The sequence below is a fragment of the Mycolicibacterium mageritense genome, assembly GCF_010727475.1.
Lineage (GTDB): Bacteria > Actinomycetota > Actinomycetes > Mycobacteriales > Mycobacteriaceae > Mycobacterium > Mycobacterium mageritense.
On sequence record NZ_AP022567.1, the window covers coordinates 7,441,531 to 7,553,104 of the forward strand.

Genomic DNA, 111,574 nt, shown 5'->3' on the forward strand with positions numbered 1-111,574 from the left:
CGGAGAAGACGCCCGAGGCAGGCCGAACGTAGCGTCAGGCCATGATGAAAATCGCTTGCACGCACCTGTGGGTTCACGATCAGGAAGTCGCGCTCAAATTCTGGACCGAGAAAGTCGGTATGGAAGTGCGCGAAGATGTTTCGTTCCCCGAAGAGATGGGCGCCTTCCGCTGGCTCACTGTTGGGCCGCCCGGGCAGGACGATGTCAGCATCGTGCTGATGGCCGTCCCGGGTGCGCCCGTGATGGACGAGAGCACCCGTGAGCAGGTGCTGGATCTCACTGCCAAAGGCTTCGCGGGCACGGTGTTTCTCACCACCGACGATTGCCAGGCCAGCTATGAGCAGCTCAGCGCCCGCGGTGTCGAGTTCACCGAGCCACCCAACCAGATGCCGTACGGCATCGACTCCGGGTTCCGCGATCCGTCGGGCAACAGCGTCCGGCTGACTCAACGCACCATCTAGGCGGCGTTCGCGCAGCGCACGACCTCGATCGCGATCCGCAGTTCGGTCGCGCTCTCGTACACTTCGACCCGCCCCGGTGGCGGCGGCGCAGTCGACCGGTAACACGCACCGGTGGGAGTCACGAATTCCGCTGTGTGCAAACCATTTTCGTCCCTGGTCGTCACGCTCCAGCCGGGTGATTCCTTGACGTAGTTGCAGTGTTCGCATTCACCGAGACCGTTGAGGGCACTGGTTGGGCCGCCGCCGGCGTGGGGCTGCGCGTGGTCGAGGTGGCGAATCGGAGCACCGCAATACGGGGTCCGGCAGACCTGGTCCCTCAATCGGATGAATTGAGCCAACCCCTTGGGGAACAACCGCGACCGCGACTCCATCGCCACCAGCGCGCCCGAACCCGGGTGCAGATACAGCCGCCGCAGCGTCGCGCGCGAACGCTTGTCGACGACCGCATCACCGACCAGTTTGCGAGCTACCGACGCGGGCACGGGACCGTAGCCCTCGACCACCGCCGGCCTGTCATCGTCGCCGAACAACGTCTGATCGGAGATCGTCATGTTGACCGCAATCGGTTCAGGTGCGTCGGCCGGACGGCCGGTGACCCGCTCAACGGCCGTGTCGGCCATCACCTGACCGCGCGTGCGGCCGTCGAACGTCGTATCCGCCTTACGCTTGAGCGCCGCGTACATTCCGACGCCCTGCTGTACCGGCAACAACACCGTCACGCGCGCCATGCAGTCCGGCGCAGGCCGGATGGTCACCGTGCGATCCTCTGCGGCCTTGGCCGCCCGGTCGACGATTGCCTGCGCGTCCAGGCGATACGCGATCTTCTTGGCTTCGGCCTCGATCGCGTTGTTTCCCTTGCCGACGAGCTTCGCGATGTCGGCGCACATCTCGGCATCCAACGCCCGCCGATCCTCGACGGTCAGGCACGCCGATTCCCGCACGATCAACGTGGCCCGCCACTCCGACAGCACACCGGACTCCAGCGCGCGCAGGGTATGCGGCATCTCATGGACCAGCGCCTTGGCGAACCCCAGATGCCGACTGCCACATGTCGGCGAATCATGGCGGGCCAGCGCGATCTCGCTGGCCACGCCACGACCCTGCTTCGCGCGAGGCACGCCCGCGGCGGCCTCGCGCGCCCGCCTCTTCTCGTCCATCAACACCGCGCACCGGGCCTGCCCAGCCGCCGCGGCCGACTTCGCCAGCTCGAGTTCCTCCATGCGCCGATGGAGCTGCGCCTCATCAGCGTCCGGGTTGACCTGGGCCAACTCCGCTAGTTCGAACATATGAGCGATGCTACGCGGACCCACCGACCGCGTTGACTCGTCAAAAATGCGCGTGAATGGGTGATTCGTTGCCTCATTGAAAATGCGCGCGTAAGCCCAAACGATGGGGTTGACGTTGGCCGAACGCAGAGCCGTGACGGAGACGACCGCAGTCCGTTACCAGTTGGCGAGCAAGGGCGGTAAGGGGCGGATTCTCGATGAGCTGTGCCAATACCGGGTGGCATCGCAGTCATGCCGCAAGGCGCTCAAAGCCGCATCGGGGCCCAAAGTCGTTACGCCGCGCGAGCGGCCGGTGAAGTATGGACCAGAGGTCATCGCGGCACTGACGGTGTGCTGGACGGTGCTCGGGATGCCGGCTGGTAAGCGTCTGGCGCCGATGCTCGCTGAATTGGTGGCCGTGCTGCGCCATTTCCGGGAGCTGGACATCGATGAGGGCACCGCTGAGTTGTTGGTGTCGATGTCGGCGGCCACTATCGATCGTCGCTTGGCCGGTGAGCGCGCAAACTCCGGCCGCGGGCGCGGGTACGAAACCGGGATCGCTGCTCAAAAGTCAGATCCCGGTGCGTACCTGGGCCGAATGGCAGGACGCCCGGCCGGGATTCGTCGAGATCGACTCGGTCTGGCACGATGGCGGCATCCGGGGCGGAGGTCATGCCTCGACCTTGACGGTCACCGACATCGCCACCGGTTGACCGAGAACCGTTCCATGCCTGAGCGGACCGGCAAATGCGTGAAGGCCGCCCTTGACGACATCGCCCGTGCGATGCCCTTTCCGATTCTGGGTGTGGACTGCGATAACGGATCAGAGTTCATCAATGACGACCTGCTCACGTGGTGTGAGAACCGCAAGATCACCTTTACCCGATCACGGCCGGGCAATAAGAACGACGGCTGTCATGTCGAGCAGAAGAACTGGTCGGTGGTGCGCATGTTGGTGGGCTATTACCGCTACGACACCGCCGCAGAGGTGTTGTTGCTCAACGAGATCTGGCGGCTACAGTCCACGTTGACCAACTTTTTCTATCCGCAGCAGAAGCTGGTATCCAAGGTCCGCAACGGAGCCAAAGTCTGCAAGAAGCACGACGAGGCCGCCACTCCCTTTCATCGCGCGATCGATCACTCTGACATGACCGTGGAACGCATCGTGGCGATGACCCGCGCCTACTCGTTGATCAATCCCGCCGCCACCGGACGCCAGGTGCAAGCCCTGACCGCGCAACTGTTCACCCTCGCCACCACCAAGGCCAGCGCTACCGCCCAACCCCAGATCAACAAGCGCGCACGATTACGTGAGGCAACGAATGCCTCTACGCGCGCATCTTGACATGAGGCAACAGGCCGACAAGTTGCCGCTAGGCCACCCGCCGCAGCACGATCACGTTGTCGATGAGGGTGCCGCGCTGCCCGTCAGGCCCGGTCGCCTCGCGTTGCTCGGGGCCCACCCGGACCCGTTCCCAGTGCGCCTCGGGAAGCTCCAGTGCCGCCAAAACCTCATCAGCGGTGGGAAACTCGAACTTTCGGACATGCTCGGGCGCCCAGGGCGGCGCCGCCCCGTGATCGACGACCACCAGCAGGCCACCCGGCGTCACCGCGTCGGCCGCGCGGCGCAGGAACCCGGCTCGGTCCATGGCGATCGGCGATTGCAGGAACTGTGCCGACACCAGGTCGAAGCCGCCGCCGGGCAGGCTCTCGGAGAAGTCGTGCCGCTCGAAGCTGATGCGGTCGGAGACGCCGCGGGCCGCCGCTTCCGCTGCGGCGCGCTGCAGCGCGGTCTCCGAAACGTCCGCGGCCGTGACCTGCCAGCCGCGCTCGGCCAACCACACGGCGTCACCGCCCTCACCGCAACCCAGATCCAGGGCCCGGCCCGCGGGCAGTTCCGCGGCGATCCGCTCCAGCTGCGGGTTGACCCGCCCGCTCCAGATGCGTCCGCGCTGCCCGTAGTGCCGTTCCCAGTACTGCGCGGTGACGGCCGTACGCGTCGGCCACGGCGGCACGGGCAACCCGACGTCCTCAGCAAGCAGGAACTGCACGACGGCTGCGCCGGCCTGACTGCCCGCCGCCACGGCCGTGGCCACCTGCGGCATCTGGGCAGTCAGATCTCCTGCGGCGAACAATCCCGGCACCGAGGTGCGCGCGAACCCGTCGACCACGAGTGCGTCGGCGGCCACCGGCCCCGGGGCCGAAACCGCGCCGAGTTGCGCGGCCAGCGGCGAACGCTGGTGCAATGTGCTGGCGACCAGCGCTCCGCGACGGGCCAGCCGGGTACCGTCGGCGAACTCCACGGCCGTCAGCGCGCCGCCGTCTGCGACCAGTCGGGTGATCGTGCGCTCGTCGACGCCGATCCCGGCCGCATCGAGCTGCTTGACCTGAGCCTCGTCCAGCCCGCTCGCGCCGTCGGTGAGCACCACGAGATCATCGGTCCAGCCTCGGAGCAGCAGGGCCGAATGCACGGCGCGCTCACCCTGGGCGATCACCGCCAGCGGTTGGTCACGCATCTCCCAGCCGTGGCAGAAGGGGCAGTGGAAAACCGAATTGCCCCAGAGTTCTTCGAGCCCGGCGAGCTTCGGCGGCCGGTATTCCATGCCGGTCGCCAACAGCACGGTTCTGGCCCGTTCCCGCCTGCCGTCGGCCAGCTCGAGCACGAAACCCGGTTCTCCCGTGACGACTTCACCGGTCCGCAGCTCGACGGACGGATACGCCGCCAGTTCGGCAAGGCCCGCGGCATACAGCTCGGCGGGTGGCCGCCCGTCATGGCCGAGCAGTCCTCCGATGCCGTGAGCAGCCGAATTGCTTTGCGCACCGGCATCGATCAACAGTGTGCGCCGGCGGGCCCGGCCGAGCACCAGAGCGGCACTCAACCCGGCGGCCCCACCGCCGACCACGATGCAGTCCCATACGTTGTCCATACCCAGAGCTTGCCCACCGAACGCGAATCTGCCAACCTAATTTGCCATGCAGGCAAAACCGCCCGACGACGACGTCGATGCGCTGGTCCGGCGAAGGCTGCGAGACCTCCGCCGCCAACGAGGCCTTACCCTGGAAGACGTCGCGACCCGCGCGCAGATCGACGTGTCGACACTGAGCCGGCTGGAATCGGGAAAGCGCAGGCTCGCACTCGATCACCTACCCCGGCTCGCCACGGCGCTCTCGGTCACCACCGATGAACTCCTGCGACCGCCCGAGGCGGAAGACCCACGCGTCAAAGGCAGTTCACACACGCATCACGACATCACCTACTGGCCGCTGACCCGCCACGGCCCGGCAGGCGGCCTGCACGCGTTCAAGATCCGCATCAGCCCCCGGCGCAAGAAGCCGCCCACCGAGTTTCCCGTCCACGAGGGGCGCGACTGGATGTACGTGCTGTCCGGGCAACTGCGGCTCATCCTCGGAGACCAGGACTTCATCGTCAAACCTGGTGAGGCCGTCGAGTTTTCAACCTGGACGCCACACTGGTTCGGTGTCGTGGACGGTCCCGTTGAGGCCATCACGATCCTCGGACCGCACGGCGAGCAGCTGCACCTGCACGCCTAGAGGTAGGCGGTCTGGTTCACCAATCGCACTGATGCCGCACCATCACCGTAGAACTCGGCGATCGACAACGACGCCAGGTCCAGATGCAGCCGGTACAGGATGCCCTCCCCCGCGTCGAGCGCCAACCGCAGCACGGTCTTGATCGGCGTCACGTGGGAGACCACCAACACGGTCGCCTCGCCATGCTCGGCGATGATGCGGTTGCGGGCCCGACGCACGCGGTGCGCCACGGCATCGAAGCTCTCGCCACCGGGCGGCTCGACACTGGTGTCCCGCAACCACCGCCGATGCACCTCAGGGTCACGCTCGGCCGCTTCGGCGAAAGTCAGCCCTTCCCACTCACCGAAATCGGTTTCGATCAGATCGTCGTCGACCGTGACGTCGAGACCCAGCGCCTTGGCCGCCGCCGCGGCAGTGTCATAAGCGCGCTGCAGCGGCGAGGACACCACCGCCGCGACGCCGCCCCGCTCCCCGAGATACCGTGCGGCAGCCTCAGCCTGCCTGCGGCCTTCCTCGGTCAACGGCGGGTTGCCGCGGCCCGAATAACGGCGCCGCACCGACAGTTCGGTCTGTCCGTGCCGCAATAGCAGCAGGCGGGTCGGCGCGCCGACAGCACCGGTCCAGCCCGGGGCGGCGGGCTTCTCGGCGGGCTTTTCAGCGGGTTTCTCCGCAGCGCTTTCCGTCAGCGAAACCACCTCGGCCGCAGCGTCCATCGCCTCGTTGGCCAGCCGGTCGGCATGAGCGTTGCGCGCCCGCGGAATCCAGCTGTACGTGACGTCCGCGAATTGCGCAGCCAGCGCGGCGGCGTCACGCTGCAGCGGAACCAGGTCGGGATGCTTGACGCGCCACCGGCCCGACATCTGCTCCACCACGAGCTTGGAATCCATCGACACCGCAACCTCGTCGGCACCCTCGGCCGCGGCTGCCTGCAGACCCGCGATCAGGCCCCGGTATTCGGCGACGTTGTTGGTGGCGAGGCCGATGGCCTCCTTCCGTTCCGCGAGGACGACGCCGTGGTCGGCCGTCCACACGACAGCCCCGAACCCCGCGGGCCCGGGGTTGCCGCGCGAGCCGCCGTCGGCCTCGACCAGAACCTTCACGGCTTGACCCGCAACAGGATTGCGCCGCATTCCGGGCAGCGCAGCACGTCGTCGTCAGCCGCCGCGGTGATCCGGGCGATCTCGCCGCGGTCGATCTCGATCCGGCACGCACCGCACCGCCGGCCCTGCAGCGCGCCGGCGCCGGCACCGCCGCGCGCCCGCTGCCGCTCATACATTCCGATCAGCTCGGGATCGATCTCGGCCACCAAGGAATCGCGGCGTGAAATGCACTGGTGCCGAGCGGCATCGATGTCGACCAGCGCGGCGTCGCGGGCCTGCTGCGCCTCGTTCAGGCTGTTCTGCAGTTCGTCGATGCGAGCCAGCTCGTCGGACTGCTGGGCCAGCAGGTCTTCCCGGCGCTCCATCACCTCGAGCAGCGAGTCCTCCAGGCTGGACTGCCGCCGCTGCAGGGTTTCCAACTCATGCTGGATCTCGCTGACCTGCTTGGCCCCCACCGAACCGCCCTCGAGCAGCGCCCGGTCGCGGTCCTCGCGCTGGCGCACGGCGTCGATCTCGGTCTCGAACTTCGCGACCTGCGCGCCGAGATCCTCCAGCGCGATGCCGAGCACGGCCAGCCGGTCGTTGGCGGCCGCGTGTTCGGCTTGCGCCTCGTCGACCCGCTGCTGCTCGGCAAGGTGTTTGGCCCGATACTCGATGCGCCCGAGCTCGGCATCGACCTCGGTCAGCTCGAGCAGCGAACGTTGTTGGGCCACTTCAGCTTTCATGTTCATCCCTACGCTCGACTCTCGACGTTCCATGGATCTGTGCGGACCGGGCACACCCGGACCGGTAACGCGTCACCGAAGTGTGCGCGCAACACCCCCGCCGCTTGAGCACACCACGGGAATTCGCTGGCCCAGTGCGCGACATCGACCAGCGCGACACCCGACGCCCTGCGGTGCTCGTCGGCGGGATGGTGGCGCAGGTCCGCGGTGACGTAGGCCTGCACGTCGGCCCCGTTCACCGCACCTAAAAGCGAGTCTCCGGCACCCCCGCACACCGCGACGCGCGCCACCACGGCATCGGCATCACCCGACGCCCGCACCCCCCACGACGTGGCGGGCAACGCGTCGTGCACGCGGGATACGAACGCCGACAACGGCTCCGGCTTGGGCAGCGTCCCCACGCGGCCGATTCCGACGTCGCTGGGGATGGGTGCCAGCGCGATGATGTCGAACGCCGGCTCCTCATATGGGTGCGCGGCACGCATCGCCTTGAGCACCCCCGCACGCAGTCGCGCCGGCGCGATCACTTCGACGCGGTCCTCGGCCACTCGTTCGACACTGCCGATCTCACCGATGGCGGGCGACGCCCCGTCGTGGGGCAGGAATTGTCCGGTACCCGCCACGCTCCAGCTGCAATGGGAGTAGTCGCCGATCCGGCCCGCACCCGCGGCGAAGAGCGCGTCGCGCACGGCGTCGGCGTCGCCCGCGGGTACGAAGACCACCCACTTGTCGAGGTCGGGGCCCGGCACCGGTTCCAGCACGCCGTCCACCTCAAGCCCGAGTGCGTCGGCCAGCGCATCGGAAACGCCGGGCGACGCCGCGTCGGCGTTGGTGTGCGCCGTGAACAACGCCCGCCCGGTCCGGATCAGCCGGTGGATCAGCGCGCCCTTTGCGGTGCTGGCCGCAACGGTGTCGACACCACGCAACAACAACGGATGATGCGCGAGCAGCAGGCCCCGCTCGGGCACCTCGGCCACCACCGCTTCGGTGGCGTCGACCGAGATCGTCACCGACTCCACGCGCTCCCCGGGGTCGCCGCACACCAACCCGACCGAATCCCAGCTCTGCGCCAGCGCAGGCGGGTACGCCGCGTCCAGCACTCCGATGACATCGGCCAGGCTCACCCCGGTCCCGCGCGCAGTCATGGCAACACCTCCCTCATCGCATCCACCAGCAGCGGCCACTCCACCCGTACCGCGGCTCGCAGATGATGCCCCGGCAGGCCCACGAAAGTATCGCAACGGCGCACCGCAATGCCTTTGCTTTCCAGATGTTTTCGCATCAACTCGGCATCCGGCACGGTAAACAGCACGAACGGTGCCGCGCCGTCGACCACGTCCAACCCGAGCGCACGCAACCCGGCAACCATCTCAACCCGCAGCGCCGCCAGCTCGCGCGCCCCGGCCTCGGCTTGGGCGACCGCGTCGGCGGCGTTGGCCGCGGCGATCGCCTCCAACTGCAAGGTACCCAGCGGCCAGTGCGGACGGCGTGCCACGAGCCGCGCCATCAGGCCGGGTGCGCCGAGCGCGTAACCGACCCGAAGCCCGGCCAACGACCACGTCTTGGTGAGGCTGCGCAACACCAGCACATCGGGCAGGGCGTCGCCGGCCAGCGACTCGGGTTCACCGGGCACGGCGTCGGCGAACGCTTCGTCGACCACGATCAACCGGCCGGGGCGCCGCAACGCGAGGATGTCGTCGCGCGGATGCAGCACACCCGTCGGGTTGGTCGGATTCCCCACCACGACCAGGTCCGCGTCGCCCGGCACCTCGGTGAGGCGGTACGGCGGGTCGAGCACCACGTGCCGGATCGGAACGCCCACCGCGGCCAGCGCGGCTTCCGGTTCGGTGAACGACGGTGCTATCAGTGCCGCGAGCCTCGGCCGCAGCCCCGCGATCAGGCTGAACCCCTCGGCGCCACCGGCCAGCAGCGCCACCTCTGCCTCGTCGCGGCCATGCCTGGCCGCCACCGCGCGCACGGCGCGCAACTCGTCGGCCACGCTCGGATAGCGACCCAGATCGGACAGCCGTGCAGCGAGCCGCTCCGTCAGCCAGTCGGGTGGCGCACCGGCGCGCACATTGACCGCGAAGTCCAGCATGCCGGGCAAAGCTGCCTGGTCACCGTGGTACCGGGCGCCCGTGCGGGTTGGACTTGCCACAGCACGACAGTAGTGGTCGATGCGCCGATCCGGGCATCCGGTGGAGCGCTGCACGCATCGGGGACAATGGCCATGTGACTGGCCATGCAATTGGGCTCATCAGCGAGATCGGCAGCGACACCCGGCCCGAACTGGTGCTGTTCGACCTCGACGGCACCTTGACCGATTCGGCGGAGGGCATCGTCTCCAGCTTTCGCCACGCGCTGCAGACCGTCGGGGCCGAGGTGCCCGACGGCGACCTCGCCCGGCGCATCGTGGGCCCGCCCATGCACCACACGCTGCGCGAGCTCGGCCTGGGCGAGCACGTCGACGCGGCCATCGCCGCCTACCGGGACGATTACACGAGCCGGGGCTGGTCGATCAACAAGCTGTTCGACGGCATCCCGGCGCTGCTGCAGGATCTGCGCGCGGCCGGGATCCGGCTGGCCGTTGCCACCTCGAAGGCCGAGCCGACCGCGCGCCGGATCCTCGAGCATTTCGGGCTCGACGGCTACTTCGAGGTGATCGCCGGGGCCAGCCCCGACGGCGTGCGCGCGACCAAGGCCGAGGTGGTCGCGCACGCGCTGGCTCAACTGCACCCGCTGCCGCAGCGGGTGCTGATGGTCGGCGACCGCGCGCACGACGTCGAGGGCGCGGCCGAACACGGCATCGACACCGTGGTGGTCGCATGGGGTTACGGCCGCGACGACTTCGCCGAGGCCGGTGCGAGCTCGGCGCACGCCCACGTCGCGACCGTCGAATCGCTTCGCGAGGTGCTCGGTGTCTGACGCGCTGCATGTGACCTTCGTGTGTTCGGGCAACATCTGCCGGTCCCCCATGGCGGAGAAGATGTTCGCCCATCAGATCGCCGAGCGCGGCCTGGCCGACGTCGTGCGCGTGACCAGCGCCGGCACCGGCAGCTGGCATGCGGGCGACGGCGCGGACCACCGCGCGTGCGGAGTGCTGCGCGCGCACGGCTACCCGGCCGACCATCTTGCCGCGCAGGTCGACGACGACCATCTCGCGGCCGATCTCGTGGTCGCGTTGGGCCGCAACCACCTCCGGATCCTGCGCGAGTTGGGCGTGGCGCCGGAGCGGCTACGGATGCTGCGCTCGTTCGATCCGCGGTCGGCCGCGCACACACCCGACGTCGAGGATCCGTACTACGGCACCACCGACGACTTCGAGGACGTGTTCACCGTGATCGAAGCGGCCCTGCCCGGGCTGCACGACTGGGTCGACGCCGCGCTCGCCGAGCGAGAAAAGTCGGCCTGATGCGACGCTTGACGTTTCTGCTGCGGCCGCAGTGGCTGGCCCTCATCGTCGTCGTTGGCGCGTTCGCCTATCTGTGTTTCACCGTGCTGGCACCGTGGCAGCTGGGCAAGAACACCAAGACCTCGCGGGAGAACAACCAGATCGCGAGTTCGCTGACCGCGGAGCCCGTGAGCGTCACCACGCTACTGCCGCACCAGGATTCAGCCGCACCCGACCAACAATGGCAGCGCGTCACCGCGACCGGACACTATCTGCCCGAAGCCCAGGTGCTGGCCCGGTTACGCGTGGTGGAAGGCGATCCGGCCTACGAGGTGCTGACCCCGTTCGCGGTCGACGGCGGGCCCACCGTGCTGGTCAACCGCGGCTACGTGCGGCCCGTGCAAGGCACCGCGGTGCCACCCATCCCGGCTGCGCCGACGACACCGGTCACCATCACGGCGCGGCTGCGTGATTCCGAGGCGCAGGTCACCGGCAAGCAACCGTTCCGCGCGGAGGGTGCACAGCAGGTCTACTCGATCAGCACGACGCAGATCGCGGCGCTCACCGGGGTGCCGTTGACGGGCTCGTATCTGCAGTTGGTCGAAGGTCAACCCGGTGGTCTCGGCGTCATCCCGCTGCCTCATCTCGACGCCGGGCCCTTCCTGTCATACGGAATCCAGTGGATCGCGTTCGGCATCGTCGCGCCGATCGGCTTGGGCTACTTCGTCTATGCCGAGATCAAACAGCGCCGTCGGGAACGCGCCGCGGGTGCCGCATCGCCCGCAGGCGCGCAAACCGCACCCGCCAAACCGCTGACGACCGAGGAGAAGCTCGCCGACCGCTACGGCAAGCGGCGCTGAGCCCGAGCGCGAGCACCGCGGCACCGGCCTGCACCGCACGCGACAACCGCACGGCCCGCGCGACATCGGGCACCTCCGGGACGCGTCCGTCTCCGAGTGTCGGGCGAATCTCCAGCCGGTGCGCATACTGCGTCGGCCCGCCCAGGCGCACCCCCAACGCACCCGCGAACGACGCCTCGACGACGCCCGCATTCGGGCTGGGGTGCCGCGACGCGTCACGGCGCCATGCGCGCAGCGCCGCCCGGGCGGATCCGCCGACCACCGGCGCGCACACTGCGACCAGCAGGCCGGTGACCCGGGCCGGCACATAATTCAGCGCATCGTCGAAACGCGCCGCAGCCCAACCGAATCGCTCGTAGCGTGGCGAATGGTGGCCGATCATCGCGTCGAGAGTATTGGCGCCGCGGTACACCAGCACGCCGGGCACACCGCCGACCGCGGCCCACAGCAGCGGCGCGACCTGGGCGTCGGAGGTGTTCTCCGCCAACGATTCCACGGTCGCCCGGGTCAGCCCGGCGGGATCCAGCGCCGCTGGATCCCTGCCACACAGCGACGGCAGCAGCGCGCGGGCGCCCGCCACGTCGTCATCTGCCAGCAGGGCCGCCATCTGACCGCCCACGCGGTTCAAGGACGTACCGCCCAGCGCGGTGAACACCGCGAATGCCAGCGCCCACGCGCGACCCCGGCCCGCCACGCCGAGCAGGCCAAGGGCGCCGAGCAGGATCCCGGTGTGCAGCGCGCCGGCACCGCGGCTGTCGGCGTAGGTCCGTCGTTCCAACTGCGCCGCCGCGCCTCCGAACACCGCGACGGGATGTCCGCGGCGCGGATCGGCCAGCAGCAGGTCGGCCAGGTATCCGGCGGCGATGCCCGCGGCGCGGCCCCGGCGTGTCAGCGCAAACACTTCGGCAGCGTCTCACAAAGTGGTCTACTCGACGCTATGAGGTTGGGTCCGCCGCGACGACCGCGCAGGGTCGTCGATCTGCTCAACCCGGCCGCGGTGCTGCTGCCCGCGGCCAACGTCATCATGCAGCTGTCCGCACCCGGGGTCGGCTACGGCGTGCTGGAGAGTCCGGTGGACAGTGGCAACGTCTACAAGCACCCGTTCAAGCGGGCCCGCACCACCGGGACATACCTGGCCGCAGCCACTCTCGGCTCAGCCGCCGACCGCGCCCTGATCCGCGCCGAGGTGGACAAGGTGCATGCACTGGTCCGGTCCACCGGCTCAAGCCCGGTGTACTACAACGCCTTCGACCCCCACCTGCAATTGTGGGTCGCGGCGTGCCTGTACCGGTACTACATCGACATGCACGAGTTCCTGTACGGGCCGCTCGACGACGCTGCCGCGGACGCGGTCTACGCCGATGCCCGCAGCCTGGGCACGACGTTGCAGGTCCGCGACGACATGTGGCCCGCCGACCGCCGCGCATTCGACGAGTACTGGAAGCGCTCGCTGGACGCTCTGCAGATCGACCCGCCGGTGCGCGAGCACCTGCACGGGGTGGCCGCGATGGCGTTCCTGCCCGCGCCGCTGCGGCTGCCGGCCGGGCGCTTCAACCTGTTCGCCACCACGGGATTCCTGCCGCCCGAGTTCCGCACGCACATGCAGCTGGCGTGGAACAGCGCGCAACAGCGCCGGTTCGGCTGGCTGTTGACCGCCCTGCGCATCGCAGACCACGTCATCCCTCGCGACCTCTGGCTGCTGGGCTATCAGCTGTATCTGTGGGACATGCGTTCCCGCGCACGTCGAGGCAAGCGCGTCGTCTAAGGAGGAGCAATGCCAGATTTCCCGACTCTCAACCACGTCGCGGTCACGGTGCGCGATCTCGCGGTCAGCGGACCGTGGTATCGCGCGCTGATCGGAACCGATCCCGTGCTCGACGAGCACACCGACAGCGGCTTCCACCATCTGGTGTGGGCGCTGGACGGCGGCACCCTGTTCGGCATCCACGAACACGACCGCGAGATCGCGGGCGACGAGTTCACCGAGTTCCGCGCGGGCCTGGACCATGTCGGGTTCGGCTGCGCCGACCGTGCCGCGCTGGAGTCCTGGCAGCGACGCCTCGACGAACTGGGTGTCAGTCACGGTGGGATCGTGGACGCGCCGTACGGATCCGGGTTGAGCTTCCGCGATCCCGACGGCATCGCGCTGGAATTCTTCGCGCCGCCGGGTGGCTGATTTTTCCGGACAAGCTCACGTTCCGCGGCTCCGGTGCGTCTACAGGGTGACGGCAAGCCACGAACGAGGAGCGGAACTGTTGAATCGTCGATGCCCATGAAGGCGCCATTCGAACGCATCGTCAGCGCGCACGGTGACACCGTGCTGCGGGTATGCCGCTTCGTCCTCGGCGTGCACGACGCGGAGGACGCCTGGTCGGAGACCTTCCTGGCGGCGATGCGGGCCTACCCGAAGCTGCCCGAGGACGCCAACGTGCAGGCCTGGCTCGTGACCATCGCGCACCGGAAATCGGTCGACATCATTCGCGTGCGGCAACGCGGCGCGGTGGCCGTGAGCGAGGTACCTGACCGCCCTTCGGTGATCGGTGTGCCCGACGCCGACGACGGCGGCCTCACCGAGGCGGTCAAGGCACTGCCGCCCAAGCAACGCCAGGCGGTCGCCTACCACTATCTCGTCGGGCTGCCCTACGCCGAGATCGCCGAGATCCTCGGCGGCACGACGGCGGCGGCGCGTAAGGCCGCCTCTGACGGAATCGCCACGCTGCGAACAACTTTCCCCGACGCACTCATGGAAGCAGAAGCCCGATGAATGACACCCTGGCCCGCCTGCACCGCAGGCTGGAAGAACAAGCCGCCGCCGAAGGGCTGCTCGACGTCGCCTACACCACGATCGACACGCCGGTCGGCAAGCTGCTGCTGGCCGCGACCGAAACCGGGCTGGTACGGGTGGCTTACGACACCGAGGACCACGACGCGGTGCTGGACACGCTGGCGCAGCGGCTGAGCCCGCGCGTGCTGCGCGCGCCGCAACGGCTCGACGCCGCGGCCCGTGAGATCGACGAGTACTTCGCCGGCACGCGCCGCGTATTCGACCTGCCGCTGGACTATTCGCTGTCGAGCGGCTTCCGCCAGCTCGTGCAACGTCAGCTGTCGCACATCCCCTACGGCCGCACGGAGTCCTACAAGACCGTCGCGCAGACCGTCGGGAACCCCAACGCCGTGCGTGCGGTCGGCACCGCGTGCGCCACCAATCCCCTGCCCGTCGTGGTGCCGTGCCACCGCGTGCTGCGCTCGGACGGCTCACTCGGCGGCTACATCGGCGGTCTGGCCGCCAAGACCACGCTGCTGGACCTGGAGCGGGCAGCATGAACAGGTGGCGCAAACGGGTGGACTCGGGCGACTGGGCTGCCGTCGCCGCTGAGCTGGACGAGTACGGCGGTGCGCTGTTGCCACGCCTGCTGACCGACGCGGAAACCGAGGCGCTGCAAGCCATGTACCCCGACGACCACCGGTTCCGCAGCACCATCGACATGACCCGACACCGCTTCGGTCGTGGCGAGTACCGCTACTTCGGCACGCCGTACCCCGAGCCGATCGAAGCGCTCAAACAGGCGCTGTATCCACGGCTGTTGCCGATCGCGCGGGACTGGTGGGCCAGGCTCGGGCGCCCGGCGCCGTGGCCGGACACGCTCGACGAGTGGCTCGACATGTGTCACCAGGCCGGCCAGACCCGCTCGACCGCGATACTGCTGCGCTACGGTGCGGGCGACTGGAACGCCCTGCACCGCGACCTGTACGGAGACCTCGTGTTCCCGCTGCAGGTGGTGATCAACCTGAACCGGCCCGGCGTCGACCACACCGGCGGCGAGTTCCTGCTCGTCGAGCAACGGCCCCGCGCACAGTCCCGCGGCACCGCCACGCTGCTGCCGCACGGCCACGGTTTCGTGTTCACGACGCGCGAGCGCCCGGTGCAATCGGCGCGGGGCTGGTCGGCCGCGCCGATCCGGCACGGTGTCTCGGCGGTCCGGTCCGGTGAGCGGCACACCTTGGGACTGGTGTTCCACGACGCGGCGTGACAATCGGCCCGGCGTGCCGCTCACGCGCCGGCGGCCGTCAACCACTCGCCGTAGAACAACGCGATCCCCAGACCGCATGCGATGGCCGTGATCAGCCAGAACCGAATGGTCAGTGCGCTTTCCGGCCAGTCCATCAGCTCGAAGTGATGGTGCAGCGGGGTCAAACGGAAGACCCGGCGGCCAGTGGTGCGGAACGCCAAAACCTGGATGACGACCGAGGTCACCTCGGCCACGAACAGTGCGCCCACGATGATCGCCAGAATCTCGGTGCGGCTGGTCACCGAAAGCCCGGCAATGATGCCGCCCAGCGCCAGCGAGCCCGTGTCACCCATGATGATCTTGGCCGGTGCGGCGTTCCACCAGAGGAATCCGACACAGGCACCCGCGGTCGCCGCGGCGACCAGGGCCAGATCGTGCGGGTCGCGAACCTCGTAGCAGCCGGGTGCCGGGCCGACGGCGCACGCGTTGCGGAACTGCCAGAAGGTGATGAGCACGTAAGCGGCGCTCACCATTGCCATGGCACCTGCGGCGAGTCCGTCCAAACCGTCGGTGAGGTTGACGGCATTCGACCACGCCGACACGACGACGATGCAGAACAGCACGAACACGACGGGTGCCAGCGTGAGCACGGCGATGTCGCGCACATAGGACACTTCGGCGCTGCCCGGCGTGAGGCCGTCGGGATTGCGGAACTGCAGCGCGAGCACGCCGAAAAGGACTGCGGCGATCAGTTGGCCTGCGGACTTGGCCCTCTTGTTCAGGCCGAGATTGCGTGCATGCCGCAGCTTGATGTAGTCGTCGGTGAAGCCGACCGCACCCAGCGCCGTGGCCAGCCCGAGCACCAGGAGGCCCGACGCCGACGGTCCCTCACCGCCGAAACCGAGCCCAATGAGGTTGGTGCCCAAGTAGCTTGCCCAGATCGCGGTAAGGATCGCGACGCCGCCCATGGTCGGGATTCCACGCTTGCGTTGGTGGCTCTGCGGAGCGTGCTCACGGATTTCCTGACCGAAGCCCAACCTGGTGAACACCCGGATCAGCACCGGAGTCAGCAGCAGCGAGACCACCAGAGCCAGGCCCGCAGCGAAAAGTATGTCCCTCACCGGTCGACGCCGGCCGTCATGTCAGACCCCCCACCGGGCCAGTATGGCCGACCCGCTGCTCGGCGCACGCTTGCCACGGCGGGGTTTTCGGTCACTGAGCCGCAGCGGCCCTGACAGGGGAAACTGGAGTGGGCGCGGACGGTATCGAACCGCCGACCGCTGGTGTGTAAAGGCCCCGATCGGGCATACGCCCAGTTCGCGGATCTTCATCCGTCACGCTGACCTAGCGGTTTCCGTCGCGGTGTTCGGGGTCCGTCGGGGTGAATGGGTCATCGGTGGGTCATCGGGCGCTGCGCACGGGGCTCGCCGGCCGAGGCCGTTCCAGCACCACAGTCGCCCGTGACTCTGCCCGCAGCGGGGGCGGCGTGTAACAGGGGCAAGTGAGCGATTCGCCTACGAGCGTCGAGGATCGCGGCGAACTCAGCGCCAGTCCGTAGCTCGATCTCAAATTCGGTGGCCTTTGCGCGCACAGCCTTGTCGTCGGACACCACTGCCCACGTGGGCCCGAATAGCTTGTCCTCGTTCTGCCATGTTGCATCCAGCGCGCACGCGACTATGAGGGGGTCGGCGTTGCCGCGGTTCGCATACAGATCGACCAGGTCGGTGTCCGTGACCGGAACGGTCTTCATGACGGTGATCAGCTGACGGAGGACGCCCTCGGTCGTCTCATACCTGCGTGCGCTGAGCTCGGCGATGTCCGGGAATCCCCTCGCTTCGTACAGGACTTCGTCGGGGATATGGCAGTGCGTGCGGAAGAACGCACTCGCCCGCTGTTCCCGAGACAGCGCGGCCAGGACGTTGTTGTCGACCAGGTACTGATGCTCGTTCACCGCAGGGCCTCCCGAAACTCGTCGATCTCCGTCGGCTTGATCTTGTTGAGACAGACAGACCTGCAGAAATCCCTCCGAGACAGCTTTCCCGAATCGAGAACGTCGAGCATCCGGAGAGAGAGCTCACGGCCGTTGTAGTTCCGGATGGCGTTGACCACCTTCGGTGATCGCATCTTCGGCTTGAGCCGGCGTTCGTATTCCCCCTTGAGCTCACCGAGGTAGCCTGAGGCCGCCTCGCCGCTGATGAGCTTGAGGCGCATTGCTCGCACCGCCATTGCGCTAGCCGTTACCTTGAACTCGTCGGCCGCGGCTTTCACGGCGTCCAGCGACCCGAAATCATGGTCCCGCACCTGCGCGGCAGGCATCAGTATCTCGCCGACGATGTCGTACTCCCGGTCGACAGCGCTACCAATGGTGCTGCCGTCGTAGGTGACCGGCGCGAAGATCTTTCGCGCAACCAGCACTGACAAGAGCGTGAGCGTGAAGATCCGACGCCCATCGGGTTCTTGATAGTCGCCGGCGTCTCCCCCGGCAAGGAAGACGTAAGGCACCTTGTTGTCCTTGACTGTCATCCCGCTGAACTTCACCGTTATCCGTTGCGGCATGACCGTGCGGGAACTCTGCGAGACGAGTACCTGGTTCGCCTCCAGCCGTCCGATGAGGTAAGCCAGCGCCGCCTTCTTGTTCTGCGCGGAGTGCAGCCCGTCGTGAGTGACGCCGAGCGCGCCCATCAACTTGTCGGCGTCGGATTTGATCGACTTCCCCGGCTTCCTCAGAAGGCCGATGATCCGATTCTTGGTCAGAGTCGAATCGTGCTTCTTGAGCAGTTCCTGCTTACGTAGGAGGTCCTTCACGATGAGCTCGATGTCGCGCATGTTGACCACGTCGCGCGAATTCACCGAGAACGTGTCCTTGGTCTGTCCGGCCAGCAGCTTGTCCGTCTTCGCAGCGACCTGTGCCTGCACCAGTGGGAGCGGGGCGAAGAACAGCGAGTACGGGATCTCCCCGTGCCGGGCCAGGGCGACGAGGTCGGTGAAGTCGATCGCACCTGCGGCGAGCGCTTTGTCATAGGCGACGTAGGTGCTCGCGATTGAGTTCTCCAACAGTGCGCTGAACACGGCGCGGTCGATGGACACGGACGCCCCGTGGATGAGCACTTCGATGCTCATGATTCCTCACCCCCGAAGCAACAGACCCCTGCTGAGAGTGTCCACCCGCAAGGCGCTCTGCTGGTCACGACCACCGACCGCGGCGTGTTGCCCCACTACCGAGTCAGCAAGCGTCGCAGCTACGTGCGGCGCGGACAACCGCTCGCACCCCCTTCTTATCGTCATCGCGACGAGGCGGTAATCCCGTGTGCGAACCCCAGGATGCTTAAGCTCTTGGTTCTCACCCGACCTGTTGCATGTACCGATGCCTCGTCGAGGTGCATATGCAAGGCGAGGTGAAAACCGTTGCAGGTCTTGACAGTTCAGTTCCAGATCGTAAACTCGCGCGAGTGACCACATCCGATCCGATCGCCGCCGCGGTGGCGGCACTGGTCGCTGCCATCGCCGACGCGGTCCGCGTGGAACTCCAAGCGACGGCATCTCCTGCACGGCGTCGTCACGCCCCCGCTTCTGATCCCGACGTCGGAGGTCGGCCGTACCACCGAGACCAGGATGCTCCGGGTCGCATCCTGACCCCCGACTCGATCCTCACGATTCCAGAGACCGCGGCCGAGCTGCGAATCTGCAGGTCATACGTCTACAAGCTCATGAACCAGGGGAAGATCCGCACACTGAAGCTCGGCAATCGCACGCTGATCCAGCACCGGGAGGTTCTGCGGTTCATCGCAGAGTTGGAAGCAGGCCCTTGATGGCGCAGCGCGTCCTGACCGACGCCTCGTTGCTCACGATCCCCCAGGCGGTCTCGAAGTTGAGGATCAGCCAGCGCACTTTCTTCAGGCTGATGGCCCGAGGCGAGATTCGCAAAGTGAAGATCGGCGGTCGCACCCTGATCCGGCACAGCGAGCTCCTCCGATTCGTCGACACATGTGAGGAGGCCCCGTGACGGACGCACCGCGAATCCTGACCCCGGACTCGTTGCTAAGCCTCCCAGAGGCGGCCTACGAGCTGCGTGTTACGACACGTCGCTTGCGCACACTGCGCAAGCAGGGCGTCATTCGGACGGTCCACCTCGGCAGCAGGGTATTGGTGCCCCACCGAGAAATCCTCCGGCTCATCGACGAGGCGCTCGGGCAGGTCGGCTGAGCGCGATGGTGTTCCCGTTCGGATCCGACACCAGCACGACTCGGCCCCTTCGCCGCACCTCGAACCCCGCCGCCGTCAGCGCTGCGGCCACCGCGTCGATGTCGGCGACCTCGAACTCCAGCATCATCCGTGTGAACTCGCCGCGACCGGTCCGGTGCAGTTCCAGTGCCATCCCGCGGGATAGTTCCGCGACGAAGCACGTGAACGTTTCGAGTCGGTGCTCCTCCCGGAACTCGATGCCGAGCGCGGACTCGAACAAGCACCTCGCACGGTTGATGTCGCTCGCCGCATAGAACAGCGCCAGGGTGCGAATCACAGGTACTGCCCACTCGTCGGCACCTGCGCGCGGTACCGGCCCGAGCCGATCTCGGCGAGCAGCGAGGCCGTCGACACGGTGCCGTCACCGCTGAGCACGGCGCGGCGCACTATCTCGCGCAGATCCGATCCGGAGGTCTGCTCCGGCAGCTGGCCCGCCACGGCCACGGCATCCACCTCACCCGGTATTCCGTCGACGAGACCGCTGAGGATGCGGGCGGCGGCCGTGCGGTCGGGGTAGTTCACCACGACGATGCTGTCGAAGCGACCGGTCCGGATCGCCGCAGCGTCCAACGTCGCCGCGTCATTCGTCGATGCCAGGGTGAGGATGCGCGCATCGGGCCGAATATCCATCGCCTGCAGCAGTTCCGAGAGACCGCCGCTGCTTCCGTGGCCGCGATCTCGGCACCGCAGGTCCACGTCCTCCAGCACCAACAAAATGGGCCCGCCGAGCCGCTCCGCTTCCTCCACCACCGCGGTAAGCAGGTGCTGGCCGGCCTTGGCCTCGACGTAAATCACGGTGAACCCTGACTGCAGCAGTTCCCGTGCCACCACCGCCGACACGGCGCTCTTGCCGGTGCCGGGCGGACCGACGAGCAGGACTCCACGGCGGCATCCCAAGCCGTGAGCGTTGAGCAACTCGTGCTGGTCCCGTACCGCTGCGACACCCAGGTCCACCTCGCTCCACACTGCTTCCGGCACGACGATGTGGGTGCGGCTAAGCGGTGGCAGGTCGATGACGGTGAGAGTGAGCCCGCGACTGATGCTCGCGCGGACGGCGCGCCCACGGTACGGATTCAGCTCATCGGCACGGGCCATGATCTGATCCATCACATCCTGCGCCGCGGGCTGGTTCTGCCGCGCCGCGTACACCGTGATCGCCGGGTCATGGATGCTGCCGCTTCGGGTTTCGATCTTGACCACCACCGGTGCATTCGGGGCCAGGGTGGCGGTCGGGAACGCCGCACGCAGGCACTGCGGGTGGCGGCGGTGCTCGCCGTCCGCGACCTCGGTCCGCGTGTAGCTTGGCGGGCTGGCGTAATCGCCGGAACCCACCTCCGCATCGTGCGCCGCAATCATCTCCGCGAGAGCCAGGGCGGCAGTCACACGGGTCACGGCGTTCAGTTCGCATTCCTCGTCGACCAGGTCGGTCGGCGGAACCCCGAGGTGTCGCGCGGTGAACCGCTCCGCCGTCTCCGCCCGATGCGAATCAGCGGTCACACCGAGCAGCAGCTCGCCGAGCGCACGGAGAGCTGTGTGTTCGCCGTGGGCTGCCAGCCAGCCGCCGATGTCGGTGATCGGAACAAGGTCGTTGTCATTCACGGTGACAGGGCTCATCGCTCTCTCCCTCTGCAGTCCGGGCACCAGAATTCGCGGCGCCACGTCGTTTCGTTTTCCTGTACGCGACCGCATCGACCACACGTAAGGCGCAAGTCGTTCAGCGCGGCGAACACAGCGGCCCTGCCCGCCTCTGTCGTCGTTGTGAAAACCGCCTGTGGCCCACGCAAACTCGGCGACACCATCTGCACCCTGGCGCCGGGCTCGATCGCGTCGAGGTCCTGCACCAGCTGCTCTACACGTACCCGCCAGCCAGGTCGGTCACGAATGAAGACAGCGCCCTCGACGCCGGGGCACTGATCGCACAGTGTCTTCACCCACCCGCCGGGCAGGGTCCGCGCTCGGCCGGGGCGCCCGCAGTTTTCACACGTGACCGACGACCGTTCCTGTGCACGGTCGCAGGTGGCCTCTACCTCCGCGTTCCACAGATTGGTCTCGATTCGGAGCGTCCCGTACTTCTCGTACGTTGTGATCCGACTGACTCCGAGCAGCGCCAGTTCACGTCGCAAGCTGGCTTCGATGTCGGCCCAGCCTCTACTTACCGTCACGATTTCATCACCATGATCGAGCCTGGCTCATCGAGGATTCGGGCCACCACTGCATGCTGCTGATCGCTGAGCATGTCCTCGGTGAAGCCGTCCATCATCAGCGCCCACCAGACGGTCTTGTTGTTCGGGCAGTCGGGACAGCACCTCGGACTGATAACACCGAACACTCCCTGCTTCGGCGGGTAATCCCACCCTGCGTCGAAAGCCTCCGCTGGCGTGAGAATCTCGTCGCGGCCGCACACCTCGCAGATGTGCCGCAGCCGATCCGGCGTGACCACCGCACCGACTCGCCATTCGCCGCTGCTCGGCATGAACACGTCACCGGCCGGGCGATTGGCGTAGTGCGCCGCGTCGGGCACCGGCACCACATTGACCTCGCCGACCGTGACCGTCTCCCCCGCCCGCAGCGCCACGAGTTCGCTGCGGGTGACCGTGACGACACCGCCGGACGTGTCGGTGCTCGTGCGGTCGACGTCCTCGACGGCGCGCACCGTCCCCCGGCCGCACGGGGAGCCAATCGCACGAGCGCTCTGCGGGTCGTCGAGTTTGTCCAAGAGCGCGTTGAGGTTTCGCGACGTGAGCTCGAGGCGGCAGGCATCGGGGTCGTATCGCATCAGAGGTGCACCTCACACAGCGGCAGCACCGGTCCATCGGGGATCTCAGCCTCCGCACCGCACACGACGCACGTCATCAGCGACTTGTCCTCGGCGTCGGCGATCAGTGCCATGGCTGCGTTGTGCCGATCGACTCTGTTGCCCCGTACCTCCACATGCACCTCGCCGTCCCGGACGTCAACGGACTCGATCACGAGGTCTTCGTCCACCTCCACCAAGTCACGGATCAGCTGCGCGTAGATCAGCACCCACCCCGGCCAGGGGCACACTGGCCACCGATGCGCGGCCTGCGCATGGGCATCGCACTCGACCCGCATCCAGCCGTTGTCGCGACGGTGGAGCTGCCCCGGCGCTCCGCAGCGTTCACACGTCTCGGCTGACTGCCGCTCGGCGACGGCGATCCGCTCGCGCACCGCGGCGTCCAGCTCCGGGGCACTCGCTTCGGCCCACACTTCGAGGACACCGAACTTCTGCTTCACCTACCGCACAACGAGGTGCGGGTCGATGCGTTCCAGGTCGTCGCGGAGCGCGGTCAGGATCGCCGCCCAGCCGTCGTCAGGATCGATCGGCGGCCAGCCGGTGGGGGCGTCAGGTCGATCGGCGCGGTGGATTCGAGCTGTGCGGCCATGCGGAACCACCGCCGGCTACGCTCGTAGCCAGTGGTCGCGTCTGCCTCAGCACCGCTGATGCCCCACAGGGTGGGCGCCCAGACTTCGACCGCGGCATCGAGCGCGTCGGGCTCACCGAGCACCGCGCGGACGCCGGCAACCTCACCTGTGGACCAGGTGGTTTCGTACGGCTCCCAGCCGTGGTCACGGACCAGATGAGCGCGCTGCCGAAGGTCGGCGGCGAGTTCTTCCCGGCGCTCGTCGGTGGGCGGTTTCGATGGGCATGGAGTCAGATGATGCACCGGATCACCGACATGTCGCGACCGATTTCTGTCACGTCCCATGGCCGAATATTCAGTACCGCAATCGATTTCGCACACGATGCACATGCAACGCAACATGCAACAACGCGCCGACCAGCGGCGGAGTATGGCCTGATGCATGATCTCGGCTCGATGACATACAACTGCGCCGCGAACTAGATTGAGCCGCAATACTTTTCATATCCCGTCGTGTCGGACACCCGTGGCACGATTCGGACACGCACACAACTGGCACTCGCCCCGTCATCAGAGCCGGCGTCTCACACATCGCCGCGGCGGCAGAATTCTTGTCCACGATGTTCGACGCGCCAGTGATCATCACGGCGGCCAACACGGAGGTGGCCGCGCCCGCGCCGCACTCCGGATCCCTGCCCCGCTGCTGTGAGCTTGCTGCAGAATGCCTGCATGCCACGTCCACCGACACCACCAACTGAGGCCGACCGGGCGACCGGCAGCGTGCTCGCCGCTGCTCGAGAGGCCGCCGCGATGGACCTGCGGCAGGTCGAGGCGGCGACGGCTATCAGTAAGTCGGTGTTGTCACGTGTCGAGCAGGGCGAACGGCCCTGCCGAGTTCCCGAGCTGATCACGCTGGCCAAGGTTTTACGGGCTGGCGCCGTCGACGCTGATCAGGCGCATCGTGACGGAGACCGAACACAGCGACTGACCCGAAACAGTAGGAAGCCCCGCAACCGAATCGGTTGCGGGGCTTCCTTACGCGACCGGACCTACCGCACCGCACCAGGGTCGAGCCGCTGTCCGCCCGCCGTGCTGGGGCCGCCGACGCCGGTGCCGGTATCAGTCGCCGAGGCGTTTCCCGGACCGGTACCCGGAGCGCCCGGCTTCGGCACGCCGGGCGAACCAGCGGACTGCACGCCACCCGGAGCGGGAGGCATACCCGCCGGCGGCGGGTTACCGCTCATCGGACCCTGAGGAGCACCCGTCGCGCCCGGCACCTGGTGCTGTGCCCCGCCCTGGTTCTGCGGCGAGATCGGCCCCTGCGGTCCCTGCGGGTTCGTTACCGGCACCACACCGCCCGGCTGCTGACCCGATGCCGGCTGGCCCGCGTTCGCATCTTGCAACCGGAAGTAGCCGGCGCGGTCGCCCATCTCCTTCGGCAGCTCGTCCGCACCCACGACCTTGTACTCGCCGAGGTCGTAGAACTTGCCGTCGCCGAGCAACATGTACTTCTTCTCGCCGGCCACCATCACGTCACCGGGCTTGGCGTCCGACGGCGGCACCTGCTGACCGGGATCCTGGCCCGGCACCGGCGGCTTGAGTCCGGCCTCAGCCGCCGCGTCCGCCAGGCTCTTCGGATGCGTGGGGTCGGCCGCGGCGAGGAGCTGTGCCATCTTCGCCGTCTTAGGATCCGGGAAAGTCGCCTTCTGGCCCTTCACATCGACGTCAGTGTTCGGCTTCTCCTCTGCCTTTGCAGCGTGGGCGGCGTTCTGCTGCGCAGGAGTCGGTGCAGCGGCGGCCGGGGCGGCTGCGGGTGCGACTGCCGGCTTGGGCTCTGCGGCCGGGACGGCGGCCTTCTCCTGCGCAGCCTTGGTGTTGGTGAGCGGCTTCTTCTGCTCCTCCTTCTTCGCCTCCTCCTTCTCCTCGCGCTTCTCCCGCGGCTTCTTGTCCTCGACCAGCTTCTTCGGCTCGGACGTCGTCTGCGGCTTGGTCTGCGAGAGGGGCGTGCCTCCGCCCTGGTTGCCACCGAGACCGCAGTTGCCCAGCGGATTTCCACCACCGAGACCGCCACCGGTACCGAGCGGATTGCCGGCCGGCGTCTGAGTCTTGTTCAGCTGCTCCATCAGCTTCTTCAAGGCGTCGTCCGTCGCCTTCGGCGTCGGGGTCTCCGTCTTCGGCGTCGGGGTCTCCGTCTTCGGCGTGGTCTGCTGCGGCGCCGGGGTCGTCGCGGCGGGGGTGACCGCCGGAGTCGGGGTCGGCGTCGGCTTGGGGGTGGGGGTGGCCGCCGGAGCGGCGACGGTGCCCTCGGCGGTGTTGACCACCAAGGCGGGGGTTTCGCCGAACAGCTGGCCGAGCTTGGTTTCCGCTGCGTCGAGCTTCGCCTTGCCCTTCTCCAGCAAGGTGGTAGCGGTGATAGCGCCGGCCTGATCGCTGAGCTCTCCGTCGTTGGCAAGCTGCTTCCGGGCATCGACGTTCGCGCCGATGACCGCCTTGTACGCCTCGTCTGCACCGTCGCTGGCGGCCTTCAGCTCCGCGACGATGTCCTTGCTCTTGCCCTTCAACGCCGCCATCGCAGAGAGGCGCGGCTGCAGCTTCGTCCGCTGCTGCTGGAAGTACGACTCACCGGACTGCGTCATGGCCTTGTCGATCTCCAGGAACAAGCCGGCGACCCCGCCCAACCAGTCCGACAGAGCCTTCTCCACCTCGGGACCATCGAGGCGAAGAGCCTTGGGCGCGTTGGAATCCCACACCGATCCGGTAGAGCCGTCCTGGAAGGAGAACACGTTGCGCTGCGCCTCGGTGATGATCCGGTCGAGCGCCGCAACGCCGGACTCCTCCGCCGCACTGCCGGGGAGCATGTGCGTGTTGGTGTCGTCCGGCTTGTCCCACTGCCCGATCCGGTCCTCGCCCCAGGTTTTCCATGCCCACGATGCAGCCATCGCGACCCAACCAACAGGGCCGGGGATGATGCCGATCAGATCCAAGCAGCCCGCAACGATGCGGCCTTCCTTGAAGCTGTTGAACGCCTCGTATGCGGAGTACAACGAGCCGAGAACCGGGACCGCGCGCGACGCCATCTTCACCGCGCCGACCTTGGTGAAAAGTTCCCCCGCCGCCAGCTTGACGCCGTCGCGGGCCGACTGCTTCGCGGCGGCGACCGACTCCGCAGTGGCTCCCTCGGCCTTCACTGCGTCGCGGCCGGCCTTAGCTGCAGCCTTCGCGGCGGCGACGTTCTCCACGGCCTGCGGCGTGACGTTCCACTGTGCCTTCAGGAAGCCCTTTGCGCCCTGCCACGGCTCGGTCTTGATCTTGCCCAGTTCTTCCTTCGGGAAGCCGAGCCCGTTGCCGATCCGCTCGCCAGCAGTCGGCTTGGGGGGTCGGCGGGAGTATCCGGGGTCGGTGCGTCCGGGGCCGGGGTGGCGGTCTTCGGATCACCGCCACCGCCGGCGGGCTTCGGATCCGCCTTAGGCTCCGACTTGGGTTCGGTCTTCGGTTCGTCGTTCGGATCCGTCTTGAGATCCGGCTCGGGCTTGGCGTCCGGGTCGATGTCGTCGAACTCGACGTCGAGCGGCTCGTCCACCTTGGTTCCGGCCATAGTTACTTGCCTCCTTCGAGGGCGGAGATCGTTTCGAGCGTGATGGTCTTGGCGAGCGTCTGGAGTCCAGGCCCGGGCGTGTAGGTGCCGGCAACCGCGTCGAGCCGCTCATCGCGTTCGGCCAGCCGTCGGCCCATCGTGGCCACCGGGGTTCCGGCTGGCGGCGCCTTCTTGCGGCGGAGCATCGCGTCGAGTCCCGTCAGTGCCTCGTCGAGCTCCTGCTGCACCCGCACCCGCTGTGCCGCCGGGGACGGTTCACGGCCGGAGACGTTGAACTGCAGAAAATCGCCGCTGCTGGAGCAAGCGATCGCGGCAGCCGCCGCGTGCGCGTACAGCTGCTGCTCACGCGGGGTCGGATCGGTCATGCTGGCGGTCATCAGTTCTCCATTCCGAGTTGCGCCTTGTACGCGTCCAGGTCCGCGCGCGAGATCAGAATCTGGCGGCCGTCACGTGCGGTCGACGCGGCGAGCTCACCGCGATGCACCAGATCGCGGACGTGCTGCTGCGTCCGCTTGATCTCCACTGCCGCCGTTGCGGTGCCCACCCATTTGCTCGATGTCACGTCCCCGCTGGTGGAGGACTGCGAATTCATTTGCTTCACCATGCCTCCAGGTGTACTGGAGGTCGGCGAACTGCGCAACCGAAACCTCCAGTGCCCCTGTAGTTTTCACGTGAGCTCGACAGAGATAGTCAGGGGTGCAACGCTGTTCGCGGCACACCGCGCCCTACACGTCGGATCTACCTCCGGGGAGATACAGATGCCCCGACCCACCAACCGCGGCGGTCCACGCCGCAGAACGGAGCGACTCCAGTGTCCATCTACGACGGCGTCAACTGCGCCCTCCGATCCAACGGCCGCACCGGCGTGATCGTGTCCAACCTCGATGACGCGAACACCCTGGTGCGGTGGGACGACGGAGGCAACGACGACACCGTCGCGTTCGAGTCGCTGGAGATCCTGTCGGGCGACTGACCTCACTCCGACACGACGCAGCCCCGCAACCGGATTCGGTTGCGGGGCTGTGGTTTGCGGCCACGGCGAGGTGGCCGGCGCCGGTAGCCGGGCCGACCTGCGACGTCAGCCCTCCCCCATGACCTGTTCCACGACACGGGCGCCGTACTCGCGTTCGTACCTGCGGCGTGCACCGCGCCGGCACCCGTCGATGATCTGCTGACGCTGATCGGCGTTGAGCGCCCGCACCTTTCGGTCCGCACCATCCCACTCCGCCGCGTACCGGTGCACGGTGCTGAGGCTGATCCCGAACTCCTCAGCGAGCTGATCCGGCGGGATCCCGTCGTGCACGGCGAGGGCGATGTCGCGGCGGATGCTGCTGTTCTGGATGGCGTGTTGGAAGGGTTGGCGGCTGGTCATTCCACCGCGGTACCACGCTCGGCGGGCAGGAGTCGGCGCAGGGCGCGGTTACAGCGGCGGCGTTACGACAAGGCTGTCGGGTCCGACAGCCTTGTCGCCCAGAGGCATTCTCTCTGCCAGCCCCTCCGCCGACGTACGTTACGGGCGAGACATCACCAGCCTGCGACATGATTCACGTCGGGTTCCCGCCGGAGGGAATCCTGTCGCCTAATCGCGGCCGAAGGCGAAAGAGACTACGCCGCCCTGGACCGCCGCCAGCACTGCTGCGCCGTGGGCCGAGACCGATGAGATGGGCTGACCGAACTCAACGACACGGAGAGGTCCGCGAAACGCGTCATTCGACTTGGCCAACGCACCGTAGGCCCCGCCCACAACAAGAACCCGACGACCAGCCTCAGGCGCAAGTGCCTGGATAGCCGAAATTGGCTGGCGGAGATTCATCGATCTCGGTGATGTTCCGCTTTCGACGTTAAGACCGTCCTTACCGGTCCACAGCTGCGGAAGGATGTGTACTTGCCCGTCATCTGCTCCAGAGACGAGCCCCACGCCGCGGCCGTTCGCGTATAGGCAGGACACCCTCGCGGACCCGTCGAACGTACCCTCGGTGCGCCGCACGTCTGCTGTGCGCCTCAGGGGCAAAGGGACCGAAAACGTATAGACCTTTGTGTCGGTTACGACAACGACCGCGGCAAGGTCGCCGTATGGTCGCACCACCTTCACATTCGTTACATGTGACGCCGGAAACTGCATCTCCGCTACAAGGTCGATCTGACGAGTCTGACGCCACAGCGCCACGACACCACCCGAGGTCGCGGCCGCCACGAATTCGGCGGTTGGGTCGACGTCGACCACGACTCTGTCCGAGAAGTGCGCAACAAACTCCTGTTTCACCGGGCGCTCGAGGTTGTTCTGTCGCCACAGGTGCACTTGCCCTGACGCCGCGCTGGCGGCGATCAACGCCCGGCCGGGATTGTCCACTGACGAGCTGAGATTCACGGCTGTGGATCCCAAGGAGAATTCTCTGATAGTTCGAGCACTGGAACCATCAACAAACTGCAACGTGCCCCCCTGGCGGGCCACTACGGCCAGAGTGTTCCCACCGCCTGCACCAACTGCCAACACCCGCTGAGCATGTCCGCCGTGGGCAGACTTGCGATCGCCCACCGAGTACGGATCCCATATCCGAACGGTTCGGTCCGAGCCTCCGGATGCGACTACTGCGCGCCCGTCTTCGCGATCGATGACACGGAGAGCGGTCGAGGCGCCACCATGAGACGCCACAATCTGGTCCGCCCGGTCGCCATCGACGACACGCAGGACAAGCGAGTCCGGCCGGTCAATGACGCACACATCCGTCAGTCCCAGCGGAGATGAGGAGACATCGCCCAATCGGACGACTTCGCCGGGCTCGACGGGGAATTCGGCCCGAGGCCGTGAACCCGGCGCCCATCGCTGCACCTGTCCTTGTGAGAGCAGCAGCCGGAACCCGCCCTGAGCATCCTGTATGAACCGGATCGACATCAGGGCGGCTGGCAATTCAACGAATCGAGGCACGGTGAGTTTCAGGCCACGACGGGCAGTCTGGAGGTTCAGTTCGACGAAGCCAGCGGGCTCGGCGTTAGATCCGGAAGAGTTCGCTTCGCCCGCCGTTCCGATCACGATTGTCCTCGTACCAGTTACGTCGTCACTGACAGCGACGGCCGACCCCAGACGCCGGATCGATGGTCGAGATGCGCAGAGATCCTTGCCGGTGTGAACGTCAACGACGCGGATCCTGTGCTCCGACACCACGACCACAGCCGACACGTTGTCACGGGGCGATACTGCGACCATGGATATCGCCGCTGCATTTACGGCGGCGGGCTTGGGCGCCAGCCAATTCCCGGGCCTGCGGGCAGTAGGTGGATCTCCGTCGGGGTCTGGCCACAGCACGTGCAGGGTCTTCGCAGACCACGCCGTGATGCCCCCGGTTGAGTCGGCGCCAAGCACCACCAACCCATGCGCGGTATCAGCAACCGAGCAGAGGGAAGTGACTGAGCGCTGCAGGCCTTCGAACTCCGTCACCAACCCCCCGGACGCCAGGTTCCACAGATAGACACTTCCCCGGTTCGTTCCCACGAGCACCCCGGATTCATCCGGCCCTAGGCGAGCGTCTTCTATGGCAGTCACCTGGCCTGGATGACCGGTCAGGCTGAGGAAAAGCGGTTGCCGGACAATGTCACGAGCCCAGTGCAATCGTGGACTCTCGTGAGGAGCCTCCCCTGCCCGACCTTTCGGGTATCCTCCTTCCCGCATCGCCTGTGCCCATCCTTCAACGGCACGAGAACCGCCGAACTCAGCATCGATGTGGTGGCGCAACACCAGTTCTTCAACTCCGCTGGGCATGTTGGCCCTTCCGAACAAGTCCCTCATCGCATCCTCGACGACGCGCGACGATTCGAGTCGCGGCCATACCGACGGTTTGATGCGGTCGATCTCCCACCAGCCCCTACGGTGAGAACCCTTCGCGTGCAAGGTCGCTGCGTGACGGTAGTAGGCGTTGGGTTCCGCTGCCCCGACGTGCGTCGCGCACAATCTCGCGAGGATGACGTGGTAGTCGGCAGTGACGCCCCCCAATGTGCTCAGCAGGTGATCGCGAAGCAACGAGTGGGCGGGCCGATAGACCGTCTGGTCGAACTCGATATCGATGCGCAGGTAGGGTTCGGCGGCGCGGAGGAAGGCGGCGAGGGCGTCGTGGTCCAAGCCCTCATCGCTCGCCGCTACCTCGCGCGCCATGATTAGCCAGACGTCGTCAGCCAGCGGCAGCCCGCGGCCCTGAGAAAGGGCGCACGCCTGGAAGATTGGAATGAACGCGGGGTTCAGTCGCTTAAGGCGGCCAAGCATTACGTCGAACAATCCCGGCAACTCGAGTTGAAGGAGCTCGCCGAGTAGCTCTGGGTCGAGGTAGTCCGGTTCGGCCAGGATCTCGTCTACCAAGAGACGGGCGTGGAGGAAGTTCTTCGCGGCCACGTGCGAGGGGTCCGGTATCACGAGCCCGTCGCTCGGCTGCGCCAACCTCTTCTGGATGTACCTGACGATCGCACCCTCGTCCTCCTGCATGGTGATCGTCAGGGTCTTCCCGGTGGGAGCGGCGTCGGCGATAGCCTGAACGAGGTTCGGATGAACGAATGAGAGGTACTGCCGACCCTCGTTCGGGGTATCTCGGCAGGCGACAAGAACTTTCGCCTGGCATCGTGCGCTGAGTGTACCGATGAAGCGGGCACCCTCGATAGGTTCCTGCATCTCGTCGATTCCATCGATGATGAACAGGACCAATTCGTCCATGGAGGCGACTCGCGCCGCTACGCGTTCGACGGATCTGTCGGTATCGGCATCGGTGTCGGCAGACTCACCCAACCCCTCCAAGATGCGGTCGAGCAGGTGACGCGTCGTCAACCCGGAGGCGTTGATGGAAATGACCGTGTTCGGTGTGCCCAGGTCTGTCCACGAGTCGACTGCCGTCATCAGGCGTGCCTGAACCAAAGCTTCACACAGGTCAGGTCGAGACCGGGTGACGATGTCTCCGAGGAACGCCGACTTCCCTTGGCCCGCCTCCCCTCGAACGATGCAGATCGGCGCGTCGTCCGTGTCGAGCCACGACCTTACAGCTCGGCGCTCCTCGGCGCGTCCCTCGAAGTTCCAGGTCAGTTCCCCAGACCCTGCAGACTGCGCCTTGGCAACAAAGTGCTGACGCTCGTCGGGGGGAAGGGCATCAACGACTGCTCTGAGTTGACGATGAACGTCGAGAGTCTGACCTGCCGGGAGTTGTGTTGTTCTCGTGAGGGTTGCCCGGCCGACATGTAAAAGTTCGTACGCAACGCCTGTCGAAAGCCGAAGTTCGAACTCGTACGCGATTTTCGCGAGAGGGACCTCGGCGTCGGCGCCGCATACGTCGTCAATGACTTCTTTAAGGACACTTAGCACGCTCCCGGGGGAGGTCACCTCTTTCGACGAAAAAAGGATGAGCGTCGGACACATGTACTGCTGTGACTTTTCACGGAGGCACTCCTTCAGCGCCCGAACGAACGCATCGATGCGGCATGCCTCGATGATCAGCACGACCCACTTCGTGTTGCCATCTAGCTTGGCGAGACCGTCTGCCAGAGGGCCATGTAAGAGCCCGTCGTGCGTATCCTCCCTCGCGCTCGCCGAATGGAGGAGTCGTCCCGGCGATTGCGGTGTGCCCGGCCCGGCGCCGTGTCCGAGCCAGTAGACCACCGTCCCGGTGGTGGAGTAATTCCACGTCTTCACTGCAGCATTCAGTTCAGCCGCGCTGACCCGCCCCCGCAGTGGTTCCTCTCGCTCAATCCCGAATGATGCGAACATCTCCGCCACCGCGGCGGCGTAGTCTTCGCTTTCGCTGAAGGTGATGTCCTCGTAGTTGTCGTACTTAGTCACAAGGACCGCGTTCACCCCCATGCTTACTCCGAGAGGACCATGTACGAGGTCTCGACCGGTGTTCCGTGCCCATCGTCAACCCGCACCGTGAAGATTCCCTCCTCCTCCGTGGCTGCCGGAGCGAAGCTCCGACCATCGCGTGCCACGAAACGCGGCCGCACCACGACCTGACCTTCCTCATCGAGAATCGCGACACGCACGTCTGCACCGAACTCCGCGCCGACGATCTCCAACTCGGCGTCGGCGCCAGTGCGGATCAGTTGCGGAGCCGCGACGCCGAGTTCGGATCCGCCCGCAAGAAACGTCGGTTCGTCGGTGTTCTTGACGAAGTGCGTGGCAACCTCCACGCCTTCAGCGGCGTACGACAGTAGGCCGTGCCCCAGGAACTGGTACGACTGCGACACGTGTCCCGGGAACGCCGCCGAGAATGTGGGGACCGTTCCGTCGCCTAGCGGCTCAACGGTGACGAGTTCGCCAGCAGCACTGCGTTCGAACCCGACGCCGTCCCGGACGTAAGCTTCTTTCTGCGGATGGATAACTCCGTCGGTGATGCACGCCGAGGCGGAGGTTGGTTGGCCGATTCCGATGACATCGAGGACTTCCCCTGCGCGGTTCGTCGCCCTGTCTGCGTACGCCGCGGTGGCGTCGGTGTACAGACTGCAGCTTCCTCCGATCGACTCGATGAGTGCGCGGTCAACGGGATGCGGATCCTCGCGCGTTGTCGGTGCTGGGGCCATACAGTTCCACCACGGCAGCAGGTCGTACATGGACGGCAGCGTCACAGTGAGATTGCGCACGGCCGATTCGGAAAACGGCAGCTTGTTGAGCACCCCCGCCGACATCGCGTTGAGACTCAGGATGCTTCCGTGCCACGGGGTGCCCAAGGCGATGATCCGATCGACACCGACGCGTTCGGCAGCGTGCTGTGCGACGAGCCCGCCCATCGAATGGGCGACGATCACAACGTTCGCAGCTGCCTTGGGGTACGCGGCACGATGCGCGCGGGCAGCGGGATGATTGCTCCACTTGTCGGCGTGCTGTTCGATGTGCCGCGCCAAGAGGGCGCCGTTGTAAGCGACGGGAAGTCGCCAGTCATAAGGGAAGGCCGTCACCGCGTCGGGATGCACTGAATCGCCCCGAAGTCGATTAACAAGAGCGTGGTAGGGATTCATCTTGCCGAACTTCGCCAGGAATGCCGGGCTGGAGAGAAGGTTCGTCGCGGTGATCCGCCCATAGTCGCCGTCGCGTTCGTGCTGCGTCAGGGCGAGGGATCGGAACTGGTTGCTTTTCCAGACGTCGAAGTACCAGCGTAGCGATTTAAACCCCCACACCGTCTGGTCACCTTCTTTGAGTTCCGATCCCATGATTCCGGGGACGACGATCACGGCTGCCGCAGACTTCGTCCGCATGGTCTCGTTTCCCAGTGAATTCACGCCAGCGAGAGTACGGCCGCTTCCGACCCGCGGTCCCCGCATTGGCGAATTTTCATCCCCAGATGAAGTCGCAAAAGCCTGCCGATAGCAACGAAATGGGGAGGTAATTTGAGAACGCTCATTAGGGGCAGCTATCGAGAATCCCGCTTGGCGTTCAGCCTGGGCAACAACCGTTAATCGATCTGTGCGCTGCGAGCCCCCCGGCGCGGTGGCAGCGATGTCGCGGCGGGCGGAGGGGCTGGCGATGGCGTGGGTGAAGGGCTGCGAGGTGCTCATGGCGCCCGTGTACACCCGCGGCATCCGAGACCTGTTGCGCGACAAGAAACTAGTGGTCGACGCCACTTCGGGTCCACAGTGTGGCCCTACTCGTCCTCCAGCTTGTCGTACTCATCGAGATGCTTCAAGGCGCTCGGCAGAATCCGGACCTTGTCCGGCGGGATGCCCATCTCGGCTCGAGGCGCGATCCGAAGCTCTCCGCGGGCCTCCCGCTCCCACAGTTCCCGCTGTTCCTCCGGGGGAGTGTGGCGACGTGCTCCGCGGCGATCTGCAGGGAGCCGGGCACCGCTCGGATCGGCTTCGGCTCCAGGTGCACATCCGGGCAGTCAGCCATGCAGCACCCGCACTGCGAGTACCGCTTGTGGTCCAGCGTGTCCGCGTCGTCGTGCCACAACGGCGGGTTGTCGCAGCGACCGTCGGCGGTCGCGAAGTGCTCGTCGGGGCAGTCGCACAACTCGGTCATGCTCGGAGCATCGCACCCGGGACCGACATGTCTCGCCTGCGTAACTGTCGGCACGGCGACGTAGGTTCCGCTCGTGGGCATCACCCGTCATCCCGTCCGCATCCGTTTGAGCACCCGGATCGCCGGCCCCGACGATCACATCACTGTGCCGGGGATGACGTTGTGGACCGTCGAGTACACGGTGACCGAGCGCGGCCGAGAGACCTCCTTCGTGACCGATCACGTGGCGGAGGCTGCGGCGCGGCGCATGGTGCGGAACCTGCTGGCGGAGCTGGCGCCGGGGCTGGACCCCGAGGATGCGTTCACCGATCGGACGCGCTGACCGACGGCATTCGGCGGCCCGACAGTGCAAGTGCCACTTGAGATTCGGGCGGCCGGTAACATATACACCCGCATGTAACTATTTGTCAGCGTGGATGTAAGAGTTGTGATAGCGGCTGTAAAAATTACGCCACCGCTGTGACCTGCATTGACGCGAAGCAGGTGACACGTAGCGATTCATCGCAACAATCGTTACATCCACGCTGGCAAAAACTTACATCCTACGAATGCTGTGATAGAGGGAGTGGCACTCGCTCCGTCGCATGGGCGTCCTGGGACAGCCCGGGCTGCCATGGGAGCGGAAGCCGGGGCTGTCGCGGTTCCGCACCATCGTGGCGGATCCAACGGAATGGTCAATCCCACCACCCGCCACCGTAGAGCCGGTACCGGCCGGCCTTTCGGTGGTCGATCACGTCCTCGTCCACTTCGCCGTCACCGCTGTTCGCGTCACGGATGAGTGACCGCGCGATCCGGCGCTGCGCCGCACGTTCGGCCGCGAACCAAGCACGACGATAGGGCTGGCGGCTGGGTGGTGCCATGTAACTACCGCGGTAGATCCGCTCCCACAGCGCAATCGCGGGTCGGTAGTGACACCCCGTGTCGAGGTGGTGTTTGTCGACCGGCCACTGGGGCAGATCGCACGTGACGCCGCCGGTCCGATGGCACCGGTAGCCGTGGCGAACAACGACATCGCCGCGGCGGTTGTTGCACCGCACCCACACGGGGTCGGTTTTGTCCCGTCTTGGACATTCGGATTTCTCGCTTCTGGCGAGCTGCCCGCAGCCTCCGAACGGCTGCGTGGGAGAGCAGCCGCATCTACGTCTCGGGCATGGCGATGTCCTTTCGGCCGGCTGAGCAGAGCCGCACAACATAGCACGAGGCGCTGGGCACCGTCGGGCATTCCGCGAGCACGTCATGAACCGCACCGGTGACACCGACTTCGTCAGCGAGCACTGGCAAGCTGACCCCGGACGCAGAGTTCGGTCCTCCCGACTCGGAGGCCGCCCACCAGCTAAGAAGGAGGTTGCGATGTCCGGCCAGGCGGTCAATCACGAACCGGTAGACGCAGACGTAGCTTCGATCCGTTTCGAGGTGCAGGGTCTACCGCCGTTGAAGAACGAGGCGCTCTCCGTCTTCAACGCGAAGCATGGGCAGGCAGACAGAATCCGCGCCCTCCTTCTGGCCGCACAGCATGCGTGCCAGGAGCACGGGTTCGCTCCGATCGTGACGGGCGGCGTGGCACTGGATGTGGTCACCCGCTCGCCGGGTGGAGATGCGACCAACATCCTCGGCGGGATCGCGGATGTCTTGGAGAACAAGCCCGTTCGGGCTCACAGGGCTTCGATCGATCACCTGGGTGACCTCGCTACCGTCTGGCTGTACCAGGACGACAAGCAGATCAAGCAGGTCACTTACCGCGAGGAGCCCGGCGAGTCGAGCTACACGGTGAAGGTACGCGCACTCTGAGTGCGCCGCGGTCTAGAGGTCGAAGGCGGCGAAGAAGCGGACTGCGGCCTTCTTGTCGGGAGTCAGTCGTTGACGGTAGAAGTTCCACATCAGAGTCAAGGCCGTGGAGGATGCTGCGCCTGCTACCGCAATGGCGGCGGTTGGCGAGTGGGCCAGCAGTTGAGCAGCAGCGGACGTGGAGGCTCCGATACCCAGAGTTCCCAATCCGATGGAGCACGCACGTCTGAGCGATTTGTCTTTAGCCTTCGCGGTTGTTGCCCGTCATTGAGCGTGACGATGTTGTCGTCATCGGTGGTGATGATGACGGATCGATGAGAACAGCCCCGCTCGGTGTTTTGAGCGGGGCTGTGGTGGTCTCGGTGACGGGATCGTCGCCGCGGTGATGCAGTGGTGGTCTCGGTGGTGGGAGTCTGGTTCAGTCTGAGGCTGTTTCGCTGATGGCGATGCGGGCAGCTTTCTCCCCGACGATGGAATGACCGGCAGCGAACGCGGCAGTCAGCGCGTGCAAGGCGAGGTTGTTGACCGCTCGTGGGTGTCCGCGTGAGGCGTTGTGAATCAGGGTGACGGCATCCTCGGCGAACAGGGTGTCGGAGCGGCCGGCGATCTTGGTGTGATGGCTGATGTAGTCGGCGGTGTCAGCTGGACTCATGCCGGGCAGGGTGTAGCGCACGGCGATGCGCTGATCCAACGCGGCAAGGACACCGAGGCGTAGCCGGTGCCGCAGGGTGGTTGGCCGACCAGCACGACGGCGAACGGTGACCCGGAGTCCATGTCGTGATTGGTCAACAATCGGATCGCTTCGAGCTGATGGTTGTCGAGCAGATGGGCTTCATCGACGACGAGCACGGGGTTGCGGCCGCGTTCGGCGTGTTCAGCGGCCAGGGCGTCCGCGGCCTGGGGTGCGAGGCGGGCGGTGTGAAAGACCGGGTGTGTCCGAGGGCGGCCACGATGTGGGTGAGCATGCCGCGGACTCCGATGGTGGGGTTGGCCAGGTAGATGATGACGTGCCGGGCGGGGTCCAGGGCGGTCGCGGCGGCGCGGATGGCCACGGTTTTGCCGGCGCCGACTTCACCGGTGATGACCCCGATCGCGCACTGATTGACACACCAGCCGATGCGGGCGATCGCTTCGCTGTGGCCGGGGTGGCGGTGCAGCATCGACGGAGCTAGATTCCGCCCGAACGGCATCCGGGAGAAACCCCAATGCGATTGCAGCCGTTCAATACTCATGCCGACACCCCATCTTCATGAGCAGCGTTGCCGGGGTCGAGGTCGGTGATGGAGAGCTGGCCAGGAATCTGAGCATGGTCGCCAGGGGCGTCGATAGTGCGGTCAGTGCGAGGGCCGTAGAGGGCGTGATAGCCGATACGTTCATCCTGGCGCAGCTGCTCATGATGGGCAGCGGCAGTCAACGCCAGATAGTCGATCCCCGTCACCGCCGGCGCAGGTCCTGAGTCAACGGTCTCGGGCCGGGCTTTCGGATGGGCATGGCGGGTGATGGTGTGAGCGATCGCGGCGCCGAAACTCTGATCCCGGTAGCGGACCTCGATCGTTTCCAGATCGAACGGGGGAGAACACCAACTCCACCCGGCGCCCGGCCAGGGCCGGGGTCGACCCGGTAGGTGTTGGAGTGCAGCGAGACCGTGGCGGTTTTGGTCACCGTGCGGAACTCCGACCACAAGAACGCCTCAGTCAAATCCGCAGCAGTCGGCAACGCCGGCAGCCCGCCGAGCCGATCCCAGCCGTCCTCCCACCGAGCCAGCGGCGGCGCTTCGGTCTCGGAGTGGGTGCGGCGGTGGTATTCGGTCTCGACCCAGGCCATGAACAGCCGGTTGAGCTCCAACAACGCCCCGCGGTGATCCACCCGGCCGCGGCGAGGCCCCGCTGCTGGTGTCGGTGACCTCGACGAGGAACTGTTCACGCACGGTGCGGAAGAACCGTTCGATCTTGCCGCGGCCCTGCGGGCGACCGGGCGCGGAATGCACCAGCCGGATACCGAGTTTCGCGCACGCCCGCAGCAACCACGCATCCACGAACGCGGACCCGTTGTCGACATAGATCGAGGCGGGAACTCCGCGGGCGGCCAACGCCGGCTTCAACGCCGCCGCCAGGCGCACGGTGTCTTCGGCGAACCCGAAGCGGTGCCCGACCACCAGCCGAGAGTGGTCGTCGAGGAACGCGAACAGGTAGGTTTTGCGGTCCCCGACCCGCGGGCCGTGCAGGGCATCGCCGACCCACAGTTCATTCGGGTCGGGGGCTTCGAACCGGCCGAACACCTCACCTGCCGCGCCGGTGGCCGGGCCCATCAGTTCGCTGCGGTGGAAGTGGCGCAGCAGGGTCGATTCCGAGGGTGCCCACCCGGTCGCGGTGCGCAGGATCCGGGCCACCTGGGCGGCGGTGCGGGCCGGGTTCTCCCGTTTCAGCGAGGCGGCCAGCTCCAACACCTGCTCATCGGTGCGGGTGGCCAACCGCCGCGGCTCAGGGACCAGTGCCTCGAAGCCGCCAGCCCGGTAACGGCGGATCCAGCGATCCAAGGTCGCCCGCGCCACCTGCACCTGACTGCCGAACGGGTCGATATGGCGGCGCTCGGCGATCTCGCGGACCAGTCTGCCGCGCTGCTTGGTCGACAACCCCGCCTCCAGTGCAGGGCAGATCAACTGATAGCGGAACAACCCGATCGCGTGGGCCCGCTCCCGACGCTTGTGCTCTTCCAATGACACCGCAGTGTCCTCCTCGCATGCTCGGCGGCCCTGCCCGAAACCGTTGCCGGGCAGGTTCCTTGGCGAGGATCACCGATCACGGCGCGTCGCGTCAGGGGCAACTGGTGTTGCGTGCACCCCGCGTCATGCCGGTGACCAGTCCGGCGCCAGCAGCCGCCCGCCGCTGACCGCCACCATCACCAGGTGCGGCGTCACCACGCCCAGCACCCCCGCCGGGCCGAACCTCTGACCGATCGCCGCAGCGGCGGTGATTATCGCGGCCACCAGATCACGCCAGCCGCAGCCGAACCCCTGCGGGACCGGCACGTCTATTCCGGTGCGCATCGCGACCTGGATGAACCACGCCCGCACTGACTCCACACGCCCGGCCACCCGGCGCAGCCATCCGCGCACCGTGGTCGCTGGCACCCTCAGATTCTCCGCGATTCGGCGATGCCCAAAGCCGTCGGCTCGCTGCACCAACGCATTCCAAATCGTCTGTGCGCCATACCCTCTACGCGCAAACATCATCACCGGCAGCAGCACGTCACCAGACACGACCGGCAACGCCCCGTCGCGGACGCACCGCGCCAGCTACGCCGCGGATGCGGCGGGCCGGCAAATCCCCAGCCGCCCAGCACACCGTCGGCGCAGGACGGGCACCCGATCTCGCCGGCAGCCAGCCGGGACTCGACGGAAACCAGATCAGCCTCTACCGTCACCACGAGTGCCTCCGTGCACTACAGCGCGGCACCCTGCGAGCCCGCCAAGACTTCAGCGGGGTGCCGCGCGACCCATCAGTACGTCCTCACCCTGACGGTGCACACCAACACCAGCAACCGCACGAGAATCCGGCGCCTCACATCAGCAACCTCAATGACGAATAACTACCCCGTGGTCGTCATGCTGAGAGACGGTCAACACGCGGTGAGTTCGGATGCCGCGCTTCGCAATTCGGTGGCGAAGTGCTCGCGTGCGGAAACCGGACTGCGCCCGGCATCCAACGCGATCGAGTACGAGTTCAGCGCGCGATTGAGATTAGTGCGCCACGCCGTGAAAGCGTCGCCGGTGCGTATGTCGACGACGTCATCGAAGGTGATCGCAGAGGCATTCAGCAACGGTAAGCCGACGGTTGCCAACATCCCCAGGTGCTCGCCCTGAGCCTCGGGTCCTTCTGTGAGTCTGGTGTGATGTCGTAACTGGTCGGCGCAGTCCTCGATCAGGACTTCGAAAAGACGCCTCTCCAACCGGCTGGTCAGGTACAGATCGGCCCCCGATCGGATAGCGTTGGCAAGCTGCCACGAAACCTCCATGAGCGCCCGCGCAAACGCCTCGACCGCCGCCAGAGGGTCGGCCGTCGGCAGATCTGAACCGCGGACGCCACAGCTGCTCAGGAACTGTCGGACTTTCTCCGGATACAGCCTCTGCTCTACGGGAGGTCGATCGCTGATCCAGTAGCCCTCCTCGATCAAATCGGTGATCACCTTCAACCCAGGGCCGAGATTGAAAGGTTCGATCCAGCTCTGCCGTTCAGCGGTGTGCAGTGACGGATGTATCGGCGAAACCTTGACGACCTCGCTGTCGATGAGCGGTTCGATCGTGCCGAGCCGGGCAGCTACTCGATGCAGGTCTTCGCTGCGAGGATGGAGAACCGGCCGATCATCGACGTCAAAGAATATGCGGCGTAGTGGATCGGCGAGCACAACCCCGTTGCAGGCAACAAGGTGTGTAGCAAGCTCGTCACGTACGTTCTTCGACTGACCGTTCCAGGTGGGCCGCGCAGTGGCCGGGAAGTTGCGCAGAACAACCAGACCGTCTTGATCGTCATGGTGACTGATCAACGGCCAAAGCTCCGACGAGGAATGAGTGCAGACCTGCTCGTGACGTTGCCACTCGTGGTACACGGCGCGCAACGACTCGATTTCGGCGGATCCGAGCGCGCCGCCATTGACGAACTCTGATGGCCGCCTGCCAAGAGCGAGAGTGAAGACATCGGTGATGTACCGCACACGCTGGAGTCTTACAGACGAGGCATGAGCTGACCGCCCAATGCGGGTTCACCCTCCAAGACGCCCGCCGTCAGCCGCGGCGCGATGGAGTCCGCGCCCTCCGCATCCACGGCGTGGGGCCGATCGAGGCTCGATCGGCCACCCGGCGTCAGATCGGACAACGCCGATGCGCGATTCATCAGCTCCTGGACCGCACACGCGATTCCGAACGGTCCTGGAAGATCACTCCCCCGGAGCCGGCACGGGCGGCGACTCCCCGGTTCTTGCCATGTCTCGCAGCACCTCGGCCACGAGCGACTTGATACCAGTCAGCGCCTCGTCGGGGGTGTCCGCCAGGTACGACAGAGCTGGGAACTCGATTGCGAGGCCGACGAACTCGCCGTCCTCGTCCGACCACTCAGCCGAGTACCGATAGTGCGCCGGCAGCCGCCCCTCGGGGCCGTGCACGTCCGGGCAGTCGGCGATACAGCACCCACACCACGTGTACTTGGCGAGTGTCGGGTCGCCTGGATCCTCGCTGCGGATCGACGGTTCCGCACATCGGCCATCGGCCGTGGCGTGCTCTTCCGGGCAGGCGCAGAGCTCCGATGCGGCGGTGTCGGTCATGGTGCGGGAAGCATGGCACGGCGCACCGACAGGCCGCGAGGGAGTTTCACACGAAGACATGTCAGTCGCACGGTTCTCGGCGGCACCACCACGGAGCCGACGCCCAGGCACCCCGCTCCACAGTGACCGCGCGGAAGCGTTCGTCGAGCCGGTGCACCTCGACCCGGAGCCGGTGAGCATGCTTGCCGCGGCGGCGGACGAGTGCTTCCAAGCGATCACGGGCATCGTCGTAGATCACATAGTCGCAGCACGGGCATCCGGACGGGACGTAGCCGGTTGTCCGGTGGATGCGTTCGACTCGCTCGACCTCCAGCCGCCACAGGGCGAGGTACCGCAGAGCTGCGCCGTCTTTCCGAGGACGACGGGGACGGTGCCGGTTCACCGGCGTGGAAGGGAAATCCCCTTCTGTTCAAGATGTGTCATGTACGGCGCCGTGACGTGGCGCAATCGGTGAGACGGGACACGAACCCGATCAGCGTACAGCGATGGGGCCCGATGTCCGGGTCTCACCCTATCGGTGGTCGCTGAGCATGCCGGTGCAGTATCAGTTGCGTATGGGCGGAGCGGGCGCGGTCGCGGAAACGGTGTGGTGACGGCAGACCTTGCTCGACCTTGGCCGCTTCGTCGGCAAGTGCATCCTGGCATCAGCCGAGTAGAACGGCAGCACTCCTCTCAGCGCCATTTTTGTATTGCGTCAGCAAGTCTGGGTGGGACTGCATCACCGTACGCAGCAGCTCGATGGAGATGGGTACCGCCTTGGCCGCGGTCGCGTAAACCTGCGAAGGGGTCAGCTTCCTGAACTTCTCATTCCCGTGGACAATGTCACTGCGCAGGGTGTAGATCTTCTTGAACTCTTCCCAGCGGTCGCGCCGTTCCGCCTCCGCTGTTGCAAGGACGCGCGCCATCGCCATCGTGATCCTCATCGTGGATTCCTGTGGCGCACCGAAAATGTTCTCCCACACGATGATTGCGTCGATTAATGTGTCCTCGGGGCGAGGCTTGACCTCGGACACTGCGCGCAGCAGACGAGTGATCGCGATGGGGATGTTGTCGTAGAACGTCCACGTGCGTTGCATCCATTCAGTCCAGAGATCCACATCAGCTTCGGAGAGCTGATTTGGGAAAATCTGCGACCGGCGGCTGTTTGCGAACCTGACGCTACATCCGAAGCCTTCCAGCGGGTCGACCTCAGACCGCCACGTTTCGACCAGGCTGCCGTGTGTCACGACCTGGGCCAGGGCGAGACCTGACCGGATACAGTCAACCGGCTTGACGTTGACGTGGTTGTCGGCTGCTGTCGGATCGAGCTGGGTGGGCCACGGCTCCCGGTTGGCGAGGTCGGCCCCTACAACGTAGTCCGCGAAGCGCATCACGCAGGGCAGGTCGAACTCGGCCACCAAATCACCACGGTAACTGACCGATACCGCGTTACCGGCGGAATCGGTTGTCTGCACCTCTCCATCGCTGTCCGGATGCGGCATCGACGGGAAGTCTTGCTCCTCGGCGCGTCTGATCCGACACCACGGCAAAACGATCTCGCTGCGGCTCTCGGGGAGTTTCACGCCGGCGAGGCCGACCTTGACCGGCGTCATCACCGTTCCCCCACTGGCAGCCTTGCGTAGGAGGTCGAGGCACTCGCCGACCTCGGCAACGAACTGCTCCGCCGTGGGAGTCGCCCGAAGCTTCTGCTGGCACACCAACCACGCTGCCTCGCATAGCGTCCCGCCCAAATTGAACGGATTTACTACCCCGATGCCGCCAACGGATCGATACACAAACCGATCCTTGGTACTACCTGTGGGTGGGAACAGCTTCACCAGACCTGCATCACGGTGGACCAGTTCGCCGAGGTCGTTCCATTTCGGGAACGACATGTACCCATACATGAGCAACGGTGTCGGCTGACCCGGGACAAGCGACATGTTTTCTCGCTTCACCGGATACGCCCAGTTCGCGAACTCGGCCAGCACGTCCTTCAGCGGATCAGCGGGTGCCACGCCAACAATGCTGCCATGCGGCTCGGCGGTGGGCGGTATCAGCGCCCGGTGTCCAGGTCGTGCTTGTCGACCGGCCACGCAGACAGATCCCAGCCGAAGCCGCCCGCACCCATCCAACTGGACATGTCGAACTGCAAATTCACGTCTCCCGATACGTCGCGGCGGGGTACTTTCTGGCGCAGGCAGCGGGATCCACTCGGAGGGCACAGTGATCGTCACGGCAACCGCACACGCTGGGGGTGAATGACGCCATGGCCGTTTTCTTCCGCGTCCTCGCCATCGCACTCGGAGTGGCAGCCGCCTCCGTCGTCTTGTGGCGGGTGTCCGCCTCCTGCGGCCCGTTCATCGGGTTGCTCGCCGTCAGCCCGTGGTTCGTGGCCTGGGTTGTGAGCGAAGTGATTCGGGAAGATCGTCGCTCAGCACCGGAACACCCCGCCATGAATGTGGCCGGAGCGAAACACGTGGGCCTTCGGACCTGGTTCAGAATTTCGATCTGGATATCTGTCGTCGCAACCGGTCTCGCGATCACATTGGTGATCTCGATGCTGCATTGGGAATGGGTCACCACTCGGATCGGCGGAGCACTAGCCCCTACAGTGACCGTTGTGGTGGCAGCGATCGGATCCGCCGGCGCAGCTCGTACCGTTCTGGCACAGGCAGACAACGCCGAGCGCATCCGTATCGACGACGACGAAGAGCTTCTCTGGAAGCGCTTCGAGAGCGGGGCCAAACAGCTCGCTGACGACCACTTCGCGATCATGGCCGCCGGCGTCTATTCACTCGCCAATCTGGCTGACGACTGGATTCGCCACTACCAACGCCTTCGGGGGATCGGCGTAACGAACCGCGTCGAGGACACCGAGTCGGCCACGATTGTCGAGTTGCTCTGCGCCCACCTGCGCCGTCGGGCTGATCGTAAAGACGGACTCTCAGAACCAGACCGACTCGAAGCAGAGCTGGTCAATGAAGCCATCATCGGCCAGTTCCAGACTCACCTTCGGATGTCCACGTCGGACAACGAAGAGGACGGCATGTGGGTTGGCAGATTCACGGTGGACTTGCGTTACACCGATCTATCCGAAAACAACTGGCCACAAATCGATCTCCGCCACGCCATGCTTCGAGGCGCAGACCTGTACTCGGCGGACCTCTCGTCAGCGGACATCTCGCACGCCAACCTGGGCAGATCCGACCTTCGCGGCGCTGACCTGAGCGGCGCGACCTACGACGACGAGACGAATTTCGACTTGGCAATCTGCGACGACGCGACCAAATGGCCCGATCCCGACTTTCAGGTCGTAGGGTTGTCCGCCGCTGTCTCGTTCACCGTCAACCAAACCGAAATCCTAGGCTGCACCGTACTGCGCCGTGCAGGCCGACCAGACCGCCCCGTTTGGCGGGTGCCCACAGGGCTCCCCCATCGACAAGAAAGACCGGCCACCATGTCGGACACCGCCACTCCCACCTCGACGGATCCGGTTGCCCCCGCCGCACTTTCACAGCAGAACGCACGGGCTTCGTTACTGATCTGGACATCGACCGAGCGCTGACTCGCGACCAGCGGCGTCCGGCCGCCGGCACCGGGTATGTTCGCGTGGACCGGTTAAGGTCGCGGATCCTCCGGCGCCCAGCTGACCACCGCCCGTCCGTCGAGCTCCTCGACCAGCACGGCCAGCATCGCGTTGTGCAGACCGATCCCGCCGGTGAACCCGGGATGCACCCGGTCCAGCTGTTCCTGCGAGCGGTACCGCACCAGCGACACCACCGCGGCTTCGCCGTCGCCCGTATCGAACTCAGCGTCCAGATCCTCCAGCGTGTCGAGGATGTCGGCGACGCGGGAGGCCTTCTCCGACAGCAGGTGATCGAGCAGCGCGTACACGTCATCCTTGATCTCGGCGCCCGAGTCCGGGGACTCCCAGTTCTGCCACGTCCGCAACGACACCCCCGCCAGGTCGGCGGCGGCCTGCAGGGTCAGGCCAGCGGCTTCGCGCATGGTGCGCAGGTGCGCGGAACCCAGGCTGGGGGCCGTCATGCCGCGACCGCCTGCGCATTGGCAGTGGCCACCAGGCGGTAGAACATGCCGTCACCGATACAGAACGTGGGGTCCCGATCGATCCGGGGCAGCGCGCGGATCGCGGTGTCGAGGCCCATCTGACGCTCGATGCGCGACCGCATCTCCCGATGGGTAATCCGCTCCCATCTGGATTGCGTAAAGTACGCAACGGGTTCAGGGTGAACGCCCTTGAGGCAGTGCATGTTTAGTAACGTGCATCTGAACATGCAACTGGCACAGTGCGTTTCCGTCACGGCGGTGGCCAGCAAGGGACCGACAACCGGACACCCACTCGCCGATGTCCGATTCTCACAAACGCTCGGATGCCGGAGTGGTGAGACGCCGAGACGCGACCTGGCGTTCGCTGTTGCAGAACCTGTCTCAAAACTGCAGCCCCGCAACGCGTCTCGCAACTCAACATGTCCGCCGATTCTGATAAACCGGAGTCATGGACCAGAACCCGACCGAATCCGCCGCTGGCCGTCGCCTCGGCTACGCCCGCATCAGCACCGACGAGCAGGATGAGGCTTTGCAGATCCGGGCACTCGAGGCCGCGGGGATCGACGCGCTCTACATCGACCACGGCGTGAGCGGGGCCAAGACGTCCCGGCCACGTCTGGATGCGATGCTAGCCGACCTCCGACGCGGTGACACCGTCGTCGTCTACAGCTTGTCGCGACTGTCCCGGGGCACGACGCATCTGATGGAACTGTCGGAGAGGTTCGAGCACGACGGCATCACCCTGGTGAGCCGAACTGAGCAGATCGACACCAGCACCGCGATGGGCCGCTTCTTCTACACGGTGCTCGCCGCGCAGGCCGCGATGGAACGAGAGCTGCTCATCGAACGGACCCGTGCCGGACTGGAAGCCGCACGGGCGGCGGGGCGCTATGGAGGCCGGCCGGCGAAGCTGACCGCCGATCAGAAGCGGCACGCGGTGCTTCTGCGAAACGGTGGCATCGCCGTCGACGAGATCGCGAAGTCGCTCGGCGCGTCGCGAGCCACGGTGTACCGCGCCCTGGCTGAGGGGAAGCGGAGCTCAGCCCGTCGAGCACGTCGTCGTACTCCGTCTCGGTGACGATCCACCGGAGCTCGTTCAACAGCACGTCGGTGTCTTCGCGGGCACGCTGCCGGCGGGCGACCGTGGCGCTCCATTCCACGTCGGTGATGCTCGGCTGATCACCCCGCAGCTGCTGCACCATCGAGGTGAACTCGCGATCCTCATTCTCCAAAGCCATCGTGTCCACCAACGCCACCGGCGTGATTCCGCGCAGCTTGGCCCCGAACGTGACGGCATCGATCGGCGTGACCGGCTCGAAGTCGAACTCGGCACAGAACTCAGCGGCAAACGGCTGCGCCTTGCCCTCGAGACGCTGCTCGCAGCCGGCGATGTGCACCTGAAACTCCGCGGTGCCGCCCCGACCGCCGCCGGGGCAGCTGCACGCGGCCTTGACCGCAGCAGGCGCGAAGCCGTGATCCGGGATGTAAGGGGCCCAAGCCTCGGGGGTAGCCGGAGTTGCGGTGGGAGCGGCCGAGGCGGCGGCCATCGCTGCGACATGCTCGGCGGTGAGAGGCGTTGCAGCGACGTGGTATTCAACCGACACCTGCTCGGCAGGGTGGGCGGCGAGACTCCCCACGGTGAGAGGCTGCGACGTGTCGCCGTTTGCAGCGTGGGGTTGATCGGGTACAGTCATGTCTAGCTCCTTCGTGGGGAGTACAGGCGAATAGCTAAATGAGAAGGTCGGCGTTCCAGCGCCGGCCTTTTCGCTATTCCGGGGTGGGGTCTTGCAGGATCAGGCGAACGAAGCGGTGCTGGAACGGTATTCGTCGATCCAGCTGCGCTTGATCCGGTAGCCACGGGTGCCGGCCTTCACGGCCCGCAGCTTCTTGGTACGGATCAGCCGACGCACCGTCTCGGCGCAGCATTCCATGTCAACTGCGGTCGCGGTGACGTCCAGCTCCTCGTCAGGGTTCAGGGTCTTGGCGATCATCAGGTTTCACTCCTCGCGTCTTCTTCTTGTGGTGTTGCATCAAGTCTTGTGGCGTTGCATTAAGTAGTACCACAGTATCTGGCGAATCAGCCCCTCAGATGCATCGATCACGGCGACGAATATCGTTGTGCTGCACCATTATTCTCTAGAACCGAGAATGATCAGATGTAGGCAGCACTGCACTACAGGCCGAATCAGTCAGTGGCGCAGCGGTTCTCGCACTTTCAGGAGTGGATGCGACCCGCCTCCATCACGATGTCCGGCCACATCGCCTCGAGCAGGGTCAGCACGGAGAACGCCTCCGTCTCCTCGCCCTCGTGGTCGATGCGAGCGATGTCCTCTACGTACGTGGTCACCTCGTCAGGGCTCAGTCCCCTCAGCTCCGCAGTCGTGCGGTTGCCGGTCAGCGTCAACGCCATATGCAGCTCGTCGCAGGTGAACCCCAGCCGGGCCATCACCTTCAACGCCGCCCGCTGACGCGCCTCCTCCAACGCAGCATCGGTGCCGTTCAGGAGCGCAGCCCGTGCCTGTCGTGACGACTCCTGCACGTCGCTGATGGCGTCAGCGGCGATCGTGTCCCCCGCCGCGGTCAGCATCGTGCGCACAGCCACCAGGGTCTTGACGTCGATGCCGGCAACAGGGGCGTTCGTGGCGTCGGCATATACGGTTCGCGGCGTCGTCTCACTCGTCACGGTCCCGCTCCTCGTCCTGGTACTGGTCGCCGTCATCGCGGATGTCTTCGTCGTCGTACGGATCAGTCATGGCTGGCACCCCATCACCTCGCATCCGCCGACGCCGACCACGGCGCGAGACAGCAACAGGGGCAGCCCCTGTTCGGGACCGCCCCTGTCACCCCCACCACCCGGCTACGACGCTGCCGCCGTACTCCACCTCTTGTCGCCGCGCACCGACTGCGCGGCCACCGAATCCGTCATCACTTCCGCACGCAGACGCCCCAGCTGCGGATCCAAAAACGTCGGCACGGCCCGCGACTCATCCGCCGCGTCGTTACCCGAGTAGATCCCGATCAGATGCGCCCGCCCCGCGTTGTCCACCAGGAAGGTCGGGCCGCCGCTGTCCCCGCCGTTGTGTTCAGAACTGCTGCGGCGGAACAGGATCTGCGACCCGCTCACCGACACGGCCGGGCCGCACACCACTCGCTGCGTGGTCGCCCCGACGAAGCAGACAGGCGACCCCACAGAGACAAGCGACCGGACCCCCGCCACGGTCAGCGCACCCGCCACCGGCCAGCCCGCGATACGCGGCGACGCGGCCGGCCCCCAGATGCTGGCACCGTCCATCGCCGTGTTCTCGACCCACGACTGGGAGCCGGTCGCACGGTCCGCTACAGCCAATGGAACGCTCCCGCCACCGCCGTCCGTCGCCAGCTCCATCATGGTTGGCGCGTTGTCGTTCAGGCAGTGACCGGCCGTGAGGAAACCGCTCCCGTACCCGCCTTCGCGGCGCACAGCCGGGCCGAGCGAGCACATCTTCTGCGTCCCATCCGTGCCGGTGTGCAGGATGCGGACACCCGGTGCCGGCGTGAAACCGAACGGTGCGTAGCTGCCCTGCCCATCGACGTTCACCCACTCGGGCGCGGCCACCCGCACCGGTGCCGACGTGGAGGCCGCTGCGGCCGGGGTGACACGCACCGGCTTCTCCGGCGCACCGCACGCGGACAGAGCAGCGGTGGCGGCGACCAGGGCGATCACGGCGAGTTTCACGTTCATGCACTGAGCGTGTCAGAAAGTGTTGCGGCACTCCAGTTTTGAGTGTCACGTCCCTCGAGGCGGTGACGCGGTTCCCGTCGACGACAGTTGTGACGGAGTGGGCTCGTTCTCCCTTTGCGAGCCGTCGGAGGCCGCTCGCTTCGCGGACCGACTCACGAAAGCCGCTAACAGCGCCTGCAGCCAGGCCACCGCGGCGGCGCCACCGATGCCGAGCGCGATGCCCGACCAGAAGATGTGCGTCGAATCTTCCCGCAGGACACTCTCCCGCACGCCTGTGAAGGGAACCGCACCGAGGCTGACCTCCGAAGGGTCGGGCGGATACGCCTTGCGCCAACCGACCATCGACGGAACGTTGCCGCCCGTAGCGCTCGGCTGTTGGCTCCACCTGACGCCACCCGGATCGGATAGGAACGCGTTCACGAACAAGTTGTACGAGGGTGTGTGCGCCGGCTGGTTGGCGGTCACGGGTGGCGCGGGAAAGAGGACCATCGGTAGCTGCACCGCGAGACGGGTTCGAGTTCCCGCCAGAGCGACCCCGTTGATGCCGCTGAGGAGCATGGTCATCCGCAACGAGAGCACCCGCTGCCATCAGAAGTGCCGGCGGGCGGCGGGCGGCGCGGATGGCGTCCGGGTAGTCCGTATCCAGCACCGTCTGGGTTCTCCAGCCGCGGGCACTCCATAGCTGCACGTCATCCGCAGCGGCATCGCGGTCCGGTTCCGGTATGGCCCGCAGGTGCTCAGCCCACAGCTGGTCTGCAGATCCGCAATCCAGCAGCTCGTTACCGAGATCGGCGAGCGTGAGCGTCGGCGGTAGGGGGCGCGCATCAGGGCGACGACGGTGGCAGCCGCTGAATACTCCATGCGCCACCTCCCGCTCCTGTCAGCCGCAGCGTAGAGGTCGGGGCTGACAGTTTCCGGTCACCAACCGCCCGCGAACATGCAGCAGGCGCGATCGAGAACTCCAGCTGGGAGGCCATAATCTGACGGTGTCGGTTCCAACACCCAGCACTCCGCCCCTGGCGCAGTGGATCACCACCGCCCGTCTCGATAACAGATTCGCGCGCGACCACCACGCCCCGGAGCAGCTGTACCTCTGGTCCATGAACCTGAGCGCCGCGATGATGTACGACCTATCCCACTTCGAAGTCATCGTCCGCAATGCTCTTGACCAGGCGATACAGAACAAGACGCGAGGCGATGATCCGTGGTTCGAGGTTCATCTCAAGCGCGACCCCGACTTCCAGAATGAAGTGTCCGAAGCCGTCAAGACCGCGATCACCCGTGCGCGAAAAGGGAAGCGCACGCGCACACGGGATGATGTGGTGGCCGCCTTCCCCTTCGGCTTCTGGGCGAACCTCCTCAGACCCAAGAACGAAGCCGAGATCTGGGGGCGCGTCAAGTCCGTCGTCCGGACACCCCAAGGGGCGAAGAAGGAGCGAGCTCCCTTCTTCGAAGCACTCCACGACCTGACGCAGATCCGGAACGACTGTGCGCACTGCCGAATCGCCTCGACTCACGACGCCGTCGCGATGCAAAGACACATGACCGCGGTCGAGCCGCTGCTGCCGGAGGGTTCGTTCGAGTGGATGCGGCAGAGGTGGAAGACTCCGGCTGTGCTGGAGGCCAGGCCGTGAGCTGCAGCTTTCCCAAAAGTGGTAACGGGTGGTAGCATCGGTGCTCGTCAGGTCGGACCCCGATAAAGACGTAGGAGTTAGTCCCTCCTCGGTACATCACCCAGACCTGAAAGAAGTACCCAGGACCGCAAACTGTACAAGAACCCCGCGCCGATCGGCGCGGGGTTCTTTGCTGTCCGGGGTACAGCCGGTCATCGCCCCGCGGGGCACGACGGACAGCAACCGACTTCACCGGGGACGTCCACACCGCGGCAGGGCACCGCGTTGTCGGCACCGATCGCTAACCTGCTGCGATGGCAGCCAGCACCATCGCACCGTTCGGCCACGGCTCGATCGAGAACATCGCCAGGATCATCGGAGAGCTGTACACCGGCCCCGAGCTGACACGGATCCTTGCGTCGGTGGGGATGCCGGACCCACTCGGCGAAGGCCAGACGAAGTGGAAACGCCTCGCCGCAAGCATGCAGGAGAAGCAGTTCTCGCAGCGGGACGGCCGGCCGATCCTCGCCGTCATTACCGCGGCGATGAAGCCCGACACGATCTGGGACCGCCAGGCCAAAGCCGCGGTGGCCCGCGACGAGTTGACCCAGGTGCTGTCACTGTCGGGCTACCGAGTGCGCGAGGACGGGCGCATCGGCTCCGCCACGAAGGCGGCCACAGCCTCGGAAGCGTCCGCCCGCAGCGAGCGTCTACGTACCCTCCTGACCGAACGCGGCGCGCACCCCGAGGTGATCCGCCACTGCCGTCCCGAACTGCTCAAGGTCGACTTCTACGAGGCCGTATTCGAGGCCGTCAAGGGACTTGGAGCACGGCTGCGGGAGAAGTCGAAGCTGGATCAGGACGGCCGCCCGCTGGTGCAGGCCACGTTGCAGGGAAAGTCGCCGCGCATCCTCCTCACCCCGTGCACCACCGACACCGAGCGCAACGAACAGGCCGGCGTCGCTCTACTCGCCGAAGGTGTCTTCGCCGCGTTCCGGAACCCCGCTGCCCACGAACCGAAACTGGACTGGCAGATGTCCGAGCAGGACGCGCTCGACGTGCTGGGAACCCTGTCGATGATCCACCGGCGGCTCGACGGAGCCCGCTTGAACGAGGGGCGGTAACCCGAGTTATGGACATCTTGAACGAGACTCAACGTCGCCTTCTCACCTACATCTACGCCGTCAACAGCGGAGGGTATTCGCCGACGCCGGAGGAGGTCACGGAGTGGGTGCTGCGGCCTGATCCAATCCGCGGCAAGGTGACGCGCCGGGTCGTCAAGTCACCGAGTGCAGCCGCTGCGCTGGGCGCACTACCGAACATCTCAGAGTCCCCCGCTGTGAAGAAGATGATGGAATCGCTGAACCAGGACTTGGCGAAGTCGATGCAGCCGTTCATGGAGCACCTGCGCGCGACGCAACCGAGGATCGACTTCGCGACACTGTTCCCCGCTGAGCGGGTGATCGAGGAGCGCGAACCGGACGAGACCTTGATCGAACAGGCGCAGCGGCTCCGATGGATCGAGCCGTCGGCCACGGGAGCCGGTCTGGTCCTCTCCGGTCTCGGCCGTGCACTTCTGCCCAATGATGCCGACCTGACCACCGCCTCGGAGATCACGGTGCTCGACGGTAACGATCCACTTGCGTGGGGTGCCCTCGTAGCGACCATCGCTGATGCCGGCGCGTGCGTCATCGTCGATCCCTACTTGAAGCCGGAGCAGTTCCTCGAGATCGCGAAGTTCACCGGCACCACCCGCGTCGTCCTGCGCCGCCCCAACAGTGCGAATGGACTGATCCCATGGCAGATGTACCAGGCGCTCCCGGATGTGGAAGTTGAAGTGCGCGTGGCCGATCCACGACTTCTGCATGACCGCTACATCGTGGGTGAGACAGCGGTGTACCAGCTCGGCTGCTCATTCAACGGAGCCGGGCGCAAACCCACCACGTTGGTTCCGCTCACCGGACCGGTCGCCGACTTCGCCCGCAATCACGTCGCGGAACTGTGGGATTCAGCCGAGCCAGTGGGCGATCCGCCCCTCGAGGAGGAACCCGAACCCGACGACACGGCGCCGTCGGACGAGTAGCACCGGTCAGCTTGCGGGATCTGATCAAAACCTATGCGGACCAGTCACCCGGCGGTGCCACGGTCCGGTCCCGATGCGCCGCCCACGTGCTCATCCACACCTGATCCACAGATCCGTTGTCCAGCAACGCGTCTCCGAGATCAGCTGCGGTCAGTGTCTTCGGCATGTCACGCATCAGCGCGACGACAGTCGTGGCAGCTGAATACGTCATGCGCCACACCTCCGCTGCGCAAGCGTAGGGGTGACCTCCGACCGGTTCCGATCATCGACCTTCCCGGAACACGCAGTGGCGCGCGGCTACCGGTAACTGGGCTCGGTGTCGACCTTGAGCCACTTCGCCGATCTGGCGACGCTGAGGAGCGAAGGCTGCGGTGTCGGCGCATAGCGAGGTACCGGACCGCGGCGCCTGTCCTCGGTCGGCCCCGACACGCGGAGTTTGTTCAGCGCAGCCAGGTCGACGTCGGCAGTGTCGCCCGTCACAGGGCGCTTCGTCAGCCAACCGAACCGCGCGATCTGCCCCGCCGCCCGCAGGACCGTCCGCCGCCGCTCCCCCGGAAGCTGTGCCAGAACCTCAGTCAGTTCGGGCAGCAGCTGGGATACGACCCCGCCAGACGCGGTGGACCACAGAGCCAATGCCCACTCCGCTCGGGTTCGATCGTCGTCGGCGCCTTCCAACTGCTCACGCCACCAGCCGGCGTTGCTGCTGTTGGCGCGGGCCTGGGCAAGGAGTTCCGATGGGTGGCTTGCGCTTCCGAACGCAGTGGCACCAGCGCGCTTCGTGTACGCGAGCCGGAACGGTGACGCGGCGGCGATGATCGCGATCTCGGAGGCGAGCCAGCAGGGCCCGGCGTGCTCGTACAGCGCAGACGCCGTGTTCGCCCACGGGAACGTGCTGCCCTTGTGCCCGCTCTTGAACGCGCGCTGCTTGCCGATGGACTCGTAGGGCGATCCGGACATCCTGAGCTGGCTGATCGCTTCGGTCCGTCGCCGCCTGGTTCGGTCATTGCCCGCCACGAATCCGGTCTCCGAGTTCGTGAGGAAGTCGCCGGGGGCCAATGTGACCGCGACCTGTGCGGGCATGGAGCGAGTCGACGTGACGCGGGGGCACTCGCCGCCCAGCACGGCTTCGAGCAGTGCTGTCTCCAGCGCGCTTCCGGGCTCCGCGGCGAGGCCCGTGCTGAGGAAGAGTTCTGCCGCACCATCGGTCAGGTCCATGTCCTCGAACGACGCGGTGATCCCGGCGCCGGCCTCGTACCAGGCCCCGATCGTGAGCCACGCGTTCTGATCGACGGTGCCCACGGCCCCGGTGAGCTGCTCATACCACCACGCTGCGAAAGCGCCACGTTTGTTCAACAGCTCACGGACCACCCGCACCCGCCTCCGGTTCGCCCTGTCCGTCGGATCGTTGCGGATCAGGGACGTCAGGCGCACCCATGTGGGATCGGCGCCGTCCGCCGCTGGGAGATCCGGCAACTCGGGCAGCGCCACGATGTCGCGACGGTCGAGCGCGGCGAGCAGGATCGAGATCCCCGCGTCCGAACAGAGTGCGGTCAGAACCTTCCGGCCTTCGTAGGGGCGGCGCTGGAACACACCGTCGGTGAGCAGTGCCCACGCGGCCAAGAACGAGGCGGGCGACGTGTTCTGCGACAGCTCGGCCTCGATCCCGGCGGTCAGCGGGTAGATGCTGTTGCCCTTCGCGTTGCCCCCGTAGAACCTGGCGGTATTGAGCCAGTACGGGCGACGCAGCAGCTCCCTGAGCACCGTGGCGTTGTCGAGATCGGGGTTGTCCTCGCCGGCGTAGTGGAAGAGGAACCGCGCGGCGAAGTACTCCCGCAGCGAGAGGACCTCGAACTCGTAGGTGCCGTCGATCTTGCTGGTCAACGCCCAGAGTCGGTCGCTGGCCCCTTCGAAGAGCTGGTCGACGACCGACTCGCGGTTTCCGTATGTCCGCTGGAAGTGGCGCATCGCCGCCTTGAGCTCGTCGACGGTCATGCGGCCGTTGATCTGCGACTCCTCGGTTTTCGCGTGGAGGTACCAGCCGAGGAACGGGATGATCTCGAGGAGCTCTTCCTTGTGGTCGCGGACTGCCTTGGGGTGCTTATTCGCCTCGCGGGCGAGCAGAAGATCCACGTACTTGTCGTAGAGGTCGGTCCGCTGGGTGGGCGTCGCGGCTCCCTGCTGGTGCAGCAGGTCCAGCAGGATCGTCAGCTGCATCGGGTTGCCGGCGAGCTCATGGATGTACGGCTCGCGGCTCTTCTCGTTGAAGCTCTTGCGCAGCGCTCGACCGTCCGTGCTGTGGATCCCTCGGACCGCACACCACTTGCGCAGGTAGTCGGCCCGCTGCTCGCCCGTGAGCTGGTTGAGGGTGACGATCTCGAACAGATCCGGCGACGGCTCCGGCAGTTCCCCCGCGCTGGGACGGGTCGTGACGACGACCTTGGGCGGGTCGGTGTACGCCTTGCCGCGGCCGACGAACTTGTCGATCGCTTTGACCACCCGGTCGCGAACCGTGGCACTACCAACCTCGTCGAGTCCGTCGAGGACGACGAGACTGGGAACCCGTTCGAAGATGTCCTGCACCGTCTTCGCGTCGACGCCGACTCCGCCGCTCTCATGCGTCATCAAGTCCGCGAGGAAGCACTCGATAGTCGCCTGTTCGCCCTTGCGCGACTTCACCTTCCGTTTCCGGTCGTCGGACTGGTCCCAGACGTCGCTCCCGGCGAGCCAGAGCGCGTAGTCGCTCAGGTCCAGCCGAATCGGGAACCGCGGCCGACCCAGCTCGGGTAGTGAGTCCGGGCGGTCCGACTCCGGGATAAAGGCGGCACGATGCGCCTGGCAGACGTACTGGCTCAGGGTCGACTTCCCCTGCCCCGGAGCGCCGCGGACCAACGTGAACGGCGCGGGGGCGCGGAGCAGATAGGTGGCAGCCCCGCCGAGAGTGTCCGGCACGTGCGGTCTCATGCGACCGTTCGACGGCGTGTGAACCCGGTCGGCGGTGACGTCGACGAAGAGGTCAACCACCTGCTCACGGTCCACGTCGGACTGGCTGAACTTGACGCGCCGGTCGTCTTCCCATTGCGCAGCCGCAACCTTGCGGATCAGGTCACGGTGGGCCTTGTCCTTGCCTCCTCCGACCTGCTCGGCGACGAGGTACCGGACGAGGTCCCATCCAGCCAACATGTCGGCGTAGGCCCACTTCGTCTCGGTCGGCGCGTTGTCCACCCATGGATCCAGCGCCTCGCGCCAGATCGGGGTCATCTGGTCGAAACCGAAGTTCTTCGCGTGCTCTTCGAGCTTCTTGTTCAGCCGGTCGAACGTGCCGGACTCCGGCTTGGCGGTGCTGCCGACGTTGGTGACCAGGACGTAGTTGCGCACACCCTGCTCGGCGAGGCGACGCAGGCTCGCCTCCTCCGACTTCACGACGCTATCCAGCCAACTGACGGGATCCTTCTCCTTCCCGTTCACCGACCACTTGACCTGGTAGACCATCACCTTCGAGGCGTCCAGCTTGCGCAGACCGTCACGGCCTCCGTCGGCCTGCCGCAGCGCCATCGGAATGTAGTTCGGGAACTGGTTCGCCAGCAGCGCGCTGACGAGCTGTTGGAAGTCGTGGTCGCCCAGGCGCTCGTAGAGGTACCGATGTCGACTCTCGGGCACGGACGGACTCCCTCACTTCCAACCCGAGCGCGTTGCGGGTGACGCCGGGATCTCGAATGCTGCTGATCCATTCAACCCGCCGCCGCCGACGGGATCGCGCACCTGCCGCACCGTGCCGCAGGTGGCGCAGTCACTCCTGCCACTCTCCCGCGTTCCACTCGCGAACCTGACCGCGCAACTCGGCACGCACCGCCGCGCGGCGTACTTCCGGGCGCGAGTGCCAGTGGCACATCGAGCATGAGCACCAGTTGTGGCCGGTGTAGGTCCACTCCCATCGGCAGCGGCCAGGACCGGCGGTCCAGCCGGCTTCGAGATCGGGAAGGGAGCAGAGCGCGGGATCGCCGGCGCAGAGGTGCACTGCGTGGTGGGCGACCTCACCGCGGAGCATGCGGACGGCGAAGGGGGCGTGAGCATCGGTACGGGACACGGCGGATCCTCGGAACGGGGCAGCCCCACCCGAATCCGCAATCGCCGCGGGGGTGGGGCTACAGCGGGTTCCGAAGACCGCCGGCCGAACTAGCTCGCATGGATCGGGAGGCTAGTCGGCGGGGGTGACACCGCTGAGGCGAACGGTTCACCGCGACCAACCGCGCACGAAGCGATTGCCGATCTGCAGCGTCACCATGACGCCGTACGCGGCCCACAACCACCACGGAACGCCGAGCACCACGAACGTGGCTCCGGTACCGGCGGTGGCGACCAGGTCATAGTTGCGTCGCAGAAGATCCATCGAGGTGATCATCCCTCTCACGTCGGTGATGCGGTGGGAGACTGGGCAATTCGCCAGCTCCGCCGACAGACCGCATCAAGAGCCGTCCCCGATCTGCCCGTGTCCCTCGAGTGCGTGGTACCCGCGGACGCCGTGAAGCCCGCGTTCCAGTCGCCCCACTCGAACTGGAAGTCGTCGCCGACGAACATCACAGCCTGCATGGTACGTCGGCGAGCCGAATCGATGGCCACCGCGAACACCTCACTTACCAACGCCGTATCCCACTGCGCCTCAACCCCGACCACCACGCGGTCGGCTTGCGGGCGAGCTTGGCCGACCCTGATCAGCAGCTGCCGCGGATCCAGACCTGTGTAGGTCTTGAACTCCACCAGCAGCCCGCTCACGGCGGCGTCGGGTGAGCGCAGACCGGCGAGCGGCCGCGACGGCAGGGCGATGACGTTGTGTCCTTGGCGCGCGAGGCAACGCGCGATCCAGTGCTCCTGGTGGTCGAACGTCGCCAGGGATTCGTCGACGTAGCCGGTGTGTCCACCCGTCCAGGAGTCCTTCTCGTGCACGGCAAGGGCGTCGGTGAGCGCGTCCTGATCGCCGCCGGCGACCCACGCCGCGACGTCGCGCGCGCGGGGACTCTGGGCGATCCGAAGCACGGAGCGATCCTGGCATCGGGGTACGACAACCGACGGTGCTCGGACTGCGGGAGCCACGATTCGCCGCGGCCGTGTCGGCACGCCGTGCGACGATCGCGCGATGGCGACGGACACGAGGCGGCGGCAGCTGGACCTCATCGCGGACCGGATCAGAAAGTGCCGGGAGTGCCCGGGGATGAACGAGCCCGGAGTCACGGCGTCGGCGCGCGGGTTCGGATCGGCGCACTCCCCCGTGGCCATCGTCGGACAGAGCCTGTGCCGCAAGTGCATGGAGTCGGGCATCCCGTTCACCGGCGGCAGCGGGAAGTACATCGACGCCGCCCTGGAGATCGCCGATCTCAAGAAGGACGAGCTGTTCATCACGAACGTCGTGCACTGCCACCCGCCCAACGACCGGACCTCGGAGCGGTACGAGATCGACAACTGCAAGCACTTCCTCCACGACGAACTGGATGTCGTGCAGCCGCGGCTGATCATCGGCCTCGGAGAGGACGCGGAGAAGGTGCTGACAGCGCGGTACCCCGACGGCCGGCAACTCACCTGGCCGTTCGTCAAGCCGCGGACCGTCAAGCCCGGCGTGACCTACCTGCTGTTCCCGGAGCATCCCGGTTCGCTGCGGTTCAAGAAGACCGCCGACCGCGCCTACTACTCCCCCACGCTCGCCCGCGCGATCACGTGGGGATTCGGCTAACCAGTTGTGCCCGTGATTGCCCTACGCGCTCTCGCAGCCTCGATCGGACTCAGCGGGCGAGCCGCCGGGCCAGTACCTGCTGCCCGGGGCCGGCCAGCTCTACGAGGGCGCTGCGTCGACCGGAGACCGCCATCAGCACGGCTTCCGCCGGTCCGGTCAGTTCCGGTCCTCGGCCGTGACTCCAATCCAGGTCGGTCGGGATCAGGCGGAGACCGCGGGCGAGGCGCCACGCCGGCAGCTCAGGGGTGTGCAGGCTGTCGCCCAGCACGCAACGCAGCCGTTCAGCCGGAATCCGGCGCGGTAGACCGAGAGGGCGGCGGATGTCCTGATGGTGGATGGTGACGTCGAGCAGCGCGAGCCGGCCGCCGAACATCGTGGCCAGCCCCTGCGGCCGCAACCGAGCCCGCAGCCGGTCGAGGAGTTGTTCTGTGCTCAGTGACGCGAGTTCGTCGACCCACACCTGGTTGGCTTCGAAGATCCGGCCGCGGATGACACGGCGCGTCATGCCGAGCAAGCTGACGCCGTCGAAGCTCATCACGTGAGCGACCACGTCCCGCACCCGCCAGCGCTCACACAAGGACTGCGCCTCCCACTGCTCGGGCGTCAGAGTCGTCAGCAGGGCGGCGAGTTCTGTCCGCTCGGCGGTGGCCATCTCAAGACCGTCCACGGCACCACTTCCTCGAGCCCGTCACTGGACACGAGTCTGTCACTTGCGCAGCGGTGTGGGAGAAGGCCGCCGTCGGCCGTGCCGTCACTCCCCGGCGAGCGCCCGGTCGAACGCCTCCGCGAACGCCTTCTGCTGCCCGAACGAGGGGAACGGGATCCGCACCTTGCTGACGGGCAGGCCGGCGGCTGCCAACGCGGGGTACGCCGCGTCGAACACGTCGGCCTTGATCAGGACGATCCGCTCGGGCGTCAGCTCGGCGATCCGAGCCATCAACCCGGGCACGTACGGCGACAAGTCGGACCCGTCGACGGTATCGGGCTTGAGGTCGATCAGAAACACGCCGCGCTCCTGCAGCTCCGTCAGGACGGCCGCCTTGTTGTACCGGCTGGGTTCGGTGTTCGGCAGGATCGCCCGCGCCACCGACCGGAACAGTGAGTCCTGCGTCGCGACGTCGGTGAAATAGAAGTAGCGGTCATCAGCGGCCGGCGGTGCCTGGGCCACCAGCAGGAGCCGAATATGGTCGGGCCGGTACCTTTCGGCGGCCTCGGCACGGCGCCGGCGCACCTCCGCGGCGACGGACTCCTCTCGCGGCGTGGCCAGCGGTGGCGGCGCCGAAATTGATAGATCTCAGACCGGTCTCTATCACCTTGTGACACTGCAGTTTTCGATGTAGACGTGGCAGTGCCCCACCGGATTGTCGGGGGCACTGCAGTTTTCAGACTGTCACCGTCACCGCGTCCATCACGGGGCCATCCTCCGGCTCCGGTTCCTCACCGACCGCCAAGGCCGCGTACGGCGTGAAAGGAAGGTACGCACGAAGGGCGTGGAAGCCGACCCGCAACTCCTTGCAGACTCTGTCCGGATCCGCGCCGGCGGCGACCATCACGGCGGCCGCGGACATCTTCGCGGCGTCCATGCCCTTCCGCCACTGCTGGTACTCACGCAGTGCCCGTTGCGTCGCGGGATCGGTGGGGTCGCCGATCATCGCCTCGCCGAATCCGAGCAGCGTCTCGCGGTTCAGGTCCGCCAGCCGCGCCATGGCGGCGGGGAGTTCCTGACGCGCCGTGGCGATCTGGTCCGGGGTGGGTTGTGCGAATATCATGGGTTCTCTTTCTATTGCTGGGCTTCATGTTTCGGCGCGATGGCGGCGGTGCGCGAGTCACGCCAGAGCGACTTCCAGCCGCCGATCCAGATAGCCTCGGACTCGGGATCGAACCCGAGCGGACACCAGGTCTCAGCGACGTTGGCGGTCACTTCGACTACTGTCATCGCGCATCGATCGGGCACTCTCGCGTCCCGCGACGAATACTTTGGCGGAGGCGAGATCTGGGCTCATGCCGCCGCTCCTCCGGCGTCGATGAACCGCTCCACCGCATCCGCCCGCACCAGTCGCCGGCGGCCGATCTTCACCGACGCGAGGCGCCCGTCCTTGAGCAGCTGGTACACCGTCGTCTGCCCGCAGCGAAGCATCTCGGCGGTCTCAGACACAGTCAGTAGGGTGCGTGGAGGCTCTGCGTCGGTCGTCGTCTGGGCAGCGGCCACCAGTGCAGCAATGACGGCGGTCAATTCGTCCGCGTTCGTGCTCATGAAGCTCAGCGAAGTGCACGAACGCGTTAGCGTCCAGCGAACCGTCACGACACGCCGGAGCTCGGCGTGTCGTACGAAGTTAGACGAAATCTCGGTGCCTCAAGAGATGCCGCCCCGCGTGGCACGCAGACCTGACTGGGTGAAACCCGTCGAGACGAGCAAGGGCCGGCGCTACGAGGTACGGGTGCACGGCAACCGACCCGACGGCTCCCGGTTCCAGAACAAGAAGAGATTCAAGTCGGTCGAAGAGGCGGTGAAGTGGCGGACCACTGTCGTCTCGGAGCTGTCGCACGGCACCCACGTCGCACCGAGCGAACTGACAGTGCGACAGGCCGCAGACTTGTGGCTTGAATCGCAACGGATCCGGACCTCGACCCGCGAGGGTTACATCGCGAACCTGCGTCCACTCGTCGACCTGCTCGGCGACCGCCTGGTGCAGTCCATCACGAAGGCCGACATCGAGGCGCTGGTGACCACGCTGCGCAAGGGCGGGTCCGCGTTCGGCGACTGGCACGCCCCGGCGAAGCTACTCAAGGCGGCCCGGAAGACGCGAGATCCGTTGGCACCGCGCACGATCAACTCCTGATCCGGGTGCGCGCGGTGTTCGACGACCTCGAGCAGCAGGGCGTACTCCCGCGCAACGTGGCCAACCTGGTGAAGTCCTTGCCGGTGGCCCGTCCGGAGTTGTCCACGCTCGACGACGACCAGGCCGCTGCCCTACTGGACGCGACGACCGAGGACTGCTTCCACGTCGCGTGGCGACTGGCCCTGTCTGGTCTGCGCCGGGGCGAAATCCTTGCGCTCGCTTGGGATTCGGTCGACCTCGACGCGGGCACCGTCACGATCGCCGCGGCGCGCATCGCGGTCGCGGGCGGCAGCGTCACCGGCGCGACGAAGACGAAGTCCAGCGAGCGGACCCTGCCGTTGCCGCCCGACCTGGCGGCCGCGCTGAAGCTGGAAGCCGAGCGGCAGAAGGAACTGCGGAAACTGCTTGGGAACCGCTGGCCGAACTCGGGCCTGGTGGTCGTCGATGACTCCGGCGCCCCACCACACCCGGACACCCTCAGCAAGGCGTGGCGCGAAGCCCTGGCGGGGGCCGGGCTCCCCCACGTCCGACTGCACGACGCGCGCCACAGCTGTGCGACGCTCATGCACCTGGACGGGGTGCCGGCCGCGGTGATCGCCGCCTGGCTCGGACACACTGATGCCCGGTTCACGCTCTCCGTCTACGCACACGCGAACGACAACGCACTCGCCACCGCCGCGGCGTCGCTGTCGAAGGTGACCGGCAAGCGACCGAAGCAGGACGCGGAGTGACCCACGGCGGGGTCATCGCGGACCGATTAGATTCCGAATGGGTCAACCTGGGTCATCGAGCCCGGGTGGCCCGGAGGTCGGTTACAGACAAATCTCGGCGTTTACCTGCAACAACTTTGGTGGGCGCGGACGGTATCGAACCGCCGACCGCTGGTGTGTAAAACCAGAGCTCTACCACTGAGCTACGCGCCCCGTCGCAGGCACGGTACCCGACCGTGCGCCGTGACCGGAAATCCGTTATGTCCGCAGGGCCGCCAGCGCCTTGACCCACACCGACTGGTCCCGCGCCTGACCGGGCTCCATCATCTCGGCAAATCGGATGATCCCGGAGCGGTCGATCACGAACGTGCCGCGGTTGGGGTACCCCGCGTCGGCGTTGAAAACCCCATAGGACTGCGCCACCGCGCCGTGCGGCCAGAAATCGGACAGCACCGGAAAGGTGAACCCGCTTTGGACGGACCAGATCTTGTGGGTCGGCGGCGGCCCGACCGAGACGGTCAGCGTTGCGGTGTCATCGTTCTCGTAGCGCGGCAGGTTGTCGCGGATCTCGCCGAGCTCGCCTTCGCATACGCCCGTGAACGCCAACGGGAAGAAGACCAGCAGCACGTTCTTGTCGCGCAACGCCGACAGTGTCACCGGCCGGTTGTTCTGGTCTCTGAGCGTGAAATCCGGCGCGGCCGTCCCCACGTCGAGCACTAGCGCCTGCCGGCTGCCTTGGACTTGGGCTGCACCAGCCGGCTCGCCGTCCAGTCGCCCAGCTTGGCCGACGAGGTCTGCATCAACCCGGCGGTCGGTGCGGACTCGGCGATCTCGGCCGGCTGCACGTGCCCGGGTTTGCCGGTCTTGGGTGTCAAAACCCAGATCACGCCGTCCTCGGCGAGGGGCGTGATGGCGTCCATGAGCCGGTCGACCAGGTCACCGTCGTCGTCTCGCCACCACAGCAACACGACGTCCACCACTTCGTCCGCATCCTCGTCGAGCAGCTCGGAGCCACAGGCATCCTCGATGTCGGCCCGGATATCGTCGTCGGTGTCTTCGTCCCAGCCCAACTCTTGGACAATCTGATCTTTTTGGATGCCCAATCTCTGGGCGTAGTTCGGGTCAGAGTCCGTCCCCGCCGCGACCACCGTCGATCCTCCTTCAGCCTTCTCTACGGCCTTTTCAGGCGCTGCTCAAATGCTTGTGGGCATTATCGTCGCACGCCAGTGTTCAGCCCACCTCAATACGCCGTATCGCAGCGCCGCAGCGCGTTTTCCTTGGCCGTGTTCAGCCGGTTCTTCGCGGTGTTGAACGCGTCCACCCCACCGTCGTTGATCGCGCCCACCACGCCACGTGCCGCGTCGACCCATTCGGTCAGCATGCCGCGCAGGTCAGCGGGCAGAGCGTCGTTCACGTCGGCGCTGACCAGGTCAGCGCTGCGGTTGAGTGCGGCGATGGCCGGGCCGGTCGTGGCGGGCACGTCACCGGGCCGGTTGTTGGCCGCATCGACGTACGCGTTCACGGCGTTGACCACGTCCACCGACGTCGAGCTCAGATCCTCGCAGGCCGTGTGCACCGCCTTGGTCGTCAGCGACGCCTGCCGTTCGGACTCCCGGGCCGCCGAACTCGACTCGGACGCCTCGATCGACGCCGAAATCGAGGCCCGGTACTCCGGTACCGCCCCCGAATCGGCCTCGCCTGACCCGTCGACCACCACTGTGCATCCCACGACGACCGTCGCCAACGCCGCTGCACTACCCACGGCGAGGGCGGCCATCCGTAGCTGCTCCCCACGCTGCCTCACTACCGGCACGATCTGCAGACGTTACCGGTTCGGACCAGTTCTGACCGGTTCATTGCACTGCCCACCCCCAGCGGCCGAGATACGGCACGATAGGTGGACGATAGAGGTGCCACAAGCACATGTAGTTGGAACCGCCTGACAAGGAGCGGAAGTTGACCACCGAGTTCGCGCGCCAGGATCTGGCCCAAAACTCCAGTACCGCAGCAGAACCCGACCGGGTACGGGTGATCCGAGAGGGTGTCGCGTCGTATCTGCCCGACATAGATACGGACGAAACCGCCGAATGGCTGGAGTCATTCGACGAACTGCTCGACCGGTCCGGACCGGCCCGCGCGCGCTATCTGATGTTGCGCCTGCTGGAGCGCTCCCGCGAGAAGCGCGTGGCGATCCCCGCGCTGACCTCCACCGATTACGTCAACACGATCCCCACCGAACTTGAGCCCTGGTTCCCCGGCGACGAGGACGTCGAGCGACGCTACCGCGCCTGGATCCGATGGAACGCCGCCATCATGGTGCACCGCGCTCAGCGCCCGGGAGTCGGTGTGGGCGGCCATATTTCGACATACGCATCGTCGGCGTCGCTGTACGAGGTCGGGTTCAACCACTTCTTCCGCGGCAAAGCCCACCCGGGCGGCGGCGATCAGGTCTTCATCCAGGGGCACGCCTCCCCCGGCATCTATGCGCGCGCATTCCTCGAGGGCCGGTTGACGACCGACCAACTGGATGGTTTCCGGCAGGAGCACTCACACAAGGGCGGCGGCCTGCCGTCGTACCCGCACCCGCGGCTCATGCCGGACTTCTGGGAATTCCCCACGGTGTCCATGGGCCTTGGCCCGATGAACGCGATCTATCAGGCCCGGTTCAACCACTATCTGCATGACCGCGGCATCAAGGACACCAGCGACCAGCACGTGTGGGCGTTCCTGGGCGACGGTGAGATGGACGAGCCCGAGAGCCGCGGCCTGATCCAGGTGGCGGCCAACGAGGCGCTCGACAACCTGACCTTCGTCGTCAACTGCAACCTGCAGCGTCTCGACGGCCCGGTGCGCGGCAACGGCAAGATCATCCAGGAGCTGGAGTCGTTCTTCCGCGGCGCGGGCTGGAACGTCATCAAGGTGGTGTGGGGCCGCGAGTGGGACGCCCTGCTGCACGCCGACCGCGACGGCGCGCTGGTCAATTTGATGAACACGACGCCTGATGGTGATTACCAGACGTACAAGGCCAACGACGGCGCCTACGTGCGTGATCACTTCTTCGGCCGCGACCCCCGGACCAAGGCGCTGGTCGAGCCGATGACCGATCAGGAGATCTGGAACCTCAAGCGTGGCGGTCACGACTACCGCAAGGTGTATGCGGCCTACCGGGCGGCCACCGAGCACAAGGGCCAGCCGACCGTGATCCTCGCCAAGACCATCAAGGGCTACACCCTGGGTCAGCACTTCGAGGGCCGCAACGCCACCCATCAGATGAAAAAGCTTGCGCTGCAAGACCTCAAGGACTTCCGCGACGTCACGCGGGTGCCCATCAGCGATGCCCAGCTCGAAGAGGATCCGTACCTGCCGCCGTACTACCACCCGGGTCCGGAGGCCCCCGAGATCCGCTACCTGCTGGAGCGCCGCCGCGCGCTCGGCGGGTTCGTGCCCGCGCGGCGCACCAAGAGCACACCGCTGCAGTTGCCTGCGACCGACGCCTACAAGGCGCTCAAGAAGGGCTCGGGCAACCAGGCCGTGGCAACCACCATGGCGACCGTGCGGACGTTCAAAGAACTGTTGCGGGACAAGAACATCGGGCCGCGGATCGTCCCGATCATCCCCGACGAGGCCCGCACGTTCGGCATGGACTCATGGTTCCCGTCGTTGAAGATCTACAACCGCAACGGGCAGCTCTACACCGCGGTCGACTCCGAACTGATGCTGGCCTACAAGGAATCCGAGGTCGGCCAGATCCTGCACGAGGGCATCAACGAGGCCGGTTCGACGTCGTCGTTCACCGCGGTCGGCACGTCGTACTCGACCCACGACGAGCCGATGATCCCGATCTACATCTTCTATTCGATGTTCGGGTTCCAGCGCACGGGCGACGGCCTGTGGGCCGCGGCCGATCAGATGGCCAAGGGCTTCGTGCTCGGCGCCACCGCGGGCCGGACCACGCTCACCGGCGAGGGCCTGCAGCACGCCGACGGCCACTCGCTGCTGCTTGCGTCGACCAACCCGGCCGCGGTCACCTACGACCCGGCGTTCGCCTACGAGGTCGCCCACATCATCGAGAGCGGTCTGCACCGGATGTACGGGGAGAACCCGGAGAACGTGTTCTTCTACATCACCATCTACAACGAGCCCTACGTGCAGCCCGCCCAGCCCGAGGATCTCGATCCGACGGCACTGCTGCGCGGGCTGTACCGCTACCGCAAGGCGGCCGAGCCCCGCACGAACACCGCGCAGATCCTCGCGTCGGGCGTCTCGATGCCCGAGGCGCTGCGCGCGGCCGACCTGCTGGCCGACGAGTGGGACGTGGCCGCCGACGTGTGGTCGGTGACCAGTTGGGGCGAGCTCAACCGCGAAGGCGTCGAGATCGAGAAGCACCGGCTGCGCCATCCCGACGAGCCGTCGCCCACCCCGCACGTGACGGCCATGCTGGCCGACGCGGCGGGTCCGGTGGTCGCGGTTTCGGACTGGATGCGCGCGGTGCCCGAGCAGATCCGGCCGTGGGTGCCGGGCACCTACATCACGCTCGGGGCCGACGGCTTCGGTTTCTCCGACACCCGGCCCGCGGCGCGCCGCTACTTCAACACCGATGCCGAGTCGGTCGTGGTGGCGGTGCTCGAAGGGTTGGCCCGCGACGGCAACATCGATCCGTCGGTGGCCGCCGACGCGGCTCGCAAGTATCGCATCGACGACGTGTATGCCGCCGCGGTGTCCTACGTCGACACCGGCAGCGCCTGACCTTCCCTCGGCGAGCAGACGCGCAGGTACCCGGAACGGCCGCGTACCGGGTACCGGAGCGTCTGCTCGCCGGGAAGGGTGCCACCGAACGTTTGGAGGAATCCCCCACAAAAAGGGCGTAGCTTTTAGGGATGCCCGACAATCGCTTCGTTCCGCCGAAGTCCACGGTCGAGGTGCTCGAGACCGTGCCCGACTCGACGCTGCGGCGGCTGAAGCAGTACTCGGGGCGGCTGGCCACCGAGGCCGTGCACGCCATGGAGGAACGCCTGCCGTTCTTCGCCGACCTCGACGCGTCGCAGCGGGCCAGCGTCCAGCTCGTCGTCCAGACCGCGGTGGTCAACTTCGTCGAGTGGATGCGGGATCCGAGCAGCGACGTCGGCTACACGGCCCAGGCGTTCGAGGTGGTACCCCAGGATCTGCGCCGTCGCATCGCGCTGCGCCAATCGGTCGAGATGGTGCGCACCTCGATGGAGTTCTTCGAGGAGGTGGTGCCGCTGCTGGCCCGCACGGAAGAACAACTGAACGCGCTGACGGCGGGGATTCTGCGCTACAGCCGCGATCTGGCGTTCGCCGCGGCCAGCGCGTACGCGGATCAGGCCGAGGCGCGCGGAGCCTGGGACACCCGCATGGAGGCAAACGTCGTCGACGCCGTGGTGCGCGGTGATATCGGTGCCGAGCTGCAATCTCAGGCGGCCGCGCTCAACTGGGACGCCACCGCCCCGGCCACGGTGATCGTCGGTCTGCCGCACGCCGACCGATTGGACCTCGCGAGTGACGATGTCCGCGACGTCGTACAGCGCAACGACCGCGCGGCACTGTCCGATGTGCACGGCACCTGGCTGGTCGCGATCGTCTCCGGGCCGCTAGCCCCGACGGACCGGCTGCTCGGTGAGCTGCTGTCGGTGTTCGCCGACGGTCCTGTGGTGATCGGCCCGACCGCGCCGACGCTGACCGCGGCGCATCGCAGTGCGACCGAGGCCATTTCGGGCATGAACGCCGTGGCCGGCTGGGGCGGCGCACCGCGCCCCGTGGCCGCGCGCGAACTGCTGCCCGAACGTGCGCTGCTCGGAGACGCCACCGCGATCGCGATGCTCGAGAGCGAGGTCATGCGGCCGTTGGCCGATGCCGGCCCCGCACTCACCGAGACGCTCGACGCGTACCTGGATTCCGGCGGCGCGATCGAGGCCTGCGCTCGCAAATTGTTCGTTCATCCAAACACTGTCCGCTATCGCCTCAAACGGATAGCCGACTTCACCGGCCGGGATCCCGCGGTGCCACGCGATGCATACGTGCTGAGGGTGGCGGCGACCGTCGGCCGACTGAGCAAACAGGCATATCAGTCGAGCACGCCAAATGGCTGATCCGATGCTCGCACGCGGAGCCAGGCAGGCGCGGGAGGCGCGCGGAGGAGGCCAAGACGCGGTCACCGCGACAATCACAGATTGCGGCACGGTCTCGCGAATGTCGCATCACATGCACTTTTGTGGAGACCCTACAAAAACATAAGACAAGGTTCATAATCTCTTACACCGCGCAAAACCAACTTCACAGTGTTCTCTTAATGACGTGCCTCAACCACCCGTGCTCGCATTGCTTGCCCCCGGACAGGGCTCGCAGACTCCCGGCATGCTCACCGCATGGCTGGAGCTACCCGGCGCTGCTGACCGCCTCGCGACCTGGTCGCAGATCAGCGGCCTGGATCTGACCCGGCTGGGCACCACTGCCACGGCAGAGGAGATCACCGACACCGCGGTGACGCAGCCGCTCGTGGTCGCCGCGACACTGCTGGCGCATGAGGCGCTCGTCAAGCGCGGTGCACCCGAGACCACCGAGACCATCGTGGCCGGGCACTCCGTCGGCGAGATCGCGGCCTACGCGATCGCCGGTGTCATCTCCGCCGACGATGCCGTCAAGCTGGCCGCGACCCGCGGCGCCGAGATGGCCAAGGCGTGTGCCGTCGAGCCCACCGGGATGTCGGCGGTGCTCGGTGGCGACGAGGCAGAGGTGCTGGCCCGCCTGGAGTCGCTCGACCTGGTGCCCGCCAACCGCAACGCCGCGGGCCAGATCGTGGCCGCAGGCGCGATCGCGGCGCTGGAGAAGCTCGCCGAGGATCCGCCTGCCAAGGCCCGCGTCCGCCAGCTCACCACCGCGGGTGCGTTCCACACCCACTACATGGCCTCGGCCCTGGACGGCTACGCCGCCGCCGCGCAGTCTGTAACGACGAGCGAGCCGACCGCGACACTTTTGTCGAACGCCGACGGGCAGCCCGTCACCTCGGCCGCTGACGCGATGGAGAAGCTCGTCGCCCAGCTGACCAGGCCCGTGCGCTGGGATCTGTGCACCGCGACCCTTCGCGACCGCAACACCTCGGCCATCGTCGAGTTCCCGCCCGCCGGAACGCTCGTGGGCATCGCCAAGCGGGAACTGAAGGGCACGCCGACGCGCGCCGTCAAGTCCCCCACAGATCTGGACGGCCTGGGCGAGCTCTGAGCCCGGCTACAACCGAATATCCAACTCAATCGTCCGGAATAGCGCTCTCCACACGGAGTGCGTATCAACAACAAGAAGGAGCCACCGTGCCCGCCAGTCAGGAAGAAATCATCGCCGGTCTCGCCGAGATCATCGAAGAGGTCACCGGCATCGAGCCGTCTGAGGTGACCCCGGAGAAGAGCTTCGTCGACGACCTGGACATCGACTCGCTGTCGATGGTGGAGATCGCGGTGCAGACCGAGGACAAGTACGGCGTGAAGATCCCCGACGAGGATCTGGCCGGCCTGCGCACCGTCGGTGACGTCGTCGCCTACATCCAGAAGCTCGAGGAAGAGAACCCCGAGGCCGCTGCTGCCCTGCGTGAGAAGTTCGCGGCAGACCAGTGACCAGGCCTTCCACTGCCAACGGCGGTTACCCCAATGTTGTGGTAACCGCCGTCACGGCGACGACTGCGATCGCGCCGGACATCGAGAGCACGTGGAAGGGCCTGCTGGCAGGCGAGAGCGGCATCCGCGAGCTGACGGACGACTTCGTCACCAAATGGGATCTGCCGGTTCGCATCGGCGGGCACCTGGTGGACTCGATCGACGATCACATGACCCGGCTGGACCTGCGACGCATGTCGTACGTGCAGCGCATGTCGAAGTTCCTGAGCAAGCAGCTCTGGGAGAACGCCGGCACCCCTGAGGTCGACCCCGATCGTTTCGCCGTTGTGATCGGCACCGGCCTTGGCGGTGGCGAGAAGATCGTCGAGACCTACGACGCGATGAACGAGGGCGGCCCCCGCAAGGTGAGCCCGCTCGCGGTTCAGATGATCATGCCGAACGGTGCGGCCGCGGTCGCCGGGCTCGAGCTCGGTGCGCGCGCGGGCGTCATCACGCCGGTGTCGGCCTGTTCGTCGGGTTCTGAGGCCATCGCGCACGCGTGGCGTCAGATCGTGATGGGCGACGCCGATTTCGCGGTGTGCGGTGGTGTCGAGGGCGGTATCGAGGCGCTGCCCATCGCGGCGTTCTCGATGATGCGCGCGATGAGCACCCGCAACGACGATCCCGCCGGCGCTTCCCGTCCGTTCGACAAGGACCGCGACGGCTTCGTGTTCGGCGAGGCCGGTGCACTGATGATCATCGAGACCGAGGAACACGCCAAGGCCCGTGGCGCCAAGCCGCTGGCCCGGCTCATGGGCGCGGGTATCACGTCCGACGCGTTCCACATGGTGGCCCCGGCTGCCGACGGCCTGCGGGCCGGCCACGCGATGAAGCGTGCGCTGGAGACCGCCGGTCTGGACGCCAAGGACATCGACCACATCAACGCGCATGCCACCGCGACGCCGATCGGCGACACCGCGGAGGCCAACGCAATCCGGGTTGCCGGTGTTGAGCAGGCTGCGGTGTACGCGCCGAAGTCCGCGCTCGGCCACTCGATCGGTGCGGTCGGTGCACTGGAGTCGATCCTGACGGTGCTTGCACTGCGGGACGGCGTCATCCCCCCGACGCTGAACTACGAGACGCCTGATCCCGAGATCGATCTCGATGTCGTTGCAGGTGAGCCTCGTTATGGCGAATACCAGTACGCCATCAACAACTCGTTCGGGTTCGGCGGCCACAATGTGGCCCTGGCCTTCGGGCGATACTGAGGCCGGCTGGTAAAGCCCGGCAGGTAAGCACGGAAGGAAAGTACGCAGCAAATATGGCGGGATTGTCCACTGGGAACGGTCTTCCCAACGTGGTTGTCACCGGCGTAGCCATGTCGACGGCGCTGGCAACCGATGCTGAAAGCACCTGGAAGAAGCTGCTCGACGGTCAGAGTGGCATCCGCAAGCTCACGGATCCGTTCGTCGAGCAATATGACCTGCCGGTTCGCATCGGCGGCCATCTCCTCGAGGAATTCGATTCCGAGCTGACGCGGGTCGAGCTGCGCCGGCTGTCATATTTGCAAAAGATGTCGACGGTCCTCGGCCGCCGGGTCTGGGCCCACGCGGGCTCCCCGGAGGTCGATGTCCGCCGGCTCATGGTGTCGATGGGCACCGGCCTCGGTTCCACCGAGGAACTCGTGTTCGCCTACGACGGCATGCGGGCCAAGGGATTGCGCGCAGTCTCCCCGCTGACCGTGCAGATGTACATGCCCAACGGCGCGGCCGCGGCCATCGGTCTGGAACGTCAGGCCAGGGCCGGGGTCTGTACCGCGGTCTCGGCCTGCGCCTCGGGTTCCGAGGCGATCGCCAACGCATGGCGCCAGATCGTGCTCGGCGAGGCCGACATCGCTATCTGTGGCGGTGTCGAGACCAAGATCGAAGCGGTGCCGATCGCGGGCTTCGCCCAGATGCGCATCGTGCTGTCCAACTCCAACGACGATCCCGAAGGCGCGTGCAAGCCGTTCGACAAGGATCGCAACGGGTTTGTGTTCGGCGAGGCCGGCGCCCTGATGGTCATCGAGACCGAGGAGCACGCCAAGGCCCGCGGTGCCAACATCCTCGCCCGCATCATGGGTGCGAGCGTGACCTCGGACGGCTTCCACATCGTGGCGCCGGATCCCAACGGCGAGCAGGCCGGTTACGCCATGACCCGCGCCATCCAGCTGGCGGGCCTGGCTCCCACAGACATCGACCACGTCAATGCGCATGCCACCGGCACCAGCGTCGGCGACGTGGCCGAGGGTAAGGCAATCAACAACGCGATGGGCGGCCACAAGCCGGCCGTCTACGCCCCCAAGGCCGCACTCGGCCACTCGGTCGGCGCCGTCGGAGCGGTTGAGTCCATCCTGACGGTGCTGGCGTTGCGCGACGGTGTGATCCCACCGACGCGCAACTTGCAGAACTTGGATCCGGAAATCGATCTGGACGTTGTCGCCGGTGAGCCACGGCAAGGCGACTTCAAGTACGCAATCAACAATTCGTTCGGATTCGGTGGGCACAACGTCGCGCTCGCCTTCGGGAAGTACTGACACACAGCGCATTTCCCGTGAGGCGCCAGCCGGCATCCGACGGGCTAGAGGAGACTTATATGACGATCATGGCCCCCGAAGCGGCTGCCGAATCACTCGACCCACGCGATCCACTGCTGCGCCTGAAGACGTTCTTCGACGACGGCTGCGACGTCGAGTTGCTGCACGAGCGGGATCGGTCGGGCGTGCTGGCGGCGGCAGGCACCGTCAACGGTGTTCGCACCGTTGCGTTCTGCACCGACGGGACCGTGATGGGCGGCGCGATGGGCGTTGAGGGCTGTGCCCACATCGTCAACGCCTATGACACCGCCATCGAGGAGCAGAGCCCGATCGTGGGCATCTGGCATTCCGGCGGCGCGCGGCTGGCCGAGGGCGTCAAGGCCCTGCACGCGGTCGGCCTGGTGTTCGAGGCCATGATCCGCGCGTCGGGCTACATCCCGCAGATCTCGGTGGTGGTCGGATTCGCCGCAGGCGGTGCGGCTTACGGCCCCGCCCTGACCGACGTCATCATCATGGCGCCGGACAGCAAGGTGTTCGTGACCGGTCCCGACGTGGTGCGCAGCGTCACCGGTGAGGACGTCGACATGGTGTCCCTCGGCGGCCCGGACGCCCACCACAAGAAGTCGGGTGTGTGCCACATCGTCGCCGACGACGAGCTCGATGCCTACGAGCGTGGCCGTCGCCTGGTCGGATTGTTCAGCCAGCAGGGCCATTTCGACCGCAGCAAGGCCGAGTCGGGCGACACCGACCTGCACGCGCTGCTGCCGGAATCGGCTCGTCGCGCCTACGACGTGCACCCGCTGATCACCGCCCTGCTCGACGACGGCGTGCCGTTCGAGGAGTTCCAGGCCAAGTGGGCCCCGTCGATCGTCGTGGGTCTCGGCCGGCTCGCCGGACGTTCGGTCGGCGTGATCGCCAACAACCCGCTGCGCCTCGGAGGCTGCCTGAACTCCGAAAGTGCCGAGAAGTCAGCACGTTTCGTGCGGCTGTGCGACGCCTTCGGCATCCCGCTGGTGGTTCTGGTGGACGTGCCCGGCTACCTGCCCGGTGTCGACCAGGAATGGGGTGGCGTGGTCCGCCGCGGCGCCAAGCTGCTGCACGCGTTCGGCGAGTCGACGGTCCCCCGCGTCACGCTGGTGACCCGCAAGATCTACGGCGGCGCGTACATCGCGATGAACTCGCGGTCGCTCAACGCCACCAAGGTGTTCGCGTGGCCCGACGCCGAGGTCGCCGTGATGGGCGCCAAGGCCGCGGTCGGCATCCTGCACAAGAAGAAGCTGGCCGCCGTCGAGGATCCCGCCGAGCGCGAGGCCCTGCACGAGGAGCTGGCGATCGAGCACGAGCGCATCGCGGGCGGTGTGGATTCCGCGATCGAGATCGGTGTGGTCGACGAGAAGATCGACCCGGCGCACACCCGCTCCAAGATCACGCAGGCACTCGCCGAGGCGCCGCACCGCCGCGGGCGCCACAAGAACATCCCGCTGTAACCTTCTCCTGCGCCGGCAGACACAGAATCGCACGAATTCCATTGGAATCGTGCGATTCTGCGTCTGCTCGGCCGGTTAACGCGTGGTGTAGCCGCCGTTGGCGAATATGGTCTGCCCGTTGATCCAGTGGCCCTCGTCGGTCAGGAACACCACGAGCGGTGCGATGTCGGTGATGTCGGTCAACCGGTTGCCCATGGCCTGCGACTTGTGGAACTCGACCCGCTCGGGGGTTTCCTGGGGGTAGAAGAACGGCGTGTCCATCGGCCCGGGCGCCACATTGTTGACGTTGATGCCGCGCAGGCCGAATTCCTTGGACGCCGCGCGGGTGAAATGCTCGACGGGGCTCTTGGAACCCGCATACGTCGAGTAGCCGTCGGTGTAGGCCGCCAGTAGCGCCGTCACGATGGTGACCACCGAACCGTTGTCGGCCAGCCGCTTCCCGGCCTGCTGCAGGAAGAAGTAGGCCGCCTTGGCGTTGATGTCGAACATCGAATCGTATTCGGCCTCAGTGGTTTCCACGAACGGCTTGCGCAGCACCTTGCCGACGGTGTTGATCGCGATGTCGACGCTGCCGAACGCGTCGATCGCGGCGTCGAACAGTTTCTCCACGTTGGCGGGAACCGTCAGGTCGCCCTGCACCTTGATCGCCTTGACCCCGGCGTCCTGAATCTGTGCGACGGTCTTGTCGGCGTCGGCCTCGGTCGATGCGCTGTTGTAGTGCACCGCGACGTTGACACCCCTCGAGGCCAACGTCGTGCTGATGAGACCGCCAAGGTTCTTCGCCCCCGCGGCAACGATTGCTGACTTGCCTTCCAATGTGCTCATGCTCTCGACGCTAGCGACCCGATCGACAATTGAAAAACGCATATTGCCGAGTCTTTAACAAGCAAAATTTGTAGATAGTCTGGTTCGGTGACCACCAGAATCCCGGATCTTCGACGCCTGCGGCACTTCATCGCGGTCGCCGACGCCGGCAGCTTCACTGCCGCCGCCACCAGCCTGCATCTGAGCCAGCAAGCGCTCAGCAGCTCGGTGCAGCAACTGGAAAAAGAGCTGGGCGCAGCGCTTTTCACCCGTGTGGGCCGGCGCGTGGCACCCACGCGCGCGGGGAAACTGCTGCTCGACGAGGGGCGGACGTTGCTGGCTGCCGCGCGCACGGTCGCGCAGCACGTCGAACGGACCGCCGCAGGCGCCGAGGAGATCTACGTCGTCGGCCACACGCCCGCCCTCGGTGGAGCCGAGGTCTACGAGATCATGGAACCCGCCATCGAGGCGTTCGCCGAGACGTCGTTCACGTTCCGTCAGCTCTACCCCGACCAGCTGGTGGACGGGGTGCTCGACGGCACGGTGCAACTCGGTCTGCGCCGCGGCGTGGTGCCGACCAACGTGCTGTCCACCGCGGTGGTCAGCTATCACCGGGTGCGGCTGGCCGTTCCCGCCGGCCACCGGCTCGCCGAACGCGGCATGGTCGACATCGAGGATCTCGCCGGCGAGCGGCTGGCCCTGTGGGCGCCGCCGGGCAGCTCGTACTACAGCGATTTCCTGCTGAGCGCCTGTCGCCGTGCAGGTTTCGAACCCGACTATGTGGTCAGCCGGGTGCAAGGGTCGGCCACGGTCGCCGCGCCGCTCACCACGGGCGCCATCGCGTTCGTCACGACACCTGCGGGCCCGGCCATGGGCGGCCGGGTCACGGTGGTCGACCTCGAACCCGAGCTGCTCGTTGGAGTCCAGGCATTGTGGCAGCGCCACACCAGCTCCGCGGTGCGCGACGCGATCGTGGCCGGCTCCTAGACGAACTCGGCCAGGAACTCTGCCGCCACCTCGGCGACGCGGGCCCGGTCGGCTGCCACGAGCCCGATCCGGGTGCGCCGGTCCAGGATGTCGTCGACCGTCAGCGCTCCTTCGTGGCTCACGGCGTACTCGAATTCCGCGCGGGTGACGTCGATTCCGTCGGCGACCGGCTCGGTCGGCCGGTCACATGCGGCCTGCGCGATGACGTTGGGCGCTTCGGCACCGTACCGGGCCACGAGCGACGACGGCAGCTCGACCGGTTGCTTGAGCGTGGCAACGGGATTGGCGGGCGCACCGACCAGCGGTAGGTTGCGGGTACGGCAGTCTGCCGCTGCCAGAGCGCGCAGCCGCACCGCACGGTCCAGCACATCCTGGGCCATGAACCGGTATTCGGTGAGTTTGCCGCCGATCACGCTGAGCACGCCACTGTCCGATTCCACCACCGCATGTTCCCGCGACACATCGGCCGTCCTGCCCGTTCCATCGTCGATGAGGGGACGCAGCCCCGCGTACGCGCCTCGGACGTCGGCGGTCGTCAACGCCGTCGCCAGCGCGGTGTTCACGGTGTCGAGCAGGAACCTGATCTCGGCCGCGGTCGGTTCCGGCACATCGGGGATCGGGCCAGGGGCGTCCTCGTCGGTCAGGCCCAGGTAGACCCGGCCCAGTTGTTCGGGCATCGCGAACACGAAGCGGTTGAGTTCGCCCGGTATCGGGACCGTCAAGGCCGCCGTCGGATTGCCGAATGCCGTGGCATCGAACACCAGATGGGTACCGCGGCTGGGCCGCAGCCTGATCGACGGATCCACCTCCCCCGCCCACACGCCGGCCGCGTTGATCACGGCGCGCGCCGCGACGTCGAACGACTCACCCGTGAGCTCGTCGGTCAACCGCACCGAATCGCCTTGCGCGGCAGAGGCCGACACACGGGTGAGGATCCGTGCGCCGTGCTGGGCCGCAGTTCGTGCAACCGCGGCGACCAGGCGGGCGTCATCGACCAGTTGACCGTCGTAGGCCAGGAACGCACCCTCGAGACCGTCGCGCCGCACGGTCGGGGCGAGCTCGACCGCTTGCGCGGCGTCGATCCGCCGGGAGCGCGGCAGCGTCGAGGCCGGGGTGCCGGCCAGGCGGCGCAGGCCGTCTCCCGCGACAAACCCGGCGCGGACCAGGCCGCGCGATGCCCGGCTCATCGACGGCAGCAGCGGAACCAGCTGCGGCATCGCCTTGACGAGATGAGGAGCGTTGCGGGTCATCAGGATTCCGCGTTCGACAGCACTGCGCCGGGCGATGCCGACGTCGCCCGTGGCCAGGTATCGCAGTCCGCCGTGGACCAGTTTGGAACTCCATCGGCTGGTGCCGAACGCTAGGTCGTGCTTCTCGACGAGCGCCACGCTCAGTCCGCGCGCCGCGGCGTCGAGCGCAATGCCCGCGCCGGTGATGCCGCCGCCGATGACGATCACGTCGACGCGCCCACCGTCGGCCAGCGCGGCCAGTTCGGCGGTGCGCCGGGAGCGGTTGAGTGCGGTGGAGCCGGTCATGGGCGCAGGTATCCGTTCAGCGAGTGGGCGAGTTCGGTTGCGAGCGCGTCGCTGTCGAGGATCGGCTCGACCATTTGCGCGGACTGGATCGCGGACTGCGTGATGAGCAGACACATGGTGGCGAGCTGCCGTGAATCACCCTCGCGCACAGTGCCGTCCTCCTGCGCCAGCTTGAGCTCGCCGGCCAGCGCATCGATGAGGATCTGCTGGCTGGTGCCAAGCCTTTCGGCGATGTACACCATGGCGAGGTCCGGCGCGGTGTGCAGCACCGCCATGATCACCTCATCCTTGCGCAACTGCTGCGCGACCGTGACGATGCGCCGGACCAGATCCTGGCGTTCGGTGCCATCGGCCTGTACCCGATCCAGCACGCCGACGATCCGTGCGGTGAGCAACGCGGCCAGGATCGACCGGGTGTCGGGGAATCGGCGGTACACCGTGGGCCTGCTGACCCCGGCTCGACGCGCGATCTCGGCCAGCGTCACCCGCTCGACACCGAATGCCAGCACGCAGCTGGCCGCCGCATCGAGGATCTGGTCAGTCAGCGATCCCTCGTTACTGATTGACATCATGTGTAATACTGTAACGCATGACGCGCCCGGCCGAACAGCTGTTGCCACCCATGAAATGGAATGCCTGGGGTGACCCGCAGGCCGCCAAGCCACTGTCCGACGGCATCCGGGGCCTGCTCCAGCAGGCCCTCGGGGTCGATGCCGAGTCGGTCGCGGAGTTGACGGCCGAGCAGGTGCGGTTGCGCCCGTCGGCCCTGTCCGACCAGGATCGCGACGCGCTCACCGCGATCGTCGGCGCACGGCACTGCGGTGTCGACCATGCCTCGCGGCTGCTGCACGCCGGCGGCAAATCAACCCTGGACCTGTTACGCCGCAAGGATTCCGGGCCTCAGGACGCCCCCGACGCGGTGCTGCTTCCCGCGGACGAGGACGAGATCGCGGCGATCCTGGCGCTCTGCAGCGAACGCCGGATCGCCCTCGTCCCGTTCGGTGGCGGCACCAGCGTGGTCGGCGGTCTCGATCCGCAGCGCGGTGAGTTCTCCGCGGTGGTGTCGATGGACCTGCGCCGGCTCGACGGCCTGCACGGCATCGACGAGATCTCCGGCGAGGCCGAACTCGGGGCGGGCGTCACGGGCCCGCAGGCCGAGGAACTGCTCGGCGCCCACGGATTCTCGCTGGGCCATTTTCCGCAGAGCTTCCAGTTCGCGACCATCGGCGGATTCGCCGCCACGCGGTCATCCGGACAGGATTCCGCGGGCTACGGCCGCTTCGACGACATGGTCCGCGGGCTCCGGGTCATCACACCGGCCGGCGTGCTCGATCTCGGCCGCGCACCTGCCTCGGCCGCCGGACCGGATCTGCGCCAACTCATCGTGGGGTCGGAAGGGGTCTTCGGCGTCATCAGCCGCGTCCGGGTGCGGGTGCATCCGGTCCCGGAAACCACCCGCTACGAGGCCTGGTCGTTCCCCGAGTTCGCAACCGGCGCCGCAGCGCTGCGCGCCGTCACCCAGACCGGTGCCGGCCCAACGGTGATCCGCCTGTCCGACGAAGCCGAGACCGGCGTGAACCTCGCCACCACCGAGAGCATTGGCGAGCAGAGCATCACCGGAGGTTGCCTGGCCATCACGCTGTTCGAGGGCACGCCCGAGCACACCGCGAGCAGGCACGCCGAAACCCGCGCCCTGCTCGAGCGGCATGGCGGTTCGTCGCTCGGCGAAGCGCCCGCGCGCGCATGGGAGCATGGCCGGTTCGGTGCGCCGTACCTGCGCGATTCGCTGCTGGCAGCCGGCGCCCTGTGCGAGACCCTGGAAACCGCGACCAATTGGTCCAACCTCGCGACCTTGAAGGCCGCGGTCACCGAAGCGCTCCTGACAGCACTTGGCCCCGCGCTGGTGATGTGCCACATTTCGCATGTGTATCCGACCGGCGCCTCGTTGTACTTCACCGTCGTCGCCGCCCAGCGCGGCAATCCGATCGAACAGTGGCGCAAGGCAAAGGCCGCGGCCTCCGACGCCATGGTGCGCGCCGGCGGAACCATCACCCACCACCACGCGGTCGGCGCGGACCACCGCCCGTGGATGCGCGACGAGATCGGTGACCTCGGAGTCGAGGTACTGCGGGCCGTCAAGGCCACGCTCGACCCGGCGGGAATCCTCAACCCCGGCAAGCTGATTCCGTGACCATCTCACAGGTCACGGTCCTGACCAATCCGCTTTCGGGCCACGGCAACGCACCGCATGCAGCCGAGCGGGCGGTCGCGCAACTCCAGCGACGCGGCATCGACGTCTGCGCGATCGTCGGCACCGACGCCGCGCATGCCCGCCGCCTGGTCGACGAAGCGCTCGACCGCGGCACCGACGCACTCGTGGTCGTCGGTGGCGACGGCGTGATCTCCCTGGCCCTGCAGGCCCTGGCCACCGGCGACGTGCCCCTGGGCATCGTGCCGGCAGGCACCGGCAACGACCACGCGCGCGAATATCGGCTGCCGACAGGTGATCCCGAGGCCGCCGCCGACGTCGTCGCCGACGGCCGCACCGAAGTCGTCGACCTGGGCCGCATCGTCGATGCCGCGGGCGCGGTCAAGTGGTTCGGGACGGTTATGGCGGCCGGTTTCGATTCCCTGGTCAGCGACCGGACCAACCGGATGCGCTGGCCGCACGGCCGGATGCGCTACAACGTCGCGATGCTCGCGGAGATGTCGAAGCTGCGGCTGCTGCCGTTCCGGCTGACGTTCGACGACGGCCCGGTGCTCAGCACCGATCTGACCCTCGCGGCGTTCGGCAACACTCGCAGTTACGGCGGCGGCATGCTGATCTGCCCGGGTGCCGACCATACCGACGGCCTGCTCGACGTCACCATGGTGTCCTCGGCGTCGCGTACCAAGCTGATCCGGCTGTTCCCAACGGTTTTCAAGGGCACGCACGTCGATCTCGACGAGGTGACCACCAGAAGGGCCGCGACGGTCCACGTCGAGAGCCCGGGGATCAACGCGTATGCCGACGGCGACTTCGCGGCGGCCCTGCCGGTGACCGTGTCGGCCGTGCCGCGTGCGCTGGAGATCCTGGTCCCCTAGCGCTGTCAGTCGGCCGTTGGCGCAGGCTCTTTCGGCGACCCGAGCGCCGACAGCAGTTTGACGAGGTGTCCGAACGCGTCGGTGAAGGGACGGGCCGGCACCGACGGGTCGATGGCCCGCTGGATGCCGAGCCCGATTCCGGCGCTGAGCAGCAGGTTGCCGAGATCCTCGAGGCTCGCGGCCACCGCGCTGTTCGCCAATTGCGTTTCGGTGAGGCCGAGTTCGGCCGACATCGACTCGAGGACGTCGACCACCATGCGGGCGGCATCGTCGCGCAATGTCGTGATCATCTGGGCGAGTTCGGGATTGTTCCGCGACAGCACCGCGAACTCGAGTTCGAGCATGGTCCAGCCGACGTCGCCCGCCGTGCGTTCCAGCCAGTCGCTCAGGCCTGCGATCCGGGTCTCCAACTCGGCGTCGGACGTCGCGAGTTCGGCCATCTCGGCGAACTTCTCGCGGTGGATCAGTTCCAGCACGTCGCGGCACAGGTTGGGCTTGCTGCCGAAGTTGGAGTACACGGCGCCCTTCGAGAAGCCCGCGTCATCGGCGATGTCCTCGAGGCTGGTCGCGGCATAACCGTGGGCCAGGAACCGCTGCCTGGCCGCCTCCAAAAGCTCGGCGCGGGTCTGTTCCTGGCGTTGAGCCCTGGTCAGCCGCGGCATGCGCTGATGATAGTTCCGCACGAACCCTGGGTATTGAATTTACTCAGAGTATTCAGATACCGTCAGTATTCGAACGGTCGTGAGGCGACCCCGAGGGAGGCATGACGTGCGGTTTTCACATCGACGGGCGGCGGTGGACGGCGCGGTGGTGGTCGTCACCGGCGGCGCGCGGGGCATCGGAGCCAAGACCGCGGAGCTGTTTTCCGCCAGCGGCGCCACGGTATGGATCGGCGACGTCGACGCCGATGTCGCGGGTGCGACCGCGTCCCGCATCCCGCGCTGCCGCTCGGCGCGTCTCGATGTCACCCAGCGGCCGTCGTGGGACCGGTTCGTGTCAGACGTCGTGGAGACTTCGGGCCCGATCGACATCCTGGTCAACAATGCAGGCGTCATGCCGCTCGGTGCATTCGACGCCGAACCCGAGTCCACCACCGACCTGATCCTCGACGTGAACGTGCGTGGTGTCCTCAACGGCATGCGCACCGTCATCCCGGCCATGGTGGCCCGGGGCCGCGGCCACGTGGTCAACGTCGCGTCGATGGCGGGCATGATCCCCATCCCGGGCATGGTGACCTACAACGCCAGCAAGTTCGCGGCGCTGGGCGCCTCACTGGCAGCGCGCCGCGAGTACGCAGGCACCGGGGTCACGGTGTCGGCGGTGCTGCCCGCGGCAGTCCGGACCGAACTGACAGCGGGCGTACCGCTCGGAAACGGCCTTCCCACAGTAGATCCCGAGGACGTCGCGCGGGCGATCCTCAAAACGGTGCGGACGCGCGCCGCCCGGACCTCGGTGCCAGGCTGGGTTGCTCCGGGGTGGGCACTCGTCGACGCGCTGGTGCCCGAGAAACTCCAATGTGCGGTACGGGACAGGATCAATGATCGACGCGCCTTGACCGAAGTGGATGCGCAGGGTCGGTCGGCGTACCGCGAGCGCCTCGTACGGCAATCGAAAGCCCATGCCGCGCAAGCGGGATCCGAGGTGGCGCCGTGAGCACCGCGCTGGTGATCGGGTGCGGCGGGACGATCGGCGGAGCGTGGACCGTCGCCGCGCTGCACGCCCTCACCGAGCAGACCGGGTGGGATCCCCGGGACGCCGCGGTGTTGCAGGGCACCTCGGCGGGCGCCGAGCTGGTCACGATGCTGGGCGGCGGAGCGACCGTGGCCGACCTGGTCGCGATGCACCGCGGGACGTCCTCCGACGAGCGGCTCCGCCGCCACATCGCTGACACCCCGACCAGCTTGCCGCCGATTCCGTTGCCGCGCCCACTCAATCCACGGTTGCTCGGCAGGGGGCGCGGTCTGGCCGCAGCGACCGGCATCGCACCCGTCGGCCGCGGAAACGCCGATTGGCTGCAGCGGCTGGCCGACGGCTTCTCGGGCCCGTCGGGCTGGCCTGCGCATCCGGGCATCCGGATGGTCGCGTTCGACTACCGGCGCGGTGAACGCGTCGTCTTCGGTGCTCCGACAGCGACCGCAGGTGAGGCGCTGCGCGCGTCGTGGGCCGTGCCGGGATGGCTGCCGCCCGTCACGATCGGTGACCGGCACCTCGTCGACGGCGGCGCGGCGTCGACCGCGTCGGTCGATCTCGTGAGCCACGACGCGGCCGACACCCTGTATGTCATCACCCCGATGGCCTCCGAACAGGGTACGCGCGCACCGGGATTCGGTGGCATCCTGGAGCACGCGCTGTTGCGCCGGCCGATGTCGAACGGGCTGGAGAAAGAAGTGGCCGCGGTGCGGGCCCGCGGCACCCGAGTCGTCCTCATCCGCCCTGACGCGACCGACCTGGCCGGTCTCGGCGCTCATTTCATGCATCGTGGTCGTCGCCGCCAGGCGTTCGAGGCCGCGATGCACACCGCACCCGCCACCGTGCGGCGCGCGCTTGCCGTGAGCGAGGAGGCCCGATGAGCCGCCGAGTACGCATCGTCATCATCGGGGCGGGCATGGCAGGCATCGCCACCGCCTACACCCTCAAGCACGCCGGCTTCACGAATTTCACCATCCTGGAAAAGGGTTCCGATGTCGGTGGCGTCTGGCACTGGAACCGCTACCCCGGGCTCACGTGCGATGTGCCGTCGCAGATCTACCAGTTCTCGTTCGCGCCGAAACCGGACTGGAGCCACGTGTGGGCCGCCGGCGAGGAGATTCAGCGCTACCACCGCGAAGTCGTCGACCGTTTCGATCTGGATGCACATCTGCGATGCAATACCGAGGTCACCGAGGCACGTTACGACAGCACCACCACGTCGTGGACGGTGACGACGCGCGACGGCGACACTCTCACAGCCGATTTCGTCATCTGTGCCACCGGCGTGCTGCACCACCCGTTCGTGCCCGACATACCGGGCATGGACAGCTTCCAAGGACAGATCGTGCACACCGCGCGGTGGCAACCCGAGCTGGTGACCAGCGACCGGCGGGTCGCGGTGATCGGCACGGGATCGACCGGTGTCCAGGTGGTTTCGGCCCTGCAGCCGGAAGCCCGGTCGCTGATCCACTTCGCCCGATCACCGCAGTGGATCCTGTGGGCGCCCATGTGGGTCCGGCAGTCTGCGGCGCTCGCCGAGGTGCTGCGCCGGCGACCGGCCTGGCATGACGCCCTCTACCGTCGGCTGCTGTGGGCCTCGGGCATTCTGGCCGACATCGTCACCACGCCGTCGTGGCGGCGCACACTCGTGCAGGCCTACGCGCGGTGGAGTCTGCGCGCCCAGATCCGCGACCGTGAGGTCCGCGCGAAACTCACGCCGGACTATGAGCCACTGTGCAAGCGGCAGGTGGTCTCGGGCACGTACTACCACGCCATCACGCGGCCCAACGCGCGTCTGGTCACCGATCCCATCCAGGAATTCACCCGCACCGGTATCCGCACGGCCGACGGCACGCACCACGACGTCGATGTCGCGGTGTTGGCCACCGGATTTCAGGCTCACAACTACATGCGGCCCATGGTCGTCGTGGGACGCGACGGCATCACGCTCGACGACGCGTGGGTCAAGGGCCCGCGGGCCTATCGCATGACGGCGATCCCCGGCTTTCCCAACCTGTTCACGGTGCTCGGCCCGAATTCGCCGACCGGGTCGATCTCGCTGCAATATTCGGCCGAGCTCACCGCGGGCTACATAGTGAGCTGGCTCAGGCGGTTCGAGAACGCCGAGCTCTCCGAGATCGAAGTCACCGAGCAGGCCACCGACGAATTCAACTCCGCGGTCGCCGACGCGCTCGGTCCGACGGTGTGGAACACCGGATGCAATTCGTGGTACTTCACCGACAACGGCACGATCGACCTGTGGCCGTTCGACCGGGCCACGCTCACCCGCATGCTCTCCGAACCGGACCCGACGCATTTCCAGGTCCGGTGACGCGGGGTAGGGTCAGCCCACGCCCCGATTGAGCCAGCTGACCTCACCGGTCTCGCCGCCGTCGCGGTAGGGCTCGAGGGATTCGTCCCACGCCGTGCCCAGCACCGAGTCGAGTTCGGCAGCGAGCATGTCGGCACCGCCGGCCATGAGGGTGCGCAGCCGCTGTTCGCCCACCATGACATCGCCGTTGGCACTCATCGCGCCGCTCCACAAGCCGAGCTGCGGGGTGTGGCACCACCGGTGGCCGTCCACTCCGGCGCTGGGATCCTCGGTCACCTCGAACCGCAGCACCGACCAGGAGCGCAGGGCATTGGCCAACTGCGCCCCGGTGCCGACGGGCCCAACCCAGTTGGTGACCGCACGCAACTGGCCGGGCATGGCCGGTTGCGGGGTCCACTTCAGGTTGGCCCGCGCCGACAGGGTCGACGACAACGCCCACTCAACGTGCGGGCATACCGCCGCGGGTGAGGCGTGGATGTAGACCACGCCCGTCGCCGCGTCGGCGAACTGATTCGACGCACGCATCTGCTACTCCTTCGGCTCCACGAGGGACGTCTTCCCCAACGACCTGGTGATTCCGACAAGAATGCAGTTGTGTGTGTCGCGCGTGTCTATTGTGCCCTGTGAGACGCATGTTGCGCTAGTCTGTGCCGATTTCTCTCAGCACTCCATCAGATATGGCCGGCCACAGGGCATACGTCCAGTCTCCGAAATCCCGGTCGGTGAGAGCTACCAACGCCAGATCGGCAACCGGGTCGACCCACAAAAACGTCCCTGACTGGCCGAAATGGCCGAACGTGGCCGGCGAGTTCGCCGATCCGGTCCAGTGCGGGGATTTCCCGTCGCGGATCTCGAATCCCAGCCCCCAGTCGTTGGGCCGTTGCACACCGAATCCGGGCAGCACGCCGTTCACGCCGGGAAACTGGACCGTGATCGCGTCGGCATGCGTGTCGGGGGAAACCAGCCGGGGTCGCAGCAACTCCCCGGCAAAGGCCGCCAGGTCCGCCACCGTCGACACGCCGCCGTACCCGGCCGCCGCGGCACCACCCAGCAGGGCCGACGCTGCCATGCCGAGCGGCTCGAACACCGCCTCGGTCAGGTAGGCACCGAACTCGATCCCGGCGGCGTCCTCGATGGCACGCGCGAGCAGTTCGAATCCGTAGTTCGAATACACGCGCCGCTGCCCCGGCCGCGCGATGGGGTCGGCCGAGTTCATCGACACCCCGGACGTGTGGGCGAGGAGGTGACGCACCGTGGAGCCCGGCGGGCCCGCGGGCGTCTCGAGGTCGACCACGCCTTCCTCGATGGCCACTTGCGCAGCACGCGCCACGAGTGGCTTGGTCACCGACGCCAACGCGAAAGGCTTGCCGGTGTCACCGTGGCTGGCCAGCACGCCGGACGGCCCGACCACCGCCGCAGCGGCAGTCGGAACCGGCCAGTCGTCGACAACGGCGAGGGCGTCCGCAGCGCTCATCGAGCAGCGTGACCCATACCGCGGGCCAGCAACCGCTCGACCAAGCCTGCCGCCACCGCGTCCACCTCGGAGACCAGGCGGCGCAGATCGACGCTGCGCCGCATCAGCTCCCCCGGGTCGGTCGCAGACTCGGCGGTGAGTCGATGGACATCGCAGATCGCGCGGTACGCCGATTCGGTCGAGCCGGCCTGCGTCGTCTCGCACCACAGCTGCATCGACTGGGTCCACGACCGCAGCCGCGCACCGTCGCCGTGACGCTGTGCGGCACCCAACGCCCTGCGGTACACATCACCCGCCCACTCCACGGGCACCCGCTCGTCGAGCGTCGGCAGCAGCACATCGTCAAGCGTGGCGAACCCGCCTGTATCAGCGGCCAAGCCGTCGAGCACGCGTGCGAGCGTGGCCAGAGCTCCATCGGCGACGCGCCCGGCAATCCCAGCCAGCTCGCGCGCCCCGGGAGCCAAGGCCGCGGGCGCGCCGCCGTCGGCGGCCGCGACCCCATCGAGATAGACGAGGTAGCCGTGGGCCGCGACCTCGGGTACACCCTGCAGCAGAACGCCGGCTCGCTGCGCCCAGTTTCGGGCCAGCGCAACATGTCCCCGAGCCAACCATGCCAAGCCGATCTCGGCCGCCTTCATGGCCGCCATGACCGGATCGGTGCGCAACAGCCGGGTGTGCACACGTTCGTTGATCCGCAGCGCTTCCCGCCCGTGGCCCTGGCGCCATGCGACGGCGGCGAAAACCGCGAGATCATCGGTGTCGAGTGGCTGCACACCCTCGACGCGGCTGAACGATTCGTAACTGGTACGCCAGTCATTTCGGCGGTACGCAGACCGCGCGACGACCAGCAGTTCGGTTCGAGTGTCGACCACGACCCACGGTATCGCGAACGCGTGCGATGAAGCTCAGGTATTAGGTTATAGGCATGAGCCAGACGGTGCGTGGTGTGATTTCTCGGTCCAAAGGTCAGCCGGTGGAGTTGGTCGACATTGTCATTCCCGATCCGGGGCCCGGTGAGGTGGTGGTCGACATCATGACCTGCGGGGTCTGTCACACCGACCTGACCTACCGCGAGGGTGGCATCAACGACGAGTTTCCGTTCCTGCTCGGGCATGAAGCCGCCGGCACCGTCGAATCGGTCGGCGAAGGCGTAACCCACGTCGAACCCGGCGATTTCGTGGTGCTCAACTGGCGCGCGGTGTGCGGCGAATGCCGGGCCTGCAAACGTGGTCGCCCGCACCTGTGCTTCACCACGCACAACGCCAAGCAGAAGATGACGCTGACCGACGGCACCGAGCTGACCCCGGCCCTTGGCATCGGCGCGTTCGCCGACAAGACGCTGGTGCACGAAGGCCAATGCACCAAGGTCGACCCCGAGGCCGACCCTGCGGTCGCCGGACTGCTGGGCTGCGGCGTGATGGCAGGCATCGGCGCCGCGGTGAACACCGGCAACATCTCCCGCAACGACACCGTCGCGGTGATCGGCTGCGGCGGCGTGGGTGACGCCGCCATCGCCGGCGCCGCGCTGGTGGGCGCCAAGAAGATCATCGCCGTCGACACCGACAACAAGAAACTGGACTGGGCCCGCGACTTCGGCGCAACCCACACCATCAACGCCCGCGAACTCGACCCGGTCGAAACCATTCAGGATCTGACCGGTGGCTTCGGCGCCGATGTCGTGATCGACGCGGTCGGCCGCCCCGAGACCTGGAAGCAGGCGTTCTATGCACGCGACCTGGCCGGCACCGTGGTGCTCGTCGGCGTGCCCACCCCCGACATGACATTGGAGATGCCGCTCATCGACTTCTTCTCCCGCGGTGGATCATTGAAGTCCTCCTGGTACGGCGACTGCCTGCCCGAACGCGACTTCCCGATGCTCGTGGACCTCTACCAGCAGGGCCGGCTGCCACTGGAGAAGTTCGTCTCCGAACGCATCGGCCTCGACCAGATCGAAGAGGCCTTCAAAAAGATGCACGCCGGCGAGGTGCTGCGCTCGGTGGTGGTGCTCAAATGAGCTCGGCATCCAACATCGAACGCGTGGTCACCAGCGGCACGTTCGAACTCGACGGCGGCAGCTGGGACGTCGACAACAACATCTGGATCGTCGGCGACGACCACGACGTCGTGGTGTTCGACGCGGCCCACACCGCGGCACCGATCATCGAGGCCGTCGGCGGCCGCAACGTCGTCGCGGTGGTCTGCACCCACGGCCACAACGACCACATCACTGTGGCCCCCGAACTCGGCGCGGCCCTCGACGCCCCGGTGCTGCTGCACCCCGCCGATGACATGCTGTGGCGAGCCGTACACCCGGACAAGGACTTCCGCACCGTCGACGACGGCCAGGTGCTCCGCGCCGGCGGTATCGAACTGCACGCGCTGCACACCCCCGGGCACTCCCCCGGATCGGTCTGCTGGTCCATTCCCGACCTCAACGCCGTCATTTCGGGGGACACACTTTTCCAGGGCGGACCCGGCGCGACCGGCCGGTCGTTCTCGGACTTCCCGACCATCCTGGACTCCATCTCCAAACGCCTGGGCATGCTGCCCGGGGAGACCGTCGTCTATACCGGTCACGGCGACACCACCACCATCGGCGACGAAATCGTCCACTACGACGAATGGGTCGCCCGCGGCCACTGACTTGCGATCACGCTGAGCCAGTCCCTACCGCGCGTTGCGCGGCGGGCCGATAGTCACTGCCATGACGACTTCGAGTGGACGCTCCGCGGCAGTCATCGGCGCCGGGCAGACGGGTGTGACGGCTGCGTTGGGCCTGTTGGACAACGGTTTTGACGTCACGCTGTACAGCGACCGCGATCAACGCAGCCTGCGCGACGCCGTCCCGCCGACGGGCACGGCGCTGATCTTCGGTCACGCGCAGCGCGCCGAGGAGAGCCTCGGGTTGAACACGTATCTGGCGACGGCACCCACCTCGACCGGTCAGAGCGTGCGCGTGGTCGACGGCTCGGTGGACAGCAGACCTGAAGAAATCGCCTTCGATGCCGACTTCGGCGGTTTCCAGGGCGTCGCAGTGGACACGCGCCTCAAAGCCGACGATCGCCTGACCTTGTTCCAGCAGCGGGGTGGGCGGTTCGTCGTCGAGGCTGTCGATCCGGATCGACTCGATCAGATCGCCGCAGGCGTCGACCTCACCCTGGTGGCCACGGGCCGCGGTGGGTTGTCCTCGCTGTTCCCGGTGGTAGCCGACCGCACGGCCTACGACCGCCCGCAACGCACCCTGCTGACCGTGACACTCACCGGATTGCCGTACGGCCCGGAGGTTTTCGCGCACCGTAGCGCAGCGGGCGGCAGGCACAACGCGTTCACCGTCATCACCGATCAAGGTGAATCATGGCTGGGCCCATACCTGCACAAGGACGCGGGGCCGACCTGGACGTTCCTGGGCTGGGCCCTGCCCGGCACCGACTGGGAGCGCCGGTTCTCCGGCGCCACGAGCGCCGCGTCCGCTCTGGAGGTCGTCACCGGGCTGCACCGCGACTACATCGACTGGGATCTCCCAGAAGTGCAGGCGCTGAAGGTTATCGAGGACGACCCGCACTCCTGGTTGACCGGTGCCGTCACGCCGGTGGTGCGCGCCGGGGTCGGGCACACCGCGAGCGGGCATCCCGTCGCGGCGCTCGGCGACACCGCCGTGGCGTACGACCCGATCGCCGGTCAGGGCGCGCAGGGCGGCCTGATCCAGGCCGCTGCACTGGTGCACAAGGCCGCCGGGCACGACGGCGCCTTCGACACCGCATGGCTGACGGCGGCGTTCGAAGAGTTCTACGATCGTCGCGCCCGGGCGGCACAGTTGGTCACCCGGCTTTTCCTTTCCGATCCTGACCTCGTCGAGTACGGGCACCTGTTCTTCGCGGCGGCCAACACCAGCCCGCGGTTCGCGTCGAAACTCTTTGGTCTGCTGGACGATCCGCGACCGTTCGAAGCGGTCACCTCGGTGGCCGCCGCCAAGCAGTTGATCACCGAGTTCGCCGCGGAACCCGCCGACACGCTGTTGGATCGGTTCCTGCCCGCCGGCTCGTTCGCGCGGTCCGGCTTCGAACCCCGAGTGGCCCAGGGCGCTGCCTAGCCGTTCAGGATCCGCCGTTGGTCGGCTTCGACTACCGTCGGGGTATGTCTCGCACCGAGACCCTCGCCGTCACATCGGACCGTCCGGCACGCCGAGTCGGCCCGCGATACTGGGTTGCGCTGATCCTCGTCGCCATGGCCGTGCTGTGGGTGACGGTCGGTCTGTTACTGCGGCGACGGCGGGGCTGACCATGCCGGAGTCCAGCATCGTCGTCCGGCCGGAGCCGGAGGGCACCCCGCCGAGCACGCGGCTGCAGGCGGCCGGATTACTTTCGGCCATCAAGCTTTTCGAGGAGGCGGCCCGCACGGTTCCGCTACCGTCGGCCCCGCAGCCTATCGTGATCGCCGATTACGGCGCAGGCACCGGGCACAATTCACTGCTGCCGATCGGGGCCGCGATCACGACTTTGCGGGGACGCACGCGTCCCGAACACTCGGTGCTGGTGACCCACACCGACACGGTCGACAACGACTTCTCGGCACTGTTCCGCACCGTGGCCGAGGATTCGGACTCCTACCTGCGCAAGGATTCGGCGACGTTCACCTCGGCTGTCGGACGGTCCTTCTACACCCAGATCCTGCCGTCGAACAGCGTGAACCTGGGCTGGTCGGCGTGGTCCCTCCTGTGGCTGGGCCGCGTACCGATGCCGGTCCCCGACCACATCGCGGTGGCCTGCAGTGCCGATGCCCACGTGCGCGACAGCTACGCCAGGCAGGCCGCGCACGACTGGCACGAGTTCGTCGCGTTCCGCGGCCGCGAGCTGTGTCCGGGCGGGCGACTGGTGGTGCTGACCATGGCATTGGCTGAGGACGGTGACTTCGGGTACGGGCCGTTGTTGGCAGCGCTCACCGACACACTGTCCGAGCTGCGCACCGACGGATTTCTCAACGGCGATGAGGTGCAACGCATGTCGCTGCCCATCGTGGGGCGGCGCGCGGCCGATTTCGTGGCACCGTTCGCCCCGTCGGGGCGGTTCGAACGGCTCACGATCGAGCATCTGGACGTGTTCGACGCCGACGACCGGTTCTTCAATCAGTACCGAACCGAGCACGACGCAAAGGTTTTCGGCGCTCAGTGGGCGAGCTTCTGCCGGTTCGCGGTGTTCGGTGTGCTCGCCGAGGCTCTCGACGGCGGTTCCGCGGACCCGCGGCGCACCACGTTCTTCGACCGACTCGAGGCAGGGGTCGCGGCACGGCTGTCAGCCGCACCCGAGCCGACGCGGATCCCGCTGGCCCAGGTCGTCCTGGAGAAGCGCAGGCGAGGCTGACGTCGCGGCCTAACCTGCCGACCAGGCCGGCACCACGGCGTCGATGAGGTGCGGGCCGGGTTCGGCCAGCGCGGCCCGGAACTGTTCAGCGAGTTCCTCCGCGGTGCCGGCCCGCGTCGCCGGAACGCCGAATCCCTGTGCGATGGAAGCGAAGTCGATGTCCGGGCGGCTGAGGTCGAGCAGCGACCGCGACTGCTCACCCGTGGCCGATGTTCCGACGCGTTGCAGTTCGAGCTGCAGGATCGCGTAGGCGTGGTTGTTGAGGATGACGACCGTGACGTCGAGTTGCTCGCGGGCCATGGTCCACAACGCCGAGATCGTGTAGAGCGCGCTGCCGTCGGCCTGCAGCGCGATCACCGGGCGGTCCGGAGCTGCCACGGCGGCCCCCACCGCGACGGGCAGGCCCTGGCCGATCGCCCCGCCGGTGAGGGTCAGCACGTCGTGCGGTGCGGCACCGGCAGTCGCGGCCGGCAGGAAGAGCCCGCTCGTGTTCGCCTCATCGGAAATGATCGCGCGCTCGGGCAGTAGCGCGGCGATCACCTCGGCCCAGTTCTGCGGGTTGAGTGGCCCGCTCGGAACCGTGGGCGCTGTCGGAGGGCTGTCGACGTAGGGCGGTGCCCCGAGGTGGTCGGCCAGCTTCTCCAGATCCGCGGGGGCCAGGACGTGAACGCTCGCACCGGGTGGCACGAGGTCACCCGGCTTGCCCGGATACGCGAAGAAGGTCACCGGAGACCGTGCGCCGACCAGCACCAGATCTGTTGTGCCGGAGAGCTGTTCAGCTGCCTGCTCACCCAGATACGCCAGTCGGTCGTGGTGCGGCACGCCGCGGCCGCGGGCCAGGCGGGCCGGGAAAGTCTCGACCAGGGCCCGGGCGCCGGTGGCCGCGGTGACGCGGGCCGCCGCGGTCAGCCCGGCCGCGGTGTTGGCAGGTCCGCCGAGCAGTAGGAGCGCTTTGCCGCCGCGGTCACGCAGCAGGTCCGCGACATCGGCCACCGCCATGCCCGCGGTAGCCGCTTGCTGCTGCTGTGGCACTGCCGGATTTGAATCGGCCGGCCCCCACGAGAAGTCGGCGGGCAGGATGATGGTGGCCACCCGGCCGGGCTCCCCTGTCGCGCTCTGCACGGCACTGTCGACGGCGGCGCCGATGTCCGCGGGCGACGCGGGCCGGTGCACCGAGCCGTGGGCCCAGTCGGCCAGCGCCTCGATGTCGGACTCCAACGGGGCGTCCAGCGGCTTGTGGTAGGTGGCGTGGTCGCCGACGACGTTGACGAGCGGGCTGAAGGCGCGGCGTGCATTGTGCAGATTGGCCAGTCCGTTGGCCATCCCCGGCCCGAGGTGCAGCAACGTGGCAGCAGGCCGACCCGCGATGCGCGCGTATCCGTCGGCCGCACCCGTGGCCACGCCCTCGAACAGGCACAGCACCGGCCGCATGTCCCGCGCGGAATCCAGGGCCGCGACGAAATGCATCTCCGACGTGCCCGGGTTGGCGAAGCACACGTCGACTCCGCCTGCCAGCAGCCGCTCGATCACCACCTGCGCGCCGGTCGTCATCGGCCGTCCCGCATCAGTTCGCGTTGATACCACCTGTCATGCACCCACCCATAGTGGTCGGCAACCCGGCCGGGCGCCAGAGCCTGCCCGCGCCCAAGGCCACTTCCGCCGTGGATCCGGTCCGCGGCTTTCGCATGGCCGCCGCGGTGGTCAAGTTCGCGGTGCTCGCCTGGGGCCACGGCTACGCGTTGGTTATGACCCTGACGGTCGCATCGATCAGGATGTCCAGCAGTTCTGGCACGGCGCCCGCGCGAACCCGTACCGCGAGGTTGTTCAGCGCGGCCGTGGCGATCTGAGCGAGCATCCCGGCGGGGTGGCCCGCCAGTTCCCCGTCGATGGCCGCCCTTTCGAACCGTTCGGTGAACATTGCGGTGAACGCGTCGAACGTCGAGTCGACGATCGCTTGCACGTCCGGGTCGCGGTTGGCCTCTGTCACGGCGGTACCGATGAGGAAGCAGCCCCGCGCGGCGTCGGTCAGATAGAAGTCGCGCGCACCGCGGTATGTCGCGTACAGGACGTCCCGCAGCGATCCCGGTCCGGCCAGCGCACGCGCCAACGACGCACGACTGGCCTCGCCATAGTCGGCTGCCGCCCGTAGGTACAGCGCCCGCTTGTCGCCGAACGCCGCGTAGATGCTTGGCCGGTTCATTCCCATGCCTGCGGCGAGGTCGTCCAGCGATGTCGCCGCATAGCCGTTGCGCCAGAACACATCACGCGCGTCGCGCACCGCACGCTCGGGATCGTACGCCCGCGGTCGGCCGCGACGCTTCGGCTCGGGTCTGGTCACTTGCAGAATTTTATACTACTTTGCACAAAATGAGCATCCACCGCGTCGAGACCGGCGAGGGCGAGCCGGTCCTGCTACTACACGGATATCCGCAGAGTGCGTCGTGCTGGCGTCATCAGATCCCCGCACTCGCTGCCCATCACCGTGTCATCGCCCCCGACTGGCCGGGGTTCGGCCGGTCCGGTCCGCCCGACTCCCCCGCCACCTACGACGCCGAGGTCGACCGGATCGGCCACATCGCCGACTCCTTCGGGCTCGACCACTTCAACCTCGTCGCCCACGACTACGGCGGCTTCCTCGGGCTCGGCTTCACGCTGCGAAATCCGGAGCGGGTCAACCGATTCGCATTGCTGAACAGCCGTGCGCACGGGGTGTTCCGGCCGTGGTTCTATCGGTTCTCGCGCGGTCAGCGGTGGGCCGTAACCCACACTCCCGCGGCCGCCCGCCGGTTGCCGCTGCGCCGCATCCACCGCCTCTTCCTGCGCCCTTACCGCCAAATGGGTTGCTGGGACCAACCATTGGAAACCGAATACCTCGGCTGGATGGACACTGCGTCGGGCAGGCAGACATTCATCGACTTCTTCACGCACTACCACCTGCCCGTCGTACCGTGGCTCGCCGACGGGCTACGTACCATCACCTGCCCCACGGCGATCATCTGGGGCGACCGGGATCGCTACATCCCGGTGCAGACCGCCGAGGAACTGGCCGACCGCATCCCCAACGCCACACTCACCCGGCTTCGCGGCGCCGACCACTACGTCATGGAAGAGCGTCCGGACGAGGTAACCGCAGCGCTGCTGGAACTGCTGGCGCGTCCGTGCCCCAGTCCCTCGACGATCTCGGGCTAGTGGGCGCCGCCCGGTGCCGGCACCCACGGCAAGCCCGGGACGGTCGGGTAGGGCGCGGTCGGGGTCCACGCCGGCGGCGTGGCGGGCGGCGCCTCGCTGGTAGGCGGTGGCGCTTCGCTGGTCGGTGGCGGTGGCGGTGGCGCCTCAGAGGTCGGCGGCGGGGTCTCCGCCGGTGGCGGCGGCGCCTCCGAGGCCGGCGCGGTCTCGATCACGGTCTCGGGGGCCGGAGCTTCACGCGTGACGGTCTGGGGCTGCTGCGCCGGAGCATCCTGGACGGGCGCTTGTTCGGCCGGCGCGGGCGCCTCGGCGGGTGCCGTCGTCGAGGTGACCGATCCGGACGTCGACGTGGGCTCCGGATTTTCGGCGTCGCCGTTACCGACCAGCAAGACCACCGCGGCCACGGCCGCCAGTGCGGCAGCGCCGCCGACGCCGAGTGCCACCGCAGGACGGCGGTACCAGGGCCGGGCGATCGCCTCGTCGTGCGGAGACAATTCCGGCTCACTGAACTGCATCCGCGGGCGCGCAGTGGTCGAGCCGCCGGGCCCGGACTCGTCATAGTCCGCAAAGTCGGCCTCGTACCCGGTGGGAGCGACGTCGGGAATGTCCTCGGCGTCCGACCACGCCAGCGCCTGCGGCGCCGGGGGCGGCTCGGGCGCGACGGCCGCGGCCGCCTGGGTGGCGGGTGCGGCGGCCGCCGCCGGAGCCAACGCGGTCATGCCCTCCTCGGCCGTACCCCGCACCGCGGTCAACCCGCCACCGATCGCCGCGGTCAGCTCGGGCTGGGCGCCGGTGATCACCGGAAGCTGGAAATGCTGGGACAACGCGGTCGTGATGGCCGGGATCCGGGCCCCGCCGCCGATGGTCGCCACCGCGACCAGGTCGCCCGGCCTCACGCCACTGCGCTCCACGGTGTCCTGCAGTACCGCGACGAATTCCGCCAGGGGCGCACCGATGGCCTCGTCGAGTTCGTTGCGGTTCAGCCGGACCTCACTGCGGTGCCCGGGCAGCTCGGCAACCAGCGAGGTGACCGAGTCGGTGGACAGCCTCTCCTTGGCGCGGCGGCACTCACCGCGCAGCCGGCCGAGCGAGCCGATCGCCGAGGTGCTCGCCAGGTCGATGGTCCCGGCCGCCGAGAGGTCGTTCACGATGTGCGTGAGCAACGCCTGGTCGATCAGATCCCCGGACAGGTCGGGGTGACGCACGGTCGGCGCGATCGGCTGGTATCCGCGTGCCGCGTCGGCCAACGTGATGCTGGTGCCGCTGCCGCCGAAGTCGCACAGCGCGATCACGCCGCGCGTCGGCACACCCGGATCGTTCTGCAAGGCGACCAACGCGGCGGTGGCATCCGACACCAGGGCCGGTTCACTCGCGAACTCGCGCACCGACGTCAGTGCGCTGCGCAGGGCATCGACCTGGTTCGGCCGCCAGTGCGCCGGGTGCGTGATCGCGATCGGATCGTCAACCTGGCGGCCCCGGGTCAGGGCACGTAGCAGCGCGCCGAGCGCGTCGGCTACCAGGATCTCGCCCTGATGCGACGAGCCGTCCGAGGCCAGGATGCCGACCGGGTCGCCGACCCGTTCGACGAAGTCCGTGATGACCAGGCCGCGTTCGGTGAGGTCCGGATTTTCGCTGGGTACGCCCACTTCGGGACGCCGATGCGGATACAGCGTCAGCACCGGCGAGCGCGTCACCGCGGCTCGTCCCACCACGACCGCTGTCAGGTTGGTCGCTCCAACCGACAGCCCAATTCCGTCGACCATGTCACCCCGTCTCGGAGATTAACCCTATCCGGTATACCTTCTCGATTGACGCGGCAGACGTTACTCAGCGAATAGATCCGATACCCAGATTCAGTGGTAGGCCGGGTTCAGTCACCAACCTGGCGAAGGTCGGTTGACGGCGGCGACAGTATGGGTGACCGCAGGCCGGTGCCGCCCACGGGCGCCGGCTGGGAGACCTGCTGCTACGCCTCCCCCAGCCGGACCCGCGATCGGGTCAGCGCATCTGGCCCGCGCCGACGTACGGGAAGGGGCTGGTGAGCAATTTCCCTTCGGCGAATCGGGACAGCCGGAAGTCCTCAGCCGGGATGTCGGCGTCGGTGCTGGTTCCGTCCACGACGAGGTCGGCGACGAGCCGGCCCACCGCGGGGGCGATCTTGAAGCCGTGGCCGGAGAATCCCGCAGCGACGATCAGCCCGTCGACGGGGGTTCTCGAGATCACCGGGTTGAAGTCCGGGGTGACGTCGTAGCAACCGGCGTACGTCGACGCGATCGACGGGTTCTCCAGGCCAGGGAACCGTGTCCCGATCTTGTCGACGGTGAGGTCGATGAAGTCGTCGTCGGCGCGGTTGAGGTAGTTGTCCGGGTCCGCGGGTTCGAGCACGTCGAGAGCGGAGTTACCGAACAGGATCTGCCCGTCGGAGCCTTCCGGTCGGACGTACTGCAACGACACCAGATCGGAGAACACCGGAACCTTGCCGAGATCCTGGCCCGGATCGATGAGCACGATCTGCTCGCGGTGCACCGTGATCGGCAACTCGATGCCGTGGGCGGCCAGCAATGCAACCGACCAGGGTCCGGCTGCGAGGACGACCGTGGCGGCCGACACGACACTGCCGTCGGCCAGGCGCACACCTGTGGCGCGGCCGTTCTCGACGATGATCTCGCTGACCGTCGTGCTCTGCTTCAGGCGCACCCCTTGGCGGCGAGCTGCCGCAGCGAAACCCTGAGCGGTTTGGTAGGCGTCGCCGTAGCCACCACGTTCCTCCCACGCAAACGCGGCGAACGGTTCCAGATCGGCGACAGGCCAAAGCTTTTGAACCTCGGTGGCGTCGATGTCCTCGGTGCGCACACCCACGGCGCGCTGCGCGGCCATCGAGTCGCGGATGGCCTGGACGTTCTGCGGGCCTACGCCGACCACGTAGCCCGTCTGGTGAAAACCGACATCCTCACCGAGGATCTCTTCGGCGTTCTCGAAAAGTTCGAGGCTTCGAGTCGCCATTGCGGCCAGCGAGCTGACCCCGTAGTGGCAGCGCACGACGCCGGAGGACTTCCCCGTGCCGCCCGAGCCAACGGTGTCGCGCTCGAGAATCGTGACATCGGTGATGCCACGCTGGGCCAGCGACCAGGCTGCCGAGCAGCCTTCGAGTCCGCCGCCCACGATGACGACGTCGGTCGTAAGGACAGTTTCAGACATATCGATTGCTTTCTGAGAGGGCGTGTTCAGGCGATTGCTCACGTAAGTGCAGATGTGACCAGCCTCACTGGATCGATCGTCAGCTTACGACGCACAGTGAACAATGTCCACCTTTAGGAAACATCAATTGCGAGCCGCCCCACACGCCCTCGCGCCGAGAGACGGTCAGAGTCATCACAATTGCCCCTTGCCTATGACAGCGGTCACAGTGTTTACTAGTGTGATACATTGATTCCTAATAAGAGACAAGGCAGAAAATATGTCCTTTGACCTCGCCACACAGGCGGAACAATCGGGAACGAAGTTCATCCTCGCGCTCTTCGTTGACCTCCGAGGAAAGCCGTGCGCCAAGCTGGTGCCGGTCGAGGCAGTCGATGAACTCGCCAAGGACGGTGTCGGTTTCGCCGGCTACGCCGCCGGCGCCATGGGCCAGGAGCCCAAAGACCCTGACCTGATTGCGATTCCCGACCCGGCGTCGTTCACGCCGATCCCATTCGTCAAGGAGGGGCTGGCACTCGTGCACTGCGACGTGCACGTCGAGGGCAAGCCCTGGCCGTACGCACCCCGGAACATTCTCAAGTCCATGATCCAGCGCGCTGCCGACGCGGGCTTCGAACCGTGGATGGGTGCGGAGGTGGAGTACTACCTGCTCACCCGCAACAGTGACGGCACGCTGTCCACCGCGGACAAGAACGACGTGGCCGCGAACCCGTGCTACGACGTGCGCGGCCTGACCCGGATGTACGAGCACCTCTCCGGGATCTCCACGGCGATGAACCAGCTCGGCTGGTCCAACTACGCCAACGACCACGAGGACGGCAACGGCCAGTTCGAGCAGAACTTCCAGTACGCGGAGGCTCTGGTCACTGCCGACCGCGTGGTGACGCTGCGCTATCTACTGGCGATGAGCGCCGAGGAACACGGCATGATCGCCACGTTCATGCCGAAACCGTTCTCCGACCGCACCGGCAGCGGGTTGCACCTGCACATCTCTCTCACCAGTGGTGGCACGCCGGTGTTCCCCACCAATACCGATGAGCGAGGTCTCGGGCTTTCGGAAACGGCCTACCACTTCATCGGCGGCATACTCGAGCACGCGAGCGCGCTACAGGCAGTTATCGCCCCGACTGTCAACTCCTACAAGCGAACCCGCGCCGTTGCGGTGACGTCCGGTGCGTCCTGGGCGCCGAACAATCCGACCTTCGGCGGCAACGACCGCACCCACTACATCCGCATTCCCGACAATCAGCGGATCGAGCTGCGTGGTGGATGCGGATCGGCGAACCCGTACCTGGCGGCCGCGGCGGCGATCGGCGCCGGGCTGCACGGCATCGCCAACAAAGTGGACCCCGGCGAGATGGGGGCGCAGGCCACCTCACGGCCCGCGCTGCCGGTAACGCTGCTCCACGCCGTGGAAACACTGGAGGCAGACCCGGTGATGATGGACGTCCTCGACGCCGCCGGTGCCGGGGTCTCCAAGTACTTCACCGACCTCAAGCGCGACGAGTTCTTCAGCTATCACAGCCAGGTAAGTGCCTGGGAAATCGATCAGTACCTGACGGCATTCTGAGAAGGGAGACCAACAAATGTGCGGAATCGTGGGGCTGCATCTGCGCCGCCCCGAACTGTATCCGAGGCTGGGCGAATTGCTCACCGGGATGTTGTGCGAAATGGCCGACCGCGGAATGGATTCGGCGGGTGTCGCGGTCTACGGCGACCCCAACTGGACGCCACCGGGACACGGCGCCGTGTCGCTGCTCGAGGTCACCGCGCCAACTGACGAGGTCGCCGCTGCCGTCAGTGCGCAGGCCGGCGTCGAGGTGACCGTGCGCGCCTACGAGCACACGTATCTGCTGACGGCTCCGATCGATTCGGAGCTGCTGCTCGAAGCGGCCCGCACGGCTCTGCCGGACGCGCTGGTCGTCGGGTTCGGTGCCGATCTCGCGGTGCTCAAAGGCGTCGGCCACCCACGGACACTTGCCGAGGCGTGGGGACTGCCCAAGGCGCAGGGCTGGCAGGGTGTGGGGCATACCCGCATGGCCACCGAGTCCGCCGTCACGCCGGCAGGTTGCCACCCGTACGCCGTGGGCACCGGACAATGCTTGGTGCACAACGGATCTTTCTCGAACCACGCCACCGTGCGCCGGGATCTGCGCCGGGAGGGAGTGTCGTTCGACAGCGAGAACGACACCGAGGTGGGAGCCCGGTTCGTGGCGCACCAACTGGCCCAGGGGCGCGATGTCGAAACGGCGTTGAAGGAGCTGTGCGCCACCTTCGACGGGTTCTACACGCTGTTGGTGTCCAACCATGACTCGTTCGCGATCGTGCGCGATGCGATCTCGTGCAAACCTGCCGTGATCGCCGAGACTCCCGACTGGGTCGCGATGGCGAGCGAATACCGTGCCCTGGCATCGCTGCCGGGTGTCGAAAACGCAAAGATCTGGGAACCCGAGCCCGAGGTGGTGTACGCATGGAGCCGTTGACATACGACCTGGCTGAAACGCCGCTGCGGGAGGTAAACGCCGCCCTGCATGCCGCGGATCTGTCCGGTGAATTTCTCATCAAGAACCCGGCGGGAGCGCACAACGTCGCGGTTGGCGTCAACGCACCGGTCAAGATCACGGTCGACGGACACCTCGGCTACTACGGCGCGGGGATGAACCAGCAGGCCGAGATCACCATCAACGGCAACGCCGGAACCGGTGTCGCCGAGAACATGATGAGCGGCACCGTATGGGTCAAGGGCAGTGCCTCTCAGTCCGCCGGGGCGACCGCGCACGGAGGATTGTTGGTGATCGAGGGCAACGCCTCTGCGCGGTGCGGAATTTCGATGAAGGGCGTCGACATCGTGGTGGGCGGCAACGTCGGCCACATGAGTGCCTTCATGGCGCAAGCCGGACGCCTGGTGATCCGCGGCGACGCCGGCGAGGCACTCGGTGACTCGATCTACGAAACGCGAATCTATCTGCGCGGTAATGCCGCATCGCTGGGTGCGGACTGCGTCGCGAAGGAAATGCGGGACGAGCACCACCAGGAGCTGGCCATGTTGTTGAAGGCGGCCGGCTTCGATGACGACGACACTGCCTCCTACACGCGGTACGGGTCTGCCCGCAACCTCTACCACTTCCACGTCGATCACGCCGGAGCATACTGATGAGTCAAACAGACGACGACCGGGCCAGGCTTGGCCTGCGTGAGTCCGCCACCTTTGACCGGACCACCATCGCCGCCATCCAACGGGCCGCCGACACGGGTATCTACGACATCCGTGGCTGGGGTGCCAAGCGCAAGCTGCCGCACTTCGACGACTTGCTGTTCCTCGGCGCGTCGGTGTCGCGTTACCCGCTCGAGGGCTATCGCGAGAAGTGTGCCACCGACGTGGTGCTCGGCGACCGGCATGCGAAATACCCGCTACACCTCGATATTCCGATCACCATCGCGGGCATGAGCTTCGGCGCGCTGTCCGGACGCGCCAAGGAGGCCCTGGGCCGAGGGGCCAGCGCGGTGGGCACCTCCACCACGACTGGTGACGGCGGCATGACACCGGAGGAGCGCGGCCAGTCGAAGAACCTGGTGTACCAGTATCTTCCGTCGCGCTACGGGATGAACCCCGACGACCTGCGCAAAGCGGACGCCATCGAGGTGGTGCTCGGGCAGGGTGCGAAGCCGGGTGGCGGTGGCATGCTGCTGGGCCAGAAGATCTCCGAGCGCGTCGCCGGAATGCGTACTCTGCCACAGGGTATCGACCAGCGCTCGGCGTCACGGCATCCGGACTGGACCGGCCCGGATGACCTCGCCATCAAGATCGCGGAAATCCGGGAGATCACCGACTGGGAGAAGCCGATCTATGTCAAGGTGGGTGCCACCCGCACGTACTACGACGTAAAGCTGGCCGTCGCCGCCGGTGCCGACGTGGTCGTCGTCGACGGGATGCAGGGCGGTACCGCGGCAACTCAAGAAGTGTTCATCGAACACGTCGGCATCCCGACGCTGGCTGCGATTCCTTTGGCTGTGCAGGCCCTGCAGGAACTGGGTATGCACCGCAAGGTCCAGCTGATCGTCTCCGGCGGTATCCGCAACGGCGCCGACGTCGCCAAGGCATTGGCGCTGGGCGCCGACGCAGTGGCCATCGGAACCGCCGCGTTGATCGCTCTCGGCGACAACGATCCTCGGTACGCCGCTGAGTACGAGAAGCTGGGCAGTGCCGCCGGGTTCTACGACGACTTCCAGGACGGAAAGGATCCGACCGGCATCAGCACGCAGGATCCTGAGCTGGCCGCCCGATTCGACCCGATCGAGGGTGGTCGTCGGTTGGCGAACTACCTGCGGGTGCTGACGCTGGAGCTCCAGGTCATCGCACGCGCTTGCGGTAAGGCCCACGTCCAGCACCTGGAACCCGAGGACATGGTGTCCTTGACGGTCGAGGCGGCGGCGATGTCTCGCATCCCGCTCGCCGGAACCTCGTGGGTTCCCGGGATGCCATAGGGCGGTGTCCGCACGCCGCGACATCACGAATGTCACGGCAGTGCATGGCAATACCGCGAGATCCGGGATGACGGTAAGCTCCTCTGGCCGGCGCGCTGATCCTACCGAGTCAGCGCGCCGGCCGCCGTCGGACTTATCCCTACCCATCCGTCGGCGCCGATGAAACTGTGGTGATCCGTGTTTGCCCGCATCCCCCGCAATGGCCCGCCCGAAAACTACAGTGGTGGGGTGACCGACACTCCGCTCCTGCGCAACATCTCGGGCATCGCGACGGACCGCGACTCGGACGAGTCGATCGAGGCTCTGGAACTCGAATCGGCCATCGCCCGAAATGTCCGGCTGTTGCGCCAGCAGCGCGGCCTGACCCTCGGCGAGATGGCCAACGCAGTGGGCATCTCGAAAGCGATGTTGTCCAAGATCGAGAACGTCCAAACCTCGTGCAGCCTGTCGACGTTGGCGTTGCTCGCCAAAGGTTTGGATGTGCCGGTGTCGTCGCTGTTCCGCGGGGCCGACGTGGAGCGCCCAGCCGCATTCGTCAAAGCCGGCAACGGCGCGCACATCGTGCGCGATGGCACCCGCGATGGGCACGAGTACCAATTGCTGGGCTCACTGCGAGGCGAGCACAAACGGTTGGAATGCCTGCACGTCACGCTGACCGAGAAGAGCCGGACGTATCCGCTGTTCCAACACCCCGGCACCGAGTTCATCTACATGCTCGAAGGGGTGATCGATTACAGCCACAGTCACTCGGTGTACCGGTTGCACCCCGGCGACTCGCTGCAGCTCGATGGTGAAGGCGCGCACGGGCCAGTCGATCTGGTGCAGCTGCCCATCAGCTTCCTGTCGGTGATCGCCTTCCCCGATGCTCGCCTTTGAACCGGTGTCCGCGGCCGAGCAACCGGTATCGTCGGGTCTGGATCGCAAAACTCTCTGATACAGAACGGATCTCAAGTGTCGATACGGTGGGGAATCGTCGGGCCGGGTCGCATCGCCGCGAAGATGGTTGGCGACTTCGCTCACGTACCGGACGCGACGGTCCTCGCGGTCGCATCCCGATCTGCGGTTCGCGCAGAGGCATTCGCCGCCGAGTACGGTATCGAGCGTAGTTACGGTTCGTACCGGGACATCGTCGCCGATCCCGATGTCGATGTGCTGTACATCGCGACGCCGCATACGCATCACCACGCGATCGGGCGCGCTGCCGCGGCCGCGGGCAAGGCACTGCTGGTCGAAAAGTCCTTCACCGCCACGCTCGCCGGGGCCCGATCGCTCGTGGACGCGGCTCGTGAACACCAGGTGTTCGCGATGGAGGCGATGTGGACCCGATTCCAGCCTGCGGTCGTGGCCGCCCGAAAACTGCTTGCCGACGGTGCGATCGGCACGGTGCGGTCGGTACAGGCCGACCTCGGCGTGACGCGAACCTTCGATCCGGCCGACCGAGTCTTCGCCTACGAGCTCGGAGGCGGTGCACTCCTGGATCTGGGGGTGTACGTGGTGTCGTTCGCACAGATGGTGCTCGGAGATCCGACATCCGTGACGGTGTCGGGTTCGCTCGAGCCATCGGGGGTGGATGCCGACGCGAGCCTGCTGCTCGGCTTCGCGGACGGCCGAACCGCGACATTGATGTGTTCGTTGCACAGCCCGATGCCCGGGCACGCCAGGATCTTCGGCAGCACGGGATGGATCGACGTCCTGCCGCGGTTTCACCACCCGAATTCTTTTGTGCTGCATCGGCAAGGTCACGAATCAGAACAGTTCGACCTGCCCCCGCTGGGAAGTGGGTTTTCGCACGAGCTCATCGAAGTAACCGAGGCCGTCAAGGCCGGGCGGACCGAGAGCACTGTCATGCCACTCGATGACACGCTGACTGTGCAACGGGTGCTCGATGATGCGCTGGCGCAGCTCGGCATCAGATTTGACGAGGATCCCGCGGCGTCCGTGTGACCCGGGACTTCTCCGGGTCGGCTTTACGGCCGCGACGTAGCGGCGGACGGGGCCGCAACGCGTTGACCGCCAACGAATCTCCGATAGCTCGCGCATGAGCGCGGGTATCCGGTCCGCCTATTCGAACGGGTAGATCAAACCATCCCAAATTGGCGTTCCTCCTACCCGCAAATGGCAGGACGATGTGTGTCAAGCCCACCTCTGCAGGATCCGAAGGAGGAGACGACATGACGGCAACAACCGACAATACCTCGGACGTGACGGGGGAAAGCATCGCCGGCAACCTGTCTTTTGTCCGGGACGAGATCGCGGCCACGGCAGCCAAGGTCGACGAACAGCAGGTGGCCGCCCTCGCGCGTAACCTCCGCCAGTACACCCGGGTGTTCGTCGCCGGGGCGGGTCGCAGCGGGCTGGTGCTACGCATGGCCGCCATGCGACTGATGCATCTTGGTCTGGAGGTGCACGTCGCTGGCGACACCACCACGCCGGCAATCAGTTTCGGCGATCTGCTGTTGGTGGCGTCGGGGTCGGGAACGACCTCGAGCGTGGTCAAATCGGCCCAAACGGCTGCGAAGTCAGGAGCGCGCGTCGCTGCGTTCACCACCAATCCGCGTTCTCCGCTGGCCCGGCTGTCCGACGCGGTGGTGATCATTCCCGCCGCCCAGAAGACCGATCACGGCTCCAACGTTTCCCGCCAGTACGCCGGATCCCTGTTCGAACAGGTGCTTTTCGTCGTCACCGAGGCCATGTTCCAGTCGCTGTGGGACAACACCGACATCCGCGCCGAAGAACTCTGGCTGCGGCACGCCAACCTCGAATAGCCGAGCCGTCAACTGTCCACATCCCATCCAGCAGAACGGTAAACCACCATGAGCCAAACCTTCCGGCCCGCCGAACTCTTCGAGGGGCAGCTCGAAGAGGCCCTCCTCGCGCCTCCCTTGGCCGAGGTGATCGGTGACGAGATCCCGACACGAATTGCCATTCCCTTCAAGAGCGACGACTCTCGCATCCTCTCCGGCGTGTGGGAGGCCTCCCCCGGTCTGTCCCGCTGGGAGTTCCTGGACCGCGGCGAAGTGATTCACGTGCTCGAAGGACGCATGGTGGTCACCGAGGACGGCCGTGACCCGGTCACCGTGGAGGCAGGATCTGCCGCGTTCTTCCCGATCGGGTGGAAAGGAACCTGGGAAATCCAGGAACGCATCAGAAAGTTCTTCGTGATCTTCGCGGCATGACGCCAGACGTCCTCTCACGTCCATACCGGGGGCACGGTGCCTCCGTTCACCAAAAGAAAGGTAATACCCACAAATGAGCCAAACCTTCTGGCCCGCAGCACTCTTCGAAGAGAACCTCGAAGAGTCCCTGCTGGGCCAGCCCTCGGCCGAGGTGCTGGGAGAGGAAATCCGAGTACGGTCTTCCGTTCCCTTCATCAGTGCCGAGCCTGGCATCCGATCTGGTGTCTGGGAGGCCTCCCCCGGCCTGTCCCGCTGGGAGTTCGTGGACCGCGGCGAAGTGATTCACGTGCTCGAAGGACGCATGGTGATCACTGAGGACGGCGGCGACCCGGTCACCGTGGAGGCAGGATCTGCCGCGTTCTTCCCGATCGGGTGGAAAGGAACCTGGGAAATCCAGGAACGAATCAGAAAGTTCTTCGTGGTCTTCGCGGCATGACGCCCGGCGCCCCGTCAGGTCCGGGAAAGATGCCGGGCTTGACGGGGCGCGCCACCGGCAATCCCTCTCCTACGATCTGGGTCGAAACATGAAAATCGGAATCCTCACCAGCGGTGGCGACTGCCCCGGATTGAACGCGGTCATCCGCGCCGCCGTGCTGAAGGGCATTGCCGTCTACGGTCATGAGTTTGTTGGATTCCTCGACGGATGGCGCGGCGTGGTAGAGGGCGACGTTGTCGACCTGCCCCGCACGATGGTCCGGGGTATCGCCAAACAGGGCGGCACCATCCTGGGCACCTCACGCACCAACCCGTTCGAGAACGGCGGCGGCCCCGAGGTCATCAAGGCACACATGGCCCGGCTGGGGATCGACGCGATCATCGCCATCGGCGGTGAGGGGACTTTGGCTGCGGCGCAACGCCTGACAGATGCCGGTCTGAAGATCGTCGGCGTACCCAAAACCGTGGACAACGACCTGGATGCCACCGATTACACGTTCGGTTTCGACACCGCGGTGCAGATCGCCACGGAAGCGATCGACCGGCTCCGCACGACCGGCGAATCGCACCACCGCTGCATGATCGCCGAAGTGATGGGCCGTCACGCGGGATGGATCGCGTTGCATGCCGGCATGGCAGCCTGTGCCCACGCCATCCTCATCCCGGAGCAGAAGGTCAGCATCGAGCAGATTGCGCAGTGGGTGAAGGGAGCGTACGCCCGCGGGCGGGCACCACTGATAGTGGTGGCGGAAGGCTTCGTCCCTGAGCACCTGGAGTTCCCGCACTCCCAGCGCGGGCTGGACGCCTTCGGGCGGCCACGGCTCGGCGGCATCGCCGATCAACTGGCCCCGGAGATCGAGTCCCGCACCGGCATCGAAACCCGCGCCACCATCCTGGGCCACACGCAGCGCGGCGGCGTGCCCTCCGCCTTCGACCGCGTCCTGGCCACCCGGCTGGGCATGGCTGCCATCGACTCTGTGGTGGAAGGCTTCTGGGGCACCATGGTCGCGCTGAAAGGCACGGAGATCGACCACGTGAGCTTCGAGGAGGCCCTCGGAAAGCTCAAGGCCGTTCCCCAGAAGCGTTATACAGAAGCCGCATTCCTGTTCGGCTGAGCTGCCGAAAGCCGAACGTCGCGTAGAGCGTTGGCGGAAGCCAGGATTCCGGCGAGTGACTCACGAAATTGGAGCTGATGCTATGGAGAGTCTCGAACACACCCTAGTTTTGTCGCGGCTGATTGTCGGGCTGCTGGCCACGGTGGTGGTGTTGGGTTTCGCTGCCAAGCGGGTGTGGTGGCTGACCAGGCTGATCAGCTCGGGGCAGAAGGTCGGCGATGAGCGGGGCCGCAAGGACCATCTGGTTCAGCGTTTCCTGAACCAGAACAAGGAAGTCTTCGCCCAGTCCAAGCTGCTGAAGTGGTCGATCCCCGGCCTGGCGCACTTCTTCACCATGTGGGGCTTCTTCGTGCTGGCCACGGTGTACCTGGAGGCCTACGGGGTGCTGTTCGACCCCGAATTCCACATCCCGCTGGTCGGGCGCTGGGCGGTGCTGGGCTTCCTGCAGGACTTCTTCGCCGTCGCGGTGCTGGCCGGCATCATCGTCTTCGCGATCATCCGCATCCGCAAAAACCCCGAACAGCTGGGCCGCGAGTCACGCTTCTACGGCTCCCACAACGGCGGCGCCTGGACCATCCTGATCATGATCTTCCTGGTCATCGCGACCTACGCGATCTTCCGCGGCGCCGCGGTCAACGTGCTGGGCGAGAACTTCCCCTACCAATCCGGGGCGTTCTTCTCCGACGCCATGGCCGCCCTGTTGGCCCCGCTCGGGCACACCGCCAACGTGTGGATCGAAACCCTGGCGTTGATGGGCCACATCGGCGTGATGCTGGTGTTCCTGCTGATCGTGCTGCACTCCAAGCACCTGCACATCGGCCTGGCCCCGATCAACGTCACCTTCAAACGCCTGCCCGACGGGCTGGGCCCGCTGCTGCCCATGGAATACCAGGGCAACAAGATCGACTTCGACGATCCCGCCGAAGACGCGGTGTTCGGCAAGGGCCGCATCGAGGACTTCACCTGGAAAGCCAACCTCGACATGGCCACCTGCACCGAATGCGGCCGCTGCCAATCCCAATGCCCGGCCTGGAACACCGGCAAACCCTTGTCGCCCAAGCTGGTGATGATGAACCTGCGCGATCACCTGTTCGCCAAGGCCCCCTACATCATCGAAGGCACACCGATGCCCGAAGACGGCTCGGTCGACTTCGCCGCCCTGGGTGACAGCCTGCACGGCCACGGCGTGCCCGAGGACGGCTACGCCCGCATCGAAGGCTCCGGGCCCGCCCAGGCGCTGCGCCCGCTGGTCGGCACCGCCGAGCAGGGCGGGGTCATCGACCCCGACGTGCTGTGGTCGTGCACCAACTGCGGCGCCTGCGTCGAGCAGTGCCCGGTCGACATCGAGCACATCGACCACATCGTCGACATGCGCCGCTACCAGGTCATGGTCGAATCCGAATTCCCCGGCGAACTCGGCGTGCTGTTCAAAAACCTGGAAACCAAAGGCAACCCCTGGGGCCAGAACGCCAAAGACCGCACCACCTGGATCGACGAGGTCGACTTCGACGTCCCGGTCTACGGCCACGACGTCGAGTCCTTCGACGGGTTCGAGTACCTGTTCTGGGTCGGCTGCGCCGGCGCCTACGAAGACCGCGCCAAAAAGACCACCAAAGCCGTCGCCGAACTGCTGGCCACCGCCGGGGTGAAATTCCTGGTGCTGGGCACCGGGGAAACCTGCACCGGCGACTCCGCCCGCCGCTCCGGCAACGAGTTCCTGTTCCAACAACTCGCCGCCCAAAACGTCGAAACCATCAACGAACTGTTCGAAGGTGTCGAAACCGTCGACCGCAAGATCATCGTCACCTGCCCGCACTGCTTCAACACCATCGGCCGCGAATACCCGCAGCTGGGCGCCAACTACACCGTCGTGCACCACACCCAGCTGCTCAACCGCCTGGTCCGCGACAAGAAACTCATCCCGGTCACCTCCACCGGCGGCCCCGAAGTCACCTACCACGACCCCTGCTTCCTGGGGCGCCACAACAAGGTCTACGAAGCCCCGCGCGAACTCGTCGAAGCCTCCGGGGTGACGCTCAAGGAAATGCCCCGCCACGCCGACCGCGGCCTGTGCTGCGGTGCCGGTGGCGCGCGGATGTGGATGGAAGAACACCTCGGCAAACGCGTCAACGTCGAACGCACCGAAGAAGCCATGGACACCGCCTCCACCATCGCCACCGGCTGCCCGTTCTGCCGCGTCATGATCACCGACGGTGTCGACGACGTGGCCGCCGCCCGCAACGTCGACAAAGCCGAAGTGCTCGACGTGGCTCAGCTGCTGCTCAACTCGCTGGACAAGAGCGCCGTCACGCTGCCCGAAAAAGGCACGGCGGCAAAGGAATCCGAAGCACACGCCAAGGTCAGCGCCGAAGCCGAGGCCAAAACCCAAGCCGCCCAAGCCGAAGCAGCGGCCGCACCCGCCCAGGCACCCGCTCCCGTCACTGAAGTCAAACCGGTCACCGGCCTCGGCATGGCCGGCGCCGCCAAACGTCCCGGCGCCAAAAAGGCTGCTCCGGCTGCCGAGGCATCGGCACCCGCCGCGGCCCCCGTCAAGGGCCTCAGCCTGGCCGCAGGCGCCAGACGCCCCGGCGCCAAGAAGACCACGGCCGCACCTGCCCCGGCAGCACCGGACAAGCCCGAACCGCCGGTCGTCGGCCTCGGGATCGCCGCAGGCGCCAAACGTCCCGGCGCCAAGAAGACCACCCCCGCCGCGCAAAAGCCCGCCGCCGAGGCACCGCCGGTGGCTGAGTCCAAGCCAGAACCAGCGGTCGTCGGGCTGGCCATCAAAGCCGGCGCCAAGCGGCCCGGTAGGCGCTGAGCGGCACACCGCACACATCCGAACGGCCACTTCCCCGAGTGGGAAGTGGCCGTTCGTCGTCTAGGCACTTGGGAGATGCGGATGTCCGCCGCAGGAATACGGGTACCGGCCGGTGGCAGGGTTCTAAGACCAACCGAGGGTTCGTAGGTGGTGCATCGTCATCACGTAAGCCTCAGAGCCACAACCTGATCCGACCCGCGGGGTCAGTGTCGCGCGGCGGCATAACGGCGCCTTGCGGCAACCTGGTAGGCGTCGAGCACGCTCAGGGCGTACACGAACACCCCTCCGGCGACTTGTCCGATGGCGGACGCTTCCGCGGGTGCCACCAGGTACGTGATCACTCCCAGCAGCAAGGTGTAGAAGACGAACACCAGGCCACGCCGGGGTTGGCCGTTGACGACCTGCCCGACCCCCGGCAGCACTATGGCGATGCCGAGGACCAGCAACGGGTGAATTGGTCGATTCATAGCGATCCTGCCTCCGATACCCCAGCCGGCGTCTGTCTCGGCCGGCCCGCGACCCGGTCGCACAGCTCAGCGGTCATCGTGACCGCCTGCCGCAGATCCTCCGCCGTTACCCGCGCCTCCGAGAGATCGGCGCGGCGCGTGACCCGGTAGGCCGTCGAATTGGCCTGTGCGCCACGGATTACGCAGCGGACACCCCGCTCGGTGACCAGGATCTGCTTCACCGCCGAATCCTCGGTCACCAGGCTCACGGCGGTGTCGGCCAGCTCGCGATCCACCCCTTCGGCGGCACAGGTCACCGAGGCCCACTCGGGCCAGGACGGGTCGCGCCAGCGCAGCAGTTGACGGTGCCCGGAGAAGAACTCATGTCCCGTCTCGTTGCTGAGCACTGACAACGTCGGCTGTCCGGGAAAGTGTTCACGGATCGTGATCATGAGACGCAACACGGGTACGACCCGCAGGGCGAGCGCGTCGACCACAGGTTCGACGCGTACGTCTCGTCCCGCGAATCGTCCATAGAGCAAAGGGAAGTCGAGTCCGCGAGGCACGACGCGGCATTGTTCGAGCACGTCGGTGGCGTGCTCGAACAATGCCGCGCGGTCACGCTGGACGCGAGCCACATGGCGGCGGTGCAAGTAGGTGAGCACCGCCGCCCCGACCGTGGCCACTGTCAGCGCGACCCAGGTCGTTCCCGACATCAGTAACCTCGAGGGCGTGGCAACGGCGCAGTGAACTCGGCGTTCCGGTCGACGTACTTGAACCGCCGAAGAACGAACCACACCGAGGCGAGCAAGTAGAACACCAGGATTGACATCAATGTGCTGCCGTAGCCCAGGTAGGTCGCGAAGAACACGATCGCCGCGACCACTGCCAGTGCAATCGAGGGAATGGGATGCATCGGCAGGGTGTACGCCCGCTTGATGGAGCCGATCGGCCACAGCTTCCGGAACCTCAGCATGTTGACGACCATGAATGCGTAGGTCAGCAGCCCCGACAGGATCGAGAAGGTGATCACGGTCGACAGCAGCGTCGGCTTGTCGAGCAGCAACGGAAGGATCGCGAAGGCGATCGCCACCGGCACCAGGAACAGGATCGAGCGGAACGGCGTCCGGTAGCGCGGGTGCACGGCCCCGAACCACTCCGGGAGGTACCGGTCGCGGCTCATGGCGAACCATGACCGGGAGGAGTCGGTGATGCAACCGTTCGCCGACGCGAGCGTCGCCGCCAACGTGCCGAGGAACAACAGCCAGACGAGCACACCCGAATGGGCGAGTTGGGCCGCGTCGAACAACGGCGTGATCGACGTCCCCAAGTACTGCCACGGCAACAGCGCCGAACACAGGTACCAGGTCAGGCTGGCCGCGATG

General features: G+C 66.7%; 115 protein-coding genes, 1 tRNA gene and 6 pseudogenes (2 of these 122 running past the window's edge). 57 read left to right on the forward strand and 65 right to left on the reverse strand.

What is annotated here, in order from left to right; genetic code table 11:
* Together G6N67_RS35975 and G6N67_RS35980 are read left to right on the forward strand one after the other, a co-directional pair.
* Window positions 1-32: the 3' portion of a helix-turn-helix transcriptional regulator gene (locus G6N67_RS35975; protein WP_036438961.1), read on the forward strand. The gene continues 409 nt to the left of window position 1, outside the view; only the last 32 of its 441 coding nucleotides appear in the window; its start codon lies off the left edge, out of view; the stop codon is at window positions 30-32.
* A 9-nt stretch (window positions 33-41) separates the two neighbouring features.
* Window positions 42-461 carry a VOC family protein gene (locus G6N67_RS35980; protein ID WP_036438959.1) on the forward strand — a complete coding sequence of 140 codons (420 nt, stop codon included), beginning with the start codon at window positions 42-44 and terminating at the stop codon, window positions 459-461.
* On the opposite strand, the gene G6N67_RS35985 is transcribed toward G6N67_RS35980, so the two are convergent.
* A complete protein-coding gene (locus G6N67_RS35985; RefSeq protein ID WP_163642430.1) occupies window positions 458-1,747 on the reverse strand; it encodes a 13E12 repeat family protein in 1,290 nt (429 codons plus the stop codon). The two genes, G6N67_RS35980 and G6N67_RS35985, sit on opposite strands and share 4 nt — an antisense overlap.
* Before the next feature lie 103 nt (window positions 1,748-1,850).
* On the opposite strand from G6N67_RS35985, the pseudogene G6N67_RS35990 reads away from it, so the two are divergent.
* A pseudogene (locus tag G6N67_RS35990) lies at window positions 1,851-3,071 on the forward strand (integrase catalytic domain-containing protein).
* 28 nt (window positions 3,072-3,099) lie between these two features.
* Here G6N67_RS35990 and G6N67_RS39595 read toward each other — a convergent pair.
* Window positions 3,100-4,653 carry a bifunctional NAD(P)/FAD-dependent oxidoreductase/class I SAM-dependent methyltransferase gene (locus G6N67_RS39595; protein WP_036438956.1) on the reverse strand — a complete coding sequence of 518 codons (1,554 nt, stop codon included), beginning with the start codon at window positions 4,651-4,653 and terminating at the stop codon, window positions 3,100-3,102.
* A gap of 46 nt (window positions 4,654-4,699) precedes the next feature.
* On the opposite strand from G6N67_RS39595, the gene G6N67_RS36000 reads away from it, so the two are divergent.
* Complete coding sequence (locus tag G6N67_RS36000) at window positions 4,700-5,278, forward strand: type II toxin-antitoxin system RelB family anti-toxin (protein ID WP_036438953.1); 579 nt, start codon at window positions 4,700-4,702, stop codon at window positions 5,276-5,278.
* Here the strand turns inward: G6N67_RS36000 and G6N67_RS36005 are convergent.
* From G6N67_RS36005 to cobC, 4 genes are read right to left on the reverse strand one after another with little or no spacing between them, the layout of a single operon-like run.
* A complete protein-coding gene (locus G6N67_RS36005; protein WP_036438950.1) occupies window positions 5,275-6,378 on the reverse strand; it encodes a bifunctional RNase H/acid phosphatase in 1,104 nt (367 codons plus the stop codon). The genes G6N67_RS36000 and G6N67_RS36005 overlap by 4 nt on opposite strands.
* Window positions 6,375-7,103, reverse strand: a complete 729-nt coding sequence (locus tag G6N67_RS36010) for a zinc ribbon domain-containing protein (protein ID WP_036440403.1) — start codon at window positions 7,101-7,103, stop codon at window positions 6,375-6,377. Before G6N67_RS36010 ends, G6N67_RS36005 begins: the two co-directional genes overlap by 4 nt.
* An 8-nt stretch (window positions 7,104-7,111) precedes the next feature.
* Entirely contained in the window at window positions 7,112-8,248 is a 1,137-nt protein-coding gene (locus tag G6N67_RS36015) for a Nif3-like dinuclear metal center hexameric protein (protein ID WP_036438948.1), read from the reverse strand.
* Entirely contained in the window at window positions 8,245-9,261 is a 1,017-nt protein-coding gene (gene cobC / locus G6N67_RS36020) for an Rv2231c family histidinol phosphate aminotransferase CobC (protein ID WP_036438945.1), read from the reverse strand. Before cobC ends, G6N67_RS36015 begins: the two co-directional genes overlap by 4 nt.
* A 74-nt stretch (window positions 9,262-9,335) precedes the next feature.
* Between cobC and G6N67_RS36025 the strand changes: the two genes are divergently transcribed.
* The 3 genes from G6N67_RS36025 to G6N67_RS36035 are packed head-to-tail and all read left to right on the forward strand — an operon-like array spanning window position 9,336 to window position 11,354.
* Window positions 9,336-10,028 carry an HAD-IA family hydrolase gene (locus G6N67_RS36025; protein ID WP_230022332.1) on the forward strand — a complete coding sequence of 231 codons (693 nt, stop codon included), beginning with the start codon at window positions 9,336-9,338 and terminating at the stop codon, window positions 10,026-10,028.
* Window positions 10,021-10,515, forward strand: a complete 495-nt coding sequence (locus tag G6N67_RS36030; RefSeq protein WP_036438943.1) for a low molecular weight protein-tyrosine-phosphatase — start codon at window positions 10,021-10,023, stop codon at window positions 10,513-10,515. The genes G6N67_RS36025 and G6N67_RS36030 overlap by 8 nt, the downstream gene beginning before the upstream one ends.
* Window positions 10,515-11,354, forward strand: coding sequence for an SURF1 family cytochrome oxidase biogenesis protein (locus G6N67_RS36035; RefSeq protein ID WP_081812756.1), 840 nt, complete (start codon window positions 10,515-10,517; stop codon window positions 11,352-11,354). The genes G6N67_RS36030 and G6N67_RS36035 overlap by 1 nt, the downstream gene beginning before the upstream one ends.
* On the opposite strand, the pseudogene G6N67_RS36040 reads toward G6N67_RS36035, so the two are convergent.
* Window positions 11,314-12,255, reverse strand: a pseudogene (locus tag G6N67_RS36040) (cobalamin biosynthesis protein); the annotation flags it as partial. The gene G6N67_RS36035 and the pseudogene G6N67_RS36040 sit on opposite strands and share 41 nt — an antisense overlap.
* 36 nt (window positions 12,256-12,291) lie before the next feature.
* On the opposite strand from G6N67_RS36040, the gene G6N67_RS36045 reads away from it, so the two are divergent.
* From G6N67_RS36045 to G6N67_RS36065, 5 genes are all read left to right on the forward strand, one after another.
* The gene (locus tag G6N67_RS36045) at window positions 12,292-13,119 is read left to right on the forward strand and encodes an oxygenase MpaB family protein (protein ID WP_036438938.1); all 828 of its coding nucleotides are present in this window, start codon (window positions 12,292-12,294) and stop codon (window positions 13,117-13,119) included.
* A gap of 9 nt (window positions 13,120-13,128) precedes the next feature.
* Window positions 13,129-13,530 carry a VOC family protein gene (locus tag G6N67_RS36050; RefSeq protein WP_036438936.1) on the forward strand — a complete coding sequence of 134 codons (402 nt, stop codon included), beginning with the start codon at window positions 13,129-13,131 and terminating at the stop codon, window positions 13,528-13,530.
* Window positions 13,531-13,626: 96 nt separating this feature from the next.
* The gene (locus G6N67_RS36055; RefSeq protein ID WP_036438933.1) at window positions 13,627-14,118 is read left to right on the forward strand and encodes an RNA polymerase sigma factor; all 492 of its coding nucleotides are present in this window, start codon (window positions 13,627-13,629) and stop codon (window positions 14,116-14,118) included.
* On the forward strand, window positions 14,115-14,678 hold the full coding sequence (locus G6N67_RS36060) for a methylated-DNA--[protein]-cysteine S-methyltransferase (RefSeq protein ID WP_036438930.1): 564 nt from the start codon (window positions 14,115-14,117) through the stop codon (window positions 14,676-14,678). Before G6N67_RS36055 ends, G6N67_RS36060 begins: the two co-directional genes overlap by 4 nt.
* Window positions 14,675-15,385, forward strand: a complete 711-nt coding sequence (locus G6N67_RS36065) for a 2OG-Fe(II) oxygenase (protein WP_036438928.1) — start codon at window positions 14,675-14,677, stop codon at window positions 15,383-15,385. Before G6N67_RS36060 ends, G6N67_RS36065 begins: the two co-directional genes overlap by 4 nt.
* A gap of 20 nt (window positions 15,386-15,405) precedes the next feature.
* On the opposite strand, the gene mraY is transcribed toward G6N67_RS36065, so the two are convergent.
* The 3 genes from mraY to G6N67_RS36080 all read right to left on the reverse strand — a co-directional run bounded on the left by mraY (window position 15,406) and on the right by G6N67_RS36080 (window position 18,484).
* Complete coding sequence (gene mraY, locus G6N67_RS36070; protein ID WP_036438925.1) at window positions 15,406-16,485, reverse strand: phospho-N-acetylmuramoyl-pentapeptide-transferase; 1,080 nt, start codon at window positions 16,483-16,485, stop codon at window positions 15,406-15,408.
* Window positions 16,486-16,754: 269 nt separating this feature from the next.
* Window positions 16,755-17,315: a hypothetical protein gene (locus G6N67_RS36075; RefSeq protein WP_036438922.1), complete on the reverse strand. Its 561-nt coding sequence runs from the start codon at window positions 17,313-17,315 to the stop codon at window positions 16,755-16,757.
* Window positions 17,312-18,484 carry a hypothetical protein gene (locus G6N67_RS36080; RefSeq protein ID WP_036438920.1) on the reverse strand — a complete coding sequence of 391 codons (1,173 nt, stop codon included), beginning with the start codon at window positions 18,482-18,484 and terminating at the stop codon, window positions 17,312-17,314. Before G6N67_RS36080 ends, G6N67_RS36075 begins: the two co-directional genes overlap by 4 nt.
* Window positions 18,485-18,813: 329 nt before the next feature.
* Between G6N67_RS36080 and G6N67_RS36085 the strand changes: the two genes are divergently transcribed.
* Window positions 18,814-19,173: a helix-turn-helix domain-containing protein gene (locus G6N67_RS36085; RefSeq protein ID WP_230022331.1), complete on the forward strand. Its 360-nt coding sequence runs from the start codon at window positions 18,814-18,816 to the stop codon at window positions 19,171-19,173.
* Window positions 19,173-19,367: a helix-turn-helix domain-containing protein gene (locus G6N67_RS36090; protein WP_036438917.1), complete on the forward strand. Its 195-nt coding sequence runs from the start codon at window positions 19,173-19,175 to the stop codon at window positions 19,365-19,367. Before G6N67_RS36085 ends, G6N67_RS36090 begins: the two co-directional genes overlap by 1 nt.
* Before the next feature lie 168 nt (window positions 19,368-19,535).
* On the opposite strand, the gene G6N67_RS36095 is transcribed toward G6N67_RS36090, so the two are convergent.
* The 5 genes from G6N67_RS36095 to G6N67_RS36115 all read right to left on the reverse strand — a co-directional run bounded on the left by G6N67_RS36095 (window position 19,536) and on the right by G6N67_RS36115 (window position 23,292).
* A complete protein-coding gene (locus G6N67_RS36095; RefSeq protein WP_036438911.1) occupies window positions 19,536-19,883 on the reverse strand; it encodes a VOC family protein in 348 nt (115 codons plus the stop codon).
* The gene (locus G6N67_RS36100) at window positions 19,880-21,220 is read right to left on the reverse strand and encodes an AAA family ATPase (RefSeq protein WP_036438907.1); all 1,341 of its coding nucleotides are present in this window, start codon (window positions 21,218-21,220) and stop codon (window positions 19,880-19,882) included. The genes G6N67_RS36095 and G6N67_RS36100 overlap by 4 nt, the downstream gene beginning before the upstream one ends.
* A 544-nt stretch (window positions 21,221-21,764) precedes the next feature.
* A complete protein-coding gene (locus G6N67_RS39775) occupies window positions 21,765-22,382 on the reverse strand; it encodes a hypothetical protein (protein WP_407663299.1) in 618 nt (205 codons plus the stop codon).
* Complete coding sequence (locus tag G6N67_RS36110; RefSeq protein WP_051579132.1) at window positions 22,382-22,861, reverse strand: hypothetical protein; 480 nt, start codon at window positions 22,859-22,861, stop codon at window positions 22,382-22,384. The genes G6N67_RS39775 and G6N67_RS36110 overlap by 1 nt, the downstream gene beginning before the upstream one ends.
* A 53-nt stretch (window positions 22,862-22,914) precedes the next feature.
* Window positions 22,915-23,292, reverse strand: coding sequence for a hypothetical protein (locus G6N67_RS36115; protein WP_131524809.1), 378 nt, complete (start codon window positions 23,290-23,292; stop codon window positions 22,915-22,917).
* Window positions 23,293-23,609: 317 nt separating this feature from the next.
* On the opposite strand from G6N67_RS36115, the gene G6N67_RS36120 reads away from it, so the two are divergent.
* Together G6N67_RS36120 and G6N67_RS39780 are read left to right on the forward strand one after the other, a co-directional pair.
* Window positions 23,610-23,747, forward strand: coding sequence for a hypothetical protein (locus G6N67_RS36120; RefSeq protein ID WP_163642432.1), 138 nt, complete (start codon window positions 23,610-23,612; stop codon window positions 23,745-23,747).
* Window positions 23,719-23,928 (forward strand): annotated as a pseudogene (locus tag G6N67_RS39780) (helix-turn-helix domain-containing protein); the annotation flags it as partial. The gene G6N67_RS36120 and the pseudogene G6N67_RS39780, both read left to right, overlap by 29 nt.
* A gap of 110 nt (window positions 23,929-24,038) precedes the next feature.
* Here G6N67_RS39780 and G6N67_RS39405 read toward each other — a convergent pair.
* The 4 genes from G6N67_RS39405 to G6N67_RS36140 are packed head-to-tail and all read right to left on the reverse strand — an operon-like array spanning window position 24,039 to window position 27,176.
* On the reverse strand, window positions 24,039-26,228 hold the full coding sequence (locus G6N67_RS39405) for a hypothetical protein (RefSeq protein WP_235684086.1): 2,190 nt from the start codon (window positions 26,226-26,228) through the stop codon (window positions 24,039-24,041).
* Between the two features lie 29 nt (window positions 26,229-26,257).
* Window positions 26,258-26,584, reverse strand: a complete 327-nt coding sequence (locus G6N67_RS36130; protein ID WP_163642434.1) for a hypothetical protein — start codon at window positions 26,582-26,584, stop codon at window positions 26,258-26,260.
* A gap of 2 nt (window positions 26,585-26,586) precedes the next feature.
* On the reverse strand, window positions 26,587-26,961 hold the full coding sequence (locus tag G6N67_RS36135; protein WP_230022328.1) for a hypothetical protein: 375 nt from the start codon (window positions 26,959-26,961) through the stop codon (window positions 26,587-26,589).
* Window positions 26,961-27,176 carry a helix-turn-helix domain-containing protein gene (locus tag G6N67_RS36140; protein WP_036438900.1) on the reverse strand — a complete coding sequence of 72 codons (216 nt, stop codon included), beginning with the start codon at window positions 27,174-27,176 and terminating at the stop codon, window positions 26,961-26,963. The genes G6N67_RS36135 and G6N67_RS36140 overlap by 1 nt, the downstream gene beginning before the upstream one ends.
* Before the next feature lie 219 nt (window positions 27,177-27,395).
* Here G6N67_RS36140 and G6N67_RS36145 point away from each other — a divergent pair, with 219 nt between their 5' ends.
* Entirely contained in the window at window positions 27,396-27,557 is a 162-nt protein-coding gene (locus G6N67_RS36145; protein WP_163642436.1) for a hypothetical protein, read from the forward strand.
* Between the two features lie 105 nt (window positions 27,558-27,662).
* Here G6N67_RS36145 and G6N67_RS36150 read toward each other — a convergent pair whose 3' ends face one another.
* From G6N67_RS36150 to G6N67_RS36160, 3 genes are all read right to left on the reverse strand, one after another.
* Entirely contained in the window at window positions 27,663-27,956 is a 294-nt protein-coding gene (locus tag G6N67_RS36150; RefSeq protein ID WP_036438898.1) for a helix-turn-helix domain-containing protein, read from the reverse strand.
* A gap of 207 nt (window positions 27,957-28,163) precedes the next feature.
* Window positions 28,164-32,414, reverse strand: a complete 4,251-nt coding sequence (locus G6N67_RS36155; protein ID WP_036438896.1) for an NACHT domain-containing protein — start codon at window positions 32,412-32,414, stop codon at window positions 28,164-28,166.
* Between the two features lie 2 nt (window positions 32,415-32,416).
* Window positions 32,417-34,102 carry an esterase/lipase family protein gene (locus G6N67_RS36160; protein WP_163642438.1) on the reverse strand — a complete coding sequence of 562 codons (1,686 nt, stop codon included), beginning with the start codon at window positions 34,100-34,102 and terminating at the stop codon, window positions 32,417-32,419.
* 536 nt (window positions 34,103-34,638) lie between these two features.
* Between G6N67_RS36160 and G6N67_RS36165 the strand changes: the two genes are divergently transcribed.
* Complete coding sequence (locus G6N67_RS36165; protein WP_036438892.1) at window positions 34,639-34,887, forward strand: hypothetical protein; 249 nt, start codon at window positions 34,639-34,641, stop codon at window positions 34,885-34,887.
* A 352-nt stretch (window positions 34,888-35,239) separates the two neighbouring features.
* Here G6N67_RS36165 and G6N67_RS36170 read toward each other — a convergent pair whose 3' ends face one another.
* Complete coding sequence (locus G6N67_RS36170) at window positions 35,240-35,425, reverse strand: hypothetical protein (protein WP_131524807.1); 186 nt, start codon at window positions 35,423-35,425, stop codon at window positions 35,240-35,242.
* A 490-nt stretch (window positions 35,426-35,915) separates the two neighbouring features.
* On the opposite strand from G6N67_RS36170, the gene G6N67_RS36175 reads away from it, so the two are divergent.
* Window positions 35,916-36,353: a hypothetical protein gene (locus tag G6N67_RS36175; RefSeq protein WP_051579128.1), complete on the forward strand. Its 438-nt coding sequence runs from the start codon at window positions 35,916-35,918 to the stop codon at window positions 36,351-36,353.
* Window positions 36,354-36,768: 415 nt separating this feature from the next.
* Here the strand turns inward: G6N67_RS36175 and G6N67_RS36180 are convergent.
* The 8 genes and pseudogenes from G6N67_RS36180 to G6N67_RS36215 form a co-directional block, all read right to left on the reverse strand.
* Window positions 36,769-37,582: pseudogene (locus tag G6N67_RS36180) on the reverse strand (ExeA family protein).
* Window positions 37,579-39,072, reverse strand: a pseudogene (locus G6N67_RS36185) (DDE-type integrase/transposase/recombinase). The pseudogenes G6N67_RS36180 and G6N67_RS36185 overlap by 4 nt, the downstream one beginning before the upstream one ends.
* Window positions 39,073-39,195: 123 nt before the next feature.
* Window positions 39,196-39,776, reverse strand: a pseudogene (locus G6N67_RS39600) (helix-turn-helix domain-containing protein).
* A 192-nt stretch (window positions 39,777-39,968) separates the two neighbouring features.
* Entirely contained in the window at window positions 39,969-41,060 is a 1,092-nt protein-coding gene (locus G6N67_RS36195; protein ID WP_036443270.1) for a hypothetical protein, read from the reverse strand.
* A gap of 11 nt (window positions 41,061-41,071) precedes the next feature.
* The gene (locus G6N67_RS36200; protein WP_163642441.1) at window positions 41,072-41,239 is read right to left on the reverse strand and encodes a hypothetical protein; all 168 of its coding nucleotides are present in this window, start codon (window positions 41,237-41,239) and stop codon (window positions 41,072-41,074) included.
* Between the two features lie 43 nt (window positions 41,240-41,282).
* Window positions 41,283-41,666: a hypothetical protein gene (locus G6N67_RS36205; RefSeq protein WP_051579342.1), complete on the reverse strand. Its 384-nt coding sequence runs from the start codon at window positions 41,664-41,666 to the stop codon at window positions 41,283-41,285.
* A gap of 61 nt (window positions 41,667-41,727) precedes the next feature.
* Window positions 41,728-42,048 (reverse strand): hypothetical protein, encoded by a 321-nt coding sequence (locus G6N67_RS36210; RefSeq protein WP_036443267.1) that lies wholly within the window; start codon window positions 42,046-42,048, stop codon window positions 41,728-41,730.
* Between the two features lie 262 nt (window positions 42,049-42,310).
* Window positions 42,311-43,663, reverse strand: a complete 1,353-nt coding sequence (locus tag G6N67_RS36215) for a HEPN domain-containing protein (RefSeq protein WP_036443264.1) — start codon at window positions 43,661-43,663, stop codon at window positions 42,311-42,313.
* A 251-nt stretch (window positions 43,664-43,914) separates the two neighbouring features.
* Between G6N67_RS36215 and G6N67_RS39010 the strand changes: the two genes are divergently transcribed.
* On the forward strand, window positions 43,915-45,213 hold the full coding sequence (locus G6N67_RS39010) for a pentapeptide repeat-containing protein (protein WP_051579341.1): 1,299 nt from the start codon (window positions 43,915-43,917) through the stop codon (window positions 45,211-45,213).
* A gap of 53 nt (window positions 45,214-45,266) precedes the next feature.
* Here the strand turns inward: G6N67_RS39010 and G6N67_RS36225 are convergent, their stop codons facing one another.
* A complete protein-coding gene (locus G6N67_RS36225) occupies window positions 45,267-45,695 on the reverse strand; it encodes an Aca2/YdiL-like domain-containing protein (RefSeq protein WP_036443261.1) in 429 nt (142 codons plus the stop codon).
* A complete protein-coding gene (locus tag G6N67_RS36230; protein ID WP_163642443.1) occupies window positions 45,692-45,838 on the reverse strand; it encodes a hypothetical protein in 147 nt (48 codons plus the stop codon). Before G6N67_RS36230 ends, G6N67_RS36225 begins: the two co-directional genes overlap by 4 nt.
* A gap of 326 nt (window positions 45,839-46,164) precedes the next feature.
* On the opposite strand from G6N67_RS36230, the gene G6N67_RS36235 reads away from it, so the two are divergent.
* Window positions 46,165-46,794 (forward strand): recombinase family protein, encoded by a 630-nt coding sequence (locus G6N67_RS36235; RefSeq protein ID WP_063835204.1) that lies wholly within the window; start codon window positions 46,165-46,167, stop codon window positions 46,792-46,794.
* A 715-nt stretch (window positions 46,795-47,509) separates the two neighbouring features.
* Here the strand turns inward: G6N67_RS36235 and G6N67_RS36240 are convergent.
* From G6N67_RS36240 to G6N67_RS36255, 4 genes are all read right to left on the reverse strand, one after another.
* Window positions 47,510-47,707 (reverse strand): excisionase family DNA-binding protein, encoded by a 198-nt coding sequence (locus tag G6N67_RS36240; protein WP_036443254.1) that lies wholly within the window; start codon window positions 47,705-47,707, stop codon window positions 47,510-47,512.
* 224 nt (window positions 47,708-47,931) lie between these two features.
* Window positions 47,932-48,399, reverse strand: coding sequence for a hypothetical protein (locus G6N67_RS36245; protein WP_036443251.1), 468 nt, complete (start codon window positions 48,397-48,399; stop codon window positions 47,932-47,934).
* A 174-nt stretch (window positions 48,400-48,573) separates the two neighbouring features.
* Window positions 48,574-49,437 carry a chymotrypsin family serine protease gene (locus tag G6N67_RS36250; RefSeq protein WP_051579340.1) on the reverse strand — a complete coding sequence of 288 codons (864 nt, stop codon included), beginning with the start codon at window positions 49,435-49,437 and terminating at the stop codon, window positions 48,574-48,576.
* 45 nt (window positions 49,438-49,482) lie between these two features.
* The gene (locus tag G6N67_RS36255) at window positions 49,483-50,001 is read right to left on the reverse strand and encodes a hypothetical protein (RefSeq protein ID WP_036443243.1); all 519 of its coding nucleotides are present in this window, start codon (window positions 49,999-50,001) and stop codon (window positions 49,483-49,485) included.
* A gap of 422 nt (window positions 50,002-50,423) precedes the next feature.
* Here G6N67_RS36255 and G6N67_RS36260 point away from each other — a divergent pair, with 422 nt between their 5' ends.
* The 3 genes from G6N67_RS36260 (at window position 50,424) to G6N67_RS36270 (ending at window position 53,133) form a co-directional block, all read left to right on the forward strand.
* Window positions 50,424-51,071 (forward strand): hypothetical protein, encoded by a 648-nt coding sequence (locus tag G6N67_RS36260; protein WP_036443241.1) that lies wholly within the window; start codon window positions 50,424-50,426, stop codon window positions 51,069-51,071.
* A gap of 293 nt (window positions 51,072-51,364) precedes the next feature.
* A complete protein-coding gene (locus G6N67_RS36265) occupies window positions 51,365-52,174 on the forward strand; it encodes a TIGR02391 family protein (protein ID WP_036443239.1) in 810 nt (269 codons plus the stop codon).
* 8 nt (window positions 52,175-52,182) lie between these two features.
* Window positions 52,183-53,133 carry a hypothetical protein gene (locus G6N67_RS36270; RefSeq protein WP_036443237.1) on the forward strand — a complete coding sequence of 317 codons (951 nt, stop codon included), beginning with the start codon at window positions 52,183-52,185 and terminating at the stop codon, window positions 53,131-53,133.
* Between the two features lie 31 nt (window positions 53,134-53,164).
* Here G6N67_RS36270 and G6N67_RS36275 read toward each other — a convergent pair whose 3' ends face one another.
* From G6N67_RS36275 to G6N67_RS36295, 5 genes are all read right to left on the reverse strand, one after another.
* Window positions 53,165-53,344, reverse strand: a complete 180-nt coding sequence (locus tag G6N67_RS36275) for a hypothetical protein (RefSeq protein WP_179976785.1) — start codon at window positions 53,342-53,344, stop codon at window positions 53,165-53,167.
* Between the two features lie 86 nt (window positions 53,345-53,430).
* On the reverse strand, window positions 53,431-56,790 hold the full coding sequence (locus tag G6N67_RS36280) for an NACHT domain-containing protein (protein WP_036443232.1): 3,360 nt from the start codon (window positions 56,788-56,790) through the stop codon (window positions 53,431-53,433).
* Window positions 56,791-56,920: 130 nt separating this feature from the next.
* Window positions 56,921-57,217 carry a hypothetical protein gene (locus tag G6N67_RS36285; RefSeq protein WP_131524894.1) on the reverse strand — a complete coding sequence of 99 codons (297 nt, stop codon included), beginning with the start codon at window positions 57,215-57,217 and terminating at the stop codon, window positions 56,921-56,923.
* Window positions 57,218-57,364: 147 nt separating this feature from the next.
* Entirely contained in the window at window positions 57,365-57,520 is a 156-nt protein-coding gene (locus G6N67_RS36290; protein WP_163642051.1) for a hypothetical protein, read from the reverse strand.
* A 17-nt stretch (window positions 57,521-57,537) separates the two neighbouring features.
* On the reverse strand, window positions 57,538-58,164 hold the full coding sequence (locus G6N67_RS36295) for a hypothetical protein (RefSeq protein WP_131524892.1): 627 nt from the start codon (window positions 58,162-58,164) through the stop codon (window positions 57,538-57,540).
* 175 nt (window positions 58,165-58,339) lie between these two features.
* Here G6N67_RS36295 and G6N67_RS36300 point away from each other — a divergent pair, with 175 nt between their 5' ends.
* The gene (locus G6N67_RS36300; RefSeq protein WP_235684091.1) at window positions 58,340-58,855 is read left to right on the forward strand and encodes a uracil-DNA glycosylase family protein; all 516 of its coding nucleotides are present in this window, start codon (window positions 58,340-58,342) and stop codon (window positions 58,853-58,855) included.
* 49 nt (window positions 58,856-58,904) lie between these two features.
* Here the strand turns inward: G6N67_RS36300 and G6N67_RS36305 are convergent, their stop codons facing one another.
* The 5 genes from G6N67_RS36305 to G6N67_RS36325 form a co-directional block, all read right to left on the reverse strand.
* The gene (locus G6N67_RS36305; protein WP_179976896.1) at window positions 58,905-59,507 is read right to left on the reverse strand and encodes a maleylpyruvate isomerase family mycothiol-dependent enzyme; all 603 of its coding nucleotides are present in this window, start codon (window positions 59,505-59,507) and stop codon (window positions 58,905-58,907) included.
* Window positions 59,508-59,606: 99 nt separating this feature from the next.
* Entirely contained in the window at window positions 59,607-60,086 is a 480-nt protein-coding gene (locus G6N67_RS36310; protein WP_235684092.1) for a hypothetical protein, read from the reverse strand.
* 151 nt (window positions 60,087-60,237) lie between these two features.
* Window positions 60,238-60,624, reverse strand: a complete 387-nt coding sequence (locus G6N67_RS36315; RefSeq protein ID WP_036443212.1) for a hypothetical protein — start codon at window positions 60,622-60,624, stop codon at window positions 60,238-60,240.
* Between the two features lie 11 nt (window positions 60,625-60,635).
* Window positions 60,636-60,776 (reverse strand): hypothetical protein, encoded by a 141-nt coding sequence (locus tag G6N67_RS36320; RefSeq protein WP_163642445.1) that lies wholly within the window; start codon window positions 60,774-60,776, stop codon window positions 60,636-60,638.
* Window positions 60,777-60,854: 78 nt separating this feature from the next.
* Window positions 60,855-61,109, reverse strand: a complete 255-nt coding sequence (locus G6N67_RS36325) for a helix-turn-helix domain-containing protein (RefSeq protein WP_036443209.1) — start codon at window positions 61,107-61,109, stop codon at window positions 60,855-60,857.
* Window positions 61,110-61,227: 118 nt separating this feature from the next.
* Between G6N67_RS36325 and G6N67_RS39425 the strand changes: the two genes are divergently transcribed.
* Entirely contained in the window at window positions 61,228-61,695 is a 468-nt protein-coding gene (locus G6N67_RS39425; protein ID WP_230022320.1) for a hypothetical protein, read from the forward strand.
* A gap of 14 nt (window positions 61,696-61,709) precedes the next feature.
* The gene (locus G6N67_RS39430) at window positions 61,710-62,426 is read left to right on the forward strand and encodes a site-specific integrase (RefSeq protein ID WP_230022317.1); all 717 of its coding nucleotides are present in this window, start codon (window positions 61,710-61,712) and stop codon (window positions 62,424-62,426) included.
* 117 nt (window positions 62,427-62,543) lie between these two features.
* Here the strand turns inward: G6N67_RS39430 and G6N67_RS36335 are convergent.
* The 4 genes from G6N67_RS36335 to G6N67_RS36350 form a co-directional block, all read right to left on the reverse strand.
* Window positions 62,544-62,618 (reverse strand) — tRNA-Val (locus G6N67_RS36335).
* Between the two features lie 45 nt (window positions 62,619-62,663).
* Window positions 62,664-63,122: a peroxiredoxin gene (locus G6N67_RS36340; protein WP_036443206.1), complete on the reverse strand. Its 459-nt coding sequence runs from the start codon at window positions 63,120-63,122 to the stop codon at window positions 62,664-62,666.
* Window positions 63,122-63,553 (reverse strand): DUF3052 domain-containing protein, encoded by a 432-nt coding sequence (locus G6N67_RS36345; RefSeq protein ID WP_036443203.1) that lies wholly within the window; start codon window positions 63,551-63,553, stop codon window positions 63,122-63,124. Before G6N67_RS36345 ends, G6N67_RS36340 begins: the two co-directional genes overlap by 1 nt.
* 92 nt (window positions 63,554-63,645) lie before the next feature.
* The gene (locus G6N67_RS36350; protein WP_036443200.1) at window positions 63,646-64,182 is read right to left on the reverse strand and encodes an Rv2240c family protein; all 537 of its coding nucleotides are present in this window, start codon (window positions 64,180-64,182) and stop codon (window positions 63,646-63,648) included.
* A 179-nt stretch (window positions 64,183-64,361) separates the two neighbouring features.
* Between G6N67_RS36350 and aceE the strand changes: the two genes are divergently transcribed.
* From aceE to G6N67_RS36385, 7 genes are all read left to right on the forward strand, one after another.
* The gene (gene aceE, locus G6N67_RS36355) at window positions 64,362-67,151 is read left to right on the forward strand and encodes a pyruvate dehydrogenase (acetyl-transferring), homodimeric type (protein WP_036443512.1); all 2,790 of its coding nucleotides are present in this window, start codon (window positions 64,362-64,364) and stop codon (window positions 67,149-67,151) included.
* A gap of 131 nt (window positions 67,152-67,282) precedes the next feature.
* Entirely contained in the window at window positions 67,283-68,512 is a 1,230-nt protein-coding gene (locus G6N67_RS36360) for a PucR family transcriptional regulator (RefSeq protein ID WP_051579339.1), read from the forward strand.
* A gap of 220 nt (window positions 68,513-68,732) precedes the next feature.
* Window positions 68,733-69,641, forward strand: coding sequence for an ACP S-malonyltransferase (locus tag G6N67_RS36365; protein ID WP_081812890.1), 909 nt, complete (start codon window positions 68,733-68,735; stop codon window positions 69,639-69,641).
* Between the two features lie 86 nt (window positions 69,642-69,727).
* Window positions 69,728-70,027, forward strand: a complete 300-nt coding sequence (gene acpM, locus G6N67_RS36370; RefSeq protein ID WP_036443195.1) for a meromycolate extension acyl carrier protein AcpM — start codon at window positions 69,728-69,730, stop codon at window positions 70,025-70,027.
* A complete protein-coding gene (gene kasA, locus G6N67_RS36375; RefSeq protein ID WP_036443192.1) occupies window positions 70,024-71,274 on the forward strand; it encodes a 3-oxoacyl-ACP synthase KasA in 1,251 nt (416 codons plus the stop codon). Before acpM ends, kasA begins: the two co-directional genes overlap by 4 nt.
* A gap of 53 nt (window positions 71,275-71,327) precedes the next feature.
* Window positions 71,328-72,581 (forward strand): 3-oxoacyl-ACP synthase KasB, encoded by a 1,254-nt coding sequence (gene kasB / locus G6N67_RS36380; RefSeq protein WP_036443189.1) that lies wholly within the window; start codon window positions 71,328-71,330, stop codon window positions 72,579-72,581.
* Window positions 72,582-72,640: 59 nt separating this feature from the next.
* Window positions 72,641-74,068, forward strand: coding sequence for an acyl-CoA carboxylase subunit beta (locus G6N67_RS36385; protein ID WP_036443186.1), 1,428 nt, complete (start codon window positions 72,641-72,643; stop codon window positions 74,066-74,068).
* 75 nt (window positions 74,069-74,143) lie between these two features.
* On the opposite strand, the gene G6N67_RS36390 is transcribed toward G6N67_RS36385, so the two are convergent.
* Complete coding sequence (locus G6N67_RS36390; RefSeq protein ID WP_036443183.1) at window positions 74,144-74,893, reverse strand: SDR family oxidoreductase; 750 nt, start codon at window positions 74,891-74,893, stop codon at window positions 74,144-74,146.
* Window positions 74,894-74,980: 87 nt separating this feature from the next.
* Between G6N67_RS36390 and G6N67_RS36395 the strand changes: the two genes are divergently transcribed.
* Window positions 74,981-75,859 carry a LysR family transcriptional regulator gene (locus tag G6N67_RS36395; protein WP_179976786.1) on the forward strand — a complete coding sequence of 293 codons (879 nt, stop codon included), beginning with the start codon at window positions 74,981-74,983 and terminating at the stop codon, window positions 75,857-75,859.
* Here the strand turns inward: G6N67_RS36395 and G6N67_RS36400 are convergent.
* Together G6N67_RS36400 and G6N67_RS36405 are read right to left on the reverse strand one after the other, a co-directional pair.
* Window positions 75,856-77,394: a glycerol-3-phosphate dehydrogenase/oxidase gene (locus G6N67_RS36400; RefSeq protein ID WP_036443180.1), complete on the reverse strand. Its 1,539-nt coding sequence runs from the start codon at window positions 77,392-77,394 to the stop codon at window positions 75,856-75,858. The two genes, G6N67_RS36395 and G6N67_RS36400, sit on opposite strands and share 4 nt — an antisense overlap.
* Window positions 77,391-77,966 carry a TetR/AcrR family transcriptional regulator gene (locus tag G6N67_RS36405; protein WP_036443177.1) on the reverse strand — a complete coding sequence of 192 codons (576 nt, stop codon included), beginning with the start codon at window positions 77,964-77,966 and terminating at the stop codon, window positions 77,391-77,393. The genes G6N67_RS36400 and G6N67_RS36405 overlap by 4 nt, the downstream gene beginning before the upstream one ends.
* 50 nt (window positions 77,967-78,016) lie before the next feature.
* Between G6N67_RS36405 and G6N67_RS36410 the strand changes: the two genes are divergently transcribed.
* Both G6N67_RS36410 and G6N67_RS36415 read left to right on the forward strand, forming a co-directional pair.
* Window positions 78,017-79,585 carry an FAD-binding oxidoreductase gene (locus G6N67_RS36410; protein ID WP_081812898.1) on the forward strand — a complete coding sequence of 523 codons (1,569 nt, stop codon included), beginning with the start codon at window positions 78,017-78,019 and terminating at the stop codon, window positions 79,583-79,585.
* A gap of 2 nt (window positions 79,586-79,587) precedes the next feature.
* Window positions 79,588-80,478, forward strand: a complete 891-nt coding sequence (locus G6N67_RS36415; protein ID WP_036443504.1) for a diacylglycerol kinase — start codon at window positions 79,588-79,590, stop codon at window positions 80,476-80,478.
* 5 nt (window positions 80,479-80,483) lie between these two features.
* Here G6N67_RS36415 and G6N67_RS36420 read toward each other — a convergent pair whose 3' ends face one another.
* On the reverse strand, window positions 80,484-81,140 hold the full coding sequence (locus G6N67_RS36420; RefSeq protein WP_036443501.1) for a TetR/AcrR family transcriptional regulator: 657 nt from the start codon (window positions 81,138-81,140) through the stop codon (window positions 80,484-80,486).
* A gap of 106 nt (window positions 81,141-81,246) precedes the next feature.
* On the opposite strand from G6N67_RS36420, the gene G6N67_RS36425 reads away from it, so the two are divergent.
* From G6N67_RS36425 to G6N67_RS36435, 3 genes are read left to right on the forward strand one after another with little or no spacing between them, the layout of a single operon-like run.
* Window positions 81,247-82,131: an SDR family oxidoreductase gene (locus tag G6N67_RS36425; RefSeq protein ID WP_036443171.1), complete on the forward strand. Its 885-nt coding sequence runs from the start codon at window positions 81,247-81,249 to the stop codon at window positions 82,129-82,131.
* Window positions 82,128-83,048 carry a patatin-like phospholipase family protein gene (locus G6N67_RS36430; protein WP_036443168.1) on the forward strand — a complete coding sequence of 307 codons (921 nt, stop codon included), beginning with the start codon at window positions 82,128-82,130 and terminating at the stop codon, window positions 83,046-83,048. Before G6N67_RS36425 ends, G6N67_RS36430 begins: the two co-directional genes overlap by 4 nt.
* Window positions 83,045-84,499: a flavin-containing monooxygenase gene (locus G6N67_RS36435; protein ID WP_036443165.1), complete on the forward strand. Its 1,455-nt coding sequence runs from the start codon at window positions 83,045-83,047 to the stop codon at window positions 84,497-84,499. Before G6N67_RS36430 ends, G6N67_RS36435 begins: the two co-directional genes overlap by 4 nt.
* 12 nt (window positions 84,500-84,511) lie before the next feature.
* Here the strand turns inward: G6N67_RS36435 and G6N67_RS36440 are convergent, their stop codons facing one another.
* The 3 genes from G6N67_RS36440 to G6N67_RS36450 form a co-directional block, all read right to left on the reverse strand.
* Entirely contained in the window at window positions 84,512-85,024 is a 513-nt protein-coding gene (locus G6N67_RS36440; protein WP_036424776.1) for a DUF3145 domain-containing protein, read from the reverse strand.
* Window positions 85,025-85,139: 115 nt separating this feature from the next.
* Window positions 85,140-85,973 carry a serine hydrolase domain-containing protein gene (locus G6N67_RS36445; RefSeq protein ID WP_036443162.1) on the reverse strand — a complete coding sequence of 278 codons (834 nt, stop codon included), beginning with the start codon at window positions 85,971-85,973 and terminating at the stop codon, window positions 85,140-85,142.
* Complete coding sequence (locus G6N67_RS36450) at window positions 85,970-86,845, reverse strand: hypothetical protein (protein ID WP_036443159.1); 876 nt, start codon at window positions 86,843-86,845, stop codon at window positions 85,970-85,972. Before G6N67_RS36450 ends, G6N67_RS36445 begins: the two co-directional genes overlap by 4 nt.
* A gap of 53 nt (window positions 86,846-86,898) precedes the next feature.
* On the opposite strand from G6N67_RS36450, the gene G6N67_RS36455 reads away from it, so the two are divergent.
* The 5 genes from G6N67_RS36455 (at window position 86,899) to G6N67_RS36475 (ending at window position 91,330) form a co-directional block, all read left to right on the forward strand.
* Window positions 86,899-87,987, forward strand: a complete 1,089-nt coding sequence (locus G6N67_RS36455; RefSeq protein ID WP_036443156.1) for an S-(hydroxymethyl)mycothiol dehydrogenase — start codon at window positions 86,899-86,901, stop codon at window positions 87,985-87,987.
* On the forward strand, window positions 87,984-88,616 hold the full coding sequence (locus G6N67_RS36460; protein ID WP_036443154.1) for an MBL fold metallo-hydrolase: 633 nt from the start codon (window positions 87,984-87,986) through the stop codon (window positions 88,614-88,616). Before G6N67_RS36455 ends, G6N67_RS36460 begins: the two co-directional genes overlap by 4 nt.
* A gap of 61 nt (window positions 88,617-88,677) precedes the next feature.
* A complete protein-coding gene (locus G6N67_RS36465) occupies window positions 88,678-90,063 on the forward strand; it encodes a styrene monooxygenase/indole monooxygenase family protein (RefSeq protein WP_036443152.1) in 1,386 nt (461 codons plus the stop codon).
* A gap of 44 nt (window positions 90,064-90,107) precedes the next feature.
* The gene (locus G6N67_RS36470) at window positions 90,108-90,251 is read left to right on the forward strand and encodes a hypothetical protein (protein ID WP_163642447.1); all 144 of its coding nucleotides are present in this window, start codon (window positions 90,108-90,110) and stop codon (window positions 90,249-90,251) included.
* Between the two features lie 2 nt (window positions 90,252-90,253).
* On the forward strand, window positions 90,254-91,330 hold the full coding sequence (locus G6N67_RS36475; RefSeq protein WP_036443150.1) for a class I SAM-dependent methyltransferase: 1,077 nt from the start codon (window positions 90,254-90,256) through the stop codon (window positions 91,328-91,330).
* A gap of 9 nt (window positions 91,331-91,339) precedes the next feature.
* On the opposite strand, the gene G6N67_RS36480 is transcribed toward G6N67_RS36475, so the two are convergent.
* Window positions 91,340-92,881: an acetolactate synthase large subunit gene (locus G6N67_RS36480; RefSeq protein WP_036443147.1), complete on the reverse strand. Its 1,542-nt coding sequence runs from the start codon at window positions 92,879-92,881 to the stop codon at window positions 91,340-91,342.
* Between the two features lie 181 nt (window positions 92,882-93,062).
* Entirely contained in the window at window positions 93,063-93,668 is a 606-nt protein-coding gene (locus tag G6N67_RS36485; RefSeq protein WP_063835203.1) for a TetR/AcrR family transcriptional regulator, read from the reverse strand.
* A gap of 29 nt (window positions 93,669-93,697) precedes the next feature.
* Here G6N67_RS36485 and G6N67_RS36490 point away from each other — a divergent pair, with 29 nt between their 5' ends.
* Entirely contained in the window at window positions 93,698-94,519 is an 822-nt protein-coding gene (locus G6N67_RS36490; RefSeq protein ID WP_036443142.1) for an alpha/beta fold hydrolase, read from the forward strand.
* Here the strand turns inward: G6N67_RS36490 and G6N67_RS36495 are convergent.
* Together G6N67_RS36495 and G6N67_RS36500 are read right to left on the reverse strand one after the other, a co-directional pair.
* Window positions 94,516-96,279: an Hsp70 family protein gene (locus G6N67_RS36495; RefSeq protein ID WP_036443139.1), complete on the reverse strand. Its 1,764-nt coding sequence runs from the start codon at window positions 96,277-96,279 to the stop codon at window positions 94,516-94,518. The genes G6N67_RS36490 and G6N67_RS36495 overlap by 4 nt on opposite strands.
* Window positions 96,280-96,514: 235 nt before the next feature.
* A complete protein-coding gene (locus G6N67_RS36500; protein ID WP_036443135.1) occupies window positions 96,515-97,714 on the reverse strand; it encodes an NAD(P)/FAD-dependent oxidoreductase in 1,200 nt (399 codons plus the stop codon).
* A gap of 259 nt (window positions 97,715-97,973) precedes the next feature.
* On the opposite strand from G6N67_RS36500, the gene glnT reads away from it, so the two are divergent.
* The 11 genes from glnT to G6N67_RS36555 all read left to right on the forward strand — a co-directional run bounded on the left by glnT (window position 97,974) and on the right by G6N67_RS36555 (window position 109,743).
* Window positions 97,974-99,284: a type III glutamate--ammonia ligase gene (glnT, locus tag G6N67_RS36505; protein ID WP_036443133.1), complete on the forward strand. Its 1,311-nt coding sequence runs from the start codon at window positions 97,974-97,976 to the stop codon at window positions 99,282-99,284.
* Window positions 99,285-99,300: 16 nt separating this feature from the next.
* On the forward strand, window positions 99,301-100,197 hold the full coding sequence (locus tag G6N67_RS36510) for a class II glutamine amidotransferase domain-containing protein (protein ID WP_036443131.1): 897 nt from the start codon (window positions 99,301-99,303) through the stop codon (window positions 100,195-100,197).
* Window positions 100,185-100,868 (forward strand): GltB/FmdC/FwdC-like GXGXG domain-containing protein, encoded by a 684-nt coding sequence (locus tag G6N67_RS36515; protein ID WP_036443128.1) that lies wholly within the window; start codon window positions 100,185-100,187, stop codon window positions 100,866-100,868. Before G6N67_RS36510 ends, G6N67_RS36515 begins: the two co-directional genes overlap by 13 nt.
* Window positions 100,868-102,199 (forward strand): FMN-binding glutamate synthase family protein, encoded by a 1,332-nt coding sequence (locus G6N67_RS36520; protein ID WP_036443125.1) that lies wholly within the window; start codon window positions 100,868-100,870, stop codon window positions 102,197-102,199. The genes G6N67_RS36515 and G6N67_RS36520 overlap by 1 nt, the downstream gene beginning before the upstream one ends.
* Before the next feature lie 228 nt (window positions 102,200-102,427).
* Window positions 102,428-103,075: a helix-turn-helix domain-containing protein gene (locus G6N67_RS36525; RefSeq protein WP_036443122.1), complete on the forward strand. Its 648-nt coding sequence runs from the start codon at window positions 102,428-102,430 to the stop codon at window positions 103,073-103,075.
* A 75-nt stretch (window positions 103,076-103,150) separates the two neighbouring features.
* Window positions 103,151-104,143: a Gfo/Idh/MocA family protein gene (locus G6N67_RS36530; RefSeq protein WP_036443119.1), complete on the forward strand. Its 993-nt coding sequence runs from the start codon at window positions 103,151-103,153 to the stop codon at window positions 104,141-104,143.
* A 227-nt stretch (window positions 104,144-104,370) separates the two neighbouring features.
* Entirely contained in the window at window positions 104,371-104,964 is a 594-nt protein-coding gene (gene hxlB / locus G6N67_RS36535; RefSeq protein ID WP_036443117.1) for a 6-phospho-3-hexuloisomerase, read from the forward strand.
* A 48-nt stretch (window positions 104,965-105,012) separates the two neighbouring features.
* Window positions 105,013-105,375, forward strand: a complete 363-nt coding sequence (locus tag G6N67_RS36540) for a cupin domain-containing protein (RefSeq protein ID WP_036443114.1) — start codon at window positions 105,013-105,015, stop codon at window positions 105,373-105,375.
* A 73-nt stretch (window positions 105,376-105,448) separates the two neighbouring features.
* A complete protein-coding gene (locus G6N67_RS36545; RefSeq protein WP_036443112.1) occupies window positions 105,449-105,811 on the forward strand; it encodes a cupin domain-containing protein in 363 nt (120 codons plus the stop codon).
* A gap of 88 nt (window positions 105,812-105,899) precedes the next feature.
* Complete coding sequence (locus G6N67_RS36550; protein ID WP_036443109.1) at window positions 105,900-106,925, forward strand: 6-phosphofructokinase; 1,026 nt, start codon at window positions 105,900-105,902, stop codon at window positions 106,923-106,925.
* 82 nt (window positions 106,926-107,007) lie between these two features.
* Window positions 107,008-109,743, forward strand: a complete 2,736-nt coding sequence (locus G6N67_RS36555; RefSeq protein WP_163642449.1) for a heterodisulfide reductase-related iron-sulfur binding cluster — start codon at window positions 107,008-107,010, stop codon at window positions 109,741-109,743.
* 203 nt (window positions 109,744-109,946) lie between these two features.
* On the opposite strand, the gene G6N67_RS36560 is transcribed toward G6N67_RS36555, so the two are convergent.
* The 3 genes in view from G6N67_RS36560 to G6N67_RS36570 are tightly spaced (each overlapping or abutting the next) and all read right to left on the reverse strand, a layout consistent with a single transcriptional unit that may run on beyond the window.
* On the reverse strand, window positions 109,947-110,210 hold the full coding sequence (locus G6N67_RS36560; RefSeq protein ID WP_036443102.1) for a hypothetical protein: 264 nt from the start codon (window positions 110,208-110,210) through the stop codon (window positions 109,947-109,949).
* Window positions 110,207-110,905 (reverse strand): hypothetical protein, encoded by a 699-nt coding sequence (locus tag G6N67_RS36565; RefSeq protein WP_036443099.1) that lies wholly within the window; start codon window positions 110,903-110,905, stop codon window positions 110,207-110,209. Before G6N67_RS36565 ends, G6N67_RS36560 begins: the two co-directional genes overlap by 4 nt.
* Window positions 110,905-111,574, reverse strand: partial view of an APC family permease gene (locus tag G6N67_RS36570; RefSeq protein ID WP_036443096.1) — the 3' end only. It continues 758 nt past the right edge of the window; 670 of the gene's 1,428 nt are visible here — the last part of the coding sequence; its start codon lies off the right edge, out of view — the gene reads right to left on this strand; it ends in the stop codon at window positions 110,905-110,907. Before G6N67_RS36570 ends, G6N67_RS36565 begins: the two co-directional genes overlap by 1 nt.

Bases quoted from the DNA above. Each gene is read 5' to 3' on its own strand.
- G6N67_RS35980 (WP_036438959.1), top strand. From the start codon at position 42: ATGATGAAAATCGCTTGCACGCACCTGTGGGTTCACGATCAGGAAGTC.
- G6N67_RS35985 (WP_163642430.1), bottom strand. From the start codon at position 1,747: ATGTTCGAACTAGCGGAGTTGGCCCAGGTCAACCCGGACGCTGATGAG.
- G6N67_RS39595 (WP_036438956.1), bottom strand. From the start codon at position 4,653: ATGGACAACGTATGGGACTGCATCGTGGTCGGCGGTGGGGCCGCCGGG.
- G6N67_RS36000 (WP_036438953.1), top strand. From the start codon at position 4,700: ATGCAGGCAAAACCGCCCGACGACGACGTCGATGCGCTGGTCCGGCGA.
- G6N67_RS36010 (WP_036440403.1), bottom strand. From the start codon at position 7,103: ATGAAAGCTGAAGTGGCCCAACAACGTTCGCTGCTCGAGCTGACCGAG.
- G6N67_RS36015 (WP_036438948.1), bottom strand. From the start codon at position 8,248: ATGACTGCGCGCGGGACCGGGGTGAGCCTGGCCGATGTCATCGGAGTG.
- G6N67_RS36035 (WP_081812756.1), top strand. From the start codon at position 10,515: ATGCGACGCTTGACGTTTCTGCTGCGGCCGCAGTGGCTGGCCCTCATC.
- G6N67_RS36045 (WP_036438938.1), top strand. From the start codon at position 12,292: ATGAGGTTGGGTCCGCCGCGACGACCGCGCAGGGTCGTCGATCTGCTC.
- G6N67_RS36050 (WP_036438936.1), top strand. From the start codon at position 13,129: ATGCCAGATTTCCCGACTCTCAACCACGTCGCGGTCACGGTGCGCGAT.
- G6N67_RS36055 (WP_036438933.1), top strand. From the start codon at position 13,627: ATGAAGGCGCCATTCGAACGCATCGTCAGCGCGCACGGTGACACCGTG.
- G6N67_RS36060 (WP_036438930.1), top strand. From the start codon at position 14,115: ATGAATGACACCCTGGCCCGCCTGCACCGCAGGCTGGAAGAACAAGCC.
- G6N67_RS36065 (WP_036438928.1), top strand. From the start codon at position 14,675: ATGAACAGGTGGCGCAAACGGGTGGACTCGGGCGACTGGGCTGCCGTC.
- G6N67_RS36080 (WP_036438920.1), bottom strand. From the start codon at position 18,484: ATGAGCATCGAAGTGCTCATCCACGGGGCGTCCGTGTCCATCGACCGC.
- G6N67_RS36090 (WP_036438917.1), top strand. From the start codon at position 19,173: ATGGCGCAGCGCGTCCTGACCGACGCCTCGTTGCTCACGATCCCCCAG.
- G6N67_RS36100 (WP_036438907.1), bottom strand. From the start codon at position 21,220: ATGAGCCCTGTCACCGTGAATGACAACGACCTTGTTCCGATCACCGAC.
- G6N67_RS39775 (WP_407663299.1), bottom strand. From the start codon at position 22,382: ATGCGATACGACCCCGATGCCTGCCGCCTCGAGCTCACGTCGCGAAAC.
- G6N67_RS36120 (WP_163642432.1), top strand. From the start codon at position 23,610: ATGTTCGACGCGCCAGTGATCATCACGGCGGCCAACACGGAGGTGGCC.
- G6N67_RS36130 (WP_163642434.1), bottom strand. From the start codon at position 26,584: ATGGCCGGAACCAAGGTGGACGAGCCGCTCGACGTCGAGTTCGACGAC.
- G6N67_RS36135 (WP_230022328.1), bottom strand. From the start codon at position 26,961: ATGACCGCCAGCATGACCGATCCGACCCCGCGTGAGCAGCAGCTGTAC.
- G6N67_RS36140 (WP_036438900.1), bottom strand. From the start codon at position 27,176: ATGAATTCGCAGTCCTCCACCAGCGGGGACGTGACATCGAGCAAATGG.
- G6N67_RS36150 (WP_036438898.1), bottom strand. From the start codon at position 27,956: ATGACCAGCCGCCAACCCTTCCAACACGCCATCCAGAACAGCAGCATC.
- G6N67_RS36155 (WP_036438896.1), bottom strand. From the start codon at position 32,414: ATGGGGGTGAACGCGGTCCTTGTGACTAAGTACGACAACTACGAGGAC.
- G6N67_RS36160 (WP_163642438.1), bottom strand. From the start codon at position 34,102: ATGAGCACCTCGCAGCCCTTCACCCACGCCATCGCCAGCCCCTCCGCC.
- G6N67_RS36170 (WP_131524807.1), bottom strand. From the start codon at position 35,425: ATGGCACCACCCAGCCGCCAGCCCTATCGTCGTGCTTGGTTCGCGGCC.
- G6N67_RS36175 (WP_051579128.1), top strand. From the start codon at position 35,916: ATGTCCGGCCAGGCGGTCAATCACGAACCGGTAGACGCAGACGTAGCT.
- G6N67_RS36200 (WP_163642441.1), bottom strand. From the start codon at position 41,239: ATGAATCGCGCATCGGCGTTGTCCGATCTGACGCCGGGTGGCCGATCG.
- G6N67_RS36205 (WP_051579342.1), bottom strand. From the start codon at position 41,666: ATGACCGACACCGCCGCATCGGAGCTCTGCGCCTGCCCGGAAGAGCAC.
- G6N67_RS39010 (WP_051579341.1), top strand. From the start codon at position 43,915: ATGGCCGTTTTCTTCCGCGTCCTCGCCATCGCACTCGGAGTGGCAGCC.
- G6N67_RS36225 (WP_036443261.1), bottom strand. From the start codon at position 45,695: ATGACGGCCCCCAGCCTGGGTTCCGCGCACCTGCGCACCATGCGCGAA.
- G6N67_RS36230 (WP_163642443.1), bottom strand. From the start codon at position 45,838: ATGCGGTCGCGCATCGAGCGTCAGATGGGCCTCGACACCGCGATCCGC.
- G6N67_RS36235 (WP_063835204.1), top strand. From the start codon at position 46,165: ATGGACCAGAACCCGACCGAATCCGCCGCTGGCCGTCGCCTCGGCTAC.
- G6N67_RS36240 (WP_036443254.1), bottom strand. From the start codon at position 47,707: ATGATCGCCAAGACCCTGAACCCTGACGAGGAGCTGGACGTCACCGCG.
- G6N67_RS36250 (WP_051579340.1), bottom strand. From the start codon at position 49,437: ATGAACGTGAAACTCGCCGTGATCGCCCTGGTCGCCGCCACCGCTGCT.
- G6N67_RS36255 (WP_036443243.1), bottom strand. From the start codon at position 50,001: ATGACCATGCTCCTCAGCGGCATCAACGGGGTCGCTCTGGCGGGAACT.
- G6N67_RS36265 (WP_036443239.1), top strand. From the start codon at position 51,365: ATGGCAGCCAGCACCATCGCACCGTTCGGCCACGGCTCGATCGAGAAC.
- G6N67_RS36270 (WP_036443237.1), top strand. From the start codon at position 52,183: ATGGACATCTTGAACGAGACTCAACGTCGCCTTCTCACCTACATCTAC.
- G6N67_RS36275 (WP_179976785.1), bottom strand. From the start codon at position 53,344: ATGACGTATTCAGCTGCCACGACTGTCGTCGCGCTGATGCGTGACATG.
- G6N67_RS36290 (WP_163642051.1), bottom strand. From the start codon at position 57,520: ATGGATCTTCTGCGACGCAACTATGACCTGGTCGCCACCGCCGGTACC.
- G6N67_RS36300 (WP_235684091.1), top strand. From the start codon at position 58,340: ATGAACGAGCCCGGAGTCACGGCGTCGGCGCGCGGGTTCGGATCGGCG.
- G6N67_RS36305 (WP_179976896.1), bottom strand. From the start codon at position 59,507: ATGGCCACCGCCGAGCGGACAGAACTCGCCGCCCTGCTGACGACTCTG.
- G6N67_RS36315 (WP_036443212.1), bottom strand. From the start codon at position 60,624: ATGATATTCGCACAACCCACCCCGGACCAGATCGCCACGGCGCGTCAG.
- G6N67_RS36325 (WP_036443209.1), bottom strand. From the start codon at position 61,109: ATGAGCACGAACGCGGACGAATTGACCGCCGTCATTGCTGCACTGGTG.
- G6N67_RS36350 (WP_036443200.1), bottom strand. From the start codon at position 64,182: ATGGCCGCCCTCGCCGTGGGTAGTGCAGCGGCGTTGGCGACGGTCGTC.
- G6N67_RS36360 (WP_051579339.1), top strand. From the start codon at position 67,283: ATGCCCGACAATCGCTTCGTTCCGCCGAAGTCCACGGTCGAGGTGCTC.
- kasB (WP_036443189.1), top strand. From the start codon at position 71,328: ATGGCGGGATTGTCCACTGGGAACGGTCTTCCCAACGTGGTTGTCACC.
- G6N67_RS36385 (WP_036443186.1), top strand. From the start codon at position 72,641: ATGACGATCATGGCCCCCGAAGCGGCTGCCGAATCACTCGACCCACGC.
- G6N67_RS36390 (WP_036443183.1), bottom strand. From the start codon at position 74,893: ATGAGCACATTGGAAGGCAAGTCAGCAATCGTTGCCGCGGGGGCGAAG.
- G6N67_RS36400 (WP_036443180.1), bottom strand. From the start codon at position 77,394: ATGACCGGCTCCACCGCACTCAACCGCTCCCGGCGCACCGCCGAACTG.
- G6N67_RS36405 (WP_036443177.1), bottom strand. From the start codon at position 77,966: ATGATGTCAATCAGTAACGAGGGATCGCTGACTGACCAGATCCTCGAT.
- G6N67_RS36410 (WP_081812898.1), top strand. From the start codon at position 78,017: ATGAAATGGAATGCCTGGGGTGACCCGCAGGCCGCCAAGCCACTGTCC.
- G6N67_RS36420 (WP_036443501.1), bottom strand. From the start codon at position 81,140: ATGCCGCGGCTGACCAGGGCTCAACGCCAGGAACAGACCCGCGCCGAG.
- G6N67_RS36435 (WP_036443165.1), top strand. From the start codon at position 83,045: ATGAGCCGCCGAGTACGCATCGTCATCATCGGGGCGGGCATGGCAGGC.
- G6N67_RS36440 (WP_036424776.1), bottom strand. From the start codon at position 85,024: ATGCGTGCGTCGAATCAGTTCGCCGACGCGGCGACGGGCGTGGTCTAC.
- G6N67_RS36445 (WP_036443162.1), bottom strand. From the start codon at position 85,973: ATGAGCGCTGCGGACGCCCTCGCCGTTGTCGACGACTGGCCGGTTCCG.
- G6N67_RS36455 (WP_036443156.1), top strand. From the start codon at position 86,899: ATGAGCCAGACGGTGCGTGGTGTGATTTCTCGGTCCAAAGGTCAGCCG.
- G6N67_RS36460 (WP_036443154.1), top strand. From the start codon at position 87,984: ATGAGCTCGGCATCCAACATCGAACGCGTGGTCACCAGCGGCACGTTC.
- G6N67_RS36465 (WP_036443152.1), top strand. From the start codon at position 88,678: ATGACGACTTCGAGTGGACGCTCCGCGGCAGTCATCGGCGCCGGGCAG.
- G6N67_RS36470 (WP_163642447.1), top strand. From the start codon at position 90,108: ATGTCTCGCACCGAGACCCTCGCCGTCACATCGGACCGTCCGGCACGC.
- G6N67_RS36475 (WP_036443150.1), top strand. From the start codon at position 90,254: ATGCCGGAGTCCAGCATCGTCGTCCGGCCGGAGCCGGAGGGCACCCCG.
- G6N67_RS36480 (WP_036443147.1), bottom strand. From the start codon at position 92,881: ATGACGACCGGCGCGCAGGTGGTGATCGAGCGGCTGCTGGCAGGCGGA.
- G6N67_RS36490 (WP_036443142.1), top strand. From the start codon at position 93,698: ATGAGCATCCACCGCGTCGAGACCGGCGAGGGCGAGCCGGTCCTGCTA.
- G6N67_RS36495 (WP_036443139.1), bottom strand. From the start codon at position 96,279: ATGGTCGACGGAATTGGGCTGTCGGTTGGAGCGACCAACCTGACAGCG.
- G6N67_RS36500 (WP_036443135.1), bottom strand. From the start codon at position 97,714: ATGTCTGAAACTGTCCTTACGACCGACGTCGTCATCGTGGGCGGCGGA.
- glnT (WP_036443133.1), top strand. From the start codon at position 97,974: ATGTCCTTTGACCTCGCCACACAGGCGGAACAATCGGGAACGAAGTTC.
- G6N67_RS36510 (WP_036443131.1), top strand. From the start codon at position 99,301: ATGTGCGGAATCGTGGGGCTGCATCTGCGCCGCCCCGAACTGTATCCG.
- G6N67_RS36515 (WP_036443128.1), top strand. From the start codon at position 100,185: ATGGAGCCGTTGACATACGACCTGGCTGAAACGCCGCTGCGGGAGGTA.
- G6N67_RS36520 (WP_036443125.1), top strand. From the start codon at position 100,868: ATGAGTCAAACAGACGACGACCGGGCCAGGCTTGGCCTGCGTGAGTCC.
- hxlB (WP_036443117.1), top strand. From the start codon at position 104,371: ATGACGGCAACAACCGACAATACCTCGGACGTGACGGGGGAAAGCATC.
- G6N67_RS36540 (WP_036443114.1), top strand. From the start codon at position 105,013: ATGAGCCAAACCTTCCGGCCCGCCGAACTCTTCGAGGGGCAGCTCGAA.
- G6N67_RS36545 (WP_036443112.1), top strand. From the start codon at position 105,449: ATGAGCCAAACCTTCTGGCCCGCAGCACTCTTCGAAGAGAACCTCGAA.
- G6N67_RS36550 (WP_036443109.1), top strand. From the start codon at position 105,900: ATGAAAATCGGAATCCTCACCAGCGGTGGCGACTGCCCCGGATTGAAC.
- G6N67_RS36555 (WP_163642449.1), top strand. From the start codon at position 107,008: ATGGAGAGTCTCGAACACACCCTAGTTTTGTCGCGGCTGATTGTCGGG.
- G6N67_RS36560 (WP_036443102.1), bottom strand. From the start codon at position 110,210: ATGAATCGACCAATTCACCCGTTGCTGGTCCTCGGCATCGCCATAGTG.
- G6N67_RS36565 (WP_036443099.1), bottom strand. From the start codon at position 110,905: ATGTCGGGAACGACCTGGGTCGCGCTGACAGTGGCCACGGTCGGGGCG.